This is a genomic window from Streptomyces sp. NPDC006643 (genome assembly GCF_042870175.1).
Lineage (GTDB): Bacteria > Actinomycetota > Actinomycetes > Streptomycetales > Streptomycetaceae > Streptomyces.
Genome location: NZ_JBIAHA010000007.1, coordinates 53,264 through 162,943, shown reverse-complemented (window position 1 = coordinate 162,943; position 109,680 = coordinate 53,264). Strand labels below are relative to the sequence as shown.

The following is a 109,680-nucleotide window of genomic DNA, read 5'->3' as shown; positions in this document are numbered from 1 at the left end:
CGCGGCCGGCATGGTGAAGATCAACGTCGGTACGGCCCTGAACACGGCCTTCACGGGCGCGGTCCGCGCCTCCCTGGCGGCCGATCAGAAGCTGGTCGACCCCCGGAAATACCTCGTCCCGGCTCGCGAGGCGATGACCGGGACGGTGGCGGCGTTCCTGAAGGTGATCGGCGGGTCCGACGGCTGACAGCTGAACGACTGACGGGGACCGACGCGCCCGGCGTCGGCCGGGCCGATCACCGAGAGCCGATCACCGAGAGCTGATCAGCGAGGACTGATCACCTGGGCGGCGAGACTTCGAGCCAGTCGAGGATGGCATCGCACTGATTGCCCTCCTCGCAGGAGATCTTGATCTCGTTCTTCCCCTGCTGGAGGTTGACCGGCGCCCAGGTGGTCTGCCAGTTCTTCTCCCAGTTGGGGTCGTCCGACTTGATGAAGTTCTTCAGGCCGAGCGGCGAGCTGTTGGCCTTGCCGTTGACCGTCAGCGTCGCGTTGGCGTCCTTGGCCGGGATGGCGTAGCGCACATTGAGCGCGTACTCCCCGGCCTCCGAGATGTCGGCCGTCCAGGTCACGGAGGCGCCGACCGCGTTGAAGCCCGTCACATACGCGCCGTCCGCGCCCTTCGCGCCCTTGATGTCCTTCGCCAGCACCGCCGGCGCCCCGAGCTTCAGCGTCGCCGCGTCCTGCTTGGGAAGCTCGACCGGCTCCTCGTCCGCCGGGGCGTTGCCGGTGTCCTCGCTCGGGGCCACCGACTCGCCCGTGGTCGGGCCGTCCGTCGGGCCGCCGTCGGCGTTCTTGGAGTCGTCACCGTTGGTGAGGAGGGCGGCGGTGATGCCGATCACGACGACCGCCACGACGGCGACCGCGCCGATCAGCAGGCCCTTCGTGTTGGGTCCGCCGCCGTTGCCACGACCGCCGCCGCCACCTCGCTGGGCGGGGACCGTACGGGTGGTGGCACCGCCGGTCTCGGGAGCCGCGTAGCGCGCGTCGGGGGACTGACCGTAGGGGGCCTGGCCGTACTGCTGCTGACCCTGCTGCTGGCCTCCGTACTGAGGCTGCTGCCCGTAGGGCTGCTGCTGCGGGACCTGGCCGTACTGGCGCTCGCCGACGGTCCTGACCTGGTTGTACGACGTTCTGGGCACACCGGGCTGGGAAGCGGGACCGGGGTAGCCGTAGCCGCCGCGCCGGGCCTGCGCACCGTTCGCGGCCGTCTGTCCGTCCTCGTACAGATAGCCGAACGGATCGTCGTCCTCGGGCTTACTCGCGCCGTTGTTCCCGGCCGTCATCCCTGGGTCACTCCTTACCATCTCGCCAGCGTCGCCGACCGGCCGAGCCTACCTCGATTGGGCAAGCATACGGACGGGCCTTGACGGGAGTGGGCGGTTGCCCCATTCCCCGGTGAACATCGGTGGACATCGGTGGACAGCGAGGAGCCGTCGTACAGAGAGATAGGACACGGCGGCCCCGAACGCGCCCCGTCGACGTTATCCCGCCCGGCGGTGGACGGTTTTCCTCGAACGCTTCTCGATGTACATGCGCTGGTCCGCGGATTTGAGCACTTCCTCGACCGTCATGCCGCAACTCGCCCAGCCGATACCGAAGCTGGCGCCCACCCGGACCGCCCGCCCGTCCACCCTGATGGGCGGGATGATCGCGTTCCGCAGCCGAACCGCCAGGTCAGCGGCGTCCGTCGCGCCGAGGCCGTCGGCCAGGACGACGAACTCGTCACCTCCGAGACGGGCGACGGTGTCGCCGTCCCGTACGCCGGTGTTGAGCCTGCGGGCGACTTCGATGAGCACGGCGTCGCCGGTGTTATGGCCGAAACGGTCATTGATCGACTTGAAACCGTCGAGGTCGCAGAAGAGGACGGCGAGACCCTTGCTCCCGTCGTCGGGGTCGGCGCCCGGCGCGACGGTGTGCACATGGTGGTCGAGGGGCGGGACACCGGAGGACGGGTCGAAGCCGTCTCCTTGGAAGGCGCGCTCGCCGGTGGGGTCCGCGTACGGGTCGTAGGACTCGTACGACCCGTGGGGGTCGTACGGCGGCTTGTAGGGCTCGTACGGCTCGTAGCCGGAGCCGGGGGAACTGGGGACGGGCGCGTACCCGGCGCCGCTGGTCCCGTGGTAGCCGGGCCCCTGGCCGTACGGGACGACGCCCCCGTAACCGCCTTCGTCGTAGGTGCCGTTGCCCGCGCCGCCGTACCCGCCCTCGTACCCGCCGAACGCCTTGTCCACGGCCTGCACAGCCGACTCCCGCACCGATATCGCGCCCGGTCGCTCGCAGAGGCGGGCGCTGAGACGGGCGCGCAGTTCGGCGCTGTTGGGCAGGCCGGTCAGGGAGTCGTGCGAGGCGCGGTGGGCGAGCTGGAGTTCGTTGCGCTTGCGCTCCTCGATGTCCTCGACATGGGTGAGGAGGAAGCGGGGGCCGTCGGTGGTGTCGGCGACGACGGAGTTGCGCAGCGACACCCAGACATAGGTGTTGTCCCGTCGCGCCAGGCGCAGTTCGGCGCGTCCGCCCTCGGCGGAGGTACGCAGCAGGGTGCCGATGTCCTCGGGGTGCACGAGGTCGGAGAAGGAGTAGCGGCGGATCGCGGAGGCGGACCGGCCGAGCAGCCGGCACAGCGCGTCGTTCGTCCGCAGCAGCCTGCCGTGCTGGTCCCCGCCCATCTCGGCGATGGCCATCCCGCTGGGCGCGTACTCGAACGCCTGCCGGAAGGACTCCTCGCTCGCCCGCAGCGCCTGCTGCTCACGCTCCAGCCGGACCAGCGCGCGCTGCATGTTTGCTCTGAGGCGGGCGTTGCTTATCGCAATGGCGGCCTGGGACGCGTACATCTGGAGCGCCTCACGCCCCCAGGGGCCCGGACGGCGCCCGCCACGCGGTCGGTCGACGGATATGACCCCGAGGAGCTCCCGGCCGCCCCCAGGGGCGTACATGGGTGCGTAGAGGCGGTCCTGCGGGTGCCACTCGTCCTCGAACCGCGGATCGGGTCCCTCGGTGTACCACTGCGGGACGTCGTCCTCCAGCAGGATCCAGCCCTCGGTGTGGGGGATGTACCGCAGCTCACCCCAGCTCTCGCCCATGCTGAGCCGGCGTTCCCAGGAGGCGCGCGCGCCGACGCGGCCGGTGATCAGTGCCTCGGCGGCGGCGTTGCCCGAGAAGGCGGCGACGACCAGGTCACCGTCGGGCTGTACGAGATTGACGCAGGCCAGCTCGTAGCCCAGACCCTTGACTATGCCGTCGGCAACTGTCTGAAGGGTGTCGGCCAGGCTGCGCGCGGTGTTGAGCTCCCCGACCACGTCGTGCAGCTGCCGCAGGGTCGCAAGGCGGACGTACGGCTCCGACTCGGTCTCCATCGTTCGCTCTCCCCGAGACCTCGACAGCAACTCCAGAATTCTTATCGGCTCGCTTGATGCGGTATCCCGGCCACTGAATCACAGCGAGCTGTGCACTCGGTACACAGGGTCAACAATTCCTGGGCCCTGTGAGCCAAGTCACATATGGGGAGGGAGGGTTGGGTGGGGGCGTGGGAGCGCTCTCGACCTTTCATGAACGCAAATATCGAGGTCGGAGTCGTGCGGCAGGGGGCGCGCGGAGGGGCGCATTGTCAGCGCGCACTACGGCGCGCGGGGCCGTGGGAGCCCCATACGTTCCGTTTCCGTCCCGCTGGACCTAGGTCCTGGCTGGTCCTGTGGCCCGATGCGGACGCGCCACCCCCGGAGCTAGCGTGGACGACGTGCTGCAGAAGACAACCGCCCCGAGTACCGAGGCCGCCGCTCCCGAGGCCGTCCCCCATCCTGAGGGAGTGAGTAACGACGAGTTCCGTGCCGCGCTCTCCCGGCTGGCCGCCGGGGTGGTGCTGGTCACCGCGCACGACCCGGACGACGGCCCGCACGGCGCGGACGCGGGAATGACGGCCACGTCCTTCATGTCCGTGTCCCTGGACCCGCCTCTGGTGGTGGTGAGCCTGCGGACCGGCTCCCGGATGGACGACCTGCTGGACGAGCAGCCGAGATGGGCCGCGTCGATGCTCTCCGAGAACCAGGTGCAGATCGCCGGGCGCTTCGCCATGAAGGGCCGCATCAGCGACCGGCTGCTCTTCGAGGACGTGCCGCACCGGCGCGGCGAGGCGAGCGGGGCGCCGCTGATCGACGGCGCGCTGACGGTGCTGGAGTGCCGTACGGAGCAGCGGATCGTGACCGGTGACCACACGCTGGTGGTGGGACGGGTGCTGACGGCGTCCGTGCCGGGCGGATCGGGGGACGCGGGGCCGCTGGCGTACTTCCGTGGGAAATACCGGCAGTTGGGGCAGAGCTGAGCCGACGGGGCGTTGTGGGGAGCGCGCCTTCTTAAGGAGGCGGGTTACGACCAGTCGCGGCCGTTGCGCCCGCGCTTCGTCTGCGCGCGCTGCTTCTTCTGCCGCAGCCTGCGCTCGTTGATACCGCGCGGGATCTTCGTGGCCCGGCGCGGACGCGGCGGCGGAGCCGTCGCCTCGGCGAGCAGTGACGCCATCCGGACCAGGGCCGTCTCGCGGTTGCGCCACTGGGAACGGTGTTCGGACGACCGTACGGTCACGACCCCGCCCACCAGCCGGCTCCCGAGCCGCTCCAGCGCCCGCTCCTTCCACACCTCGGGCAGTGCTTCCGTCTTACCGAGGTCGAAGCGCAGCTCCACCTGCGAGTCGCTGGTGTTGACGTGCTGTCCGCCAGGTCCCGACGAGCGCGAGAAACGCCACATGAGCTCGGCCTCCGGAAGGGAGACGGAGCCGCGGATGACGTGCGGGGACCCGGACATGTGTCCATCGTCCCGTGTCCGCACAGACAAATCAAAGGCGTTAAGGAACCTCTGAGTCCTCTGTCTGCGTTATGCGGGGTGACGGTAGCTTCGGAAGCCGATCGAAGCCCGCACACGAGCTCGTAGCAACGAAAGGGACCATCCCCATGGCTGTAAGCCTGTCCAAGGGCGGCAACGTCTCGCTCACCAAGGAGGCACCGGGCCTGACAGCCGTCACGGTCGGCCTCGGCTGGGACGTCCGCTCCACCACCGGCACGGACTTCGACCTCGACGCCTCGGCGATCGCGGTCAACGCGGGTGGAAAGGTTGTCTCCGACAGCCACTTCATCTTCTTCAACAACAAGTCGACGCCGGACCAGACCATCGTCCACACCGGCGACAACCGCACCGGTGAGGGCGCGGGCGACGACGAGGCGATCAACGTCAACCTGGCGGGCCTGCCGGCGGACGTCGACAAGATCGTCTTCCCCGTCTCCATCTACGACGCGGAGACCCGCAGCCAGAACTTCGGCCAGGTCCGCAACGCGTACATCCGCATCGTGAACCAGGCCGGCGGCGGCGAGATCGCGCGCTACGACCTGAGTGAGGACGCCGCCACCGAGACCGCGATGGTCTTCGGCGAGCTGTACCGCAACGGCGCCGAGTGGAAGTTCCGCGCGGTGGGCCAGGGTTACGCCTCGGGCCTCGTGGGCATCGCCACGGACTTCGGCGTCAACCTCTGAGTCCGAGCTTCAGCCCGAACCACTGAGCTGAGCGCGAGAGGCCCCCGGCTGCCGCCGGGGGCCTCTGGCATGCGGCGCTCAGGAGTGGGGCGGGTCGGGCGGCGGTTTCCCGGAGCCGTACAGCCAGGCGGCCCAGAGCGCCGTCAGATCGCGGTCCGTCCGCCGCTGCGCGAAGGCGGTGAAGTCGGCGGTGGACGCGTTGCCGTGCCGATGCTCCCGCGCCCAGCCGCGTACGAGCGCGAAGAACGCCTTGTCGCCGACCGCCAGCCGGAGCTGATGGAGCACCATGGCGCCGCGCCCGTACACCGGTCGCGCCGAGATGTGGGCGGCGGTGGGCGGTTCGGCCGGCGGGAAGGCCCAGTTCTCCGCGTCGGCGTACGCCCGCTCGAAGGCGCGCTGCGCCGGGACGCCGTCCTCGGCCTCGGCCCAGAGCCATTCCGCGTACTCGGCGAAGCCCTCGTTGAGCCATATGTCCCGCCAGGACTTGGGGGTCACGGAGTCGCCGAACCACTGGTGGGCCAGCTCGTGGACGAGGATCCCGATACCGCTCGGGCCGGGCAGGAAGGGCCTGTTCTGCGTCTCCAGGTTGAAGTCGGCGTCGCCGGGCCGCCCGATGATCACGCCCGTGGAGGAGAACGGGTACGGGCCGAAGGTCTTCTCGCCCCACTTCATGATCTCGGGGATCCGCGCCAGCAGATCGGCGCTCTCGGCGGCCACGGCCGGATCGACGGCGGTGTGGACGGGGATGCCGTCGGCGGCGTCCCGCGAGGACTTGGGCCGGTCGGTGCGGTTGGGTTGGTCGGTGCGGTTGGTGCGGTTGGTGCGGTCGGTGCGGTACGGGCCGACGGCGACCGTCGCGAGATAGCTGGCCATCGGTTCGGCGCAGTGCCAGTCGAAGACGGTACGGCCGCCGGTGGTCCGCTCACTCGTCAACTCCCCGTTGGAGATGGCCTGTTGCCCCTTCGGGACGGTGATCCGCAGGTCGTACGCCGCCTTGTCGCTCGGATGGTGATTGCCGGGGAACCAGGCCATCGAGCCGGTCGGCTGCCCCAGCGCGACCGCGCGCTTCCCCGATCTGAGCCAGCCCTCCCTCATCCCGTCGGCGCCGGTCAGGGTCCGGGGGACGCCGGAGTAGCGGACGACCGTACGGAAGGTGGCCCCGCGGCCGATGTCCGCGCGTGGCCGCAGCGTCAGCTCCGTATCCGCGCGCCGTACGCCGGCCCGCGCGCCGTCGACGGTCACGCGGCCGACCGTCAGACCGGCGAGGTCGAGGTTGAACGCGCTGAGCCGGTGCGTCGCGCGGGCGGTGATCGCGGCGGTGGCGTCGAGGCGGCCGGTGGCGGGGTCGTAGTCGAGGGTCAGTCCGTAGTGGGTGACGTCGTAGCCGCCGTTGCCGAGGTGCGGGAAGTACGGGTCGTCGAGACCTGCGGCGCCCGGGGTGGCGGGGGCGACCGGGGTGCCGCCCGGCTCGTCCGGCTCGTCCCGTCCCGAGCAACCTCCGAAGATCAGGAGAGCGGGGAGGAGCGCCGCCGCGATGCGGTACGGGGTCCGGTGCTGGCGGAGGCCGCGCTGCCGGTAGGGGCCGCGCTGCTGGTGGGGGTGGTGGTGCTGGTGCACGCGGTGATCGTAGGCCGCGCCCGGCCCGCTCCCCGGCGGGCGGAGACTCGTCCGCGCGGCGCCATGACACCATCGGGCGCGTGCTTGACATCGGCTACTCCCTCTCCCGCCGCTTTCCCGATCCGCCGCAGACCGACTACCGCCTCGCCGACGTCCGGGCCCTGCGGCACGATCTCTTCTGCGGCGATGTGTACCTGGCCGACACCAAGGCCGACCGCGAGGTGTCCACAGGCTGGGGATGGGTGCCGGTGCTCGACTTCGCCTGGGCGCTGTGCGACATCGTGGAGCAGGTCGACCGCGACCCGCGCGGCAACCGGTCGGCCCACCGGCAGTACGCAGAGCTGGACTTCACCGAGTCGACGGACCGCATGTTCTTCGAGCGCCGCTTCGGCTGGGTGGACGTGACCGCCGACTGGATGCCGGCCGACGAGGCCCCGCTCACCTTCGGCCACCGGCTGCTGCGCCGCGAGTCGCGCGACTTCCTGCACGACCTGCTGGCCGATCTCGGGGACATGCACGAGGGCCTGATGGACAACCCGATGATCTGGGATCTCCAGGCCCGCTTCCCCCGGGTCTGAGCCCGCGGCCGAGCCCGGATCCAAGCGCGTGTGCGACCCCCGCGACGCGTCCTCAGAGGTTTTCGGATTGGCAGGAATACCTCCGTCGCAGTCGGGCAGACGCACTTTTGCCGGGACGCCACCAGGAACCAGACGCCAGGTTCTCCCCCCACATGGCTGAGCCCCCGGAGCACATTGAAGACCCCGACCCACCCCCCACGGTCGGGGTCTTCCGCTTCCCCGGCCGGCCCCTGACAGGGCCAAGGGGGTGTCTTGCCGATCTTGCCGGGCTCCCCTAACCCCGTGGCCCGTCCTCCACCCGCACACCGATCTGCGCCGCGAACGCCGGTGCCAGATCGAGCAGTTGGGCCGTACTGATCACCGCCCCCGCCAGCCGGTCGACCCCGCGCGCGATGCCCAGCTCAAGGACGGTCCGCAGGTCGACGTCCTTCATCCGCACGCCACTGAGGTCCGCCTCCTTCAGGACGCAGTCGCGGAACTCGACGCGCTCCAGCTCCGCTCCCCCGAAGTCCGGTTCGGCGAGGACGCAGCCCTCGAACACCACGTCCTTCAGCTTCGCCTTCCGCAGATTCAGATAGTCGATCTTGCCACCCCGGATCAGCACCCGCTCGAACACCGCTCCGTGCAGCTGCACCCCGCCCAGTCGTGCGTCCACCACCTCGACATCGCGCAGCGACGCGCCCCCGAGATCCGTCCCCACCCCCCGGATGCCCTCAAGAACGCAGTCGATGAAACGGGACCGGCCCAGATCCGTCCGGTCCAGCCCGCACTCGCGCAGCGCGCAGTCGATGAAGCGGGACCCGGGACCCACCTGGTCCGCCAGATCCAGCCCGCCGAACTCCTGCCCGTCGTAATCCCCGTCGGGCTCCAGCTCTCCCCCGTACGGCACGAGCGGCGGCAGCCGCACCTCCGGCCGCCGCGCCGCCGCACTCCCGCGGGCCGTCCCTGACTTACCTGTCGTCGTCCTCCGAGCCATACCCCCCATCGTGACGTACGCCACTGACAACGCCCCCGAATCCGGGCGCTCCGCTGTCACAAACCGTCGTCCTGTTCAGTCAATTAGTTGGGGACCACCGCACATGGAGAGCGTGAACGAGAACGAGAACGAGCGACACGAGCCACACGAGCGAAGGGGCAACAGCCATGGACCACATCACCGTCGTCGGCGGCGGCTTCGCCGGACTCACCGCGGCCATCTCGGCGGCCGAGTCGGGCGCCAGAGTGACCGTCTTCGAGGCCCACCACACCTTCGGCGGGCGGGCCCGCACCTCCGAGGGGCCGTACCGCGCCAACGAAGGTCCGCACGTCTTCTACCATCGCGGCCCGCACTGGGCCTGGCTCCGGCAGCGCGATCTCCTCGGCCCCATGGCGCGCGTACCGGCCATCGAGGGCGCCCGTCTGCGCTTCCACCGCGACGGCGCACTCCGTAAAGCCCCGCCCTTCGGCCTGCTCAAGGCGAGTCGCAGCCGGGCCGAACGGGCGCCCGTGGACGTCGACTTCCACACCTGGGCCACCGAGCGGCACGGCCACGACGCGGCTGTCGCCGCCGCCCGCTACGCCGCCGTCGCCCTCTTCCACCACGACCCCGGCTCGCTCTCCGCCGCCTTCGTCCAGGAACGGCTCCGGCGCGCGGCCACCATCCCGCCGGAGGCGCACATCGCAATCGGCGGCTGGAGCCAGGTCGTCGAGCGGCTGCTCGCGCGGGCCTGGAATCTGGGCGTACGCGTCGAGACCGTCGCCCGCGTCGACACCCTCCCCGAGGACGGACCGGTGATCGTCGCGACCTCGCTCGACTCGGCCCGGCTGCTGCTCGCCGACGACTCACTGCGGTGGGAGAGCGGGCGCACCGCGCTGCTGGACCTGGGGCTGACCACGCGCAGGGGCGACCCCTTCGTCATCTGCGACCTCGACGCGCCGGGCTGGCTGGAGCGGTTCACCGCCGCGGACCCCTCGCTCGCACCGGCCGGGGAACAACTGCTCCAGGGCCAGTTCCCGGTGGGCCCCGGCGAGTCCGGGACCGTGGGCATCGCGCGCGCGGAGGCTCTGCTCGACCTGGGCTTCCCCGACTGGCGTGAACGGGCGGTGTGGCGGCGCCAGTCGCTCGCCGCCGGCCGTACGGGAGCGGTCGACCGGCCGGGCACCACCTGGCGCGACCGGCCGCGCATCGACCGGGGCGACGGCGTCTATCTCGTCGGCGACCAGGTCGCCGCGCCGGGCGTGCTGTCCGAGGTGTCGTTCAACAGCGCCATCGAGGCGGCGTCGCTCGCGGTGCGCCGACTCGACGCCGTACGGCTCCGCCACTCCGCCTGACCGCACCCGACCTGAACCTCGGTCCGCCTGACCGAAGTCCGCCTGACCGAAGTCCGCTTGACCTCAAGCCCGCTTGAGGTCGGAGGCTGGCTCCCGTACCCGACACCTGGGCACACCGCACCGGGCCGCACGCGCACACGCGACCGCGCCGCGCCCGGACACCACGAGGGAGCCAGCCATGCACGCCATCCGCCTCCACGCCTTCGGGCCCGCCGAGAACCTGGTCCACGAGCGGACCGACGACCCCGTCCCCGGCCCCGGCCAGGTCCGGATCGCCGTCGCCGCGGCCGGGGTCCACCTGCTCGACTGCGCGCTGCGCGAGGGCATGACCGGCCCGTATCCCGCGCCCGCCGAACTGCCCACCATCCCCGGCCGCGAAGTCGCGGGCACGGTCGACGCGCTCGGCGAGGGCACCGAACCCAGCTGGCTCGGCAAGCAGGTCGTCACCCATCTGGGCATGGTCCCCGGCGGTTACGCGGAACTCGCCGTCGCCGACGCCGCCAAGCTCCACGAGACCCCCGCCAACCTGGACGCCGCCGAGGCCGTCGCCATGATCGGCACCGGCCGCACCACCATGGGCATCCTCCAGTTCACCACCCTCGGCCCCGAGGACGTCGCGATCGTCCCCGCCGCCGCCGGTGGCATAGGCACCCTCCTCGTCCAGTACGCGAAGAACGTCGGCGCCACCGTCATCGGACTGGCCGGCGGCCCCGTCAAGGTGGCGCGTGTCCGCGAGAACGGCGCCGACCTCGCCGTCGACTACACACGGCCCGACTGGTCGGAGACCGTCCGCGCCCATCTCGCGGGCCGCCCCGCGACCGTCGTCTTCGACTCCGTCGGCGGCGACACCGCCCGCGCCGCCGTCGACCTCCTCGGCAAGGGCGGCAGACACATCGTCTTCGGCTGGTCCGGCGAAGGCATCCACGACGGCGAGCCGCTGAACTACACGGAGGAGGAGCAGGCGGCGCGCGGCATCACCTCCGAGGGCGTCCTGGGCCCCGTGATGATCCAGAAGGCGGGCGGCAGCGTACGCACGCTGGAGGACCGCGCCCTGGCCGAGGCCGCGGCGGGCCGGCTCCGCCCCGCCGTACAGCGCTTCCCGCTCGCCGAAGCCGCCGCCGCGCACCGCGCGTTGGAGACGCGCGGCACGATGGGCAAGGTGGTGCTGGAGCCGCCGCTCAGCCGTCCGGGCGTCTGAGGACCGACCGACGACCCGAATCAGGCGGACGGCGGACGGGAAGCCTCCACCGGCCCGGCCGGCGGCTCGCCGGACCGCTCCGCCAACCGCTCCGCCAGCCGGTCGAGTCCACCCTTGATCAGCTGCCCGTACCCGTCGTCGCCCAGCGCCCCCACCGCGTCGAGCCCGCGCGCCAGATGCTGACGCGCCAGGTCCCACTCGCCGAGGCGCCGGTACACATCCCCCAGATTGAGATGCAGCGACGGGTAGAACGCGGCCACCGGGCTCGCCACCCCCGCACGCCGCGCCCGCTCGTCCGAGACCAGGTCCGCCGCCTCCAACGCCCTCAGGTCCCAGACCAGTTCCTCCCGTGGATCGTCCTGGACATCCGCCATGGAGTGGGCCAGCGCGCATATGTGGAACGGGTCGCCGTCCGCGCCCAGCCGGCCCCAGACACCGGCGAACACCCGCCGGGCGGCGTCCCGTTCACCGCGCTGCCCCAGCTCCATGCCACGCCCGATCTCGGCCATCACCGGATCGGGCTGCGGGCTGACAGCGCCCCCGGCCCCGGACTCGGAAACAGACTCGGCCTCGGGCACGATCTCGGACACAGGTCCCCCTCAGGAAAGTCGAAAGTCGACGTCATCCACACTCGTCACCGAGCGTAGCCACAGCCACTGACAATCCCGCCGACGATCCCCACCCCCGGCCTCAGAAACCGGCCTCAGAAACCGGCCTCAGAAACCGGTCTCAGGCACCACCCTCGGGGGCCGGCCTCAGGCACCGCCCTCCGACGCCCCCAGCCCCGCCAACTCCCCGTCCGTCAGCCGGAACACCGTCCACCCGTCCTGCGGCCGTGCCCCGAGCGCCCGGTAGAACTGGATCGACGGCTCGTTCCAGTCCAGCACCGACCACTCCAGCCGTTCGTACCCGCGCTCCACGCAGATCCGCGCCAGCTCCGTCAGCAGCGCCTTCCCGTGCCCGCCGCCGCGCAGCTCCGGACGGACGTACAGGTCCTCCAGATAGATGCCGTGCACCCCGCGCCATGTCGAGAAGTTCAGGAACCACAGCGCGAACCCCGCCACCGCGCCCTCGTCAGTCTCCGCGATGTGCGCGTACGCGGCGGGCCGCTCGCCGAACAGCGCCTCGCGCAGCTGCTCCTCGGTCGCCCGCGCCTCGTCCGGGGCCTTCTCGTATGCCGCCAGTTCACGGATCATCGCGTGGATCACCGGAACGTCAGCGGCCGTCGCCGTACGAATCATGACCGCAGCCTGCCTGTTCGGCGGCTATCGCGCCAACAGCGCCCGGCCCACGGCGGCCGACACCGGCTCAAGCACCCGCTCCCCGCCGTGGATGTCCCACAGGCAGTTCTGTAGGACCCGCCCCAGCGTCCACGCCCGCGCGCGCCCCCGCTCCAGCCCCATGACCCCCGTCATCAGGTCGAACCTCCCAAGGATGTCGCCCTCGTCGAACCGGTTGATCAGGGCGGGCAGCAGCTCGAAACCCGGATCCCCCGCCAGCGGCTTCGGGTCGATCGCCAGCCATGGCTCACGGGTCCCGCCCCCGGTGTCCGGCAGGGGCGCGAGCACGTTCTCGAAATGCAGATCCCAGTGCAGCAGCCGGTCACCCGGTTCGCCCGCCACCTCACGTACGGCCGCCGCGCAGTCCAGGAGCAGTCGCCGCTCCGCGCCGTCGGCGAGCGACCGCGCCGCCGCCGGTGTCCGGTCGAGCATCGCCTCCGCGATCTCCCCCAGCCGGCGCAGGTCCGCCGGCGCGGGCGCCGCCGTCAGCCGGGCCAGCAACCCGGCGATGACGGTCACCCCGTCCCGTACGGCGACACCGCTCAAGTCCCGTGCCGGGTCCAGCCGTTCCAACAGGAGCGTGCCCGACTCCGCGTCGTACTCCAGCAGCCGCACCGCGCCGTCGCCGTCCCACACGCGCAGCGCCACCGGTTCACCGGCCGTCTCCGCGTCGACGTCCTGGAGCTTCAGTACCGCCGGCGTACCGTCCGCCCGCTCCACCGGCAGGACGAGCGCGCACACGCCGTGCATCGACGGGCCCGCCGTACGCCGCAGCTCCCACCTCTTGAGGAAGTCGGCCGCACGCGCCGGGAGGGCGGCGACGAACGCGCTTCCCCGTGTTCTCGCCAACTCCGCCGGAATCTCCACGACACCCAGCCTACGAGCGCTCCCCGGACGCCTCCCCCATGGGTGAATCACCCCATGCGCCGCCCTCTCCGCAAGGCCGCCCACCTCACCCGGGCTTGGGTCAGGACCGCTCCCGGCACCTACCTCTGGCTCGCGGCCCTCTTCGTCACCACCGTCGCCCTGCACCGCGTGTCCCCGCCTCTTCAGGAGGACTTCCTGCGCCGGCGCTCCACCAACCTCCACCAGCTCTCCCAGAACCCCGTCCGCGTACTGGTCACCGGCGCCTTCTGGATCGACGGCGGCCGATGGCTCCCGTACGCGGCCCTCCACACGGTCGTCCACGCCCCCGCCGAACACTGGCTCGGCACCCGCCGCTGGCTCGCCACGGCGGCCACCGCACACGTCGGCGCCACCCTCGTCGGCGAGGGCGTCCTCAGCTGGGCGATCCACCAGGGCCGCGCGCACGAGGCCGCAGGCGACACGCTCGACGTGGGCGTCGGTTACGCGCTCGCGGGCGTCGCCGCCGTCCTCACCTACCGGATCGCCCCGCCGTGGCGATATCCGTATGGAGGCGCCGTCGTGATCCTCCACGGCGTCCCGCTCCTCGCCCGCCCCGACTTCACCGACATCGGGCACTTCAGCGCCGTCCTCATCGGCCTGGCCTGCTACCCCCTCGCCCAGGGCCACCCCGCCACCCCGTACCTGGACACAAGTGCGAAACGCGGTGTACGAACACCCTCATGAGCAGCAGCACCATCAACGGCGGTATCTCCTTCTGGTACGCCCAGGACGGCATACCGGCGCCCCGCGAACCCCTCCCCGGCGACACCACGGCCGACATCTGCGTCGTCGGCGGCGGCTTCACCGGGCTGTGGACGGCCTACTACCTGAAGAAGGCCGCGCCCTTCCTCAACATCACCGTCCTGGAAGGCAAGTTCTGCGGATACGGCGCCTCCGGGCGCAACGGCGGCTGGCTCTACAACGGCATCGCGGGCCGCGACACCTACGCCCTCAAACACGGCCACGACTCCGCCGTCCGACTCCAGAGGGCCATGAACGACACCGTGGCCGAGGTCGTACGCGTCGCCGCCGACGAGTCGATCGACGCCGACATCCACCAGGGCGGCGTCCTGGAAGTCGCGTACACCCCGGCGCAACTGGCCAGGCTCAAGGACTTCCACACCACCGAGATCGCCTTCGGCGAGACGGACCGCGTCCTGCGCGGCGCGCGCGAGACGGCGGAGCGCGTACGGGTCACCGGAGCCGTCGGCTCCACCTGGACCCCGCACGGCGCCCGGCTGCACCCCGTCAAACTTCTCAAGGGCCTCGCCGCGGCCGTCGAGGCGCTGGGCGTCACGATCCACGAGTCGACGCCGGTCACCGAGATCAAGCCCAAACACGCGATCACCCCGTACGGCACGGTCCGCGCGCCGTACATCCTGCGCTGCACCGAGGGCTTCACCGCCGGCCTCAAGGGCCAGCGCCGCACCTGGCTCCCCATGAACTCCTCGATGATCGCCACCGAACCGCTGCCCGCCAGGATCTGGGACACCATCGGCTGGGACGGCCGCGAAACCCTCGGCGACATGGCGCACGCCTACATGTACGCGCAGCGCACCGCCGACGACCGCATCGCCATCGGCGGCCGGGGGGTCCCGTACCGCTACGGCTCCCGCACAGACAACGACGGCCGCACCCAGCCCGCCACCATCGCCGCCCTGCGCGACATCCTGGTCCGCTTCTTCCCCACCACGGCGGGCGTCCGCATCGACCACGCCTGGTCCGGCGTCCTCGGCGTCCCGCGCGACTGGTGCGCCACGGTGACCCTCGACCGCGCCACCGGCCTCGGCTGGGCGGGCGGCTACGTCGGCTCGGGCGTCGCCACGACCAACCTCGCGGCCCGCACCCTGCGCGACCTGATCCAACAGGACTCCGGCCAGGCGGGCCCCACGGACCTCACCGCCCTGCCCTGGGTCAACCACAAGGTCCGCAAATGGGAACCGGAACCCCTGCGCTGGCTGGGAGTCCACACCCTCTACGCGGCCTACCGCACGGCGGACCGCCAGGAGACGAAGTCCCCCACCCTCCACACCCCCCGCCTGGCCCGCACGGCCAACCGCATCGCGGGCCGCCACTGACACCGCAGCGTCCGCTGAACACAGAACCCCAGCCCGGACGTGGTCCGGGCTGGGGTTCGTCGGAGCCCCCTGTCGGATTCGAACCGACGACCTACGCATTACAAGTGCGTTGCTCTGGCCAGCTGAGCTAAGGAGGCGTGCGGGAAAACTATAACCGGCACGGATCACAGGTCGGCCGGGAATTTCATCCTGGTTCACCTACTGACAGATCTTGAAACGCCAGGTAGCGTCACCTCAAGTTCATCCAGGTGGACTAGACCCATCCTCCGCCTTCCGGCGCGGGAGCCATTCCTTTACTCGGATCGTCCGGCACGTTCCTGCCGGTGAAGGGACCACATCACCATGGCCACTGTTCAGTTCGACAAGGCGACCCGTGTGTACCCGGGTTCCACCAAGCCCGCCGTCGACCAGCTTGAGCTCGACGTCGCGGACGGCGAGTTCCTCGTACTCGTCGGGCCCTCCGGCTGCGGCAAGTCGACCTCCCTGCGCATGCTCGCGGGTCTGGAGGACGTCAACGGCGGCGCCATCCGCATCGGTGACCGCGATGTCACGCACCTGCCGCCGAAGGACCGGGACATCGCGATGGTGTTCCAGAACTACGCGCTGTACCCGCACATGTCGGTCGCCGACAACATGGGCTTCGCGCTGAAGATCGCCGGCGTCAACAAGGCCGACATCCGTAAGAAGGTCGAAGAGGCCGCGAAGATCCTCGACCTCACCGAGTACCTGGACCGCAAGCCGAAGGCGCTCTCCGGTGGTCAGCGCCAGCGTGTGGCCATGGGCCGCGCCATCGTGCGTGAGCCGCAGGTGTTCCTCATGGACGAGCCGCTGTCGAACCTCGACGCCAAGCTCCGTGTGTCGACCCGTACGCAGATCGCCTCGCTCCAGCGCCGCCTGGGCATCACGACGGTGTACGTCACGCACGACCAGGTCGAGGCCATGACCATGGGTGACCGGGTCGCCGTCCTCAAGGACGGTCTGCTCCAGCAGGTCGACTCGCCGCGCAACATGTACGACCGTCCCGCCAACCTCTTCGTCGCCGGCTTCATCGGCTCCCCGGCCATGAACCTGGTCGAGGTCCCGATCACCGACGGCGGCGTGAAGTTCGGCAACAGCGTCGTCCCGATCTCCCGCGAGGCGCTGTCCGCCGCGGCCGACCGCGGTGACAGCACCGTCACCGTCGGTGTCCGCCCGGAGCACTTCGACATCGTCGAGCAGGGCGGCGAGGCCGCGAAGTCGCTGTCGAAGGACACCGCCGACGCGCCGGCCGGTCTGGCCGTCACCGTCAACGTCGTGGAGGAGCTGGGCGCCGACGGTTACGTCTACGGCGACGCGCAGGTCGGCGGCGAGCACAAGGACCTGGTGGTCCGGGTCAACGGCCGCGCCGTTCCCGACAAGGGCGCCAAGCTGCACGTCGTGCCGCGTCCGGGCGAGACGCACGTCTTCGCCTCGTCCACCGGTGAGCGCCTCAGCGACTGACCGAGGACCGACCTGAAGAACGTACTAACGGCCCCGCACTTCGGTGCGGGGCCGTTTGCTTGTGCCGCCCAAGCGGACAAATACCCCGGCACATCGGCCATTTCGAATCGTGTGCGTCAACACCCGATTCGAAAAGACCAGTCGAACCATCCCTCACCCGAGTGACTAAATGTCGCCAAATCATCACTGACCGCTACGCTCGCCTGCGTGACCCACACTGCCCGCCGAATCGGCCGAAGTCTCGCCCTCGTACTGCCCGTCGTCCTCGTACTCTCCGGAACCCTGGCGGTCGCGACCGTCCCGTGGGCGGCGAAGAGCTCCGACGCGCAAATCCTCACCGCCTCCTCGGACAAGGCGTCCGTACGCGCCAAGTCCCGTGCCCCGCAGGACGTTCTCCGCGACAAGCTGCTCGTGGAGCTCCAGGAGAAGGACCCGGGGATCGCCCTGACCCACCTCCAGCGCCAGATCGAGGAGCGCCCCTCGCTCGCCAAGCACTGCATGTCCCTGGCCCGCGCCCTCGGCCGCGCCGCCGTCGCGCACTACGGACCCACCCGCGCCCAGTCGTTCTCCCGCCCCGTCTGCGACACCTCGTTCGCCTACGGGGTCTCCCAGCAGACCGCGGGGCACTGACCGCCGGCTCCCCGGCCGGCCCGCCTATCGTTCACGGCATGATGACGTTTCCGACGCAGGCCGTGGTCCTCGCGGGCGGCCAGGGGTCGCGGCTGCGCCCGTACACCGACGACCGTCCCAAGCCGATGGTCGAGATCCCCGGCACGGGGACCCCGATCATCGGCCATCAACTCGCCTGGCTGGCCGCCGAGGGCGTCACCGACGCCGTGGTCTCGTGCGGCCATCTCGCCGAGGTGCTCCAGGAGTGGCTGGACGCGTCCGAACTCCCGCTGCGTGTCACGACCGTGGTGGAGAAGGAGCCCCTGGGGCGCGGCGGTGGCCTCAAGTTCGCCGCCGCCCGGCTGCCCGAGCCCGAGCAGCCCTGGTACGCCACGAACGGCGACATCTGGACCCGCTTCTCCCTGCGTGAGATGGCCGCGTTCCACGCCGAGCGCGATGCCACCGCGACGCTCGCCCTCGCCCGGCCGCGGATTCCCTGGGGTGCCGTGGAGACCGACGAGTTCGGCCATGTGCTGGACTTCATCGAGTCGCCGCCGTCGCCGTATCTGATCAACGCCGGTGTGTACGTGTTCTCCTCGGCGTTCGCGAGTCTGCTGCCCGACCGCGGCGACCACGAGCGGACGACCTTTCCCCGGCTGGCGCGCGAGCGCAGGCTGGCGGGCTTCCCGCTGCCGCAGGGCGCGTACTGGCGGGCCATCGACACCGCGAAGGACCTCACGGAGGCCGCCAAGGAGCTGGCCGCCGCCGCGCGTTGAGCCAATCCGCGCCCATGCGTCGCGTCGACCGCTTCTGACGGGCCCTGCGCGACCTCGGAGCCGTACGGCCACCCCCGGAGCCGTACGAAGACGTCCCAGGCCCGCAAACGGGCGCACAGCACGCACGAGGGCGGCCACCCGATCCCACCGGGTGGCCGCCCTCGTACGTGCGCAACGTCCCCCGGCGTCAGCCGAGCAGACCGCCGATCGGATTCCTGGCTCCGCCACCGCCGCCGGTGGACGAGCCGCCGCCACCGCCCGTGGTGCCGCCGCCGTCGCCGCCGCCACCGGTCGTGCCGCCGCCCTGGCCGCCGCCCGTCGAACCGCCGCTCGTCGCGGGGCCCTGGCTGCTCGACGGCGGTGGTGCCTGCTCCTGCGTCTGCGGGGGCGCCTGGCCGGTGCCCTGGGACTGGCTGGGCTGGCCGCCCGTGCCGGCCCCGCCGGGCCGGCGCGCCGGTGCCTCGCCCGGCTTCGACTCCTCGGCCGCGGGCCCGCTGGTCTGGCCGGCCGTCGGCGCCGCGCTGCCGCCGCTCTGCCGGGCCTCACCGGTGGGTGAGCCGGACGCGCTGCTCTTGCCGGACTTCTGAGGCAGCGGCGATCCGGGCAGCTGGTTGACCGGGTTGTTCGGTCCGGGCACCGTCACCATCTCCGTGGACCGTACGGCTCCGCCGAGCATGGAACCGATGAGCAGCGTCAGACCGATGACGACGGTCGCCACGACCGCGCCGCGCCGCAGGACACGGCGCCGCAGGTCCCTGAGGGGAGAGCGCGGTCCGAGCTTGCGCCATGCCTCGCCCGCGAGGCGGCCGTCCACCGAGTAGACGGGGGCGCCCGCGATGATCAGCGGTGACCAGGCGGCCAGATAGATGATGTCGGGCGCGTCGTAGACGGGGACGGTGCGCCAGCTGACGGTGAGGATCAGCGCGGCCGAGAGCAGCGCCCCGAAGGAGGCCGCGAGCCGCTGCCAGAGGCCGAGGACGGTGAGCACACCGGCGACGACCTGGAGGAACGCGACGCTGAGCCCGGCGCCGACGGGGTGCGAGAGGGCGAAGTCGCGCAGCGGTTCGGCCAGCGCCCACGGCTGTAGCGAGGTGAGCCAGGCGACCATGGAGCCGCGCTTGCCGCCGTCGAAGTAGACGGGGTCGCAGAGCTTGCCCATGCCCGCGTAGATGGAGATGAGACCGAGGAAGACGCGGAGCGGCAGAAGCACCACGCCGAGGTTCATCCGGCGGCCGGGGTAGTAGGCGTGCCGTACGGCGGCCTCGGAGGCCGCGATGTCGTGCCGGCCGCCGTGATCACGGCCGCCGTCGCGGTCGAAGTCACGCTCGAAGTCGCGCTCGTACTCGCGGTCGTCCCGGTCGTCGTGCCCGCCGCGGTGGCGCGCGCCGCCCGTGCCGTACGGGTCGTACTCCGGGGCGTCGTACGCGCCCACCGCCTGCCGCATGGGCGGCAGCAGCGGGGTGTCGGACCCCGCGCCGCCACCGGGGCGCGGCACGCGGGGTGTCGGCATGGTGTCGTCGCCCAGGTCGATCCGCGGGATGACCTGGGTGGAGCCGGTGGCCCCCCTGTCGTACGGGCCGCCCGGCGCTTCGGCGAGGGCCGCGCCCGCCGCTGTCGCGGAGGAGTTCCGTACGGCCTGGAGGAGCCCGGTGGCTCCGAGGTCGCCCGGTTCCGACCGGCCGCTCCAGACGACGGGGGCCCGGCGGCGCGCCGCGCCTCCGCCGCCGCTCATCGCGGGGATCCGCGCGGTGTCCGCCGTGGCGCGTGCGGGGCTGGGGCGCTGGCTCGACGCGAGCTTCACCCGAAAGCTGGCGTGGTTCACGATGACCTGCGCGGGATCGCAGTCCACCTTGACCATGCTCAGCGGGGGCTGTTCTTCGAACCCGGGCCGGGGCGTTCTGGTGTCCACACTCATCTAACCGAGTGACTTGTGTTTAGGACACTGCCTTGACGGCCGGGAAATGTCCGAGACCCGTCAAGAGAGCCGGGATGGGCACATCTGTACGGAGGTAACGCCATCCGGCCCAGTCGGCGTACGGGCGACCGCCCGCCCGCTCAGGAGCGCCGGCGGGCCGCCTCGTACAGCACCACTCCCGCGGCGACACCCGCGTTCAGCGACTCGGCGCCGCCCGGCATCGGGATCCGCACCCGGTAGTCGCACGTCTCGCCGACCAGCCGCGACAGGCCCTTGCCCTCGCTGCCGACCACGATCACGACCGGTCCGCCGAGCGCCGGGAGGTCGCCGACCTCGGTCTCGCCGTCGGCCGCGAGACCGACGACGGTCAGACCGGCCTTCTGGTAACTCTCCAGCGCGCGCGTCAGGTTGGTGGCGCGGGCGACGGGCGTACGGGCGGCGGTGCCGGCCGAGGTCTTCCACGCGCCCGCGGTCATCCCGGCGGCACGCCGCTCGGGCACGACGACGCCGTGACCGCCGAAGGCGGTGACGGAGCGGACGACGGCGCCGAGGTTGCGCGGGTCGGTGATGCCGTCGAGCGCGACGATCAGCGGGTCCTCGCCGTCGTCGAAGGCGGCGGCGGCCAGGTCCTCGGGGTGCGCGTACTCGTACGGCGGGACCTGGAGCACCATGCCCTGGTGGTTGAGGCCGTTGGTCATACGGTCCAGCTCGGGCCTGGGCGCTTCCATCAGATGGATGCCGCCGCGGTCGGCGGCGAGTTGCAGGGCCTCACGTACGCGCTCGTCGTTCTCGATGTACTGCTGTACGTAGAGCATCGTGGCCGGTACGCCGTCGCGCAGCGCCTCGTAGACCGGGTTGCGGCCGACGACCATCTCGCTGGCGCCCTTGCCGCCGCGGCGCGCGACCTGGCGGCGGGCGGTCAGCTTGGCCTTGGAGTTGGCGACCCGGTTCTGCACATGGCCCTTGCGGGCGGACGCGGGCGGTGTCGGGCCCTTGCCCTCCAGCCCGCGGCGTCGCTTGCCACCGCTGCCGACCTGCGCGCCCTTCTTGTTGGACGTGCGGCGGTTCCTGCGTTGGCTGTTCCCGGCCATGACCTACCTGTTTCGTTGCTTCCGTCGGTTCGTGAGGACGTCACTTCGTTCACGACTTCGTTTCACGTCTTCGTTTCACGTCTTCGTTCGCGGTCGTTCGACACCGCGTTCACGTGAGTGTGCCGCCCGGCGGCCGGACAGCACAATCCGGCCCCGGGGCACGGTGCGACCCGGCCTCTTCAGGAGGTCGCGGCGCTCGCCCCGCTCAGCGCGGTCCCAGCGTCCACCGCGGGCCAGCCGGACCGTCCTCGATGACGAGTCCGGACTGCTGGAGTTGGTCGCGGATGGCGTCCGCCGTGGCCCAGTCCTTGCGGCCACGCGCGGCCTCGCGCTGGTCGAGCACCAGTCGTACGAGGGTGTCGACCACCCCGTTCAGCCTGTTGCCCTCGCCGTCGGAGCCGCCCTCGCCCGCGCCCGTTCCCGTCCAGTGTGCGTCCAGCGGGTCCAGACCGAGAACTCCGAGCATCGCGCGGACCTCGGCGAGACGGGCGACGGCCGCCTCCTTGTCGTCGGCGGCGAGCGCCGAGTTCCCCTGCCGGACCGTGGTGTGGATGATCGCGAGGGCCCCGGGAACCCCGAGGTCGTCGTCCATCGCCTCGGCGAAGGCGGGCGGGACCTCGTCGGCCGGCTCGACGGTGTGACCGGCCAGCTCGATGACGCGCTGGACGAAGCCCTCGATCCGCCCGAACGCGGACTCGGCCTCGCGCAGGGCCTCCTCGCTGTACTCGATCATCGAACGGTAGTGCGGGGTGCCGAGGTAGTAGCGCAGGACGATGGGCCGCCACTGCTTGACCATCTCGCTGACCAGGACCGAGTTGCCGAGCGACTTCGACATCTTCTCGCCGCTCATGGTGACCCAGGCGTTGTGCATCCAGTACTCGGCGAAGTCGTCGCCGTACGCCTTGGCCTGCGCGATCTCGTTCTCGTGGTGCGGGAAGATCAGGTCGAGGCCGCCGCCGTGGATGTCGAAGGCGCTGCCGAGGTACTTGTGCGCCATGGCGGAGCACTCCAGGTGCCAGCCGGGCCGGCCGCGGCCCCACGGCGTCTCCCAGTCGGGCTCGCCGGGCTTGGTGGACTTCCACATCGCGAAGTCGCGCTGGTCGCGCTTGCCCGTCTCGCCCTCGCCGGAGGGCTGGCGCAGATCGTCGATGTCCTGGTTGGAGAGCTGGAGGTACTCCGGGAAGGACCGCACGTCGAAGTAGACGTTGCCGTCGCTCGCGTAGGCGTGGCCGCGCTCGATGAGGCCGCGCATCATCTCGATCATCTCGGGGATGTGCCCGGTGGCGCGCGGCTCGTAGGTGGGCGGCAGGCAGCCCAGCACGTCGTAGCCGGAGTTGAAGGCGCGCTCGTTCTCGTACCCGATCGCCCACCAGGGGCGGTTCTGGACGGCCGACTTCGCGATGATCTTGTCGTCGATGTCGGTGACGTTCCGTACGAAGGTCACGTCGTAGCCGCGGTAGCTGAACCAGCGCCGCAGGATGTCGAAGTTGAGCCCCGACCTGATGTGCCCGATGTGCGGTGCGGCCTGCACGGTGGCGCCACAGAGGTAGATCGAGACACAGCCCGGAACGAGCGGGGTGAAGTCACGGGTCTGCCGGGCGCCGGTGTCGTACAGCCGAATGGTCACGCGACAAGGGTAGTGCTCCGGAGACAGTGCCCCGGGCCCCTTGGGGCCACGGGACACCGAAGCGTGACGTTGGCCGTGCCGGACGGCCCTCGTCAGAGGCTTCCGGAGCGCCGGCCGCCGCCGCCCGGGGCGCTGTCCGGCATCGGACAGTCGCGTGTACGGGGCGGACGCGGCGTGCGCCCGGGGCGCCCGGGGCGCCCGGTGGCCGTCAGATGCGGCCGACGACCTTGCGCGGCGTGATGCGGATGACGACGCGCTCGCCCTCCCCCGCCCCCTTGGGGTTGAAGTCGGCGTACAGCTTGCCCGTGTACTTGACGGACAGCTCGTCGATCAGCTCCTGACCGCCCTCCGTACTGAGGGTGGCCGAGCCGCGGATCTCCGCGTACCGGTACGGGTCGTCGAAGGGCTGGAACATGACCGTCACCCTCGGGTCCCGGCGCAGGTTCTCCTCCTTACGGCGGCCGACGGCCGTCGAGACGAGGATGTCCTCGCCGTCACGCTTCACCCAGACCGGTGAGACCTGTGGGCTGCCGTCGGGCTGGATGGTGGCGATGGCGACGAAGACGGTGCCGTCGAGGAGCTGCTTGAGCTCGTCGGAGAGAACAGCGACTGCCATGAATGGTGCCTTCCTGTGGAGGGGTTCACCGCGGGTGCCGGAATCCGGCGCTGTCCCCTCAACCGCCGTCGGCCCCACGGTATTTCGGGCCACGCCGATCACGGGGCGAGCAGGCGGACGCGGCGCGCGAATCGACGGGACGGCCGGGTCAGCGCGGCGGGCGGGTCAGCGCTCGCGTACGAGCAACGCCGTGGCGATGGCCGCCAGGCCTTCGCCACGTCCGGTCAGCCCGAGCCCGTCGGTGGTCGTGCCGGACACGGAGACGGGTGCGCCGGCCGCTTCCGAGAGCGCCTTCATGGCCTCGGCGCGCCGCTTGCCGATCTTCGGCCGGACACCGATGACCTGGACGGCGATGTTGCCGATGACGAAGCCCTCGGCGCGGACGATCCTGGCGGCTTCCTTGAGGAGGGTGACACCGGAGGCGCCGGACCACTCGGGCCGCCCGGTCCCGAAATGCGCGCCGAGGTCGCCGACACCGGCGGCGGAGAACAGCGCGTCGCAGGCGGCGTGGGCGGCCACGTCGCCGTCGGAGTGCCCGGCGAGGCCCTGGCCGTCGTTCTCGGGCCCGTCCCACAGCAGGCCGGCGCACCACAGCTCACGCCCGGCCTCGAAGGCGTGCACATCCGTACCGATGCCGACCAGCGGCAGACCGGCGGGCGCGGGTCCCACGGACTCAGAATCCATCGTTGGCCCTCCTGCGGGCGAGTACGGCCTCGGCGAGCAGCAGGTCCAGCGGCCGGGTCACCTTGAACGCCTCCTCGTGGCCGGGCACGACCACGACGGGCTCACCGAGCTGTTCGACGAGCCCGGCGTCGTCGGTCGCGCCCTCGCCGGCGAGCGGCTGGCTCAGGTGCGCGCGTACGAGCGTGTCCCGGTCGAAGCCCTGCGGGGTCTGTACGGCGCGGAGCCTGGCGCGCTCGGGGGTCGCGACGACGGGCTCGGGCTGGTCCTTCGCGCCGGGCTCGACCTCCTTGACGGTGTCGGCGAGCGGCAGGGCGGGGACGACGGCGGGCGCGCCGCCCCGTACGGCGTCGACCACCGCGTCGACGGTGTCCACCGGCACGAGGGGGCGGGCCGCGTCATGGACGAGAACGGAGGTGATGTCCTCCGGCAGGGCCTCCACGCCACGCCGTACGGACTCCTGGCGGGTCTCGCCGCCGGGCACCACGAGGTAGTCGGTACGCACGGGCAGCGAGTGCTCACCGAGGAGCAGTTTCACCGCCGCGGTGTCCTCGGGCGGGGCCACCACGACCACGAGGGAGACCGCGCGGGAGGCCGCCATGGCCCGTACCGCGTGGACCAGCATCGGGGTGCCGCCCAGGGTGCGGAGCGCCTTGGGGGCGCCGGGGCCGAGCCGTATGCCACGGCCCGCGGCGGGGATCACGGCGGCGGTGCGGTGTCGGCTCGATTCGTCTGACATCGGTTGCACTCCGGCAGGTTTGTTTCCTCGGCCGACATGGGTATGGCCCCAAGCGTGCCGGGCGCGGCACCTTGACCGGAACCCTTCCGTGACACCGGTCGAGACCAGCTGCGCCAGCTGCCCCGGGCCCGGCACACCAGGATCGGGCCGGAATCAGGCCAGAATCGGGCGGGGAATTCGGTGGATGTGACGGGGTGTCACAGCCGAGTAGATCTTAGGGCCAGTCAGGGCTCATGAAGAGATTCCGCTTGTGAGATTCCCCAGGCCGAGGTCCTTCGGGCATGCCGCAGTGCCCGGCAACACAGCGTGGGAATCACTGCTGGTCAGCGGGCACCGCGGCATTGATGCAATTAATCCGGCTCGTCCGGGTCACGACTCGATGCACGACCCGGTCAGAACTCGGTCAGGACGCGAGAACCTCGTCGAGCAGAGCCTCGGCCTTGTCTTCGTTCGTGTTCTCCGCGAGAGCCAGCTCGCTCACCAGAATCTGGCGCGCCTTGGCGAGCATGCGCTTCTCACCTGCGGAGAGTCCACGCTCTCGTTCCCGACGCCAGAGGTCGCGGACCACTTCGGCGACCTTGATGACATCGCCGGAGGCGAGCTTCTCAAGATTTGCCTTGTAGCGCCGGGACCAGTTCGTCGGCTCTTCTGCGTACGGCGCCCTCAGCACCTCGAAGACCCGGTCCAGCCCATCCTGACCGACCACGTCGCGCACTCCGACGAACTCCGCATTGTCCGCCGGGACACGAACCGTCAGGTCGCCCTGGGCGACCTTGAGCACCAAGTAGGTCTTGTCCACGCCTTTGATCTGACGAGTTTCGATAGCCTCGATCAGCGCGGCCCCGTGATGGGGATAGACCACGGTGTCGCCAACCTTGAACGTCATGTGACAGGTACCCCTTCCGTGGCTATCCAGGGTAACACGGGAACGGCCTCTTCTGAATGGCGTTTTCGCAGGTCAGGACGGTTCTCGGGGCTTGACAACAGCAATAGGAACGTGCTGCGAGCGGCTTCCGGAAGCGGGTATTCGCAGGTGGGAGCCACTGTGAAGCCGGACGGAAACACGCGCGTTCCACCGCTCCGAACCCCATCCTGATGGGGTGAACCTCCCCATTTGTCGGATTCCACGGGGCGAACTTCCCATGCTCCGTTCGGATGTCGGTCACATGTGCGGACGGAAGTGTGAACCCAATCCGAATTTGATCACCGGAGTCCGCGCCGCGCTATGCGGCGCTATTCGTAAGGAATGTGTGTCGGGTCGGGGAATTGATCACCGGACTTATGTGAACGGCGTACCAAACACACCGTCGGCGCTCACTTTCCCCTTCCACCCAAGCCGCCGCCGAAGCCGCCACCGGCACTCCGCCCGCACTCCCCCGGCACCCCGCGGGAGCCTGCGCAGCGCCTGCCGGGCGCAGTTGAGGGCGGGTCGGGTGCGGAGGCGCGACGGGGGCTCGGTAACCTGAGCCCGCTGAACCATCGTTAGCCGTCCGCAGCCCGCCCGTACGTCCAAGGAGTTGCCGCCACCGTGAGCCGCAGCCTTCGACGCGGCACCCTCGCCGCGTCTGCCATCGCGTTCTCGATCGCCTCGCTCGCCGCGTGCGGTGCCGGCAACGACGCGCAGACGCTCGGCGTCCGACCTGACAACGCCGCGACCTCCATCGGCAAGATCACCATCCAGAACGCCACGGTCGTCACCCAGCCGAAGGCCGAAGCGGGCGCCCCCGCCGCCATCACGGCGAAGGTCTTCAACAACGGCGGCAGCCGCCAGACGCTCGACGCGATCACGCTGCCGGACAGCGGCACGACGGTGAAGATCACCCCGGCCAAGGGCAAGGGCCCGGTCACGGTCCCCGCCAACGGCTCGATCCTGATCGGCGGCGAGGGCAACGTGTCCGCCGTGATCGACGGTGGCGACGAGGCGGCGCGCAACGGCGACGCCCAGCGGGTCGTGTTCCAGTTCAGCGACACCGGCGACGTCGAGCTGGACGCCTTCGTGGTGCCCGCGACCGGCCCCTTCACCGGCTTCGGGCCGAGCGCGACGCCCTCGCCGTCGGCGAGCGCGTCCGAGAGCCCGGCCGGATCGCCCTCCGGATCGCCGTCCGGGGAGACCGGGACGCCCGGCGGCGAAACCGGCGAAACCGGCGCGACCGAGGGCGCCACCGAAGAGGGCACCGTCGAGGGCGCGGACCAGGGCACCGACCAGGGCGACGCGGCCACGGCGTCGGACGCCGCGTCGGCGTCCTCGGACACCGAGCACTGACCCGCGGGCTTCAGGGCCCCGGGCCGGGGTCCTGGGCCGGAGTACCGGGCACCTACGTATGAGGACGCCGTACCGGCATGCCGGTACGGCGTCCTCATACGTAGGTCAGGGCGATGGTGACGGTTTATGGCTCGAACTTGTAGCCGAGACCGCGCACCGTCACCAGATACCGCGGCGCACCCGGATCGGGCTCGATCTTGGCGCGCAGCCGCTTGACGTGGACGTCGAGGGTCTTGGTGTCCCCCACGTAGTCCGCGCCCCAGACCCGGTCGATCAGCTGCATACGGGTCAGCACACGGCCCGCGTTGCGCAGCAGCATCTCCAGGAGGTCGAACTCCTTCAGCGGCAGGTCGACCTTGCCGCCGGAGACCGTCACGACGTGGCGGTCCACGTCCATCCGGACCGGCCCCGCCTCCAGCGCGGCCGGCGCGACCTCCTCCGGCTCGCCCCTGCGGCGCAGCACCGCGCGGATGCGCGCCACCAGCTCCCGCGAGGAGAAGGGCTTGGTCACATAGTCGTCGGCTCCTATTTCCAGGCCGACGACCTTGTCGATCTCGCTGTCCTTGGCGGTCACCATGATCACCGGGACATTGGACTTCCCGCGCAGTTGCCGGCACACCTCGGTGCCGGGCAGACCGGGCAGCATCAGGTCGAGGAGGACGAGGTCGGCGCCGTTGCGTTCGAACTCGTCGAGCCCCGCGGGCCCGGTGGTCGCGATGGCGACCTCGAAGCCTTCCTTGCGGAGCATGTAGGAAAGAGCGTCGCTGAAGGATTCCTCATCCTCGACGACGAGCACTCGGGTCACGGAAGGACCTCCGGGGCAGGGATCTCAGTCGATTGGTCAAGATCGTTGACGTCGTGATGAAAGCGGCGCTGGGCGACTTCGTCCGGGCCGGTGGGTGTGCGGTCCCGTCCGGCGCCCGCCACGGGGAGCCTCAGGGTGAAGGTGGAGCCCTGGCCTTCGGAGCTCCACATCGTGACCTCCCCGCCGTGCGAGGCGGCCACGTGCTTGACGATGGCCAGGCCGAGGCCCGTACCACCGGTGGCCCGCGAGCGGGCCGGGTCAACGCGGTAGAACCGCTCGAAGACGCGCTCGCGGTCCTTCTCGGAGATGCCGATCCCCTGGTCGGTGACGGCTATCTCGATCAGATCCCCGCCGGGTGCGGCCACGTGCCGGGCCGCGATACCCACACGAGTGCGGGCCGGGGAGTAGTTGACGGCGTTCTCGACGAGGTTGCCGAGGGCGGCGGCCAGCTGGCCGCGGTTACCCCAGACTCGCAGATCGGCGGCGCCTCCGGCTGCCATCGTGATCTGCTTCGTGGAGGCGGCGTGCCGGGACCTGTCGATGGCCTCGGCGACCAGTTCCTCCACACGTACCGGTTCGGCGTCCTCCAGCGGGTCGTCGTTCTGCACCCGGGAGAGGTCGATGAGTTCCTGTACGAGGTTGGTGAGCCGGGTCGCCTCGATCTGCATACGGCCGGCGAAGCGGGTGACCGCCTCGGGGTCGTCGGAGGCGTCCATGACGGCCTCCGAGAGCAGGGAGAGCGCCCCGGTGGGGGTCTTCAGCTCATGGCTGACATTCGCCACGAAGTCACGCCGGACCGCTTCGATCCTGCGCGCCTCCGTGAGGTCCTCGACCAGGAGCAGGACGAGCCGGGAGCCGAGCGGTGCCACCCGGGCGGAGACCGCCAGGGCCTCGCCGCGGCCGGTGCCCCGCCGGGGCAGATCCAGCTCGACCTGGCGTATCTCTCCGTCGCGGCGGGTGTCGCGCGCCATGTGCAGCATCGGGTCGACGGCCAGCTTGCCGCCCCTGACCAGGCCCAGCGCGTACGCGGCGGAGCTGGCCTTGACCACCGAGTCGGACTCGTCGAGCACGACCGCGGAGGAGCGGAGAACGGAGAGCACCGTGTCGACGCCGGGCGGAAGGCCCGCTTCCGTGTGCAGTGAGCTACGGGTGGGCCTGGCCTGGTCGCGCTCGCTCCAGCGGAACGCCAGCATGGCGATCACGCCGGTACACGCCCCGGCGATCGCTGCCAATGCGGCGACTGCCGCGTTCACGTCCATGCACTCAGGTTAAGCGGGTCAAGTGACACTCTCCCAGCCGTACAGGTGTCTCCTCGAACACTCGTCGCCCAGAGTTCACCGTGGAGAAAGTGCCGGTTCACTTGGGAGGGAGCATCCGGACTCCTGACGGCTCGAACGTGGGAGCGTGGGGGTCGGACAGCCCCCCGCCCCTGGCGGTCCGTCGGCGTCCGTGCGACGAGGACAGCGCTGTTGGGGGGGCCTTCCGGCGTACTCAGACGACTCCTCAGGCGACTTCCGACAACCCCGGAACACCAGCAGGAAAATCCAGAGAGGGACACCCATGCGGGACGCGTACCACGAGGAACTTGACTCGATCGGCGAGGACCTGGTCGAGATGGCCCGACTGGTCGGGTCGGCGATCGGGCGCGCCACCACGTCCATGCTCGACGCGGACCTGAAGCTCGCCGAGAGCGTGATCGCCGCCGATCAGCGGGTCGACGACCTCCAGCACGACCTGGAGGCCAGGGCCATCGCCCTGCTGGCGCGGCAGCAGCCGGTCGCCACGGATCTGCGGATCGTCGTCACGTCGCTGCGGATGAGCGCGGACCTGGAGCGCTCGGGCGACCTGGCGCAGCACGTCGCCAAGCTGGCGCGCCTCCGCTTCCCGGCCCACGCCGTGCCGCACGACCTGCACGCGACCATCCTGGAGATGGGGCAGCTCGCGCAGCGGCTGATGGCGAAGGCGGCCGAGGTCATCATCACCAAGGACGTCGATCTGGCGCTCCAGCTGGAGCAGGACGACGACGAGATGGACCTGCTGCACCGCACGCTCTTCCAGCACCTGATGGACGACCGCTGGAAGCACGGCATCGAGACGGCGGTGGACGTGACGCTGCTCGGCCGCTACTACGAGCGGTTCGCCGACCACGCGGTATCGGTGGCCAAGCGGGTCGTGTACCTGGTGACGGGTGAGCACGCGGACGAGATCCAGCAGGCGGAGGCGCCGGTCGAAGGCGCCTGACGGCTCGGTCCTTCTCAGGGGGTCTCAGGGGGAGCACGGGGGTGTGACGGGGGCGCGTTGGGGGGCGCCTGCGCGCATGCGCCGTTGATGCGCCCACCACCGTGGGGCTGCAATGGGCGTGGACGCCACCCCGTACGCCCGTGCACACCTTCGAGGAGGAACCCATGGCCGACTCCCCCATGACCGGGACCCAGCAGGACGCATCTGTCGAACGGGTACGGCCGCCGGTCCTCGGCGCCTGCGGCTGCGGCTCGGGCTGCGGCTGCGGCTGCCAGTCGGGCGCGCCGTGCGCCTGCGGGGGCAGCTGCGGCTGACAAGGACAAGGGCCCGGTCCGGTGGTGGACCTCCACCCGGACCGGGCCCTGCTACAACAACGGCCCAGAGACGGCCGGGACAGCCTTCCTCGGACTAGGAGCTGACGGGCAACTCGCGAGCTCGCCGCCGTGCTTGGGCCCGTAGTTCCTTCAGGCGGCTGTGATACGCGTTGTGACGGTTCTGGTCGAGGTTCAGCGGGAGGTCGAGCTGGGAGATGAGCTGTGACTCCAGCTCCCACGGCTCGTCCCGCTCCATCCAGCACACTCGCGCGTTGTCCGCCATCCACTGACTCAGGGTGGCCTCGCCCACCTTGCCGAAGGTCATCCGCTTACCGCTGCCCACGCGTCGCAGCTCAAGTCCGAGCAGGCACCCCAGAGTGAGTCGCAACGTCGAGCCGGCCGCGTTGCCCCGGTAGTGATAGCGCACCCGCTTGCGCAAGTTCTGGGTACTGGTCCGGTTCGCCATGTACCGCGGGGCTATCCCGACGTAGAGCAGGCGCCCGGCGTCCAGATCTGGGCTGGGTGGCTGCTTGAAGTGCCACCCGTAGACCCCTGCCAGTGCCGGGAGAGGGCTGGGGCGCACCAAGACCTCTTGCGCCGACCACAACCGGTCGGGACTGACGAGAGGGGTAGCTTCCACGAAGCCTCCAGTCGCGGCATGGCTGATGGTCGCAGGTTACTGGTAACCGCTGACAGGATGCCCTGCCGCGAACGTGCGCGGGGCCTGGGTCGACTCCCGTCGGGGCGGTTCGGGGCTCCGTTACGGGGCCCGGTACGTCGGCCCGGACGGCACGGAGAAGTTCCCGCCGGTCGAGGTCACGTCGCCGTGCAAGGCCGCGGGCGGGCCACCTGTGACCAACCGGCTCATCCTCACGGACCCGCGCGGCGGTCACGTCTGGCGAACCTCGCTGAACGAGGAGGCGTGGAGACCGGCTCGGGCCTCGGCGGGGGTCATCCCGGTGTCTGCGGCCGGCGCGGCGCACGCCGAGTCACGCGAGAACGGCATGCATGTGATGCGGCACTTCTACGCGTCGGCGCTGCTGGACGCGGGGGAGAGCATCAAGGCGCTCGCCGAGTACCTAGGGCACTCGGACCCCGGCCTGACACTGCGGGCGTACGCCACCGGATGCCGTCGAGCCAGGAGTCCTTCGTACTCGCGAAGGACTAGTAGAAGACGTAGAACAGCGAGTCAGGGAAGTTCAAGTCAGCGAAGAAGAGTCCGAAGAAGAACCCGGATCACAAGGACGGATACTTGAGAGTATTAGTTACGCGTGGGAGACTCGCATCTAGTTAGCTCTAGATGGCTTCATCCGGCTCTGGATAGCTTACTGAGCTGCGAGTACTAGAACGACCGAGGACCTGGATCCGGCAGCAACCAGATCCAGGCCCTCACGCAGTCAGCGAGCTCGGTCGCCTAGAAGCAGACCGAGCTCGCTGCATGTGCAGCACCCGATCCCGACCGTTCTCGCGCGTGACTCGCTCATCGAGCGAGCTGCATCACGCCGGTAGCGAGAGCCACCAGTAGGCCCCCTCCCGCAAGCCAGACCTGCCATCTCTCGGCACTGGTCCACCTACGGAGCTCGTCCTTTTCGAGACTCACCTCTACCACCTGCCCTTCTCCTCCAGCCGACCCGATTTTCGGGCCGGAGCCTTGGAACTCACGCGCTCTCACACGGAGTTCAGGGGAGGATCAGACGAGGCGGCACCAGCATACCGGTCACATCGCCGTCCACCGAGGCGCTCAGGAACCCTTGACAACAGCTCTGAATCTCTCCCACGGCCCACAGACGGCCCAGGCCCACGAAAAGCCCCCCACCACGCGGAGAACCCGCAGGTGGGGGGCTTCTTCAGCTCTGCCTACTTCTTCTTGCCCTGGTTCTTCACGGCCTCGATCGCCGCCGCCGCCGCGTCCGGGTCCAGGTAGGTGCCGCCCGGCTTCACCGGGCGGAAGTCCGCGTCCAGTTCGTAGGCGAGCGGGATGCCCGTGGGGATGTTGAGGCCCGCGATGTCCGCGTCCGAGATGCCGTCCAGGTGCTTCACCAGCGCGCGCAGGCTGTTGCCGTGCGCGGCGACCAGGACCGTACGGCCCGTCAGCAGGTCCGGGACGATGCTGTCGTACCAGTACGGCAGCATGCGGACCACGACGTCCTTGAGGCACTCGGTGCGCGGGCGCAGCTCCGGCGGGATCGTCGCGTAGCGCGGGTCGTCGCTCTGGGAGAACTCGGTGCCGTCCTCCAGCTCCGGCGGCGGGGTGTCGTACGAGCGGCGCCAGAGCATGAACTGCTCCTCGCCGAACTCGGCGAGGGTCTGCGCCTTGTCCTTGCCCTGGAGCGCGCCGTAGTGGCGCTCGTTCAGGCGCCAGGAGCGGCGGACCGGGATCCAGGAGCGGTCGGCGGACTCCAGTGCCAGCGTCGCGGTGCGGATCGCGCGCTTCTGGAGCGAGGTGTGCAGGACGTCCGGCAGCAGACCGGCGTCCCTCAGCAGCTCACCGCCGCGCACGGCCTCCTTCTCACCCTTGTCCGTGAGGTTGACGTCCACCCAGCCGGTGAACAGATTCTTCGCGTTCCATTCGCTCTCGCCGTGGCGGAGGAGGATCAGTTTGTACGGTGCGTCGGCCATGGGCCCGAGCCTAATCGAACGCCTCCGATTGACGCTTGCCGTCAATTGACTGGTGGCCGGCGGACGGACGTGCGTAAGTTGCGGTTGGCCGATCGGCCACTTACAGCGCCGGAGTCCTCGGGGGGAACGCCGCATGTCCATCGCCGGACTGAGACATGCCATGGGCGAGAGCGTCAGGAAGAGCGTCTCGGGACTGCCCCGTGAGTTCTGGTGGCTGTGGACGAGCACGCTGGTCAACCGGCTCGGTGCCTTCGTCGCCACCTTCATGGTGCTGTATCTGACCATCGAGCGCGGCTACTCGGCGTCGTACGCCGGTCTCGTCGCCTCGCTCCACGGCCTCGGCGGGGTCATCTCGGCGGTAGGCGCCGGTGTGATGACCGACCGGCTCGGGCGGCGGCCCACCCTGCTGATCGCGCAGCTGTCGACGGCCGCCTCGGTGGCGCTGCTCGGTTTTATGCAGCATCCGGCGGCCATCGCCGCCGTCGCGTTCCTCGTCGGGATGACCTCCAACGCCTCGCGCCCCGCCGTGCAGGCGATGATGGCGGACATCGTGAGGCCCGAGGACCGGGTGCGGGCGTTCTCGCTCAACTACTGGGCGATCAACCTGGGGTTCGCGATCTCGTCGGTCGCGGCGGGCTTCATCGCCGAGTTCAGCTATCTCGCAGGCTTCCTGGGCGAGGCGGCGATGACCCTGGCCTGCGCCGTGGTGATCTTCCTCAAAGTGCCCGAGTCCCGGCCCGAACGCGCCCCCGTGGACGGCGTGGACGGGCGGAGCGAGCCGGCGGCTGCGGTCGGGATGCGGACCGTGCTGCGGGACGGGCGCTTCATGAGTGTGGTCGGGCTGTCGTTCCTCGTCGCGCTGATCTTCCAGCAGGGGTTCGTGGGGCTGCCGGTCGCGATGGGTACGGACGGCTTCAGCAGCTCCGACTTCGGGATGATCATCGCGTTCAACGGGGTGCTGATCGTGGCGCTCCAGATCCCGGTCACCCGGTTCATCGAGCACCGTGACACCCGCCGACTGCTGATCCTGTCCTCGGCGCTCGCGGGGTACGGCTTCGGGCTGACGGCCTTCGCCGGGTCGCTGGCCGTCTACGCGCTGGCGGTGTGCGTGTGGACGATCGCCGAGATCATCAACGCGCCGACGCAGACCAGCCTCGTGGTCCGGCTCTCGCCGGTCCACGGGCGGGGCCGCTACCAGGGCATGTACACGATGTCGTGGGCGGTGGCCGGTCTGGTCGCGCCGCTGATGTCCGGCTTCCTGATCGACCACTACGGCGCCGACTGGCTGTGGGGCATCTGCGCGGTGCTGGGGACGGTGGCCGCGGGCGGGTACTGGCTGCTGATGCGGGGGCTTCCCAAGGAGGGCGTGGACGTCGGGTTCGACCGCGCCGTCCCCGACCCCGCCCCCGACCCCGCCCCCGGCCCCGACCCGCGTACGGAGCCGGCGCCGGGGCCCGCGGGCGTGGCGAAGTCACCCGCCCCGTAGAGGCGTTCAGCGCGCCTTGAGCGCGCGCTGCGCCTCGTACAGATTGCTCGGGCGCAGGTCCCGCGGTCGGCCGTACGCCTCCAGCCGCGTGTTCAACTCGCCCTTGAAGTCCGGGACATCGATCTGCCCGAACTCGCGTACCTCACTGATGCCGGCCGTCACGCTGTACGGCGCGATCCCGTCGATCCTGACCAGACCGGCCCGCTCGTTGAGCACGGTGACGTTCCAGTGCGTGAACCGCGCCCCGTAGAGCGGGCCGGCGGACGCGTCACCGCCGTGCGTCCCGTTGTTATCGAGCGTGATCTCCGTACGGAGGTTGGCGAACGGCAGCCCCCGGTGCGTGTCGAAGGTGCCCATCTCCATCACGCCGCGCGACCAGACGTTGTAGCTGGAGAGCCCTTCGACGTTGATGCCGTGCAGTTGGGTGCCGGCGGGGGCCGGGACGGTCCGCGCGCCGATGAAGAAGTCCTCGACGAGGTTGTCGTGCGACGCCTCGCGGCAGAAGTACGGATGGTGCGAGCCGCGCCCCTCGACACGGGTACGGCGCAGCGTGCAGGCGGAGGCGGCGACGAGGCCGAAGCTGTTGTCGCAGTGCCTGACGGTGATGTCGTCCGCCCAGCAGTCGTACGCGCACTGGAAGGTGACGCCGTTGTGGCCCTTGTCCAGCAGGTGCGCCGACTGCGGCGTCTCGACCGCTTCGAGCGTCAGCCCTTCCACACCGGAGCCGGTGAGCGGGGTGACGAGCGTGGTGATCATGGTGTTCCACTCGGGGCGGATGTCCACCGGGAGCGGTCGTTCCAGGGTGAGTTCGCGTCCTCTTACGGAGGTGACGCGTACGGGCCACTCGTACGGCACGTAGCTCAGCAGCTTCGACTTGTCGGACCAGTCGTACGCCTCGGTCGCCGGGCCGCCGCCCGACATGTGTTCCAGGAGGGTGTGGTCGGCGTCGTCGGCGACGCGGAAGAGGACGATCTCGCCGCGCTCGATCCGCGACGCGTCCCCGACCGTCACGGTGCGGTCGCCCCGGCGCGCGGGGGCGACGGCGGTGAGGGGTTCGAACTCGGTGCGCTCGTTGCCCGTCCAGCCCTCCAGGGGCCACTTCTTCGCCTTGATGGACTCGATGAGGGAGTTCAGCCGCGCCTCGGGGGCGAGCCAGATGAGGCCGCCGGCCCAGGACCAGCTCGACTTGTCGCCGCCGAAGCGGCTGCCGTACGGGCCGATCAGCTCGGTGAGGTTCTTCGTCGCGTACAGCTTGGTGCGTCCGCTGCCCGCGCCGCGCAGCACCACATTGCTGTGCGAGATACGGATGATGTCGTCGACGCGGTAGGTGCCCGCCGGGACGAGGACGGTGCCGCCGCCGCGCCTGCCCGCCTCGGCGAGCGCGCGGTTGATGGCGGGGGCCGCGTCGGCGGAGCCGTCGCCCTTGGCGCCGTACGCGCGGACGTCGGCGACCACGCGGGGGCTCGGGAAGCGGTCGGCTCCGGCGCGCTGCCCTGCCCGGCCGACGTAGGGGATCTGGGGGTGGGTGAAGGGGGACGTGGCGAACTCACGCCAGAGCGGGGAGGTGCGTGGGCCTCGGGGCGCGGCGGCAGCGGCGGAGCCGCTCGCGAGTCCGGTCGCCGCACCGGCCGCCGCCACGGCGACGGCGCTGGCGAGCAAGGCTCGTCTGCTCATGGCTCGTTGGGTCCCCACGGTCATCAACCTCCACATATATGAACCAAGTTCAGGTCTGCGGTCAGCGTGAGCATGCCATGGCGCGCGGGAGGGAGGGAAGAGCCGTGCAGAGGCTGCCGCGCGTGCGGCGCTGCGACGGCGCGCGCAGTAGGACGGCGCGAGTGCGAGGCGGCGCGAGTGCACGATGGCGCGAGTGCACGACGGCGCGCCTGTACGCCGGCTCACACGTGTGCGTCGCCGCGCCGGTCGGTTCAGTTCGACGCGCGGTCCGGGCCCTGGGTCAGATGCGTGAAGGCGTCGAGATTCCTCGTGGACTCGCCACGGGACACCCGCCACGCGTACTCCTTGCGGATCGCGCTCGCGAACCCCAGCTCCAGCAGTGTGTTGAAGGAACCGTCGGCCTCTTCCAGTACGGTCCCCAGCAGCCGGTCCAGCTCGTCCTCGCCGACGGCGGACAGCGGCAGCTTGCCGGAGAGGTAGATGTCGCCGAGCCGGTCGACCGCGTACGCCACCCCGTACAGCTTGAGGTTGCGCTCCAGCAGCCAGCGGTGGACGGCGGCCTCGTTCTCGTCCGGGTGCCGGACGACGAAGGCGTTGACGGAGAGGGAGTGCCGGCCGACGCGTAGGGAGCAGGTCGTGGAGAGCTTGCGGGTGCCGGGGAGCGTGACGACGAAGGAGCCCGGCTCGGGGCTCTCCCACTCCAGACCGGAGTCGAGCGCGGCCGACTTCAGGCTCTGTTCGACGAGGTGGGTGGCGTGGGCGGTGCCGCCGGCCCCGTCCCGGGCGCGCGTGTCGTCAGCCATGGTGCGAGCGTACGCGACCTCGGTGATCATGGACGGCGGCCGTGTAGACGTCTGCCGTCGCCGACGCCGCCGTGTCCCAGCCGAAGGACTGCGCGTGCCGCGAGGCCGCCTGCCCCATCCGGTCCACCAGTCCGGGCCGGTCGATGAAGCGGGCGAGCGCCTGGGCGTACGCCTCCGGCACATGGCCGGGGATGAGAAAGCCGGTCCGCCCGTCGCGTACCGCCACCGGGAGACCGCCCACCTCGGCGGCGACCACCGGGGTCCCGGTGGCCTGCGCCTCTATGGCGACGAGACCGAAGGACTCGCTGTACGACGGCATGACCAGCACGGACGCCGCACGGAACCAGTCGGCGAGCGCCTGTTGGCCGACCGGCGGACAGAACCGTACGACATCGGCGATCCCGAGCCTGGCCGCCAGCTTGTGCAGCCCCTCGGGCTTGGCCAGACCGCTGCCGCTCGGGCCGCCGACGACCGGAACGACCAGCCTCTTACGGAGGGTGGGATCGCGGTCCAGCAGGACGGCCACGGCGCGCAGCAGCACGTCGGGGGCCTTGAGCGGCTGGATACGGCCGGCGAAGAGCGGCACGAAGGCGTCCTGCGGCAGCCCCAGTCGGGCGCGCGCCGCCGCGCGGCCGTCGGCGGGGCGGAAGACGTCCAGATTCACGCCGGGGTGGACGACGGCGACCTTCCCGGGATCCGCTTCGTAGAAGCGGACGAGTTCGTCGGCCTCCTCCGAGGTGTTCGCGATCAGCCGGTCGGCGGCGCGCACGATCTGCGTCTCGCCGATGACACGGGCCGCGGGCTCGGGGGTGTCGCCCTCGGCGAGCGCCGCGTTCTTGACCTTGGCCATGGTGTGCATGGCGTGCACGAGGGGCGCGCCCCAGCGCTCGGCGGCGAGCCAGCCGACATGGCCGGAGAGCCAGTAGTGCGAGTGGACGAGGTCGTAGTAGCCGGGGCGCTGGCCGGCCCAGGCCTGCATCACGCCGTGGGTGAAGGCGCAGAGCTGCGCGGGCAGCTCCTCCTTGGCCAGGCCCTCGTAAGGACCGGCGTCCACATGCCGTACGAGCACGCCCGGCGCCAGCTCCACGGTGGAGGGCAGCCCGCCGGTGGTCGAGCGCGTGAAGATCTCGACCTCGATGTCGATGGCGGCCAGGCGCTTGGCCAGCTCCACGATGTAGACGTTCATGCCGCCCGCGTCGCCCGTCCCCGGCTGGTGCAGCGGGGAGGTGTGGACGCTGAGCATGGCGACGCGCCGCGGTTTGCGTGCGTGGCCGGGGATCCGGAGCCGGGGCGGTGACACCAGGGTGCCGGCAAGCCTGGACACGTACTGGCTCACGTCGACGAACCTCTCGCTCGGAGCACGACTTGGAGAGGGCTGTGGGGACCCTCTGGGCTCGGCAACGCCGGAACGCGCTCTTTCATTTCCAACTTTGCCGAATCATTACCGTTGACCGCTCAACCCCTGACGTGGGTGCCGGGTGACCGTGCTCGTTAGGCTCAGCCGCATGCCCGCGCGCCCGTCCTCCACACCCCGTCGCCCCGTGGGCACGGTCACGCGCGGCACGACCAACCCGAACCGGCTGCGCCGCATGGACCGCTGGATCGCCGCCGTACAGGGACCGGTGCTGCGCCGCTCGGCCGATCCCGTCGCCGTCGACCTCGGATACGGCGCCGCGCCCTGGACCGCCGTCGAGCTGCTGCGGCGGCTGCGGGCGGCCGAGCCGCGGACCGAGGTGGTGGGCGTCGAGATCGAGCCGGCTCGGGTCGCGGCGGCGCTGCCGTACGTGGAGGACGGGCTCAGCTTCGTCCACGGCGGCTTCGAGATCCCGCTGCCGGGCCCCGTGGACGGCCGCGGGCCGCTGCTGATCCGGGCGGCGAACGTCCTGCGGCAGTACGACGAGAGCGAGGTCGCGGCGGTCTGGGCCCGGCTCCGCGCCCGGCTCGCGCCCGACGGTCTGCTGGTCGAGGGCACATGCGACGAGATCGGGCGGCGCCATGTCTGGGTCGCCCTCGGTAGGGAGGGTCCGCGCACCGTCACGTTCGCGACCCGGCTCGGCTCGCTCGACCGCCCTTCGGATCTGGCGGAGCGGCTGCCGAAGGCGCTGATCCACCGCAATGTGCCGGGCGAGCCGGTGCACGCCTTCCTGCGCGACTTCGACCGGGCGTGGGCGGCGGCGGCCCCGTACGCCTCGCTCGGCGCCCGGCAGCGGTGGATCCGGGCCGTGGCGGATCTGTCGGCGGACTGGCCGCTGGCCGGCCCGGCGGCGGGCGGCGGCCCGAGCAGATGGCGACAGGGTGAAGTCACGGTGGAGTGGCGGGCGCTGGCGCCGAACTCCGACGAAACGGATGTGTTCGGGGGAACATGAGCGGCGGGCCGTTCGTCCCTGACGAGTAGTGGACACGACCGGCCACCGGCGCCGCCCCCTGTCGTTCCGGGGACGGGCATGGCACGATCGCGTCGGCGGAGAACAGTTACTGACAGTAAGTCAGATGAAGCAGATCAAGAACAGATGAAGCAAACCAAGCACAACAGACCAAGCAGACCAAGCAGATGAAGTCGGATGCGCGTTCGTCCGGAGTCCGAGGGGGAAGCTCGTGAACAGACGCCGCTGGGTGACGGCCGCGATCACGGTCGTCTGCGCGTTGTCGGTGCTCACATCACCGGCGCTGCTGAACCAGGCGTACGCGGCTCCCGCGTCCCCCACCTCCCCGTCGTCCCCGGCCTTGCCCGCCTCCCCGGCCTCGCCGAGCGACCCGCCCGTGGCGCCGCGGCCGTTCGACCGCAGCCTGCCGCCGGGGGCGGACGGCAGGACGCCCGCCGCGGACGACTCGAAGCTCGAAGCGGTACGCAGAAAGATCGACGGGTTGTACGGCAGAGCGGCCTCCGCCACCGACGCGTACAACCTCGCCGAGGAGCGCGCCGACAACCAGTCGGCCGAACTGGTCAGGCTGTCCAGCGAGATCGTCAACGGCCAGGTCCGGATCGACCGGCTCAAGCGCCAGGCCGGCGCCGCGGCCCGCGCGCAGTATCGCGCGGGCGGGCTGCCGCCCGAGGCCCAGTTGCTGCTCACCGACGACCCGCAGCTGTTCCTCGACGGCGCGGGCCGCGTCCAGCGGGGCCAGAAGGCGACCAAGGACCTCCTCGGTCAAATGACCAAGGCCCAGGACGACTTGACGGCGTACACGAAAAAGGCCGGCGCCGAGTGGACCAAGCTCGAAGCGAACCGGGTCAAGCAGGCGAAGGCGAAGAAGGAGATCACCCAGCAGATAAAGGCCGCCAAGAAGATCGAGGCGGGGCTGGAGAAGGAGGAGCGCGACCGGCTGCTGATGCTGGAGCAGCAGGACGCGGCCAAGGCGCAGGAGGCCTGGCTGGGTTCGGGCGAGCTGAAGGACATCAACGGCGAGGCGAGCGCCCAGGGCAAGGCGGCGATCGCGTACGCGACGGCGCAGATCGGCAAGCCGTACGTATGGGGGGCCGAGGGCCCGGCGTCGTTCGACTGCTCGGGGCTGACGTCCGAGGCGTGGCGGGCGGCCGGCAAGGTCATCCCGCGCACCTCGCAGGAACAGTGGCGGCTGCTCCCCCGTGTCCCCGTCGCGCAGATGCGGCCCGGCGATCTGATCATCTACCACCAGGACGCGAGCCATGTCGGTATGTACGTGGGCAACGGCTCCATCGTCCACGCGCCTCGGCCGGGCCGGCAGGTGACGCTGACCGGCGCGGGCTCGATGGTGATTCTCGGCGTCGTCAGGCCGGACAAATAGGCGGACTCAGCCCCGCCCTGCTTCGCCCTGCCCGGCAGCCGGTTCATGGCTCCGCTTCATGACTGCGGTTCATGACTGCGGTTCATGGCTCCGTTTCATGGCTCCGTTTCCCGGTTCCCGGCTCCGGTCCGGCGCCACGTGATGTTTGTCATGGCCGTTTCGGCTCCTCAGGAGGGGCCGATCGTGCCGGATGCGTGGTGGGAAGCGGCATATGGCGCGGGATCTTCTCCGTACGGCGTTCCGTACGCCATTCCTTTCGGGCACCGGCTACCGCTAGGGTCCCGGTCGGTGGGGCGTCGATCGGCGTCTCACCGTGCCCTCGGGGGGAGGGAAGGACTCACAGACCGATGGCCGTACCTGTACCGGTGCCGCGACAGCGCACCGGCTCGACAGTCGAGAGTGCGCCCGCCCCGGAGACCTCCGGCGGAGGCGGCGACCTCACGCTCCTCGTCATCGAGGACGATCCCGCGGGCACCTTCAGCGCACCGGAACTTCCCGACGCGGCGGGCACCCGGGTGCGTATCCGCACCGCGCGCAACCTCACCGAGGCCGAGCGGCTGCTCACCGACGACATCCAGTGCATCCTCGTGGACCTGGCGCTGCCGGGCCGTTACGACAGCGACCACGACGGCCTCGCGCCGCTCAAGCATGTGCTGCGGCTCGCGCCCCGCCACGCCGTTCTCGCGCTGGCCGCCGAGGGCGACAGCGAGCGCGCCGCGGCGGCGGTACGGGTGGGCGCGCAGGACTATCTCTTCCGCGACGAGCTGGACAGCAGACTGCTGAGCCGTGCCATCCGCTACGCCGTCGAACGCAAGCGCGCGGACGTCGCGCACGGCCAGCTCACCGAGTCCCGGCTGCGGGCCCAGGAGAACGCCCGGCTGGAGCGCGGTCTGCTGCCCACCCCGCTCCTCCAGGGCTCCAACCTGCGCTTCGCCTCCCGCTACCGGCCCGGCCGCTCCCGCGCCCTGCTCGGCGGCGACTTCTACGACACGGTCCGGACGCCCGACGGCACGGTCCACGTGATGATCGGCGACGTCTGCGGCCATGGCCCGGACGAGGCCGCGCTGGGGGTGGAGCTGCGGATCGCCTGGCGGGCGCTGACCTTCGCCGGGCTCTGCGGGGACACTCTGCTCTCGACGCTCCAGAAGGTCCTGGAACACGAGCGGGAGAGCGAGGAGATCTTCGCGACCCTGTGCACGATCGACATCGCGCCCGACGGCCGGCGGGCCGGTCTCTGTCTGGCCGGGCACCCGTCGCCGCTGATCGTCCGCGCCGGCCGGGCGCCCGAGCTGCTGCCGTACCACGAGGGCGGCCCCGCGCTCGGGCTGCTGCCGCGCGCCCGCTGGCCGCGCCGGGAGGTCCAGCTGGGCGAGGCGTGGAGTCTGATGATGTACACGGACGGGCTGATCGAGGGCCGCGTCGGAGAGGGCACGAAGCAGCGGCTCGGTCAGGAGGGCATGGTCGAGATGATCACCGGCCTGCTCGCGCGGGGGCTGAGCGGCGAGGAGCTGCTGGAGGCCGCGGTGGCTCAGGTACGGGAGCTGAACGGCGGCGAGCTGACGGACGACGTGGCCGTGCTGCTGCTGGACCGGGGCCCGGCGCTGGTCAGCGCCTGAGCGCGGACGGTCCCGGGCTCAGCGATTGCCGTTGTACGGCCCGTAGGGCCCGTCGCTGCTGGAGCCGCCGCTGCGGCGCCCGCCGCCACCGCCGCCGACCTGCTTGATCGCGGGGCGTACGTCGACGAAGTACACGATGATCGCGATCAGCCCGATGATCGGCAGGAACGACAGGATCGGGAAGATCAGGCTCACCACGACGGCGATGCCGAGAATGATCAGCCAGAACGGCTTGGTCTGCTTGTCCGCGGCGCGGAAGGCGTCCTCCCGCCGGATGAACGCGTCGACCAGCGCGAAGGCGCCGAACACCGTCAGCGGGATGCTCAACAGAGCCACAAGCCCGTCGAAGCCAGCCATCAACACGTTGCCCACCGCCCGTTTCTGTCCGAATCATGTGCCTGGTCGAATACCGCCCGGCCGAACACTGTCCGACCGAGCACCGCCCGGTCGAGCACCGGATCGTGCGGTCGGCGCCGACCGCCGGGCCGTGTGCCGACAAGCCGTGTGCCGACAAGGTACCCGTACAACGGTCCGGACCCCGCTGTGGTGCCCGGACCGTTGTATTCGGGTATTCGGCTGTCCGCCACCCGCTTCTCGCTACTTGCTCGCGGGCGGAGTGGTCTTCTTCGCGGCGGCCGGCTTGCGGGTGGCCGTCGTCTTGCGCGCGGCGGGCTTCGGGCCGGCGGTCTTCGTACCGGTGGCCTTGGCCTCCGGCTTGGCCTTGGCGGACGCGGGCTTCGCCGGGGCCGACTTCGCCGGAGCGGGCTTCGCCGCCGGCTTGGTGGTCTGCTTCGTCCCGGGCTCGACGGCGACGGCGATCTCCGTCATCTCCTCCGCGGCCTCGCCCCGCCAGGTCCGTACGGACTGCTCGCCGCGCTCGGCGACCTTCTCGTACGTCTCACGGGCCCTGACCGCGTACTCGGCGGCCACGCCCACGCCCCGCAGCGCGAGGTCCTGGGCGGTCTCGCCCAGCTTCTTCAGATCGGTGTCGAGCGACCCGAGCACCTCGGTGACCTTGGACTGAACGGTCGTCTGCGCTTCCTTCGCCTGCGAGGTGACCTTGTCCTGGACGAGCTTGGGGTCGGTGTTGCGCACCGCGTCGATACGGCCCGGGGCCTCCGCGCGGAGCTGCTCGATCAGCCCGGGAACCTTCTTGGCCTGCTCGACGGCGAGATCCGCCGTACCGGCCGCGAAGTAGAGGGGGGTCGGGTCGCTGAACGTCTTGCGCAGGTCATCGGCAATGGCCATGACTGTGGTCCTCCGGTAGTCAGTGTGAGGGTGGGGTGGCGGCACCGCCGCCGGCCGTACCGGGCGTGTCCTCATCGGCTTCCCCGCCACCGGTACCGGCGCCCTTACCGGCCGGTTCCGTGGTCGCCGACACTTCCGTGTCCTCGGCGCCGAGCCCGTTCTCCTTACGGAAGGACTCGTAGATCTGCAGAAGCACCTGCTTCTGCCGCTCGTTGATCGACGGGTCGGCGAGGATGACGGCACGCGTCTCCAACTCCTCGCGCTCCCGCTCGTCGAGCATCCCGGCCTGCACGTACAGCGTCTCGGCGGAGATCCGCAGCGCCTTGGCGAGCTGCTGCAAGATGTCCGCGCTCGGCTTGCGCAGACCGCGTTCGATCTGGCTGAGATACGGATTGGACACCCCGGCGGCCTCGGAGAGCTGCCGCAACGACAGCTGCGCGTTGCGCCGCTGCTCGCGCAGGTACTCACCGAGATTGCCGACGTTGAGTGATGCCATGACCCCAGGGTGCCCACTCTTGCTAACTTTTGCAAGCACCCGCTTGCAAAAGTGTTCCACACAACAGACCGGCCCGCTTCGAGGCCGGTCCACGCCGTCAGCGTCTGTGCGCGGCGCGCGGTGGCTGGAGGGCAGGCGGCGTGTTTCGCGTCGGGGGTGTCGGGGTCGCCGGGAGGGACGTCGGGGACGGTGCCCGGCTGGGGGCGGGGGTGAGGGCGGAGACGATTCGCGCGTCCACCGCCGGGACCGGCGCGGTGTGGACCGGGAGCAGTGGTGGGGCTCCGCGTGTCGCCGTCGCGCGGGCCGCCGCCACCCGTGCCGCCGCCGCCCGTGCCGACACCTCGGAGCCGATGATCACGCCGTACGAGACCGCCTCGACCGCCGCGGACAGGCCGCGTACGAGCTGGACGTATTTGTGCGGGACCACTTCGTGGAGCAGGTTGGAGCTGCCTACGGCGTAGCCCACCGCCCCGGCCATATTGAGCAGCCCGCCGAACATCTTCCCGTAATTCGGCTTCGGTGAATTGTCGTCCGGACCCTTGAATGTGCGCACCAGATTCCCGAACTCGTCCGAGAAAGCCTGCGCCCCGACGAGCCCGTTCAGCCCGAGCCCGGCCGCGTAGACGTCCTTGTTGAGGATTCCCGTGCCGTAGCCCTGCACCAGATAGGAGTAACCCTCGCGGCCGGCGTCCATCGCTCTTCTGGCGAGGGAGACCGTGGCCCTCGCCGGATCCTTGGACGAGCCCTCTATCACCAGATACGCCATCCCCGCGAGCTGCGCGCCGGCTCCGCCCACCGCCGGGCTCACCGCGCCGACACCGGAGGCGGCGTACGCTCCCAGACCTGCGATGTTGGCCAGTCCGGCGCCCAGCTTGTAGAGATTCAGCTCCGGCTCCCCCCGGCCCTGGCGCCACCGGACGATCTCCTCCAGGGCGGCTTTCGCCCCCACATCCCCGTTCACCCCGACGCCGACGGCATAGACCAGATCACTCTCCGCGAGAATTCCGCCCGCCTGAATCGCGTGCGGAGCCCCCTCAAGGCCGGATTTCCCAAGAATCTCGGCGATGGTTCTCCAAGGCAGTTCACCGATGGTCTGCCAGGTGGCCTCAAGGCTGGATTTCCACGGCAGTTTGAGATGGCGGGCCATGTTCCCGCCGCTTTGCGTGTTCCTGTCCGGCACGGTCGCTCCTTCGCGTCGCCTTCCACTGATCGTGGCTACGGAGATGACGAATTCGCAGTTCGGCCCATGGCGGGACCCATACGCGGCGAGGGCCGTATTTGACGGCTCCTTAGCGGTGCCTACGCACCACGGCTCTCGGGTCCGAGGACGTTCAGGAGTGCCAGGGCCTCGCCGTCGCGGGAACCCTGGGGCGCGGTGTAGAGCACGAGGTACTGGTCGCGGTCCGTGAGCGCCAGTGAGTCGCAGTCGACGGTGATCTCTCCGACGGCCGGGTGCCGGAACGTCTTCGTGAGCATCGGCGCGGCCTGTACGTCGTGCCGCTCCCAGAGCCGGGCGAACTCCGGGCTGCCGGCGCGGAGTTCGTCGACGAGTCCGGTCACCGCGGGGTCGGACGGATAGCGGGCGAGAGCGGGCCGCAGGCTCATGACGACGTGGTGGCGGAACTCGGCGGCGTCGGAGACCCCGTACAGCGTCGCGCCGGCGTGCGCCGGGCCGAGGAACGCGCGGCGCGCGAGGTTGCGGTCCGCCGGAGCGAGTGCGGCGAAGTCCTCCATCAGCGAGGCCGCGAGGTCGTTCCACGCGAGCACCTCGAATACGGCGGACGTCACGAAAGCGGCCGTCTGCGGCAGCCGCTCGATGAGCGCGAGGATGCTCGGGCGGACATCGCGCCGGTGCAGTCCGGTACGGGTCGGCGCGGTGCCCGCGAGGACATGGAGATGGTCGGACTCGGCGTCCGTGAGCAACAGCGCGCCCGCGATCCCGGCGAGAACCTCGCCGGAGGGGCGCGGCGCCCTGCCCTGTTCGAGCCGGACGTAGTACTCGGTGGAGATGTGCGCGAGAACCGCCACCTCCTCGCGGCGCAGCCCCGGTGTCCGGCGCCGCGCGCCGGAGGGAAGGCCGACGTCCTCGGGCCGCAGCCGCTCGCGCCGGCTGCGGAGGAACGCGCCCAGCTCCTGCTTGTCCATACCTCCAGTCTGCGCGCCGCGCGGCGACGGATCCTGGTACCGGCTGTGCCTGTATCGGCTCGCGGGCCGGTCCGACACTGACCGCATGACGAACCAGACGAGCGAGACCAGCCAGACCAGCCAGACGAACCTGACCAGGGAGATGAACCAGACGGGCCAGACGGAGCAGACGGAGCAGACGGGCCAGGCGACCCGCACGTACCTCGGGCCCATGGGGCTGCTGACCGGCAAGGTGGTGCTGATCACCGGCGCCAGCCGTGGCATCGGGGCAGCCGCCGCCCGGCTCTTCGCCGCCGAGGGGGCCGCCGTGGTGCTCGCCGCCCGCTCCACCGACGCCCTGCGGCGGATCGTCACCGAGATCCGCGCCGACGGCGGCGTCGCCGACGCCGTACCGCTGGACCTCGCCGACCGCGGGAGCGTCCGCGCGGCGGTCGACCGCGTCGAGGAGCTGCACGGCAGGCTCGACGGCGCGTTCAACAACGGCGCGGCGATCCAGCGGCGGCCCGGCCCGCTCGACACGACGGCCGACGACGACATCGACGAGCAGTTCGAGGTGAACTTCCGCTCCCACTGGACCGCGATGACGGCCGAGGCCACGCTCATGCGCCGGGGCGGCGGCGGGGCGATCGTGAACACCTCCAGCATCGGCAGCCGCCGCGCGAACCCGGAACTCCCCGCGTACGGCGCGATGAAGCGCGCGCTCAACAGCATCACCGAGAGCGCCGCAGTGAGTTGGGCGCGTCATGGCATCCGCGTGAACGGCATCACCCCCGGCGGCACCGCCACGGAGATGATCGACGCGTGGGAGGCGGCGTCCCCCGGCATCGTCGAGCGTCTGACGGCCGCCATCCCCCTCGGCAGGATGGCCGAGCCCCGCGAGGTCGCCGAGGCCGCCGCGTGGCTGCTCAGCGACCGGGCGTCGATGGTGACGGGCGCGATCGTGCCGGTGGACGGCGGCGCGGGCGCCTGACGAGTACGCGTCACCCGTCTCCGGCGCCCACCCCCGTACGACACCCCTCAGTCCGGCCGGCGCGCCTCGTGTCGGTTCAGCGCCGCGAGGATCGCGGTCACGGTGATCGATCCGGCGGCCATCAGCGTGATCGCCGTTGCCGGGGAGGTCAGTTGGGCCAGCAGGCCGGCGAGGGCGGCGCCGGCGCCCTGGAGGGCGGTCATGCCGGTGGCGTGCAGACCGAGGGCCTGGCCGGTGAGGTCGTCGGGGGTGAGGGAGAGCAGCCGCTCCTGGAGGACCAGGGTCGCGGCGAAACCGACGGAGGCGACGGCGGCGGCCACGGCCGCGGGCCCGACTCCCGGCCGCAGGATGAAGAACAGATACGGCACCGCCAGCAGCAGGCGCAGCGGCGTCGCGAGACGGGGGCGCCACGCGGGCGGTACGAGGCGGCCCACCGCCAGGTCGCCCGCGAACATGCCCAGCGCCCCGCACGCGTACAGCGTGCCGGCGGATTCGGGGGCGTAGGAGACGTACAGCGAATTACCGCCGACCACCAGGCCGTTGGGGATCCACAGGCCCAGATATGTCAGCCGGCGGGGCCGTGAGGACCACAGGAGCGCGTTGGTGCGCCAGGTCGCCGCCAGGGAGGGGCGGCCGGCGACGCGCGGTGGGCGGGCGGTGAGGCCCAGGCGGGTGACGAGCGCCGACAGCGCGTACAGCGCCGCCGCGAGGAGCAGACAGGTCCGTGGTGACAGGAGCGTCAGCAGTACGCCGCCGGTCGCGAACCCGGCCATCTGTGTCAGGCCCCAGACCATGTTGTACACCGAACGCCCCAGGACATAGCCGTCCTTGGACAGGATCTCGGTGAGCAGTCCCCCGCGTACGCCCCCGCCCAACGACGCGACCAGGCCCTGCGCGAGCAGGACGGCGAAGACCGCCCACAGCGGCAGACCGGGCAGCGCCAGCACCGCCGTACCGGCCGCGAAGGCGAGCCCGAGACCGCTGAGGATCGCGCGCGGCGGCAGCCGGTCGGCGCCCGAGAGCAGGAACGTGGCTCCCAGTAACTGCGCCAGCTGCGGGCCGAACATGCTCAACGCCGACAGGAGCGGGGAGCCGGTGGCCCGGAAGACCAGCGTGGCGAGGGCCAGACCGCCGATCGTCTGGGCCGAGGCGAAGGCGGTGAAGGAGAGCAGGAAGGGGGTGAACTCCGGTGTCCTGAAAAGGGTTTGGTAGCTGCGCATGCGTCGAATTCTCGGAGCGGCCGGGGGGCCGTGGTCGCCGATCCTTGACACGAACAGTGTTCGTGCGTAGAACAGTGTTCGTGACGATGAATGCGAAGCAGCGGAACGAGACGGATGTGACCGTGGTCGGAGCCGGGCCCGTGGGCCTCGTGCTCGCCGCGGAGCTGGCGCTCGCCGGGGCGACGGTGCAGGTACTGGAGCGGCTGACCGAGCCGGACCAGGCGATGAAGGCGCAGTCGATCAACGTGCCGACGGCCGAGGCGCTCGACCGCCGGGGCCTGCTGCCCGCCACCGGACACTTCGCGGGCATGGTCCTCGACCCCGCCCTCGTGGACTGGTCCGATCCCGACCTCGCCGCGCACACCGCCGCCGACCGGGCGCGGATGCTGCCGCAGCAGCGGTTGGAGGCACTGCTGGCGGAGCACGTCGCGCGGCTCGGTGTGCGGGTACGTCGCGGGGTGGAGGTCGGCGCGCTCGAAGACACCGGCGACGGTGTGCTCGTCGGCACCACCGACGGTACGGTGCGCACCGGCTGGCTGGTCGGGTGCGACGGCGGGCACAGCGCCGTACGCCGCCTCGCGGGCATCGACTTCCCCGGCACCGACCCCGAACTCACCGGCTACCAGGCGGTCGCCGACATCGCCGGCCCCTCGCCGCTGAAGGAGGGATGGGTGTGGTCGCCGCGGGGCGTGTACCGCTGCGGGCCGCAGCCCGGCCGGGTGGCCACCATGGAGTTCGACAGCCCTCCCGCCGACCGCTCGGCGCCGGTCACCCTCGAAGACGTACAGAGCGCGCTGCGCCGGATCTCCGGCACCGGCGTCACACTGACCGCCCTGCACGCCACCCCGACCCGCTGGACCGACAACACCCGCCAGGCCGCCGCCTACCGGTCGGGCCGGGTGCTGCTGGCGGGCGACGCCGCGCACGTACACCCGCCGTTCGGCGGTCAGGGGCTCAATCTCGGGGTCGGCGACGCGATGAACCTGGGCTGGAAGCTCGGTGCCGTGATCGCCGGGCGGGCGCCGGAAGGGCTGCTCGACACGTACGACGCCGAGCGCCGCCCCGTCGGCGCCTGGGTGCTGGACTGGACCCGGTCGCAGATCGGGGTGCTGCGCGGGGACGCCAAATCGGCCGCGCTGCGGAAGGTCGTCGCCGATCTGCTGAGCACGCGGGACGGCGTGACATACGCGGTCAAGATGATCTCCGGCGTCACGCAGCGCGTCGACCTGACCGGCGACGATCTGTCCGGCGACCATCCGCTGCTCGGCCGCCACGTTCCCGACCTGTGGCTGGGGGACGGCTCCCGGCTGGTCGACCACGGCCACGGCGGCGAGTTCCTGCTGCTCGACCGCACTCCGGACGGCGCGTTCGCCGGTCCGGCCGCGGGCGCCAGGTCCGGTCGGGTGCGTGTCGTACGCGACGAACTCGCGGCGCCCGTAGGGGTGTTGGTACGCCCTGACGGGGTGGTCGCCTGGGCCGCCGACAGCGGGGGCGCCACCGCTGTCACCGGCCTCGAAGCCGCCCTACGCCGATGGGCGGACGCGCCGGCCCCGTCCCTCTGACGCTGTCATCCCCCGGCCCGCTCCGTCTCAGGTTCGGGTTCGGGCGTGGGTGTGAGCGCGGGTGTGGGCGTGGACGCGGGCGTGGATGTGGCTGCCGGGCGCCGGGGACCTCGTACGAGGACGTGGATGAAGAGCAGAGCCATGACGGCGACGCCCGCCCACATCGCCTGTTGCCAACCGGCGACGAACGACTCCTGGGCGGCCCCGACCAGTGCCTCCGTGTGCGGGCCGCCCGCCTTGTCGGCGGCTTCGACGGCGTTGGCGATGCCCTCGCGGGCGGTGTCGGCGACGCCCTCCGGGACGGGTACGGCGCCGAGCCGGCCGTCGAACGCGTCGCGGTAACCGGCCGACAGGAGCGCCCCGAGGAGTTCGACACCCGTACGCCCCACTGGTTCGGGGCCACCGGCGCCGGCCCCGTCGAGTTTCTGAGCCTCGTCGGCAAGCAGGGCGAGCGGGCGCATGTGCGCGCGGCGCCGAGATCCGGCGCCTAGGCGGTCGCGGGGACGGTGGCCGCGAGGGCCGCGTCTGTGTCGGCGGTGGCCAGGTCGGCGTTGATGTGCGCGCCGGCCAGGGCGCCCGCGGCGGCGGAGGCGCCGACCTGCGCGGACAGGTCGGTGGCATTGCCCGCCACCCACACGCCCCGGACCGGGGTGACTCCCGCCATGCCGGTGGCGAAGTGCCGGCCCATACCGCCGGGCAGATCCTCCATCGGCAGATCCAGACCGGTCAGACCTTCCGTACGGGCCCACATACCGGTCGCCACCGCGATGACGCGGCGGGCCACGAGTTGCCCGTCGGTCAGTCGCACGCCCTCGACATGGCCGTCCGGGGTGGACTCGACCGCCCCCACCGGGGTGTCGACGACACGGATGGCGCGGGCGGCGAAGCGTGCGCGGGTCTCCTCGTCCAGGCCGGTGCCCCGGGTGAAGTAGACCAAGTCGTCGGTCAACTGCCGGAACAGCAGCGCGTGATGGACGGAGACCGGGCCGACGGCCAGGATCCCGATGGGTTCGTCGCGTACCTCCCAGCCGTGGCAGTACGGGCAGTGCACCACCCCGTGTCCCCAGTGCTCGGCCAGCCCGGGGACGTCGGGCAGTACGTCGCGCAGACCGGTGGCGACGAGCAGCCGGCGTGCCCGCAGGGCGGTGCCGTCGGCGAGGGTGACCGTGAAGCGTGGGTCGCCCTCGGCGGAGGGGTCGGCCGGGACGGCGGAGATCACCTCACCGGCCACCAACTCGCCGCCGTAACCGCGCACTTCCTCGCGCCCCCGGCGCAGCAGTTCCGCCGGTGGCACGCCCTCCTGGCCGAGCAGGCCGTGCACGCCGTCGGCGGGCGCGTTACGGGGTGTGCCGGCGTCGATGACGACGACGGAGCGGCGGGAGCGGGCGAGCATCAGCGCGCCGTTCAGCCCTGCTGCTCCGCCGCCGATCACGACGGCGTCGACGGTGGTGGTTGTTGCTTGAATGGCGTACCTCTTCTCGCGCGGGCCGGCTCCGGGGGCCGACCCTGGTACGACCACCGTAAGCAGAGCTTGCGCATGAGGCATAGCATGTTGCCCATGACGCAAGATGATGGAGATCTGGACAGCCTCGTACGCAAGCGAGTGCGCGCCCTGCGCGCGGCACAGGGCTGGTCCCTGGACGAACTTGCCACCCGCGCCCGGCTCAGCCCCTCCACCCTCAGCCGGATCGAGAACGGTCAGCGCCGTCTCGCACTCGACCAGCTCGTCACCCTCGCCCGCGCCCTGGACACGACCCTGGACCAACTGGTCGAGACCGCGACGGACGACGTCATCTCCAGCCCGACGATCGACGCCGCCCGCCAGCAGATGCGCTGGCCGGTCCGGGCCGACCCCGGACTGAGTGTCGTACGCCAACGGCTGACGGACCCCCCGCCCGACAACCCCTCACGCATGCGCGCCCACCCCGGCCGCGAATGGCTCGTCGTCCTCTCCGGCACAGCAGTCCTGCTCCTGGGCAACCGGCGCTTCCGTGTGGAGACCAACCAGGCCGCCGAGTTCCCCACGATGCTGCCGCACGCGATCGGCGCCGAGGGCGGGCCCTGCGAGTTGCTGGGCATCTTCGACCGCGACGCCCGCCGGGGGCATCAGCGCGGCGACGACGGGCCGTCGGGCTGACGGCCACTTGCGCGACGAGCAGCCTGGCGCCCACCTTCTTGCCGTTCCGGACAGCGACCGGGCGCCACGCCCATGATCCTCATAGCGTTGCCGCCATGACACACGCCGCCCATGATCCGCACGCCCCGCACTCCTCCCACACCCCGCACTCGCACACCCCGCATGCCTCGCACGATGCCGACGCCCAGCACGATCAGGCGGACATGCTGGACCTCGACGCCGAGGTGCTCGCCGAACACATCGCCTCCATCACCACATGGCTGCCCGTCAAAGCCGACCCCCGCCGCATCGTGGACCTCGGCTGCGGCACCGGAGCCGGCACCCTCGCCCTGCTCACGCGCTTCCCCCAGGCCCGGGTGACCGCCGTCGACACCTCGACCAGCCATCTGGACCGGCTGCGGGAGAAGGCCGAGGCGGCCGGTCTCGCCGATCAGGTACGCACCGTCCAGGCCGACCTCGACGGTGACTGGCCGGACCTCGGCGCACCCGAACTCATCTGGGCGTCGGCCTCCATGCACCACATGGCCGACCCCGACCGCACCCTGCGCCAGGTCCACGACACACTCACCCCCGGCGGGCTGTTCGCCGTCGTCGAACTGGCGGGCTTCCCGCGCTTCCTGCCCGAGGACGCCCCGGCGGACCGCCCCGGACTCGAAGAACGCTGCCACGCCGTGATCGACCGCCACCACGCCGCGCAGGTGCCCCACCGGGGCGCCGACTGGGGCGGCAAGCTGACCGCCGCCGGCTTCACCGTCGAAGGTGAACGCACCGTCACCGTGAAGCTGGGCCCGCCCCACCCCGAAGCCGTCGGCCGCTACGCGCTCAGCAGCCTGACCCGGATGCGCGGCGCCATCGCCGAGGCGCTGTCCCCCGAAGACCTCACCGCGCTCGACCAGTTGCTGGACACCGGGAGCCCCCACAGCGTCCTGCGCCGCGCCGACCTGACGGTACGTACGGAACGCGCGGTCTGGGCGGCACGGCGTAACTGACCACTACGGGCATTCAGACGGACTGCTTCTCCCGCCCCTGCTGCTGCTCCTCTTCCCGCTGTCCCTGCTGCTCGTGCTGCTTCTCCTCCGCGACGCCCGACACCGCCTTCACGGCCTGCTCCGCCTCCGCGGGCGTGGCGCGCTCCAAGAACCGGAGCAGTTCGACGGGGAAGGGCAGCACGAGCGTGGAGTTCTTCTCGGCGGCGACTGCCACCACCGTCTGCAACAGCCGCAGTTGGAGCGCGGCGGGCTGGCCGGCCATCTGCCTGGCCGCCTCGGAGAGCTTCTTCGACGCCTGTAGCTCAGCGTCCGCGTTGATCACCCGCGCGCGGCGCTCACGGTCCGCCTCGGCCTGGCGTGCCATCGACCGCTTCATGGTCTCCGGCAGCGACACGTCCTTGATCTCGACCCGGTCGATCTGCACGCCCCAGCCGATGGCGGGGCTGTCGATCATCAGCTCCAGGCCCTCGTTCAGCTTCTCGCGGTTCGACAGCAGATCGTCCAGATCGCTCTTACCGATGATCGACCGCAGCGACGTCTGCGCCATCTGGGACACCGCGAAGCGGTAGTCCTCGACCCGGATCATCGCGTCCGCCGCGTCGACCACCTTGAAGTAGATGACCGCGTCCACGCGCACGGTGACGTTGTCGCGCGTGATGCCGTCCTGTGCCGGGACGGGCATCGTCACGATCTGCATGTTGACCTTGCTGAGCCTGTCCACGAACGGAAGGATCAGCTGGAATCCGGGCCCTCGAATGCCCTCGCGCAGCCGGCCGAGCCGGAAGACCACGCCTCGCTCGTACTGCTTGACGACGCGTGCCGCCGCCAGCGCGTAGATGCCGCATACGCATACGAGCGCTATGACCACTACAACCAGTGCCTCGCCCATGATCAACCCCTGACGCCGGACCGAGGTCTCACCTCCAACGATACGACTGCGGGGACCGTCCCTACCGGTCCGTGGCGGCGGCCGGTTTCCGCGCGACGAATCCCCACTGGTCGACGGGTTCGGGAGCCGCCTCGGGAGCCGATTCGGGGGTCTGTACGGAGGTCTGCTCGGGGGGCGGTCCGGCCGGGTGCCAGAGGTTGATGGGGCCGACCGGGGCGAGGAATTCGAGGCCGGCGCCGGCGGGCTCCAGCTGGGCGGCCGTACGGAGGTAGATCGGCGGACCGCCGCCCGCCGCGTACGCCGCTGCCGCCGCCCGCATGTCCGGGGAGTCCACCGAGTCGCATGTGGCGAGGTAGCTGCCGGGCGCCACGGCGCTCATATAGCGCTGAGCGACGGCGGCTGCCTCGGCCGGGTCCTCGATGTGTCCGAGCATGGACAGCATCAGGACCGCGACCGGCCGGTCCAGGTCGAGGATCTCGCCGGCCGCGTCCAGTACGTGCCGTACGTCGCGGACATCGGCGTCCAGGTACTCGACGGCGCCCTCGGGGGATCCGAGGGGCGTCAGCGCACGGCCGTGTTCGAGGACGGTCGGGTCGTTGTCGACGTACACGATCCGCGCGCTCCGGTCGATGGCCTGCGCCACCTGGTGGGTGTTCGGATCGACCGGCAGGCCGGTGCCCAGATCGAGGAACTGTGTGATGCCGGCCCGCGCGGTGTGGTCCACGACGCGCTCCAGGAAGGCCCGTGAGGCGCGGGCCGCCGCCGGGACGACGGGGAAGCTGAGCGCGATGGCCTCGGCCAGTTCCTTGTCCGCCTCCGTGTAGATCCGGCCCCCGCCCAGGCAGCACCAGGTGCCCGCCGACGACGGGCCTTTCGGCTGAAGGTCGCGCTCACTCATATAAGACACTCTCTCCGCTCTTCGGTCGGGGCATGCGTCGGGCCGTCGCGCCATCGGCAGCTCGGCCGGGGCTCTCGGACAGGATGGGCCGCCGCGCTCGCGCACGCCGTCACGGCGCGTCGAGCACCGCCACCTCCACCCGGTCCAGCCGCTCCGGTTCCGCGATGATGTCGATCTCGGTGACCTTGCCGTCCACGATCGTGAACGCGAGAACCAGGAACAGCCTGCCGCCCGGGGCCATCACCAGTCCGGGCGACCCGTTCAGCAGCGCGGACCGGGTGAACCTGACCCGTTCCGCCGCCATGGACGCGCCCTTCGCGACGTTCCGCGCGCCGCGGAGTGTGATCGGCTCGCGGGTGGGGCCCGCCGCGCGGTCGGCGCGCAGGATCACGTCCGAGTCGAGCAGCGCGACCAGCGCCTCGAAGTCCCCGCCCCGGGATGCCGCGAGGAATGCCTCGACGACCTGGCGCCGGCGCGTCAGGTCCGCCTCGGGAACGGGCGAGGCCCCCTTGACCCGGCGGCGGGCACGGCTCGCGAGTTGTCTCGCCGCCGCCGGGGAGCGCTCCAGCATCGGGGCGATCTCGTCGAAGGGCACGGCGAACATGTCGTGCAGGACGAAGGCCAGCCGCTCGGCGGGGGCCAGTGTGTCGAGTACGACCAGCAGGGCCAGCCCGACGGAGTCGGCGAGTACCGCCTCCTCCTCGGGGTCGACCCGCGCGCCCGCCTCGCCGTGCGCGCCGGTGTCGAGCGGGTCCTCGCGCCGCGAGGCGCGCGTACGCAGCATGTTCAGGCACACCCGCGCCACCACCGTGGTCAGCCAGCCGCGCAGATTCTCGACCCCGCCGGTGTCGGCACGGTCGAGGCGCAGCCAGGTCTCCTGAACGGCGTCGTCGGCCTCGCTCGCCGAGCCGAGCATCCGGTAGGCGACCGCGCGCAGACGAGGCCGGTCTTCCTCAAAACGCTCCAGCAGCCAACTGGTCTCGTCCATCGGTCACATTCCTCGCTCGCCGGGTGTCAGTGAAGTAGACCCTCTCAACCCCGTCGATGTGACCGGGAAACACCCGGTCCACGAGAGCCGAGAGAGCTTGGAGAAGCCATGACGTCATCAATTCTGGTCACGGGCGGCACGGGCACGCTCGGACGTTTCGTCACTCCCCTGCTGCGCGACGCCGGCCATGACGTACGCGTGCTCAGCAGACACGGCCGCGCGCCTCAGGAGGGCGTCGAGTACGTCGCCGCCGACCTGCTCAAGGGGGACGGCGCCGAGGCGGAGAAGGCGATCGAGTCCGCGGTGGACGGCGCCGGGACCGTCCTGCATCTCGCGGGCGGTCCCAAGGGTGACGACGAGGCGACGCGGAATCTGGTGCGGGCCGCGTCACGTGTCGGCGTACGGCACTTCGTCTACATCTCGGTCATCGGCGCCGACCGGATGCCGATCGGCTACTTCAGGGCCAAGGCAGGCGCGGAGCGGGCGGTCGAGGAGTCGGAGCTGCCGTGGACGACGCTGCGGGCGGCGCAGTTCCACGACCTGGTCCTGACCATGACGCGGCCGATGGCGAAGCTGCCGGTGCTTCTGGCACCGGGTGGCATCCGGATGCAGCCGGTCGACGCCCGCGACGTGGCGGCCCGGCTGGTGGAGCTGGCCCTCGGCGAACCGGCCGGCCGGGTGGCCGACCTCGCCGGGCCGAAGCTGTACCGGCTGGACGAACTGACCCGCGGCTATCTCCAGGCGCGCGCCACCGGCCGCCAGACGCACCGCCCGACGCGCCGCCAGACGCACCGCCCGCCCCGCCGCCCAACGGTGCCGCTGCGCGTCCCGGGCAAGGTCGGCCGCGCGTACCGGGCCGGGGACAATCTGGCCCTCGACGGGGCCGACGTCGGGCGGCGGACCTGGGAGGACTTCCTGGCGGAGCGGGCAGCCGGAGCGCGCGGGTAATGCGTGGCGGCCGTCCCGCCCCGTCCTCCAGAGTTGGCCCGTGAACACCGACGCCAGCCCAGGCCCCGACACCGACCCCGCGTTCCTCCCCGGTCTCGAACTCTCCCGGATCCTGTACGAGGAAGCGGTACGGCCCGTCCTCGACAGCGCCTACCCCGGCCTGCGGTACACCGCCGCCCGCGTCGGCTCCGGCTCCGAGGTGCTCGGCTTCGACTCGGCCCGCTCCGCCGACCACGAGTGGGGACCGCGCCTGAATCTCTTCCTCGCACCGGACGACACCGCCCGGCACGGGGCCGATCTGCACCGGCTGTTCGCGGAACGGCTGCCGAAGCAGGTACGCGGCTGGCCCACCCACTTCCACCACCACGACCCCGAAGTCCCCATTGGATCGATGGAGTTGACGGACGGGACGGTCAACCACCGGGTGTCGGTCGACGAGGTCGGCGGCTGGCTGCGGACCAGACTCGGCACGCCCGTGACGGCGGAGCCGTCCGTACGCGACTGGCTGGCCATGCCCCAGCAGCGGCTCACGGAGGTCACCGGCGGCGCGGTGTTCCATGACGGACTCGGCACGCTCGGCGCGGCGCGCGCCCGGCTGGCGTGGTACCCGGATCAGGTGTGGCGCTATCTGCTGGCCTGTCAGTGGCAGCGGATCTCGCAGGAGGAGGCGTTCGTCGGCCGGTGTGCCGAGGCCGGGGACCCGCTCGGGTCGGCGGTCGTCGCGGGGCGGCTGGTGCGCGATCTGATGCGGCTGTGCCTGCTGCTGGGGCGGGCGTACGCCCCGTACAGCAAGTGGCTCGGCAGCGCCTTCGGGCGGCTCGCGGTCGCCGGCGAGCTGTTGCCGTCGCTGACGGGCGCGCTGGCGGCGACGGAGTATCCGGCGCGGGAGCGGCATCTGTGCGACGCGTACGAGTTCGTGGCCGCGCTCCAGAACGCGACGGGGCTCGCGGAGCCGCAGGACCCGGCGCGCCGGCCGTACCACGACCGGCCGTTCCAGGTGCTGCACGCCGAACGCTTCGCCCAGGCCCTGGCGGCGACTGTCACCGATCCCGAACTGCGCGGGCTGCCGCTGACCGGCGGGGTGGACCAGTGGGCGGACAGCACGGACTTCCTCGGCCTGAACGCCCCTCGGCGGTCGGCGGTGGACGCCCTCACCGGGCCCACCCTCGCCGGGCCCCTCGCCGGGTCCCCCGTCACGGGGTCTGACTGACGACCGCCCTCATCCGCGCCGCGTCACTCGCCGACGGTGCGGAAGAACTCCCGTACGTCCGCCACCAGCAGCTCCGGCACCTCCAGCGCCGCGAAATGGCCGCCCCGGTCGTACGAGGTCCAGCGCGTGATGTTGTTCGTCAGGTCCGCGATGTGGCGCAGCGGGATGAAGTTGTCGTGCGCGAAGTCGGCCAGCGCGGTCGGCACCGTGGACGGGTCGGGCGGTGCGCCCCAGTACGGGGCGTGCGCCCGCTCGTAGTAGATACGGGCCGATGAGCCGATGGTGCCGGTCAGCCAGTACAGCATCACGTTCGTGAGCAGCCGGTCCCGGTCGATCGCGCCGTACGGGCGGCCGTCCGTCGTGTCGGCCCACTCGTGGAACTTCTCGGCGATCCAGGCCAGTTGGCCGACGGGTGAGTCCGTCAGGCCGTACGCCAGTGTCTGCGGGCGCGTCGACTGGATGTCGGCGTACCCCTGGCGTTCACGGGCGAACTCCCGCCCCCGCTCCCAGGACGCCCGCGTGCGCCGGCGCTCCTGTGGGCTCAGCGGAGCCAGTTCCGCCCCGGTCGGCTCCTGCGTCTGGCCGCCGCCCGGCAGCAGATTGAGGTGTACGCCGACGACCTGGCCGGGCCGGAGGCGGCCCAGCTCGCGGGAGATCGCCGCTCCCCAGTCGCCGCCCTGGGTGCCGTACCGCTCGTAGCCCAGCCGCTCCATCAGCACGCCGAACGCCCCGGCGACCCGCCGGAACTCCCAGCCCTTCTCCCGGGTGGGCCCGGAGAATCCGAAGCCGGGGATGCTCGGCAGCACCAGATGGAACGCGTCGGCCGGGTCGCCGCCGTGCGCGCGGGGGTCGGTGAGCGGGCCCGCCACGTCCAGGAATTCGACGATCGAGCCCGGCCAGCCGTGCGTCATGATCAGCGGCGTCGCGTCCGGTTCCGGCGAACGGACATGGGCGAAGTGGATGTGCGCCCCGTCGATGGTGGTGGTGAACTGCGGCCACCGGTTCAACTCGGCCTCGGCGGCCCGCCAGTCGTACCCGTGCCGCCAGTGGTGCGCCAGCTCGCGGAGCTGACCGAGCGGGATGCCGTACGCCCAGCCCGCGCCCGGCAGCTCGTCGGGCCAGCGGGTGCGGTCGAGACGGTCGTGGAGATCGTCCAGATCACCTTGCGGGATGTCGATACGGAACGGGGTGATGCTCATAGCGGCGCATGGTATTTGAGTCCGCGCCTTGACCTTCACACCGGTGTCAACGTCCGACGCTCTGTCCGACAGCCCGTACAGCTCGGACAGCCCGTACCGCCCGGACAGCCCTGACGGATCCGTCAGATCCGTGAGATCCGTGGGATCCGTCAGCGAGCACGACACACACGAGGTGAGCCCTCATGGACAACCAGCTCTTCGACTACAGCCCCATCGTCGAACGCCCGCCCCTCCGATGGCCGAACGGCGCCCGCATCGCCTTCTACGTGGGGCTCAACGTCGAGCACTACCAGGTCGACCGCCCCTCCACGAGCATCTTCCCGGGCACCGCCGGCCTCGCGCCCGACCCGCTGAACTACGGCTGGCGCGACTACGGCCCCCGGGTCGGCATCTGGCGGCTGATCGACAGCCTCGACCGGCACGGCGTACGGGCGAGCGTGATGCTCAACTCCGATGTCGGCACCCGCTATCCACAGATCGTGCGGGCCGGCCGCGACCGCGACTGGGCGTGGATCGCGCACGGCAGGAACAACTCCCTCTTCCAGGCCGACATGACACGTGACGAGGAGCGCGCCTTTCTCACCGACGTGGTCGACACCATCGAACGCGACACCGGCCGACGCCCGCGTGGCTGGCTGGGACCGGCGCTCACCGAGACGTACAACACGCCTTCCCTGCTTGCCGAGTTGGGCCTGAGCTATCTGCTGGACTGGTCGAACGACGACCAGCCGTACGCGCTGAACGTGCCCGGCATGCTCAGCGTCCCGTACTCCATCGAGGTCAACGACATCAGCCTGTTCGTCGGCAAGAGCCTCAGCGGCCCGGACTTCGTGCGGATCGTGCGGGACCAGCTGGAGCAGTTGTACGAGGACGCGGCGGACAGCGGCCGGGTGATGTCGCTGGTGCTGCACCCCTTCGTCATCAACCAGCCGTTCCGGCACAAGTATCTGGACCAGGCGCTCGAGCACATCGCGAACCATCCGGGGGTCTGGCTCACGACGAGCGACGAGATCGCCGAGCACTACGCGCACCACCACCTGGAGTGAAGTCGGTCGCGCGGCGCCGGTGTTCCGTCCTACCGTCGCCGTATGGACCTGGAGACCCGCGCCGGCCCGACGGTGACCCACGCGCGCGCCCTGTGGACCGAACTCGCCGGTGTCCCGGCCGAGTTCGCCTCCCCCGCCGATGTCGTGATGGCGCCCGGCTCACTGCTCTGCCCGCCGGGCTGGGCCGGGATCGTACGGATCGGTGACGCCACCCTCGTCACCGCGCCGGACGCGCGGAGCGCCGAGGCGCTGGGCGCGGCGGCACGGACGCTGTCGTACGAGGAACTGACCGACCCCGTCCAGCTCGGCACGGCCCTGAGCGGTACGGCTCCGGTGCTCGACGTGCTGGGGCCCGCCACGCTCTGCTATCTGGACGGCGGCCGGGACGCGTTCGTGCCCGCGCCGGCCGGGGGCGCGGGCGGCACGGTCGAGCGGGTGGCGGGCGACGCGGATGCGGTGGCGGCGCTGCTGGCCGCCGTCGGGCACGACGACGCGGGCGAGAGCGGTCTGGACGAGATCACGTCGCCGGCGTTCCTGCTGGTGGACGGCGGTGAGGTGGTCGCGGCGGCCGGTTATCTGTCCTGGCCCCGGTCGGTCGCCCACCTCTGCGTTCTCGTCGCCCCGCGCCATCGGGGCCGGGGTCTGGCCAGGACCGTGGCGTCGGCGGCGGTGGCGCACGCGCTGGACGCGGGGCTGCTGCCGCAGTGGCGGGCCCGGCCGTACGCCTCGCGGCGGGTGGCGGCGACGCTCGGGTTCCGGGATCTGGGCGCTCAGCTCAGCGTGCGGATGTAGGTCGTTCCCGGGACGCCGTTGAGGTCGATCGCGCCGGTGGGCACGAATCCCGTACGGGTCAGCACGGCGTGCGATGCGGCGTTGTCGTCGGTGGTCTTCGCGCGCAGCGCGGTCAGCCCGTACGTCCCCGCGGCCAGCACACAGATCCGCCGGACGGCGTCCGTCGCCAGCCCCTGGCCGGCCGCCTTCTCGGCGATCCGGTACCCCAGCTCGGCCACCCCGTCCGCCACGTCGACGAGGTTGACACGCCCGACCACCTCGCCGCCCGTCGGGCCTTCGCCGTCCGTCGGGTCTTCGTCGCCCGTCACCAGCACATGGAAGTAGCAGAGCCCGGTGGCCTGCTCGGCGAGCAGGTCCGCGTGGCGCTGGGCGAAATCGGTGAAGTACGCGTCGCCCCGGTCGGGGATCGAGGCGGCGAAGTAGGCCCGGTTCGCGCGCTCGAAGGCGAGGATCGCCGGAGCGTGGTCAGGACGGAGCAGCTGAAGTGCGGGCATCCCGGCACGGTACCGGGGCGCTGATCGGTCCGGGAATCGGTTTTCTTTCCTTGGAGCGCACGTCATGTGGGGTGCGGCGGACGGGCGGCGCACGGCGGTGTACCGGCTGCGGACGGCGGTGGCCGGGCGCGAGTAGCGTTCCGTCGCATGACAGCGGACCTCGATCATGAGCTTGTCGACGCGGCGACGCGCCTCGCCGCGACCCACGCCAAGGGCGACGACCACACCATGGCGTGCGCCGCCCGGGACCGGGACGGCCGGATCTTCACGGGCCTGAACGTCTACCACTTCACCGGCGGCCCCTGCGCCGAGCTGGTGACGATCGGCGCGGCGGCGGCCGTCGGCGCGTACGACCTCGTCACCGTCGTGGCCGTCGGGAACGAGGGACGGGGCGTGCAGTCGCCCTGCGGGCGCTGCCGGCAGGTGCTGCTGGACTACTTCCCGGGGATCGAGGTCGTGGTGCGGACGGAGAACGGCCTACGGGCCGTGCTGGTACGGGAGTTGCTGCCGTACGCCTACGAACCACCCACCGAGAACGGCGGCTAGAACCGGCGACCGAAGGCAGCAAGAACCGCAGCCAGAACGGCGGCTAGAACGGCAACTCCGCGCTGTGCAGCACGTGCAGACGCGAGACCGCCCGCGTCAGCACCACGTACAGCCGGTACGCGCCACGGCTCTCCGCCGTCGCGATCGTGGCCGGTTCGACCGCGACGACATGGTCGTATTCGAGGCCCTTGGCGAGCGAGGCGGGCAACAGTGTGACGCGGGCGCCCAGTTCGCCGGGGGCGGGGGTTGCGGGCGCCAGGCCCGCCCCGGTCAGCGCCTCGCGCAGGGGCGCGATGTCGGTGTCGGCGGCGATGACGGCGATCGACCCGTCGTACGCGAGAGCCGTACGGACCGCGTCGACCACGGCCGCACCCATCCCCGCCGCCTCCGGCACCTTCTCGACGCGCAGTTCGCCGTCCGCGCGCAGCGACGTGGCGGGAGGCAGGTCCACGTCCAACGTGCCGAGCAGCCGGTTCGTCAGCGTGACGATCGCGCCCGGTACCCGGAATCCGACGGTCAGTTGAGCGATCGAGGCATCCGGCGCGCCCAGCTGCGCGAGGTGTTCCGGCCAACTGCGGGCCGCCCACGGGGTGGTGCCCTGCGCCAGGTCGCCGAGCACGGTCAGCGAGCCGAACCCAGCGCGGCGCGCGATGGCGCGGCACTGCATCGGGGAGAGGTCCTGGGCCTCGTCCACCACGATGTGGCCGTAGCTGTCCTGGCGTTCGAGCAGCCCGGCCACCTCGTCCAGAAGCAGCAGATCGGCCGCCGACCAGGCTGCCGTACGCGCGGAACGCGGCCGGGCCCACATCAGCGCGCGCCGCTCCGCCGCGTCGAGAATGCCGTCGGTGGCGTCCGCCGCGCCGGCCGGATCCGACAGCAGCTGCGCCACGACCTCCTCCGGGGTCATCTTCGGCCAGACCTCCTCCACGAACGCGGACACCGGCCGCGCGCGGGAGATCTTCTGGAGCCAGGCGTTGTTCCTGACGCCCGAACGGCGTTCGGCCTGCCGCTGGATCAGCAGTACGGCGCGGGTGCGGACCCGCTCGCGACCGATCGCGTACGGCGGAGCTTCCCGCGTCACGTCGGCCACGATCCGCTCCAGCTCCGCGACCGGCACCCGCCAGCGGTACGAACCGTCCGGCACCTCAAGGGAGTTGACGGGCACCCGCACCCGCCCGTACAGCGCGCGGCGCAGTACGGCCGCCATCCGCACATCGTGCTTGACGAGCGCGGTGGCCGGGTCGTCCTCGGCCCGGACGGGGTGGCGCGCGACCTCGTCCTCGACCGTCGACTGACGGACGCCCGTCTCGCCGAGGGCGGGCAGCACCTCGGCGATGTAGGAGAGGAAGGTGCGGTTCGGCCCGAGGATGAGCAGTCCGCCGCGCTTGATCCGGTCGGGGTGGGTGTAGAGAAGATACGCGGCGCGGTGCAGGCCGACGGCGGTCTTGCCGGTGCCGGGGGCGCCCTGGACGCAGACGGACACGGTGAGTTCGTCCCGTACGAGATCGTCCTGCTCGGGCTGGATGGTGGCGACGATGTCGCGCATCGGGCCGACGCGGGGGCGCTCGATCTCACCGGCGAGGATCGTGCCGGGGGCGGAACTCACCGTGCTCGCGGCGGCAGGTTCGGAACTCACGCCGGCGGGGGCGGGCTCTGTCCGTTGGAGGACTTCGTCCTCCAGGCCTGTCAGCTCCTCCGACAGCCCTTCGCTCCAGGGCGCCCAGCCGAACCGGCGGCGCACGGCGACACCACGCGGGTCGGTGGCGCGCGCCTGGTAGAACGCCCGCGAGACCGGGGCGCGCCAGTCGATCACGAGGGGCGGGGACGCGGGGTGTTCACTGATGCGGATGCGGCCGATGTGGTAGCTCTGCCCGGCGTGCTCGCCGCCGCTCCCACCAAGATCCGGCCCGAAGTCCAGCCGCCCGAAGAACAGCGGGCCGGCCGGCAGCTCGGCCAACTCCTTTGCCTGGCTGCGGAATTGGTAGCCGAGGACTTCCGCGTCCGCCCCGGAGGCGGAGACGTCGGCGCCGGTGGCGACCCGTTCCTCGGCGCCGTCGATCATGCCCTTCAGGGCCGTACGGCACAGGTCGTGGTAGGTCCGCTCTTCACCGAGCGCTTGGGAAGGGTCGGGAAACGTCATTCCACCGAGAATAACGCAACCGAGTTAAATTCGTTACCGTGAATCAGTTTCCGAAGGGGAGTCCGCTCCGCAGCTGCCCGAACCCCAGCTCCGCCGCCGCCACCGCGTCCGGATACACCCCGTCGGCACTCTCACCGGCCGCGATCCGCCGCCAGTTCTCCTCGGCGAGCACGCGCTGCACCGCGACGATCTGGCCGGCCGCGAGCCGTGCCACCACCGGCTCCGCCGAGGGAGCCGCCCGCACCAGCGCTTCCGCCAGCACGGCCTCGGACCGGCCCTGATACGCGTACGCCCGCGCGACCAGCGACGGAGTCCCGTACAGCAGACCGTGGAAGGCCAGCACCCGCGGATCGTCGTTGAGGCCGGTCACCGGGTCCCGGCGGGCGAGCCCGTCCGCGAAGTTCCGGTGCAGCGCCTCCAGCGGCGACCCGGCGCCCGCGCCGCCGCCCGCACCCGCGACCACCCGCGCGGCCTCGTCCTCGTGATCGGCGAACCGGTGCAGCACCAGGTCCTCCTTGGCGGGGAAGTAGCGGAAGAGCGTCGGCTTCGAGACCTCGGCGGCGGCTGCGATCTCGGCCACCGACACCTTCTCGAAGCCCTTCTCCAGGAAGAGCGCGATCGCCGTCTCGGACAGCCGCTCGTACGTCTGCCGCTTCTTGCGCTCACGCAGCCCGTCCGCGCCGTGCGCACCGTCCGCGCCGACCGCGCCGTCCGCACCGTCCGGCGTACCGTCCGCACCGCTCGCGCTTTCCGCTGCCGCCGCCGTCTCGCTCATGGGCATGAAGCGTACGCAGCGCCTACTTCTCGCGCTGGCGCGCCCGCCGCGCCACCCCAGGCGTCTCGGACGGCGCCGCCAACTCCCCTTCCGCCAGGCCGTTCATCAGCCGCAGGAAGGTCTCGCGGTCCGCGTCGGAGAGCCCCGCCAGCGCCTGCCGGTGCACACCGTCGACGATCTCCTGGCTCCGTACGGCGAGCCGCGCGCCGCCGTCCGTGACCGCGATGATCCGCGCGCGCCGGTCCGTACTGGACGGCTTGCGCTCGGCGAGCCCGGCCTTCTCCAGGGCGTCCACGGTGACAACCATCGTGGTCTTGTCCATGTCGCCGATCTCGGCGAGCTGGATCTGGGTGCGCTCCGCCTCCATGGCATGCACGAGGACGCAGTGCATACGCGCGGTGAGCCCGATCTCGGCGAGCGCGGCCGACATACGGGTGCGCAGGACATGGCTGGTGTGGTCGAGGAGGTAGGAGAGGTCCGGTGCCGAGCGGGTGGGCGTCATGGCGGTCATGCCCGCCATCGTAACAATTCGGTCCGTGACGGATTATCCGGAAGACCCCAATCCGAATCCGAAAGAGATAGTCCGCAACGGGACTATCCATTACAGTCGCACCTGTCGGCCCGTTGGGGCGATCCATCGACAGGAGACAGCCATGTCCGAATCCGCCGCAGTCACAGCCGCAACCGCGGCCACGGCCGCACCACGCGCCGTCCCACCCCGCACCCGCGCGCTCGCCCTCGGCGTCCTCGCCACCGGCATGCTGATGATCATTCTCGACGGTTCCATCGTCACCGTCGCGATGCCCGCCATCCAGGACGACCTCGGCTTCTCCCCCGCCGGACTGACCTGGGTCGTGAACGCCTACCTCATCGCGTTCGGCAGCCTGCTGCTCCTGGCGGGCCGGCTCGGCGACCTGCTCGGGCGCAGACGCATGTTCCTCGCGGGTACCGGCGTCTTCACCGCCGCCTCGCTCCTCGCGGGCGTCGCGACCTCGCCCGCCGTACTGATCGCGGCCCGCTTCCTGCAAGGCGTCGGCAGCGCGATGGCGGCGGCGGTCAGCCTCGGCATCCTCGTCACGCTCTTCACCGAGCCGGGGGAACGGGCCAGGGCCATCGCCGTCTTCAGCTTCACCGGCGCGGCCGGGGCGTCCATCGGCCAGGTGGCGGGCGGGCTCCTCACCGACGCCCTGAGCTGGCACTGGATCTTCTTCATCAACCTGCCGATCGGGCTCGCCGCCCTCGCGCTCGCGGTCCGTGTCCTGCCCCGTGACAGAAGCACGGACGGTACGGGCAGGGGCACAGGCGCGGGCAAGGGCAAGGTCACGGCCCGCGAACTCGTCGCCCGCGCCGACGTCATCGGCGCGCTGCTCATCACCAGTGGGCTGATGCTCGGGATCTACACCGTCGTCAAGGTCGAGCGGTACGGCTGGGTCTCCGCCCACACCCTGGGTCTCGGCGCCGTCGCCGCCGCCCTGATCGGCGCGTTCGTCGCCCGCCAGGCCACCGCCGCCAGCCCGCTCATGCCGCTGCGGATCTTCCGTTCACGCAGCGTCGTCGGCGCGAACGTCGTGCAGATGCTGATGGTCGCCGCGCTGTTCTCGTTCCAGATCGTCCTCGCGCTGCACCTCCAGCGGGTGCTCGGATACGGCGCCGCCGAGACCGGCCTCGCGATGCTCCCGGCCGCACTCGTCATCGGCGCCGTCTCGCTCGGTGTCTCCGCCCGGCTGATCACCCGGTTCGGCGAGCGGAACGTCCTGCTGACCGGCCTCCTGCTGCTGATCACCCTTCTCGTCCTGCTCGCCCGGATACCGGTCGACGCGAACTACCCGACCGACGTGCTGCCCCTGATGTTTCTCTCCGCCGGATTCGGTCTCGCCCTCCCGGCCCTGACGTCGCTCGGGATGTCCGGCGCGGGCGAGGAGGACGCGGGGCTGGCGTCGGGGCTGTTCAACACGGCCCAGCAGATCGGGATGGCGGTGGGCATCGCCGTCCTGTCGACACTGGCGGCCTCGCGGAGCGAGAGTCTGCTGGCGGGCGGCGCGAGCACGGCCGAGGCGCTGACCGGCGGCTACCATCTGGCCTTCGGCGTCGGCGCCGGGCTCCTCGGGACCGCGTTCGTGGTGGCGTACGTGGTGCTCAGGCCTCGTACTCGGTGAGGTCGATGGAGTAGATGTTCAGCGCGAAGCCGTATTCCGGGTGCTTCGTCTCGCGGTCGAGGACCATGTCCAGCTTGCGCAGCACGTTCTCGGACTCGTCGTTGCCCATCCGGTTGACGGCCACCACCCGCTCCAGACCCCGGTCCTGAAGGGCGAACTCCAGCACCGCGTGGGCCGCCTCGGAGGCGTAACCCTGTCCCCAGAACTGGGCGCCGAGCCGCCAGCTGATCTCGATGTCGGGCAGCACCTCGGGCAGCTGGTCCGATACGGAGAGGCCGGCGAAGCCGATCATCTCCCCGGAGGCGAGCAGTTCGATCGCGAAGAGCCCGAAGCCCTCCTCGTCCCACTCCTCCTCCCAGCGCTCGATGGACTCGGCCGTCTCGTCGAGGTCGCGGACCGAGCCGTCACCGATCCAGCGCATGACCTGCGGGTCCGAGTTGATCTCGGCCATCGCGGCGAGGTCGTCGTCGGTCCAGCGGCGGAGGAGGAGGCGGGGCGTGCGGATCTCGGTCATGCGCCCATCCTGTCAGTCCGCCGTCAGGGGTGGACGTCCGCGTAGTCGACCGTCCGCCACGCGGCACGGAAGCCGTCGTACGCGCCCACCCCGCCGTCCGCCTGGCCCCCGCCGTCCCCCGTCTCCCCCTCGCCGTCCGCGCGCCAGATCCGTACGGTGTCCGTCCCCCAGCCCGGCTCCCCCGTCGCGGCGAAGTCCGCCCACGCCCGCACCATGCGGCGCGACAGTTCGTGGTCCTCGGCCGTCGGCGGGCCGCCGATGAGGAACGCCAGCTCGGGCACGTCCAGTACGCCGAAGACGAAGGGGACGTCGGCGCAGTGCCAGGGGCGTACGACTCCGCCTTCCGAGACCCGCTTCCTGGCGAAACGGGAGAGATGTGTCGTGCGGCCCGCCCGTGCGTGCCGGTCGGCGAATCGGCTGCTGTACTCGGCGAAGGACATGTCGCCGAAGATCGCGAGGTACAGGTCGAGCACCGGCGCGTCCGGCCGCAGCGCCCGGTAGGCCGGCACGAGATCGCCGGGCAGCCCGAAGTCCCGTGCGAAGGCGTCCAGTTCTCCGTCCGTCGAGATCTTCTTGCTGCTGCCGACCGCGTCCAGCAGCCAGTACTCCTCCGTCGTGTGACAGACCAGCAGCTCGACGTCGGCCCGGTCCGCCGGATCGGCGTCGAGGGGGTCGGCGGGCAGGACGTCCCCGTCGGCGACCGGGCCGTACAGCACCGGGTCGTAGTGGCGCGCCCCCGCCGACGGGTCGTCACGGAGGCGGACGACGACCTGATCGGAGGCGCTGACCAGGTCGTACGGCGACGCCGCCGTCAACCCCTCGGCGGTGGCCGGGACTCCGGCGGCCTCCGCCACCAGGCGCGCGGTGTCGGCGGCGAGTTGGGGCGAGTAGACCGGGCCGACCAGGCTGTGCGCGACGGCGCGGTGGAACAGCCCGCGCGCCCGCTCCATCACCGTCAGACAGGCGACGGACGTCGCACCCGCGGACTGCCCGGCCAGGGTGACATTGCCGGGATCGCCGCCGAAGGCCGCGATGTTGTCGCGCACCCACTCAAGCGCGGCGATCTGGTCGAGCAGGCCGCGGTTCGCCGGGAAGCCATCGCCCGGCACATGGCCGAAGCCCTCGAAACCGAGCCGGTAGTTGAGGGTGACGACGACCAGTCCGGCGCGGACGAGCGCCGTACCGTCGAAGTCGGGCTGGGCGGAGGAGCCGAAGGTGTACGAGCCGCCGTGGATCCAGACGAGCACAGGCCGCGCGCCCGTGACCTCACCCGCACCCTCCCCCGTGTCCCTACCCGCGCCCGTGTCCCTCCCCGTACCCGTCCACACGTTCAGGCTCAGCACGTCCTCGTCGCCCGGTGACCAGGACGGCGCTCCCGGCAGCTCCGCGGACTGCGGCGAGACGGGCCCGAAGGCGGCGCAGTCCCGTACGCCCCGCCAGGCCGGCGCGGGCCGGGGCGCCCTGAAGCGGTCGGGGCCGAACGGCGGCGCCGCGTACGGGATTCCGCGCACCGCGACGACGCCGGGGGCGGTCCGACGGCCCCTCACCTGCCCGTTCACCGTCAGAAAGAGATCCACTCGCCGACCCTATGCGAGGGCCCTCAGCCGCGCCCGCCTTTATTCGCCTTCGCCTTCGCCTTCGTCTTCGTCTTCGCCGCAGCCTCGCGCGCCCTTGTCCGCCGCGCCCACGCCACGGTCCCCGCCCCGCTCCCGCACCAGCACGTCGATCCCGTCCAGCATGCGCGCGAGCCCGAACGCGAACTCGTGGTCGGGGCCCTCCGGTTCGTCCGGCACGTCCATCACCCCGGCCGCCAGCATCTCCGCGACGGACGGGAAGCGCTCGGGGTCGGCCAGCTTCTGTATCGTGCGCCCGTATCCGGCGAGCACCTCCTCCGCCGGCCGGCCGCTCGCCGCCACGGCGGCGGCCAGATCGGCCATCAGCGTCGCCTCGTGCCGCACATAGCCGTTGACCATCAAGATCACCGACAGCTTCTCGCCCCAGTCGAGCCGGGTCCCCTCCAGCGCCACCAGCCCCCACTCCCACCAGGCCACCATCCGGGGCGTGGCGGGCGGGCTGGAGACGGGGATACGCAGCGCCCACAGGTTCTCGTAACAGATCCGGCGCATCGCCCACGCCCACTCCGCCATCGCCGTACGCCAGTCGGTGCCCGGCGCGGGCGGCGCCGGCGGGACGCCGACGATCGCCTCCTGCATCAGCACGTACAGCTCGTCCTTGGCCCCCACGTACCGGTAGAGCGACATCGGCGAGACACCGAGCTTCTTGGCGACGCGGCCCATCGAGACGGCGGGCAGCCCCTCCGTCGCGGCGACGGTGACGGCCGTGTCGACGATCCGCTGGAGGCTGAGGCCGGGCTTGCGGCCCTTGGTGGGGCGTGCGCGCAGGCCCCAGGCGGCTTCGATGCTGGGCGGCAGCCCCGTACCGCCGCCGCCGCTCCCGTTGTCCTCTGCCACTCTCCGCCTCCGTCTTCCCCCGCCCGCGCTTGACGCCATCCTAGTAATGCGTAACCCTTACACATCAAGCGTAAGGGTTACGCATAAGCGCCCGGCACGCCCGGCGGCGCATGTCACGCCCGGCATTCCCGGCACGCACGACGGAGGAGCGGCGGTCCATGATCAGAGCCACCGGCCTGGAGAAGTCCTACGGACGCGGGGACGAGCGGGTGAAGGTGCTCGACGGCATCGACCTGTCCGTCGAGCGCGGCACGGTCTTCTCCCTGCTCGGCCCGAACGGCGCGGGCAAGACGACCGCCGTACGGATCCTCGCCACACTCGCCGACGCCGACGGCGGCACGGCCACGGTGGCGGGTTACGACGTACGGACCCAGCGGCGCCAGGTGCGCCGGGCCGTCAGCCTCACCGGCCAGTTCGCCTCGGTGGACGAGAAGCAGACCGGCGAGGAGAACCTGCGCATGATGGCGCGCCTCGGCGGCCTGTCACGCGCGGCGGCGCACCGCCGGGCCGCGGAGCTGCTGGAGCGGTTCGGCCTCACGGCCGCCGGGCGGCGGCTCGCGGGCACCTACTCCGGCGGTATGCGGCGCCGGCTCGACCTGGCCGCCGGGCTGGTCGGCGAACCGCGGGTCATCTTCCTGGACGAGCCGACGACCGGTCTCGACCCGCACAGCCGCCAGGAGCTGTGGCAGGTGGTGCGCGGTCTGTCGGCGGGCGGCTCCACGGTCTTCCTCACCACCCAGTATCTGGAGGAGGCCGACCAGTTGTCGGACCGTATCGCCGTACTCGACGGCGGTCGGCTGGTCGCCGAGGGCACCGCGGCGGAGCTGAAGCGCCGGGTCTCCGGGCACCGTCTCGATCTGGTGGCGGCCGACGCGGCGGCGTACGAGCGCCTCGCGCCGCTCGCCGTACATCTGTCGCCCGAGACGCTGACGCTCGGCCTGCCGACGGACGGCACGGCGGCGCGGGTACGGGCGCTGCTGGACGAGATCGACCCGCGACGCCAGGACATCGCGAGCTTCACCGTGCACAGCGCCACGCTCGACGACGTGTTCCTGGCCCTGACCGGCCGGGGACGGACCACCGGGGAGCCGACCCATGTCTGACACCACGACGATGTCCCCGGCCGGCCGGGCGCTGAACAACTCCCTTGTCATGACGGGCCGTTCGATCCGGCTCAGCACCCGCAACGTCGACGCGATCCTCACCTCGCTGATGCTGCCGATCATGCTGATGCTGATCTTCGTCTATCTCTTCGGCGGCGCGATCAGCACCGGTACGGGCGATCCGTACGTCTCCTACGTCGTGCCCGGCGTCCTGCTGCTCTGCGCCGGTTTCGGCTCGTCCGGCACGGCGGTGAGCGTCAACGAGGACATGAAGGGCGGCATCATCGACCGGCTGCGCTCACTCGACGTCGGCGGCGCGTCGATCCTCGCGGGCCATGTCGCCTCCAGCACCGTCCGCAACACCGTCTCGACGGTCCTGGTCCTCGCCGTGGCCCTGCTGATCGGCTTCCGCCCCTCCCCGACCCTCCCGGGCGCCCTCACGGCGGCGGGCCTGCTGCTCGCCTTCATCGTGGCGATCTCCTGGCTGGCGGCGGCTGTCGGTCTGCTCACCAAGTCCCCGGAGGCGGCCGGGGCGTTCTCGTTCTTCATGATGTTCCTGACCTACCCCAGCAGCACGTTCGCCCCGATCGACACGATGCCGAGCTGGATCCACGCCTTCGCCCACCACCAGCCGGTCACCCCGGTCATCGAATCCCTGCGCGGCCTCCTGCTGGACCGCCCGGTGGGCGCGGACCCCTGGATCGCACTGGCCTGGTGCGCGGGAATCCTGCTGACGGCGATGACACTGTCGGGCCGCCTGTTCAGAACCCGCACGGCCTGAACCCCACGCCCCTCACCCACCGGCCCCGATCAGATCCCCGCCCGGCAGCGCCCGCGCGAGATACGGATGGGCGAGATGCCGGGCGCGCAGCCCCAGTGAGGCGGTGGCACCGGAGAGCGTCAGGGAGTACGAGTCGACCGCCCTGCGGACGTTGGGCGCGTCGAGGCTCACACCGGTGAGGAGCCGGTCCAGGTCGATGTAGGCGGAGCGGACGATCTCCATCCAGCGGTAGAACCGCCAGTCCTCCTCCCAGCCTTTGGTGTAAGGGGAGTTCAGCTTTCTGCACCACCGACGGAACATCCGCTCCCGGATCTGCGGGGTGTGCGGGGTCAGATGGAGATGCCGGACGAGGTCGTAGAGGGGGTCGCCGATCATCGCCATCTCCCAGTCGATGATCGTCAGGCTGTCGTGTGTCTCGTTCCTGATGAGATTCCAGGGGTTGAGATCACCGTGCAGCAGCGCGGGGGTGCGATGGAGGACGCACTTGCGCCCCAGAAGAAGCTCCCGCAGCCGGTCGGAGTTGGGCAGCCCGAGCACGGCCGCGAGACGGAGCGACTCCTTGGGCAGTTCGGCGACCATCTCGATGAGCCGGCCGCTGAGCCACTGGTAGAAGTCGTCGTACACGGCGGTGGGATCGACAGTCTCCGTCGGCACCCCGGTCAGTGCGCACAACTGGTCGACCAGATCGTCCGCCTCGCGCAGCGTGAGCCCGTCGACGGGATGCTCGGGCGGTTGCGTGCCGCCCGCCGGCCCGACGTAGGAGTGAATGACGAACTGGTCGTCCAGATTGCTGATGCCCCGCGCCAGGACCTCCGGGGCGCGCACCTCGTCCCGTACGGGTTCGAGCGCGTGGAGCACATGGTGCTCGTCGAGGAACCTGCGCTCCCTGCGGCTGCTGCCGTCGAGCCTGCGCCGTACGACCACCGTCTCGCCGTCCCGGCCCGCCCGGACAACGGTGTTGAGGTGTCCGGTGCCCTTGAAGACCTGGTCGGCCCCCGCCGCGCCCTCCGCCGACAGCGCCTGCGAGACGGCCTCCAGCGGATACCCGCTCCACCGGTGGACCTCCTCGTCGGCCACCCAGGGCACCGCACCGACGGGATACCGCACCTGGGCCTCGCGGCCCGGCTGCGCCGCGTGCCACCGGTACAGGGCCTTGCTGATCTCCGCCGCCCCGACGACACCACCGAGCCGCAGCGGCTCGCGCGCCAGTTCGAGCGCCGCCTGAACCGCCTCGGTGGCCTTCTCCAGCCCGAAGGGCTCGGCGGCGCGGCCCAGCGACTGGGCCGCGCGCATCACATCCGGATAGACGGACTGGGCGCGCTCGAAATCCAGATAGTGCTGAAGGTCCGTCTCCAGCCCGTTCACGGCCTCCGGCCGGACGTCCCGCATCGCCCGCGACCACGCCTCCTTGACGTAATCCCATTGGTGCACGGGATAACGCATGCGTACGAGGTGGGTGGCGAGGTCGTGCAGCGGGTCGCCGTACGAAGCCAGCTCCCAGTCGACGCAGATCAACGGCGCCTTGGGCTTGAAATAGGAGAGAATCACATTGTCCCGGTGCAGATCCGTGTGCAGCAGGCTGAATGGCCTGGTGCACATCGGCGGGACTCGCCCGGCGAACTCGCTCATGGCCCCTTCGGGCACACCGAGAGCAGCGAACAGCCCGCCGAAGACGGCCCGGTTGGGGCGCCGGACCTGCTGGTCCGTCAGCACCGCGAGCGTACGGAGAAAGGAGCGGGTCGCGCCGTCCCTCGGCCAGGAGGCGGGCAGCTCGGGCAGATGCGCCCGGCGGACGGCGGTCATCTCGGCGAACATGCCCGCCAGCGCCTGGAGCAGTTCGGGGTCGAGTGGTCTGCCGTCGGAGCAGATCGTGGAGAGCGGAACCCCCTCCACATAGCTGTGGACGGCGAACTCGTCCATCCTGACCAGGCATTCGGGGACGTTCTTCAGCCTGCCCTTGATGGCCTTGAGGATCTCGGACTCGTCCAGCCAGGTCCGGAGCACCACCGGCAGTACATCGGGATGCCTTCGCCGCAGCATGACCTGCGTACCGGGCTCCAGCCCGAGTGGAGCGGCCAGTTTCTCGGGCGGCGCGACCAGATAGTTCTCGTTGTGATGGCCTCGCTGTCGAGCGCCCTTGTCCAAGGCGTACCGCACGAAGTTGTCGTACGGACTCGACCACGCGTTTTCGGACACCTGTGCTCTGCACCTCACGGGGGACTGCCCACAGAGACGGTGCTTGGCGAATGACCGACAGCCGGTGGGGTGCACATCCTAACCACCAACCCGCTGGTCCCATGCGTCACTTGGATCAGACTCTGCCAACCGGGGGGCCGATTACTCCAGGCGTGTCGACGGTGACTGCGCAGACGAATCCGCGCCAAGTATTGCCCAGTGCTTGTCAAACCATGTTTGCGCGGAATCAACAAAGAGTGATCCCTGGGATTCCAAGTCCTGATCTTTCATGTAATGGAAGAGCGTCGCACCGAGTCCCAGTACGTCGAGTGCCTCGACCTCCACGCCGTCGTCCAGCCGCATCGCCCGCTCCGTCAGCACATACAGACCGTGCAGCGCCTGGGCCTCGTTGAGCAAATAGAGCTTGAAGGTGGGGGTGAAGGGCGCGGTCCTGACCTGGACGTCCACCGCGTTCACCAGCTTCTCCGTCTGAAGGTCCTCCAGGGCGGCCCGCAGGGACTCCGTGTGCCGCCGGGTGATCCGCCGCAGCCGGTCGAGGGGTCTGGCGTCCTCGGTGTTGTCCTTGTCCTTCAGCCGGGGGTACGCGAGGGTGCTGCCCTGCGCCGGCAGGAGCAGCCGCACCGAGATGCTCGCCGGGCGGATCTCCTCGTTCCGCACCCGCAGCGCCTGGAGCCGGATGTGGGTGTCCAGGGATTCGGAGGTGAGCGTGGCCACGTCCAGGGTGACGTCCTGCGCCTCGAATGCCTCCGCGATGAAGGGCCCGAGCGCCGGACGGCCGCTGTGCGTCGGCAGGGCCGAGCTGGTGTGGATGTGCTGCCGCTCCTCGGTCTGCGCGCTGAGCACCCGCGATCCGATGCCCTGTCTCGACTCGATCACACCGTCCTCGACCAGGACGCGCAGCGCCCGCTGGACGGTGTCACGTGAGACACCGAACTGCACCACCAGTTGACGCTGGGGCGGCAGGTACTGGCCCACGGGATGGATCCCGTCGCCGATCTCCGCCCGCAGCGCGTCGGCGATGCGCTGGAACTCCCAGCCCTCACTGCCTTCGAACCGGTCACCTGCCATGACCCGACCGTACAACTCCGGACCGGTTGACACCCCCTCTTTCAGCCAACCCACCACTGGAGAGCCCCGACCCGTTAACCGATCAGTCAACAAGGGCACCAATAAGGCAACTTGACTGACTGGATCGCTCAGTTGACTGGTCAGTGGCTCGGGGTGAGGGAGGAGCCGACCATGTCACCGACACCCATGGCACCGTCACTGCTCCGCCCGTGCCCCCGGCAGCCCCTGCTGGCGGCGGACCGCGTCCAGGACCGGTCGCATCGACGGGACGATGGTGGTCGCGCCCACGCCCAGCAGGAGCTTGCGCTTCCGCTCGTTACGCGCGTAGCCGACGAAGGCGACGCCCGCCTTGCGAGCCGCTACGCAGTCCGCGGGGGTGTCACCGATCATCAGTGCCCGCCCCGCGGCGACGCCCGTGGAGTCCAGGGCCCGCAGCAGGCAGTCCGGATCCGGCTTGAGCCGGAGCAGATCCCGCGTACGGCCATGGAGATGAGGCCCGAAGCAGTCAACCAGTCCACGGGCGGTCAGGTAACGCTCCACGATGGCGGCCGAGTTGTTGGTCGTGATGGCCAGTCCGTAGCCGCGCCGTCGGAGTGCCTCGATCAACGCGTCCGCGTCCGGTGTGGGCTCCGCCGTTTCCGTGGCACGCAGTTCGTGCCCGGTGAGCTGGGATTCCAGTTCCGCGAGGAACTCACTGCCCGGAGCGGTGAGTGCGACGGCGCGCAGCACGGCGTGCGGGTCGCCCGAGCGGGCGTCGTCCTCGGACAGCAGGTCCGCCTGCCCTCGCCGACGGAGCCAGTCCACCAGGTCGGCGGCCACGCCGGCCGCGGGATATCCGGCGAACAGGCGGCAGACGGGGCCGTCGAAGTCGAAGAGCACGCACGTGGTCGCATCGAAGAGTTCGCGGAGGTCAGCCACATCGTTCCGTCCGTCGACAACAGGTCAGCAACTACGCGGGGGTTGGATCCGTTCCGGCACCTGCCCCGTGTCGCGGGAAACGCCGGACTCCCGGCGCGGAGAGTCCTGGGTGGGCAGCGGACTCCCGACCACGCAAGAACGCTACCTCGTGACCCCCGAGTACGGCCCCCAACAGCCCCATACCCCTCACTGTGCCGACAACCACCGCCAACTCGGCGGCGGCTTGCGGCTGTTGATCACCCGGCGCTGCCGTCAGCCCAGATTGAGATCCGTCGCGATGGTCGTCCACAGCGCGTCGAACCAGGCCTGCGACTGCACCACGAAGGCGTGGTCCCGATGAGGCTGCCCGGGCCCGGCGTCCGCCCCGAACGAGAAGAGCGGCGACTCGCCCCCCAGGGCGTCGTACATCGCCACCGGCCGCCGGTTGATCTGCTCCTCGCGCTCCGTGACCCGGTAGTACGCGAACAGCGCCTCCGTGCCGTTGAGGAGATACAGCTTCACCGGCGGGGTGAAGGGCAGCGCCTTGAACTGCACGTCCACGTCGATGCCGTGCGCCGCGCCCAGACCCCGCAGATGGTCGCTGAGGACGGTGCCGTGCGCGTTGCGCATCGTGAGCCAGCGGCGGTGGACGGGATCGGCCTCCTCGGGGCTGCTGATCATCCGGGGAAAGGCCAGATCGATGTCCCGGTTGGGCATCAGCACCCGCACCGTGACGGTGGCCGGCATGGACTCACGGGTGTGGACGAGTCTGCGCTGCTCGCCGAGGGCCGCGCTCAGCGACTCCGCCGTCAGACACAGGGCGTCTATCCGGACGTCGGACGCGCCGAAGGCCGCGGTGATCCGGGGGCCCAGCGCGACCATCGTCTCCCGGGGAGTGCCGTCAGCCGCCTCCGTACGGGCGGAGCGATCGGCGACTCGGGCCGGGGAACCCCGGGTGACCTCGGTGAGCAGCCCCTCCTGCTGGAGGAACTTCAGGGCCTGGCGGACCACACTGCGCTGTACCCCGAACTCCTCGACCAGGACGGCCTGTGTCGGCATGGCGTCGCCCACGGCGAGGTCACCGGACTCGATCCGCCCACGGAGAGCCTTCGCCACGTCCTGCGACGTGGGCTTCCCCGTGCCGTTCAGTGCGCTGCTTTCAGGGTTCACACAAGAACGTTACAACTTACGGCCATCTCGCGTCAGGTGCCTGGAGTTGGTTACGTCATCCAACTACTGGGAACAACTTCAGTAGTTGGCAACCAAGTCGCAAGACTTGGCGGAACTACTCGCTCCACTCAGCAGCACCCGCCGACTCACATCCGCACCCGCAACCGCACTCGCACCCGTCCACTGCCGTACGGGCTCGCACCACGCGCTTCCAGTCGCGTCCCTCACGCTTCGTGCCACGCACCGCGCAGCTCTGAGTTCTCCACTCTGTCCGGAGGGGCCGTCATGCCTGTCTTCACTCTGATACTCGAACAAGCCGTCCAACTGAAATACGGCGTCTTAGGGGCTGGGGCGTTCCTCATGCTCACCGGCGGCATCAGGTTCAGGAATTCGACCTGCGCCGGTATCGGCGCCGTGGTGCTGGCCCTGCTGTTCATGCAGCCGGGGATGGGCTGACCGCTCGCCGGTCCGCCCGCCCCGCCCGTCGCCCCGTCCCCGTCAGAACATGTCCGGGCACCAGGGCCGGCGGGGGGTGCGGAACAGGGTGTCCGTGCGGGATGCCGCGCCCGGGGTGTTCTCCGTCAGGGTGCCCAGTGCCGACAGGCGTACCGCCGACTCGTCGCCCAGGTAGAGCGCGCCCAACTCCCGCACGTCCAGCGTCAGATCGGGCGACGCGGTGGTCGGTGCGCAGGTCGTGCCGGACGGGGTGGTGTCCAGGCGGTAGCGGCCCGAGGCCAGGGACGCCCGGTCGTGGACGTCCAAAACCAGGGTGCCGGACGCCGCGTACGTACGGGACTCCAGCGCGCGTACGGTGTCCAGGATCCGCACCCACAGGAAGTCCGCCTGCGTGACGACCCTCGCCGCGCGCGGGTCCGGCAGGAAGAACGGCAGCAGGTCGTCGGGGGCCCGGCGGCCGGTGCGGACCGTGGTGATCCAGTCGATCGAGCAGACGAAACCCCACAGCGCCCGCTCCGCCGCCGTCGTCACGGCGATCGCGTCGAGCACCGTCGCCGTGTTCAGCGGCTGCTTGGCGTCGCCCCACACCTCGTCCACCCGGTAGGTCAGCACCCCCTCGACCTCGCCCGACGCGGCGCGGTACACCGCGTGGAACGGCTCGGTCCACGGCGTGCCGTGCGAGGGGGCCGTGCCCGTGAGGACCTGCCACCAGCGCTCGTTGCGGCTGACCACGCCGTGGCCGACGGCGCTCAGCCGGTCGTGCAGTGCGGGGCCCAGCTTCCGTACCTCCGCGCCGTCGGCCAGATCGACCCGCCCGCCGTCGTCCGGCTGTCCCGACCGGCGCCGGTCCAGGCCGGCGCGCGGCACGTCGATCGACCAGTCGGTGAACCAGGTGGCGGGGCCGAAGCCGTACCGCCCGTAGATCGGATACTCCGCGGCGATCAGCGTCGACACGACGTCGCCGCGCTCCTTCGCCTCCGCCAGGTCGTCGTCGACCATGCGGCTGAGCAGCCCGCGGCGGCGGTGCGTGGCCGAGACCGTGACGTTGGAGATCGCGCCGGCCGGCAGCCGGGCGCCGCCGACGGCGGTCAGCTCCTGCGGGAAGGTGCGGTACGTCGCCACGCACCGGCCCTCGTCGAACGCGCCCCGCATCCGGCTCACGTCCATGTACGCCCGGCGGCCGGCGACATCCTCCTCGCTCACCCCGGGCGCCCGGAGAAAGCCGGTGTTCAGGGCGCGGAGCCAGTCGGGGAATTCGGAATCGCTGATCACTCGGACGTCGATGGCCATGCTCCGTACGCTAAACACAGACGGGCCGCGATGTCCCCCGGATTTTCCCCCCCACGACCGGGTCAGAACACCGCGCGTACCTCGCCGACCTCCGCCTCGCCGCCCAGCAGCGGCGCGCGGCCGATCCGGGTCACCACCGGTTCCTCGACCCCCAGCAGCCCCAGCGCCCGCGCCAGCACCGGCCCCAGCGCCCGCTGGCCGCCGTCGTCCACCTTGAACGCCAGCGCCCGGCCGTCCGCCAGCGCCACCGCCTGCACGGCCTCCGCGCCCATCTTCGACAGCGCCCCCGGCACCTCGCGCATCAGCCAGGTGTCGTGCCTGCGCGTACCGGCCACATAGCGCGGGTGGGCGCGCATCGCGTCCGCGACCCGGCGCTCGGCCGTGCCCGGCTCGGCGAGTACGAAGTGGCGGAAGGCGCGGGCGAGTCCGGTGAGGCTGATGGCCATCAGCGGGGCGCCACAGCCGTCCGTACCGACCGCAGCGACCGGCTCCCCCGACGCCTCCTCGACCACCTCGGCGACGAGCCGCTGAAGCGGATGGGACGGCTCCAGATACGTGGCGAGCGGCCAGTCGTTGCGTACGCAGGCCGCCAGCATCGCCGCGTGCTTGCCCGAGCAGTTCATGGTGACCCGGTCCCTGACCCGCCCCGCCGCCAGATACGCCTCGGCCTCCACCGGGTCCAGCGGCAGATCGGCCGGGTTCAGCAGATCGTCCGCCGTCAGCCCCGACTCGGACAGCATCCGCTGGACGAGATCGAGGTGGAAGTCCTCGCCGGAATGGCTGGCCGCCGCCAACGCCAGCCGCTCACCGGACAGTTCGGCCCCGGCGCGCAGGACGGCCGCCGCCTGGAGGGGCTTGTTGCTGGAGCGCGGGAAGACCGGGGCGGCCACATCGCCGAGCGCGAACTCCACACCGCCGTCGGCCGCGAGCAGCACCAGCGAGCCGCGGTGCCCGCCCTCCACGAAACCGGACCGCACGACCTCCGCGAGGACCGGGGACACGACAGCGGCGCTGTCACCGGACGTGGTTCTGCGAGTCGTCATCATCGGCCTTCCGGGCGGGGACCGCTCCGAAAAGGCAGTCACGGCATTACGTGAGCAGGTCGTCTACTTGGGCTTCTCCCTCACGGTACCTGCGGGCGATCTCCGCGCTGCACTCGTCCGCCGTCCGCTGAAGCAGATGCCGGCGCTGCGAAACCTGCTGCTCATGACGGACAAGACGGCCCATCGCGGCCCGCAACTCCTCATCCGTACGGGCTTCCAGGTCCGACAGCTCCACCTCGGCGAGCGCCTCGGCGGCCAGCAGCCGGAACTCCTCGCTGCGCGGTGTGGAAAGAGTCACATGCCGCGCGGAGGACCGGTGCAGGGACGGGGTGTCCGCCAGGATCTCGGACAGCCGGTCCACGACGGGCGTCTCGGGCGCCGCCCGGCGGGCCAGTTCGGCCCGCAGGATGTCGATACGGCCCTGGAGCAGCCGGCGCAGATAGCTCAGGTCGGCCTCGTCGCGCGTCGCGTCCCGCCGCAGGGCACGCAACTCCGGCAGCCGCAGGGCGTGCTCACCGCCCGGTGCCCGCTGCGCGGGGGGCCGGACCGTCGCCGCACCGGCACCGGCACCGGCGCCCCTGCCGGACGTCGTACCGCCGATGATCGGTACAGGACCGGGCGACTGCCCGGCACCAGATGTGCTCATGCGCGCCTACTTCCCCTCGCTCCGCCTGCGTGCATCGTGCCACTCCTGCACGTGCACATGCAGGCGATCTGCACCCGTTCGGCCCTGGATGGGCGTAGGTCCGTCCCTGGATAGGTTGGTCCTCATGCGAGCTGTGGTGCAGAGAGTCGACGGCGCGAGCGTCGCCGTGGCGACGGAGTCGGGGACCGAGACGGTCGGCGAGATCGTGGGCGAGGGGCTGTGTGTGCTGGTGGGAGTCACCCACGAGGACACCGCGGAGAAGGCGGCCCAACTGGCCCGCAAACTCTGGACACTACGGATCCTGACGGACGAGAAGTCCTGTTCGGACGCGAACGCCCCACTGCTGGTGATTTCGCAGTTCACTCTCTACGGGGACGCCCGGAAGGGCCGCCGCCCGACCTGGAACGCCGCAGCTCCGGGGGCGGTGGCCGAGCCGCTGGTCGACGAGGTGGTGGCGCGGCTGCGGGAACTCGGGGCGACCGTCGAGACGGGCCGGTTCGGAGCGGACATGCGCGTCTCGCTCACGAACCACGGCCCGTTCACGGTCCAGTTGGAGATGTGACGCCAAGACACGTCACGTCAGGACAGGACAAGTCACGGAGTGCGGAGGCTCAGACCTCCACGACCGCTTCCTGCGCCGCCGCCGTGTTCCCCGCCATCAACTGCGCGTCCAGCGGCACGTTGCGCTTGACCAGGGCCAGCGCGATCGGCCCCAGTTCGTGATGGCGGGCCGACGTCGTGATGAAGCCGATCTGCCGGCCGTCCTCGCCGTCGGCCGCCAGACGTACCGGCGTACCGTGCCCCGGCAGCAGCACCTCGCTGCCGTCCAGGTGCAGGAAGACCAGCCGGCGCGGCGGCTTCCCCAGGTTCTGCACGCGCGCCACCGTCTCCTGGCCCCGGTAGCAGCCCTTCTCCAGATGGACGGCGCTGCCGATCAGGCCCAGCTCGTGCGGGATGGTCCGGTGGTCGGTCTCGAAGCCCAGCCGCGGCCGGTGGCCCTCGATCCGCAGCGCCTCGTACGCGAGGATCCCGGCCGGCGGGCCGTTCTCACGGGCGTACGACTCCAGGTCGGCGCGGGGCAGGAAGATGTCCCGGCCGTACGGCGTCTCCCGTACGACGGCCCCGTCCGGCGCCTCGGCGATGGATCCGGCCGGGACATGGACAACGGCGATGTCGTCCGTACGGTCGGCGACCTCCACGCGGTAGAAGAACTTCATCGACTCCAGATAGCCGATCAGCGCCTCCTGCGTGCCGGGCTCGACATGCGCCCACACCGTCTCGCCGTCGTCCACGAGGGACAGAGCGTGCTCGATGTGGCCGTTCGCGGAGAGGATCAGCGCCTCGGTGGCCTGGCCGACGGGCAGCGCGCTGACGTGCTGGGTGAGCAGCAGATGGAGCCAGCTCAGCCGGTCGTCGCCGGTGACGGTGACGACACCGCGGTGCGAGAGGTCCACCAGGCCCTTGCCGTCGGCGAGCGCCCGTTGCTCGGGGAACAGATCGCCGTAGTGCGCGGCGACACCTTCGTCCTGGCCTTCGGCGGCCACGGCACCGGGCAGGGAGAGGAGCGGGCTGGTTGTCGACTGTCGCTGCATGACGACAAGCGTACGACCGGTCTACGATTCGCCGCTCGCCGCACGGGCGGTGCACTTCTCGCACCTGCCGAAGATCGCGAAATGCTTCATGTCCGTGGTGAAACCGAACGTGTCCCGCAGCTTGTCCGTGAAGTCCGTGGCGACCGAGACGTCCGCCTCGATGACGTTCGTGCAGTCGCGGCAGACCAGATGGATGTGGTGGTGCCGGTCCGCGAGGTGGTACGTCGGCGCACCGTGCCCCAGATGCGCGTGGGAGACGAGGCCCAGCTCCTCCAGCAGCTCCAGCGTCCGGTAGACGGTGGAGATGTTCACGCCGGACGCCGTCCTGCGTACTTCGACCAGGATGTCGTCCGGCGTCGCGTGTTCCAGGGTGTCGACGGCTTCGAGGACAAGCTGGCGCTGCGGGGTCAGGCGGTAGCCGCGCTGCCTCAGGTCACTCTTCCAGTCGGTGCTCACCACACGCCCAGTGTAGGCAGCGCGGGCCCGTCAGGTCGGCTACTCGTCGGCTACTCGTCGGCTACGGGCATTCGCCGGGTACTCGCCGGACGCTCGCCGAGTACTCGTCGGCTACTTGAAGAAGGCGATGCCGTCGTCCGGCAGATCGCCCAGGTCCTTCGCCCAGGCCGCGACCTGCTCCGGGGTGACGATCTTCTTCAGATGCGCCGACATGTACGCCCGCAGCGGGACCTCGGGGGTGGACTTCTCGCCGACCCACATCAGGTCGCTGTTGACATAGCCGTAGAGCCGCTTGCCACCGCTGTAGGGGTCGGCGGAGGCCGTCCGCGCGACCGCGTCCGTGACGAGGTCGATCTGCGGCTTCTGGTCGGCCAGCTCCCCGTACCAGATCTCCACGATGCCCTGGTCACGGACCATGACGACCTCGACCTTGCGGTTCTTGTCGATGCGCCAGTAGCCGGACTCGGACTCGATGGGGCGGAGCTTGTTGCCGTCGGCGTCGAGTGCCCAGGTGTGCGAGGCGTACTCGATGAAGTCCCGGCCGTCGTGGCTGAAGGAGACTTCCTGGCCGAAATTGGCCTTCTCCTCGCCGGGGAAGTCGAAGACACCCACGCCCTCCCAGTCACCGAGGAGGAAGGCGAGCGGGACAAGGTCCGGGTTGAGGTCGGACGGGATCTCGATCATGAGCGGCTCAGGCGATCTGTAGAGAGGCGAGATGCGGGAGGGGTGCGTTGCGGGAGGGGTGCGTTCGGGAGACGTGAGGGGCGGAACGGGGCGGGGATCAGTTCTGGCCCTGGTACAGCTTCTTCACGGTCAGCACCGCGAAGGCCGCGATCGCCACCGCGATCAGGGCGAGCAGGGCGGAGAAGAAGTTCTCAAGCACAGGGTGCTCCTCGGAGTGCGTCGGGGCGGTGCAGGGCCGGTCCCCAGCCTAATGGGTGGGAACCGGCCGCTCTCCGCGCCCCTCAGCCGAGGAGCTGGTTCTGGAGAACCACCGTCTGCTCGAACGGCACCGCCGGCGTGGAGCCCTTACGGGACTGGACGATCAGCGCGATGGTGTCCCCGGCGGTGATGTAGGCGTGCCGGACATGGACGGGGCCGCGCGGCGTGGTCTCGTCGTAGACGTACGTCTCGGTCCCGCTGACACCACCCTCCACCCCGGACCCGCTGTCGTCGGAGGAGGACAGCTTCTCGACGTCCGTCAGCCGCTGCGGGGCGTCCGTGGCGCCCTGGAGGTGGCTGCCGAAGAAGAACAGCTGGGACGCGCCGGTGTTGAACCGCAGCAGGTAGACACGGGTGGAGGTGCCGTCGTCCGCCATGGTCCAGCCGCGTGCCGCGATATGGCGCAGGCCGTTGTCGCGGAGGTCGGCGGCCATCGAGCCGCGGGTGTCCTCGGCGTACTCCTGGAGGAAGCGGCTGACCGGCACCCGGCTCTTCGTGCCCTTCTCGGCGGCGAGTGCCGGGTCCGGGCGGCTCCCTTCCGGCGCGGGCAGCAGGAGCTGCTCCAGGTCCGCGTAGTGGATCGCGCCCCGGACGGCGAGCGGACCCTGCGCGCCGGCGGGCAGGGTCGGCTTGACGAGCGTCGGGTACGTCCAGCGGCCGTCGCCCCGGGTGCCCAGGGTGGGGATGTCCGTGCGCTCACGGTCGGTGACGGTGTACGCGACGGTCGTGCCGAGCGCGCCGAAGACGGCCACGGCGGCGGTCCAGCGCAGGGCGGCGAACAGCGCGGCGGTACGGCGGCGGGGCGCGGGCTCCGGCGCGGACGCGGGGGCCGTGACCGGGGGCGCGGGGGCCGTGACCTCCTCGACGGGCGAGATGGCGGCGGTGGCCGTGCCGATGGTGCTGGTCGTGGTGGTGTCGGTCGTGGTGGTGGAGGTCGGGTCGCTCATGCGGATGCCTCCGGGGACACGACATGGTTGAGCTGGGCGGCGACCACGCGGGCGACCTCTTCCGTGTCCAGTTTCTCGGCGCCGTACGCGTACGCGGTGATCAGTACGTCGTGCACGTACGCGCCGCACAGCATGGCGTCCAGCTTCCGGCCCTCGGCGTCCGGCAGCAGATAGCAGTCGGCGTCGCCGTTCGCCTTGACCGGCGGGCCCTCGCGGAGACCGCCGAGGATGTTCCCGGTGTCCGACCGGAACCGGGAGAGCGCGCGGTCGGCCCCGGCCTCGGCGACCCGCGCGAGGTGCAGCTCCACGACGAACCGGCTGTCCGCCGCGGTGTAGCTGCGCCGGGCGCCGCCGGTGAACGTCAGCTTCTTCAGAGCCTTGGCGACGCGATCCCGCTCGCCCGCTTCGAGACCCCGTACGGCTTCCCCGGCGTGCTGGGCGGTACGCGCGGCGTCCAGCACGTCGTCGTTGCCGAGCGGGACGATGTCCGGGCCCGGCTGATAACCGTCCGGCACGGGCAGCAGCATGGCGCCGACACCCACGGGCACAAGGGGCTTCTCGTCGGTGGCGGGCTTCTTGTCCGATGCCGGCCAGGCGCGGGTGGGGGCGGTGCGATCGGCCTCGCCGGCCTTGCCGACGGCCCAGATCCCGCCGCCTACGGCGACGGCGAGCGCGAGCACGGCCGACACCCCGGCGACGACGCGCCTGGGGAGGCGCCGGGGCGGCGTGTCCGAGCCGATGACGTCGTCGCCGGGGGCGGCCGGCCGCTGGTCGTCGGTCACAGGAGCTCCAACTGCCGCTTGGCGAGGGCCTCGAACGCCTTCTTCGGCACCGGGCCCCGGTTGTTGTCGTAACGGATGTCCATGACGAGGTCACCGCGGAACGCGAGGGCGCGCGCCTGGTAGTACGGCTCGTAACCCGGCCGCCGGTCCGGCTCGTCGAACACCCACGTACGGCCGCTCCCGCTGCCCGGGATGGCCGAGCCCTTGTTGCCCGCCCAGTCGTCGTCGCCCATGTACCGCTGCTGGTTGGCCGCGAACGCCGACGCCTCCAAGCTCTGTTCGTCACGGAACTGGATGATCGTGACCGACACGTAGACCGAGCCGCCCTCCGACCAGCCGACCGTCGCGGCACGCCGGAAACGGCTCTGCACCAGGTCCTCGAAGATGGCGTCGGGCTGCTCGAACTCGGACGAGAAGTCCGGCAGATCGAGCCAGCCGGCCTTCTTCTCGGTCCGCGCGCCCGCCGGCTTCTTCACCAGCAGCTCGCGCAGATCACCGTCACTCGCGACCCACCGGTTCGCCGACAGCGACCGCGCGGTGGTCTTCCCGTCGGCCGGTACGGCCTTCGGCGCGCGCAACTCGGCCTGCGCCAGCGGCGGCAGCGGCGTGGGCTCGCGCTGGTACTGCACCGCGTACCCGGTGACGGCTCCGGCGAGTACGCCGAGCACGGCCGCCCCCGCGATGAGCGTGACGGTGCGCCGCCACCCGGGCGGGCGCGGTCTTTCGGGCGATTCCAAGAGGTCCCTCCACAGAACTGAGGCGCGGGTTCCGAATCCCGCACGTCCAGCAGACCTGTCGCGCGCCAACGGGGTTGTACAACCGCGCATTACAGTTCGGGACATGGCGAAGAAGCTCGTGATCAAGGTAACCGCCGGCGCCGACGCCCCCGAGCGCTGCTCGCAGGCCTTCACCGTGGCGGCGGTCGCCGTGGCGAGTGGGGTGGAGGTGTCCCTGTGGCTGACCGGTGAGTCGGCGTGGTTCGCCCTGCCGGGCCGGGCCGCCGCGTTCGAACTGCCGCACGCCGCACCGCTGCCCGACCTGATCGAGTCGATCCAGTCGGCGGGCCGGATCACCCTCTGCACGCAGTGCGCGGCGCGGCGGGACATCGCGGAGAAGGATGTGCTGGAGGGCGTACGGATCGCGGGCGCCCAGGTCTTCGTGAGCGAGGCGATGGCGGACGACGCGCAGGCGCTCGTCTACTGACGCCCCGGGGGTCCGGTGACCGTACGCGCGGGCCGAAATCCGTTCGCCGCCCGCGCGCCCCGCCTCCTACCGTCACCGCATGACGGCACTCGGCCCCTCCGCATCGCCCTCCCCCTTCGGACCGCCCCTCGGACCGCCCTTCGGACCGCTCCTCGACACCCGCGCCCTCTTCCCGCGCGAGCGGGACGCCCTGCTCGAACTGCTCCGGTCGCTGGACCCCGACGACTGGTCGGCGCCCACGGTCTGCCCCGGCTGGGACGTGCACGACATCGCCGGGCACCTCCTCAACGACTATCTGCGCCGTATCTCCGGCGGCCGTGACGGGCACCGGGGCGCCGTGTTCGAGAACGACGAGACGCTGCCGGCCTATCTGGCCCGGGTCAACGGCGTCTTCGCCGAGGCCACCCGCCAACTCAGCCCCCGTGTCCTGACCGACCTGCTGGCCCACCTCGGCCCCCAGCTCGACGCCCTGTGGGCGACGGTCACCCTGGACGACCCCGCCGGGGTCGACGTCTCCTGGGCGGGCACCGACGAGCCGAGCCCGGCCTGGCTGGACATCGCACGCGAGTACACCGAGTTCTGGGTCCACCAGCAACAGATCCGCGACGCGGTCGGCCGCCCCGGCGCCGACGGACCGGAGCTGCTCCACCCGGTGATCGACACGTTCATGCGCGCGCTGCCGCACACCCTGCGCGCCGAGGACCGCCCGGACGGCACGTCCGTACGCTTCGACGTCACCGGCCCGGCGGGCGGCAGATGGTCGGCGGTCCGCCGGGCCGGCCGCTGGCTCCCGTCACCGCCCACCCCGGACGCCAGGCCCGCCGCACACGTCACGACGGACCAGGACACCTTCTGGCGCCTGGCCACCCGCGGCATCACACCCGCCACCGCCCGCCACCGCACCGTCCTGACCGGCGACGAGGCACTGACCCGTACGCTGACGACACTGCTCGCGGTGGTGGCGTAAACACGAGACGCCGAACCGCCTAGGCGGACGGTGCGAGCCCCTGAGCGAACTCCCCCGCCGTCATTCCGGTGGCTTCGGTGTTCTGGGGGGCCGGGGCGGTGGGGGTGGGTTCGGGGGTTTCTTCTTGCCGTCCAGTTCGTCCCACCACTCGTCCGACTTCGGATCGCCCGACGGGTCGTCCCACCACCGGTCGTCCGGGCCGCGCGCGTTCGCCGTCATCGCCGCGATCGGCGGGATGACCATCGCGACCACGCACATGCCGATCGCCACCGGTACCGACCACAGGCGCACGAACGCCCACGCGGAGACGAACAGGGCGATGCACACGCCCATCAGCACGAAGTAGCGGCGACGACGTCGCGTATACATACATCGAGCTTACCGACGGCACGAAGGGCCGCACCCCGTCTCAGGAAGCGTCCAACCCCCTGGGGTGCGGCCCTCCGGCCGATCATGTCCTACTCAGCCATCGGATACGCGGCCATCAGTCACGCGGCCACCGACCACCCGGCTCAGACCGCGATGGCCACCTCGGCCAGACCACCGGTCTGTGCGACGACCGTGCGGTCCGCCGTGCCGCCCGGCACCAGCGCGCGTACGGTCCACGTGCCCTCGGCCGCGTAGAAACGGAACTGTCCGGTCGCCGAGGTCGGGACCTCCGCGGTGAATTCTCCGGTCGAGTCCAGCAGGCGTACGTAACCGGTGACGGGCTCGCCGTCACGGGTCACGGAACCCTGGATGGTGGTCTCACCGGGCTTGATCGTCGAGGCGTCCGGGCCGCCGGCCTTCGCTCCACACATATGGGATCTGTCCTCCGGGTCAGGTCATGCGGATGGTCGTGCGGATCGGACTACTTCGCCGCGCCCAGCTCGATCGGCACGCCGACGAGGGAGCCGTACTCGGTCCACGAACCGTCGTAGTTCTTGACGTTCTCCTGGCCGAGCAGCTCGTGCAGCACGAACCAGGTGAGCGCCGAGCGCTCACCGATGCGGCAGTAGGCGATGGTGTCCTTCGCCAGATCGACCTGCTCCTCCTCGTAGAGGGCCTTCAGCTCGTCGTCCGACTTGAACGTGCCGTCGTCGTTGGCGTTCTTCGACCACGGGATGTTGCGGGCGCTCGGCACGTGGCCGGGGCGCTGCGACTGCTCCTGCGGGAGGTGCGCCGGGGCGAGCAGCTTGCCGCTGAACTCGTCGGGCGACCGCACGTCGACCAGGTTGAGGCTGCCGATCGCGGCGACGACGTCGTCACGGAAGGCGCGGATGGAGGTGTCCTGGGCCTTGGCCTTGTACTGCGTGGCCGCGCGCTCGGGCACCGCTTCGACCAAGTCGCGCGAGTCCAGCTCCCACTTCTTGCGCCCGCCGTCGAGGAGCTTGACGCCCTCGTGGCCGTAGAGCTTGAAGTACCAGTACGCGTACGACGCGAACCAGTTGTTGTTGCCGCCGTAGAGGATCACGAGGTCGTCGTTGCCGATGCCCTTCGCGGACAGGAGCTTCTCGAAGCCCTCCTGGTCGACGAAGTCGCGGCGCACCGGGTCCTGGAGGTCCTGCTTCCAGTCGATGCGCACGGCGTTACGGATGTGGTTCTTCTCGTACGCCGAGGTGTCCTCGTCGACCTCGACGATGACGACCTTCGGGTCGTCGATGTGGGCCTCGACCCAGTCGGCGTCTACGAGGACGTCGCTGCGGCTCATGGTGTTCTCCTCCGGGGCAGTGTGCGGCGGGTGGTGCGGGCGGCGGCGCCTTCCGGGCACGGGGGCGCGGCGGGCTGCGTACGGCACGGGGTGGCCCTGATGCGTTCGAAGGGCCGGGGAGAGGTGGCGGGACGGACGTATCCCGCTCAGGCGGTGCGACAGAGCATGGCGGCGACGCGGCACAGGTCGACTGCCCGCCGCTTCGTGAGGTTCGCCTGTCCCCGCTGTTGGAGACCGCTGATGAAGCACTGCATGCGTCCGATCGTAGGGACGGATACGGTGCGATGTCACCGGTGTGTCGAATGGCGAGACGGGATCGTCCGAAATGTGGGACGCTCCGGCTCTCCCGATGGCCGGGACCCGCCTCCGGCGCCGATCCCGCGCCCGTTCCATCTACGGGATGGACATCCGCGTCTCACGATACGGCGCACCGGCGGGATTCCCCGCTGACGCGCGGACCTGCGGGCTCGCCGGCTCGCGGACCTGTGGACCCGCCGACCCGCGCCCGTGGGCCCGTCGGCCCGCGGGCCCTTCCGCCCGTCAGCTCGTCAGGTCGACGTCCGTGCCGGTGCCCGAGAACCTCAGACCGTCCTCCGTCGCCGTCACCTTGTCGAGCTTGATGGTCGACGGCATCCCGTCGATCGTCAGGTCGTAGTCCACGACCTCTTTCAGCTTGTCCTCGACACCCGGCACCGGCAGTTCGGGCAGGTCCTCGGCGCGCAGCCGGACCTTGTCGCCCTCCTCCAGCGAGACGGTGCTGTACGTCGTGAAGTCGTCCGTCAGCATCCCCTTGAGGGCCTCCGGCACCTCGATGCCCGCGCCCTCCACCAGATCGCCCAGCGGCCCCGACACCTTGACCTGGCCCTTGGCCGCCCGCTCCGCCCCCGCGTAGCCGACCGTCGCGCCCTTCGGCGCGGACTTGGTGAGATCCGCGTACGAGATCAGCGCCGAGCCGTCCGCGCTGCCCGCGATGGCCGACGAGAAGCTGCTGTTCACCTCCACGTCCCGGAGCGTGGCCTTGACCTCGGTGACCTCGACCTCGCGGCCCTCGGTGGTGGCGGTTATCCCGCCGACGCTGATCTCTATCTCGTCCAGCGAGGAGCCGGCGACCTGGGTGAGGAAGGGGAAGCCCTTGATGGAGACGCTGGGCTCGCTGCTGAGCCCCTGGCTGCTCCTGATCTTGCTCGCCGCCTCGCTCTCGGCGAAGTTCACCGCGGCCCGGTCGGCGGCGACGAACAGCCCGCCGAGGATCACGACGACGATCAGCAGAATTCGCAGTGCTCGCATTGCTCGGTGTCCCCCACCCTGGTCGTACCAGCCCCCATGACGACCGTGAGCCTAATGGCAGCGTTGTCGCTCTGGTCCTGCGGATCGAACTCGTGCGGGCCGTCCGGTGCCCCGCACTGGGTCTCGACGTCCGGGGCGCCGGATCGGTTCCCGGGCTTACGCCAGGGCCCGGCCCAGCAGGTAGATCGCGGGCACGGCGACCGTGAGCGGCAACGCGACCCCGGCGGTCATGTGGACGAAGCGCGAGGGGTAGTCGTAACTGGCCACCCGCAGCCCGATCAGCGCGCACACACCGGCCCCGAGGCCCAGCAGCGCGCCCTGGCCGCCGATGTCGGTGAGCCCGCCCGCCACGATCCCGGCGCCCGCGCCGGCCGCGAGAGCGACCACGACGGAGACGGGGCCCGGCAGGGGGAGCGCGCGGGCGACGGTCGCCGCGGCGACGGCGAGCGCGCCGACGATCACGGCGTCCGGCGCGGCGGCGAGGTTGCCGGTGGCGATGATGGCCAGCGCGGCGGAGGCGACGGTGGCCATCAGGCCCTGCATGCGTTCGTCGGCGCCCGCGTAGCTGCGCAGTTGCAGCACGACCGTGAGCAGGACCCACGCGCCGAGCGTGCCGAGGATCGCCGGGAGCGCGTACTCGTCGTCGACGGCGAGCACCGCGACATCGGCGACGAGCGCCCCGGCGAAGGCGAGCGCGATGCCCTGACGGGCGGGCCACATGCCGTTCAGCCGGAACCAGCCGGCGGCGGTGACGGCCTGGAGGATCACGAGCGGGACGAGGAGCGCGTACGGCCCCACGGCCGCGCCGCCCGCGAGCAACAGGCCCAGCACGGCGGTCAGCCCGGCGGGCTGGGCGCCGGGCGGAATGATCGGCGACCGCCCCTCGGCGCGGGCGCGCTGGGCGTCGGTGATGCGGGCGTTGCCCATGGTGGTGGGCGGGCTGTAGCTGTCGGGGGCCGCGGCGGGGGTGGCGGCCGGGGCCTGGGCCGGCGCGGGGGCCGGGGTCTCGGGCGGCAGCGGGTGCGCGCCGGACTGCTGCGGCAGGTAGGCGGTCTCGGCGGCGACCTGGTGCGGGTGCGGCTGAGGTCGGTGCTGGGGCTGGTGCTGCTGAGGTTGGTGCTGGACCTGCGGCTGGTACTGGGTGTCCCAGGTCTGGCCCTGCCAGGTCTGCGCGTCCTGGGTGTTGGCGGGTTCCTGGTACGGCTGCTGCGCGTGCTGCTGCCCGTACTGCTGCGGGTCCCCCTGCTGCCCGTACTGCTGCTGGCCGTACTGCTGTTGCCCGTACTGCTGCTGGGGGTACTGCTGCTGCGGGTGGGGCTCGGAGCCGTAACTCTGTCCGTAGCCCTGCTGGCCCTGCCCGTAGCCCTGCTGACCTTGCCCGTAGCCCTGCTGCGGATCACGCGGACGCTGGTAGTACTGGTCGTCGCTCATGCTCTGCTGTTCACCCTCCTGCGAACGGCGGGAGCACTTCGACCGTGCCGCCCTCGGCAAGCCGTACGGTCTCATGCCCGCGGGTCCCCACGGGGTCACCGTCGACCAGGAACGAACACCTCTGGAGTACGCGGACCAGCTCACCCGGGTGCTTCTGGCGCACGGCGTCGAGCGCCTGAGCCAGATTGTCCGCCGCGTAGGGCTCCTCGGCGAGCCCCGCCGCCGCCTTGGCCGCAGCCCAGTAGCGGATGGTTCCCGCTGCCATGGCGACTCCTTCCGCTAATTTCTCGGCAATATTCCCGTTGAAATCCGGCGCGTTCCGTCGGCCCTCCATGATGGCCGATCCCCAGACCCGCCACGGCATCGGAGCCCTCGGCCGCGGGGTGCGCCGGCGGATGACCCAGTGTCCGCACCCTCTGACACTGAGCACATGTGGGTTATTCTGCTGCGGAAGAGGATCCGGGCAATGTAGCCCCCGGGTCCTTTTGCGCTTTCCGCCCCCAGGGCGCGGGACGGTCAGCGGTGCCGCATACGCCCCCACTCCCTTCCGGGTGTGGGAGGTGCCCCCTTGCAGGGACCGAGGAGGAACCGACGTAATGGGCGACGTAATGGGCGAGCCAACGACGCAGACGCATGAAGATTGTCCGACCCGGGCAGGTGGGCGGCGATGAGTTCTCTGCTGCTGCTCACCAACGCCCTCCAGCCGTCGACGGAGGTGCTGCCCGCTCTCGGACTCCTTCTGCACCACGTGCGGGTGGCTCCGGCCGAGGGTCCGGCTCTCGTGGACACACCGGGTGCCGACGTCATACTGATCGACGGCCGACGCGACCTGCCCCAGGCGCGGTCGCTGTGCCAGCTGCTGCGGTCCACCGGACCCGGCTGCCCGCTGGTCCTGGTGGTGACCGAGGGCGGCCTCGCCGCCGTCACCGCCGACTGGGGCATCGACGACGTCCTGCTCGACAGCGCGGGCCCGGCCGAGGTCGAGGCGCGGCTGCGGCTGGCCACCGGACGCCAGCAGATCTCGACCGACGACTCCCCGATGGAGATCCGCAACGGTGATCTCTCGGTGGACGAGGCGACCTACAGCGCGAAGCTGAAGGGACGGGTCCTGGACCTGACCTTCAAGGAGTTCGAGCTGATCAAGTATCTGGCCCAGCACCCCGGCCGGGTCTTCACGCGGGCGCAGCTGCTCCAGGAGGTGTGGGGTTACGACTACTTCGGCGGTACGCGGACGGTCGACGTGCACGTACGACGGCTGCGCGCGAAGCTCGGTCCGGAGCACGAGTCGCTGATCGGGACGGTCCGCAACGTCGGTTACCGCTTCGTCACTCCGGAGAAGGTCGAGCGCGCGGCGGAGGAGGCGAAGGCGAAAGCCATCGCCGAAGCGGCCGCGAAGGCGCAGGCGTCGAGGCCCGCGGAACGGCCGGATGACGACACCACGCATTCGGCCGACACGTCCGAGGTACGCGAAGGGGCCGTACGGCCTGCCGGGAGGTAGGTCACCCCGCGTAGACTGCCGCGCGTGGCCAAGGTGACGCGGGACGACGTGGCACGACTGGCGGGGACTTCGACCGCGGTCGTCAGTTACGTCATCAACAACGGACCGAGGCCGGTCGCCCCGGCCACGCGCGAGCGTGTACTCGCCGCGATCAAGGAGCTGGGCTACCGGCCCGACCGGGTCGCGCAGGCGATGGCGTCGCGGCGCACCGACCTCATAGGGGTCGTCGTGCCCGACGCGCGCCAGCCGTTCTTCGCGGAGATGGCGCACGCGGTCGAACAGGCCGCCGCCGAGCGCGGAAAGATGGTGCTCGTCGGCAACTCCGACTACCGCAACGAGCGCGAGGTCCACTATCTGCGGGCCTTCCTCGGCATGCGGGTGTCCGGCCTGATCCTGGTCAGCCAGGGTCCGAGCGAACGCGCCGCCGCCGAGATAGAGGCGTGGGACGCCCGTGTCGTACTGCTCCACGAACGCCCCGAGGGCATCGACGACGTCGCGGTCGTCACCGACGACATCGGCGGCGCCCAGCTCGCCACCCGGCATCTGCTGGAGCACGGCTATCCGTACGTGGCGTGCCTGGGCGGCGTCGAGTCGACCCCGGTCGTCGGCGACCCGGTGACCGACCACGTCGAGGGCTGGCGCCGCGCGATGCGGGAGGCCGGTCTGTCGACGGAGGGCCGCCTCTTCAAGGCGCTGTACAACCGCTACGACGCGTACGACGTGGCCCTGAAGCTGCTGGCGGGCCCCGACCGCCCGCCGGCGATCTTCTGCTCCACCGACGACCAGGCGATCGGCGTCCTGCGCGCGGCCCGCGAGCTGCGGATCGACGTGCCCGGCGAGCTGGCGGTGGCGGGCTTCGACAACGTCAAGGAGGCGGCCCTCACGGACCCGCCCCTGACGACGGTCTCCTCGGACCGCCCGGCGATGGCGCGGGCCGCGGTGGATCTGGTGCTGGACGACGGTCTGCGGGTGGCCGGGTCGCGCCGGGAACGGGTGAAGCAGTTCCCGTCGGCCCTGATCGTGCGGCGGTCCTGCGGCTGCGCCTGAGCGGGCGGGACGCCTCGGACCCCACGGGGCTTGGCGGGGTTCACGCCGGGCGCAGCAGTCGGGCGAGCCAGCGGGTGCGGGTGCGGCGGGCCGTCGCCGAGATCCGCGCCTGCGGGTACAGGGCGTCGAATCCGTGGAATCCCCCTGCCCAGACATGGAGTTCGGCCTGGCCGCCGGCTGCCCAGATACGGGAGGCGTAGTCGGTGTCCTCGTCCCGGAACACTTCGGCGGACCCGGTGTCGATGTAGGTGGTCGGCAGGCCCGAAAGATCCTCGGCCAGCGCGGGTGAGACGTACGCGGGCACCTCGTCGCCGGTGAGACCGCCAAGGACGGAGCGCCACCCGAACTCGTTCATCTCGCGCGTCCAGACCCCGGGGTCACCGGAGAACTGGCGGCTGGAGACCGTGCTGTTGCGGTGGTCGAGCATCGGGCAGATCAGCAACTGCCCGGCGATCGCCGGGGTACCCAGGTCGCGGGCGAGCAGAGAGACACCGGCGGCGAGGCCGCCGCCCGCGCTGGCGCCGGCGACGACGATCCGGGCGGGGTCGACGCCCAGTTCGGCGGCGTGCTCGACGACTCCGAGCAGTCCCTGGTAGCAGTCGTCTACGAGGGTGGTGCCGGTGGCCTCCGGGGCGAGCCGGTAGTCCACGGAGACCACGACCGCGCCGAACTCGTCCAGCCACTCCAGCGGGATGTCGATCTGCGAGAACCGGTCGCCCATGACCATGCCACCGCCGTGCATCCAGTAGACGCAAGGGGCCGGGGTGGTGGGGTCGTGGTGGGTGGGGGTGAAGACGGACAGACGGATCACTGTGCCGTCCTCGGCCGGCACGGTGATGTCGCGCAGGCCGGCGTTCCGGTGGGCGAGGAGGGAGTCGACGGGGGGCGAGGGGTACTGGCGCAGTTGCGCGAGTACGTGAGGGTCGAGCCGGGACATCAGCGGCATGTCGGCGAGCAGGGCGCGGAGTTCGGGGTCGAGGGCGGGGCGGGCTGTGGTGGTCATGGCTGTCGGCCTTCCAGCGGACGGGGTTCGGACGGGGCTAGTGGGGTTCGGACGGGGCGGGTCGTGGGAACGTCCGGCCGTCAGAAGGTCAGAGGTCAGAAGGTCAGAAGGCCGCCTTGCCGCGGACCGGTACGTAGTCGGTGTACTCGGACTCCGCTGCCAGCAGTCCGTCGATCTGCGCCACGATGAGCTGGGCGGCCTCACCGGCGAAGACCCGGTGGTGGTCCTCCTCGCTGCTCCAGCCCTCGGTGACGTGGACGACGTCGGGATCCGAGGCGGACCGCGAGACGAGGTAGACGAGACAGTGTTCGCTCGCGCCCGGACTGCCCTCGTCCAGACCGGTGAGCAGCAGCTCGACCAGGCGGTCGCCCATCCCGGTGCGGGCGGTCAGGGTGGCGTTGAATCCGTAGGTGGCGATCATGGGAACCTCTCCTCGGTGGTGGAGTGAACTGATTCCATTGAACCGCTCTGACCTGCGACGATGTTAGAGCTATCCTGCCTTGCGCTTGCACAATCCTCGCATCCTTGAGGATCGCTTCGGGAAATGGTGCTGCAATGGAGACATGTCCCTCGAAGAGTTCCGCAGCCTGCTGACCCGGCACGCCCGCCGCGACTGGACCACCGCCGTCGACGGCGTACTCATCTCGAAGATCGACCGGGCGGATCCGCCCGCGCCCTCCATGTCCGGCACGGTGCTCGCCGTCATCGCCCAGGGGGCGAAACGGCTCGCGCTGGGCGACCGGGTGTACGAGTACGGCCCCGGGCAGTTCCTGGTGGCCTCCGTCGACCTGCCCGTGACCGGTCAGTTCCTGCGGGTCGAGCCCGAGCAGCCGGCCCTCGGCTTCGGGCTCCTGCTGGAACCGTCCGCCGTCGCCGAACTCCTCCTCCAGGCGGGGCCCGGTGACACCCCGCGAACCGGGCCGGGCACACCGTCGGGCATCGCCGTCGGCGACGCCCCGCCCGCGCTGCTCGACGCGGTGGTCCGGCTGCTGCGCCTGCTCGACGAACCCCGCGACCGGGCGGTGCTGGCCCCGCTGGTCAAGCGCGAGATCCTGTGGCGCCTGATCACCGGCGAGCAGGGCGCGGCGGTGCGCCAGCTCGGCCTCGCCGACAGCGGCCTCAGCCATGTCTCCCGGGCCGTGCGCTGGATTCGCGAGCACTACGCCGAGCCCTTCCGGGTCGAGGACGTGGCACGCCTGGCCGGTATGAGCGCCTCCGCGTTCTACCGCAACTTCCAGGCGGTGACGGCGATGAGCCCCATCCAGTTCCAGAAACAGATCCGGCTCCAGGAGGCCCGGCTGCTGCTCGCCACCCACCCCGGGGATGTGACAGGCGTCGGCCTCCGCGTGGGCTACGACAACCCGTCGCAGTTCAGCCGCGAGTACCGCCGCCAGTTCGGCTCACCGCCGAGTCAGGACGCGGCGCGCCTGCGCGGCGCCGTACGCACTCCTGCGGGTGCCGTGACCTGAGCGCGCTCACTGCGAGAGGATCGTGCTAGGGGCGGCGAGGATAGCTCTATCATCACCGCAGCCCAGGGCGTTCCAATGGGATCACCAGCTTCTCCCGAGAAGCAGGAATGTATCTGCCGAGCACAGATCCCAGAGGGGCACACCATGAAGACAGTCCTGATCACCGGCACCTCGTCCGGATACGGCCGGGCGACCGCGCTCCACTTCCACTCGCGGGGATGGAACGTCGTCGCGACGATGCGCAAGCGGCGTCCGGACGTCCTGCCGGAGTCGGACCGGCTGCGCATCGTCGAACTCGACGTCACCGATCCCGAGAGCGTCACCGCGGCGTTCGAGACCGCCGGCCCCGTCGACGCCCTGGTCAACAACGCGGGCATCCCCTCGATCAGCGTGTTCGAAGGGACCCCGATGAGCCGGGTGCGTGAGGTCTTCGACACCAACACGTTCGGCGTCATGGCGACGACACAGGCGGTGCTCCCCCAGTTCCGGGAGCGCGGATCCGGCGTGGTGGTCAATGTGACCTCCAGCGTGGTGCTGGGCCACATGCCGCTCTCGGCGATCTACAAGGCGAGCAAGATGGCAGTCGAGGGATTCACCTCGTCCCTCGCCCTTGAACTGGCGCCCTTCGGCGTCCGGGCGAAGACGGTCGAGCCGGGCGCCTGCCTGACGACGAACTTCGCGGCCAAGGCAACGGCCGGCGGCGCCCTGACCGAACTGGTCCCGCCGCCGTACGCACCGTTCGTGGAACGGACCATGGCCGAGTTCACCGCCCAGGACGTGTTCACCGAGGAGAGCGACGTCGCCGAAACGATCTGGCACGCGGTCCACGACACCACGGGCCAACTCCGCTTCCCGTCCGGCCCGGACGCCCTCCGCCTCGCCGAGGCGAGGTGAGGTGAGGTGAGCCGATCTGAGCTGAGCTGACCGGCGCCGCCTCTCTGACGGGGTCACTGCGGTGTGAACTCGTACCGCAACTCGTAGAGATGGCCCGCCTTGGCCATCACGGTGACCTCGACGGGCCGCTCGTCGGCGCCGTACACCACGCGCAGTGTGCGCAACACGGGCAGAGCGCCGGGCAGTTGCAGTGCTTCGTACTGCTCCTGCGTCGGTATGCGCGCGGAGACATGGTCGACGCTGAGCCGGGGCGCGTGGCCGAGTGCCGTCAGCAGGGTGGGAGTTCCGCCCTTGATCCGGCGCTGTTCCGCCAGCGGGGTGCCCCGCGCGATGTCCGGCGGGTAGTAGGCGTGCACCAACTCCACCGGGTCGCCGTCGAGGGTGATCACCTGGCGTCGGAGAACCGCTGTGCCGTCGGCCGGTAGGCGCAGGGCCGCCGCGACATCCGCCGGCGGCGTCACCTCCGAGACAGCGAGGAGTGTGCTCCGGGCCTCGCCGCCGCGCTTCGCGGTCTCGGCGAGCCAGGGGTAGGGGTCGTCGCCGGTCGCGGCCGTAGCCATAGAGGAGGCGGGGCGTACGGTCAACTGCCGGTGCTCGCGCACGGTCACGGAAGCGCCCGCTCGGCCGACCACCAGACGCTCGCTCTTCAGGAGTTGGAGCGCCTTCTGCACCGTGGCGTTCGAGGCGCCGAATCTCTCCTTGAGCCGCGCGGTGGACGGCAGGCTGGCGCCGGGAGCGAGATCCCCGGTCATGATCTCGTCACGCAGATCGGCGGCGATCCGCTCGTGGAGCGAGCGCCGGTCGTACCCGTTCTCGTCGGTGCGCGGCACGGTTGTCATCCGATCCCGATCTCGTAGCGCAGCCGCTGCCGGTGCGCGGGCATGGTCATCACATCGGCCTGGATGGGCCGGTCGGCGGCGTCGAAGGTGACCCGGACCAGCCGGAGCACCGGCTCACCCGGCTCGGTACGGAGCGCTTCGCGCTCCTCTTCGCCAGGCATGCGGGCGGTTACGTCTTCCTGGACGCGTACGCCGCTGTGTCCCAGTTCGGCCAGGAGGGTCACCGCGCCCCCAGGGATCTTCGCCGGGCCGGCGAGACGTGTGCCGCGCGCGATGGACACGGGGTAGTAGGTGTCCGTCAGCTCGCAGGGCACGTCCTCCAGGACCATCACCCGCCGTCGCACGACGACGGCCTCGCCCGGGGCGATCCCCAGCAGCCCGGCCACCTCACGGGACGCGGCGACCTCACCCGCACTCACGATCCGCTGCCCGCCCCGCCGCCCCCGGGCCGCCAACTCGGCCCCCCACGCGTCAGGTTGGCCGTCGCGGCGCGGCGTCAGATACGGCATCGAGGAGCTGATCCAGGCGTCGGCGCTCATGACGTCCTCCTGTGTCGCTGACGGGGATCCGACCTTGCCGCTTTACACAGTAAGCGACTCAACCGGCCCTCCCCCTGGGCGTAATCTTGCTGCTTTTCGTGAATAGCAGTACGGTTCTGCCGATCGTACATCTCAGCCCAGGCGGAGGTACGTCGCACCTCGGCGCGCACGGACACCGCATCAGAGGGGAGTGATCAATGAGTGAGGTCGTCGCTCGACACTTCGAGCGGTTGTCGCGTCGCCTGATCGGGGAGGTCGACTGATGGGGCATGTCGACGACGGGGCCGTGGTACTCCGGTGGCGGCGGCATCCGAGTGCCGTGGGGTTGGCGCGCCTTGAGTTGCGCAAGGCGCTCACCGGTTGGGGGCTGTCGACGCTGGAGGACTCGGCGGCGCTCGTACTGTCGGAGTTGGTCACGAACGCGGTGCGGCATGCGCGCGTGCCGTCCGGCCGAGAGATCGAGACCCGGTTTCTGCCGATGGGCCGTCCCGCCCCCGACGGCCTGCGGATCGAGGTACACGACGCGTCCGCCCGGCGACCGCGCCGCCGGGCGGCGGAGCTGGACGCGTGCGACGGGCGCGGCCTCCTCATCGTGGACGCGCTGGCCGACGCGTGGGGTGTCTCCGACCGGGTCGGCGTGGGGAAGCTGGTGTGGGCGGTGTGGTGGCCCACCGACGCCGAGCCGAGCTGAGGCACGGTGACTGACGCCCCGCCCCAGTAGTGCCCCGGGGTTCTTTATATGGGGCATACGGGATTTTGCCGTGGTTCTCAGCGGGCACTCAGACAGCTCTCATCTGGCGGGCGGATTGTCGAAGACATGACCGACAACTACCGCCGCAGCGGCGACGAAGACGCGAATCAGCAGCAGGACTCCGGCATCGGTGGCGGGCAGGCGTACCCGCCGCCGCCTTCGTACGACCCGCAGGCCGCGGGGCAGCACGCGCAGCCGGGGCACCCCGCGTGGGGGTGGGGTGCCGGCGCTCCCGCGCAGAGTGGGGCGCATGCGCGGCGGGCCAGGCGGCCCGTCGCGTTGCTCGCCGCCGCCGCGTTCGTCGCGGCCGTCGTCGGGGGCGGGACCGCCGCGCTGACCGCGACGCTGACCGACAACGGCTCCAGTACTACCGCGGGCACCGTCGCCACCGGGACCACCGTCTCGCAGAGCAGCAAGGGCACCGTCGCGGGTGTAGCGGCGGCCGTCTCCCCCGCCATCGTGGAGATCCAGGCGGCGTCCAACTCCGGGCAGTCCACCGGCTCCGGTGTGGTCATCACGAGCGACGGCGAGATCATCACCAACAACCACGTCATCGCGGGCGCGCAGACGGTGAAGGTGCAGCTCAGCACCGGTAAGACGTACACCGCCGACGTCGTGGGCACCAGCCCCGACAAGGACCTCGCCCTCATCAGGCTCCAGGGCGCGAGCGGCCTCAAGACGGCCGCCCTCGGCAACTCCGACAGCGTGAAGGTCGGCGACGAGGTCGTGGCCATCGGCTCCCCCGAGGGGCTGACCGGCACCGTGACCAGCGGTATCGTCTCCGCGCTCGACCGGGATGTCACCGTGTCGAAGGAGCAGGACCAGGGTCAGCGGCAACAGCAGCAGGGCGGCGGGGGCGGCGGCCAGTGGCCGTTCGAGTTCGGGGGTCAGCAGTTCAACGGCGACACGGGCTCGTCCACGACCACGTACAAGGCGATCCAGACCGACGCCTCGCTCAACCCGGGCAATTCCGGCGGCGCGCTGATCAACATGAACGGCGAGATCATCGGCATCAACTCGGCCATGTTCTCGGCGAGCGGCTCCAGCGGCGACAGTTCGTCGGCCGGGAGCGTCGGTCTCGGCTTCTCCATTCCGGTCAACACCGTCAAGGCCGACCTGAGCGCGCTGCGGGCCGGGAACAGCGACTAGGGCCCGTCCGACGTGCGAGGCTGAAGTGCCAGAGACAGAAGCCGTGCAGAGGAAGAGCGACGACATGAGCCCCGCCGAAGGCGATCCGCAGCGCGTCCTGATCGTCGACGACGAACCGGCCGTCCGTGAGGCGCTGCAACGCAGCCTCGCCTTCGACGGATACGGGACCGAGGTCGCCGTCGACGGTGTCGACGCGCTCACCAAGGCCGCCGCCTACCAGCCGGACCTGATCGTGCTCGACATCCAGATGCCGCGCATGGACGGGCTGACGGCGGCCCGCCGGCTGCGCGCCACCGGCTCCACCGTGCCGATCCTGATGCTCACGGCCCGCGACACGGTCGGCGACCGGGTCACCGGGCTCGACGCGGGCGCCGACGACTATCTGGTGAAGCCGTTCGAGCTGGACGAGCTGTTCGCCCGGATCCGCGCGCTGCTGCGGCGCAGCTCGTACGCGGGCACGGCGGGCGGCGAGCTGCCGCAGGACGACGTCCTCGCCTTCGCCGATCTGCGGATGGACCTCGCGACGCGCGAGGTCACGCGCGGCACGCGCCGGGTCGAGCTGACCCGTACCGAATTCACCCTCCTTGAGATGTTCCTCGCCCACCCGCGCCAGGTGCTGACGCGTGAGCAGATCCTGAAGGCCGTCTGGGGCTTCGACTTCGAGCCCAGCTCCAACTCGCTGGACGTGTACGTGATGTATCTGCGGCGCAAGACGGAGAGCGGCGGCGAGCCGCGCCTCGTACACACGGTGCGCGGGGTGGGTTACGCGCTGCGCGCCGAAGGCTCCGGCTCCCCCGCCGCCGGACACCCCGGCGGACACCCCGGCGGACACGGCGGCGGACAACACGGCGGCGCCGAGTGACCTCGCTCGCCCGGCGCCTGCGTACGCTGCCGCTCCGCTCCCGCCTCGCGATGCTCGTCGCCACCGCCGTCGCCGTGGCCGTCGCGGCGGCGGCCGTCGCGTGCTGGCTGCTGACCCGCGCCCAGCTGGAGTCGGAGCTGGACAACTCGCTCCGCAACACCACGGCGCCCCCGAACGTCGTGCAGAACATGGCCAACCGGTGCGGTACGGGCGCGACTCCCCCGGACACGATCACGCCGGGGTTCGCCTACATCCAGATCGTCGGCGGCGAAGGCAACCGGTGCGTGGAAGCCTCCTCGAAGCCGGTGAAGGTCCAGCCCTCCGACATCGCCGTCGCGCGCGGGTCGGAGCCCAGCTCCCTGCACAGCTCCACCACCGACGACGGCGCCCCGGTGCGTGTCCACACCACGCCCGGTCGCATCGCGCTGACCGGCGAGCCGATCGCCGTCTCCATCTCCCGCCCCCTCGGCGAGATCGACGCCTCCCTGAACCGGCTCGCCCTGCTGCTCACCGCCGTCGCCGGCGCCGGTGTCATCGGCGCGGGCGCCGCCGGTCTCTGGGTCGCCAGGACCGGTCTGCGGCCGGTCGACGGGCTGACCCGTGCGGTCGAGCACGTCGCGCGGACCGAGGACCTGAGCCTGCGCATCCCGGCCGAGGGCGAGGACGAGATCGCCCGCCTCTCCCGCTCCTTCAACTCCATGACGGCCGCGCTCGCCTCCTCGCGCGACCGCCAGGCGCAGCTCATCGCCGACGCGGGGCACGAGTTGCGTACGCCGCTGACCTCCCTGCGTACGAATGTCGAACTGCTCGCCCGCAGCGACGAGACCGGCCGCGCGATCCCCCCGGAGGACCGTACGGCGCTGATGGCATCGGTGAAGGCGCAGATGACGGAGCTGGCCGCGCTGATCGGCGACCTCCAGGAGCTGTCCCGCCCCGACGCCCCCGACCCGCGCCCGCTCCAGGTCGTCGCCCTGCACACGATCGTGGAGAGCGCCCTGGAGCGCGCCCGTCTGCGCGGACCGGATCTGACGATAGAGGTGGCGCTGCGCCCCTGGTACGTACGGGCCGAACCCTCCGCGCTGGAAAGGGCGTTGGTCAACGTCCTCGACAACGCGGTCAAGTTCAGCCCGCCGGGCGCGGCCATCGAGGTCGCGCTCAGCGCCCAGGGCGAGTTGACGGTACGGGACCACGGCCCCGGCATCCCGCCCGACGAACTCCCGCACGTCTTCGAACGCTTCTGGCGCTCCCCGTCGGCTCGCGCGCTGCCGGGCTCGGGCCTCGGCCTGTCGATCGTCGCGCGCACGGTGCAGCAGACGGGCGGCGAGATCGCCCTGCGCCGCGCGGCGGGCGGCGGCACGGTGGCCGCGATCCGCATCCCGGGAGCCTCCACCCCGCCACCGGACCTGAACGCGCAGTAGGTCGGATCCGGAAAGTCCCACACACACGACCCCGGTCTCGGTACGGCGCGGAACGGTAACTCCCTTGCCGCTCAAGGCGACACGGTCCATCGTCGTCACGGGAGGCACGCGTGAGCCTTGGTGCGGAGTACCGGCGGATCTGGGCCGGGAGCGGTGCCTCGAACCTCGGCGACGGCATCACCTTCGTCGCGCTGCCGCTCCTCGCGGCGCGGCTGACCGACTCTCCGGCGGCGATCGCCGGTCTGCCCCTCGCGTACTCCGTCCCGAGAATCCTCGCCGTCCTCGGTCTCGGCGTCCTCATCGACCGCCGGGACCGGCGCGTGCTGCTGTACGCGTCCAACTTCTCCCGTGCCGTGCTCTTCGGCGTCCTCACGGTCCTGGTGGCCACGGACACGGTCACACTCGCCGCGCTCTACGGCGTCTTCGTGATCATGGGTGTCATCGAGACCCTGTCGGACAACACGGTCTTCGCCGTGCTCCCGCAGGCCGTTCCGGACGGTGCCGGTGGGCTGGACCGCGCCAACTCGCGGCTCACCGGTACGCAACTCGTCGTCGACGAGTTCGTCGGACCGCCGCTCGGCGGGGTGCTGTTCGGCGTGGCCGCCTTCTGGGCGCCGGGGGTCAGCGCCCTCGCCTTTCTGGCGGCGGGCGTCGGCTTCTTCCTTCTCAAGGGTGACTACCGGGCCACGAAAACCGGCGTCCCCACCGGCGCCGCCCCCACGGGCGTCCGGGCGGAGATCCGGCAGGGCATGTCGTGGACCTGGCACCACAAGGTCGTACGGACGACGGTACTCATCGGCACGCTCGCCAGTGTCGGCTACATGATCCCCTTCTCGTACCTCGTGCTGTACGCGAAGGACGTGCTGGGCCTGGACCCCGTCGCGTACGGTCTGCTGCTGTCGGCGTCCGCCCTCGGCGGTCTCGTCGGGGCCGCGTGCGCGCGACCGCTCCGGCGGCGGCTCGGGTACGGCGGGGCGATCGCGGTGGCGCTCGGCGTCGGGGCCGCCTCGTTCGCCGTGGTCCCGATGACCGGGAACGTCGTCGTGGTCGCCGTCGCCCTCGCCGCGTACATCGGGCATGCCGCCCTGTGGAACGTCCTCGCCGCCTCCGTACGGCAGAAGGCCACCCCCGATCCGCTGAGGGGACGCGTGATCTCCGTGACCCGGCTGATGTCCTTCGCCGGGCTGGCCCTCGGGGCGTTGCTGGGCGGCCTGCTCGCCGACGCGCTCGGTCTGCGGACGCCGTTCCTCGTGGCCGGCGCCCTCTTCGCCGCCGCCACGGTGGTCGCCCTGCTGGCCCTCCCCCACTTCCGAGCCTGGGAGAACAGCCGGAACTGACGGAGCCTGCGGGGCTGTTCAGCGCGCGCGGGACTGCTATTCCGCGCCCGTACCCGTACCCGTACCCGCACCCGCACTCGCACCCGCGCCGTAACGCAGCCCGTCCACCAGCAGAGCCACCATGCGCTGCGTGTGGTCGTCGTTCTCGTCACCCGCCGGCAGCGCCAGGTTGCCGACCGCGCGCAGCAGGTCCATCGGATCGGCGTCGGAGCGGATCTCGCCGGCCCGCGCCGCCGTGCCGAGCAGTCCGCCGAGCACCGGCACGAAACGGTCCTGGAAGTACGAGGGCAGGCTGCCGTACGCCGGGTCCCCCGAGTGCAGCGCGGCGCTGAGGCCGCGCTTGGTGGCGATGAAGCCCGCGAAGCGCCGGAGCCAGCGGGCCAGTGCCTCGGCCGGGCCGTACTCCGCCGCGAGGGCGGGCGCCGCGTCGGCGCAGGCGTCGACCTCGTGGCGGAAGACCGCCGCGATGAGGTCGGAGCGCTGCGGGAAGTGCCGGTAGAGGGTGCCGGCGCCGACGCCCGCCTTGGCGGTGATCTGCCGTACGGGGGCGTCCACGCCGGATGCGGAGAACACCTCGGCGGCGGCGGTGAGCAGGGCGTCGATGCTGCGCCGCGCGTCGGCGCGTACAGCCTGCCGGGGCGGCCGGGGCTGCCCCACACTCGTCGGGACGTCGTTCACGGCCACCCCTTCCTTGCTAAGCGGAACAATGTTCCGTATCGTCGATCTCAACGGAACACCGTTCCGCTTACTTCAGCGTATCGCGCCACGGAGGAGCACCATGCACTACCGCACACTCGGCCGCACCGGCATCAAGGTCAGCCCCTACTGCCTGGGCGCGATGATGTTCGGCGCCATCGGCAACCCCGACCACGACGACTCCGTCCGCATCATCCACAAGGCCCTCGACGCGGGCATCAACTTCATCGACACCGCCGACGCCTACTCACGCGGCGAGTCCGAGGAGATCGTCGGCAAGGCGCTCAAGGGCGGGCGCCGGGACGACGTCGTACTCGCCACCAAGGCCCGCCTCCCCATGGGCGACGACCCCAACCAGCAGGGCGGCTCCCGCCGTTGGCTGACCCGCGCGCTGGACGACTCGCTGCGCCGGCTCGGCACCGACCATGTCGACCTGTTCCAGATCCACCGGCCCGCGCCGGACACCGACGTGGAGGAGACCCTCTCCGCCCTCACCGATCTGATGCGCGCGGGCAAGGTCCGGGCCATCGGGGCGTCCTCCTTCCCCGCCTCCGACATCGTGGAGGCGCAGTGGGTCGCCGAGCGGCGCGGACTGGCGCGGTTCCGCACCGAGCAGCCGACGTACTCGATCCTCAACCGCGCCATCGAGCGCGAGGTGCTGCCGGTCTGCGAGCGTTACGGGATGGGCGCCCTCGTCTGGAGCCCCCTCGCGGGCGGCCTGCTCACCGGCCGCTACCGCAAGGGCCAGGAGGCCACCACCCACCGGGCGGGCTTCGGTTTCAAGCATCTGAGCGACGAGCGCCGGCTCGACGCCGTCGAACAGCTCATCCCTCTCGCCGAGGAGGCCGGTATGCCGCTGACGCATCTGGCGACGGCCTTCGTGATCGCCCACCCCGGCGTCACCTCGGCGATCATCGGGCCGCGCACCATGGCCCACCTGGACGACCTCCTCGCGGGCGCCGGGACCACGCTCGACGACGGTCTTCTCGACCGGATCGACGGCATCGTGGCCCCGGGCACGGACGTCGGGACGCTGGACACGGCGTACGTCCCGCCGGCCGTCGACCCGGCCGCCACCGGTCTGCGCCGCCGCCCGGCGTCCGAGCGCGCGGCGTCCGAGCGCGGGGCGTCCGAGCGCGCGGCCGGGAAGTCGTAAGCGGCTACCAGCGGCTTGTCAGCGCCTCTCGGCGACCCAGTCCCGGTAGCGCGTCGTCGCCAGGCGCGCGTCCGGACCGGCGAGGAGTACGTCTCCGTCGACGGCCGCGAACATCCCGGCCTGATCGTCCGTCACGACCGTCCGCGCGTCCCCCTTCGCGGCAAGGGTGATCCGGCCCAGCTCCTCAAGGGGGAAGACGTCAGGACCGGCGACGTTCCGGATTCCTCCGAGCGGCGCGCCGGTCGCGACCTCCACCACCGCGGCCACGACGTCGGCGGCGGCGATCGGCTGGATACGCGTGGCGGGCAGCCGTACGGTCCGCTCGTCGGAACTCCAGGACAGCACCGCGTCCATGAACTCGAAGAACTGCGTCACGCGCACGATCGAGTACGGCGTCGGCCCCTGCCGCAGCAGCTGCTCCTGGAGGGCCTTGGCCCGGTAGTAGTCCAACCGCGGCACCTGGTCCACGCCGACGATGGACAGGACGACCTGGTGCCGGACACCGGCCTTCGCCCCCGCGGCGAGCAGGTTGTCCATCGAGGTCCGGAAGAAGTCCAGGGACGCCTCGTCGAACGTCGGCGAGTTCGCCAGGTTGATCACGGTCTCGGCGCCCTCCAGCGCCGCGTCCAGCCCCTTCCCGCTGACCAGGTCGACGCCGGTGGACAGCGCCGCGGGCACGGCCTCGTGCCCCGCCTCGGTCAGCTTGTCGACCACCTGCGAACCGATCAGCCCGGTACCGCCGATCACCGTGAGCTTCATCTCTGCCGCCTTTCACGCGGACCCATAACTCGGATATTTCTTGTCCGAGATATTAGTCGGATAGTCTTTGTCCGAGTCAAGCGGCATGCGGCTTGACCGCTTGCGGCGCGGCGCGCGGCTTGCGGCAAGCGGCCGGACGAGGGCGGGAGGTACGATCGATGAAGTTGTCAGGTGGCGTCGAATGGGCGCTGCACTGCTGCGTCGTACTGACCACGGGGACCGACCCGGTGCCGGCCGCCCGGCTCGCCGAGGCCCATGACGTCTCCGGCAGTTATCTCGCCAAGCAGTTGCAGGCGCTGTCCCGCGCCGGTCTCGTGACCTCCGTCCAGGGCAAGGCGGGCGGATACGTCCTCACCCGCGCCCCGGAGCTGATCACGGTCCTCGATGTCGTCACCGCCGTCGACGGCGACCGCCCCGCGTTCGTATGCACCGAGATCCGTCAGCGGGGCCCGCTGGCCACACCGCCGGAGGCCTGTACGCGGCCGTGCGCGATCTCGCGCGCGATGGCCGGGGCGGACGCCGCCTGGCGCGCGGCCCTGCGGGAGATATCCATCGCCGACCTCGCCCGGAGCGTCGACGAGGACTACGGGCCCGCCGCGCTCGCGGGCTTCCGGACCTGGCTGGCCGGGCCGGAGCCCACCGGCGCCGACGCGTCGCCTCCCCCGCACTGATCGCGCCGGACGCGAGTCGGACGTGCGCCGGACGCGAGTCGGACGTGCGTCGGCCGGGGCCGCCGTACAGCCGGCCCCGGCCGAATCGTGCTGTCTCCTGTCGTGGTCCGCGCGACCTCAGCCGTTGTGCCGGATCAAGGAGTCCACCAGCCCGCCCCTGGTCTCCGGGAAGTCCAGCGGCACGATGCCCAGCCCGCGCCACCCGGCGCCCTCGGACCCGTCGAGCAGCGTGTGCACCTGCGGGTTCAGCCGGTCGGAGTTCCAGCGCGGCGGCAGCAGCGCGGCCGTGCTGACGAAGTTGATGTACTGCTTGCCCGGCTGGCTCGCGGCCTTGCGGAAGTGGTCGGCGATCTTGGGGTACTTGGCGCCCGGCTCGGCCATGTAGTCGTCCTGGATGTCGAAGAGGCCGCCGTCCCCGTACCGCACGCCCGGCATCCCGCCGCTGTCCGCGAGCAGCACGACCTTGCCGCGCGCCTCGCCGAGCGTCGGCAGATCGCTGTCGAGCCGGAAGAGGGACCGCCAGCCCTTCCCGTCCAGGTAGGTGTCGAAGATCCGCCGGAACTCGGCGTCGCTCTCCGTCGAGTACTCCTGCTTGACGCGCATCAGAACGGTCTCGGAGGGGTGCGCCTGGAGGAAGTTGCGGCAGGCGGTGAGGACGTCGTCGAAGTTGAGGTTCTGGTAGTACGCGGCGTGGTGGATCGGGAACGCGTTCTCGAACGCCCGGCAGCGTACGTCCAGGAACCGCACACCGGTGTTCAACTGCTCGGCGATGGTGGTCCCTTGGCACGCGACGTACAGACCGCCGCTGCGCGCGCCGGAGTTGTGGGTACCGGGGAGGGTCAGGCTCCGTACGGGGGTGGAGTCGCCGATCCCGGAGAGCCAGTCGGCGGGGGCGAGAGCACGCCGGGCCTTCGCGGACGCGGTGACCGACGCGGTGGCCGAGGGCGACGCCGCCCTCGCCGTCGCGGAGGCCGTACCGACGAGGGCGGTGGCGGAGACGGCGAGCGCGCCGGCGAGGATCCCTCGACGGCCAAGTCCAGCACTGGTGGGGGGAGTTGTGCCTGTGTCTGTAACCATGAGCCGAGTATGACGTGCACGCATCAGGCACCGACAGGGCCTCGTGCGGCGGCGTATTCCGGTCACATTCCCCTCGACGGACCTTTGCCTCGCCGCTGCTGACTCGACCGGTTCCGGGAAGGTCCGGGGGCGTTCGAGT

General features: G+C 71.1%; 113 protein-coding genes, 1 tRNA gene and 2 pseudogenes (2 of these 116 only partly in view). 47 read left to right on the top strand and 69 right to left on the bottom strand.

All coding sequences use genetic code 11. The features are described from left to right. Positions 1-187 carry the end of a class II fructose-bisphosphate aldolase gene (locus ACFYNU_RS12100; RefSeq protein WP_356587215.1) on the top strand. 692 nt of this gene lie to the left of the window's left edge, so only the last 187 of its 879 coding nucleotides appear in the window; its start codon lies beyond the left edge, outside the window; the stop codon is at positions 185-187. A 91-nt stretch (positions 188-278) separates the two neighbouring features. Here ACFYNU_RS12100 and ACFYNU_RS12095 read toward each other — a convergent pair whose 3' ends face one another. Together ACFYNU_RS12095 and cdgB are read right to left on the bottom strand one after the other, a co-directional pair. After that, positions 279-1,286: a CBM35 domain-containing protein gene (locus ACFYNU_RS12095; protein ID WP_356587217.1), complete on the bottom strand. Its 1,008-nt coding sequence runs from the start codon at positions 1,284-1,286 to the stop codon at positions 279-281. Between the two features lie 198 nt (positions 1,287-1,484). After that, positions 1,485-3,353 (bottom strand): diguanylate cyclase CdgB, encoded by a 1,869-nt coding sequence (gene cdgB, locus ACFYNU_RS12090; protein ID WP_356587219.1) that lies wholly within the window; start codon positions 3,351-3,353, stop codon positions 1,485-1,487. Positions 3,354-3,733: 380 nt separating this feature from the next. On the opposite strand from cdgB, the gene ACFYNU_RS12085 reads away from it, so the two are divergent. After that, positions 3,734-4,315 (top strand): flavin reductase family protein, encoded by a 582-nt coding sequence (locus tag ACFYNU_RS12085; RefSeq protein WP_356587221.1) that lies wholly within the window; start codon positions 3,734-3,736, stop codon positions 4,313-4,315. A 44-nt stretch (positions 4,316-4,359) separates the two neighbouring features. On the opposite strand, the gene arfB is transcribed toward ACFYNU_RS12085, so the two are convergent. Next, a complete protein-coding gene (arfB, locus tag ACFYNU_RS12080) occupies positions 4,360-4,791 on the bottom strand; it encodes an alternative ribosome rescue aminoacyl-tRNA hydrolase ArfB (RefSeq protein WP_356587223.1) in 432 nt (143 codons plus the stop codon). A gap of 146 nt (positions 4,792-4,937) precedes the next feature. Here arfB and ACFYNU_RS12075 point away from each other — a divergent pair, with 146 nt between their 5' ends. Next, positions 4,938-5,513 (top strand): TerD family protein, encoded by a 576-nt coding sequence (locus tag ACFYNU_RS12075; protein ID WP_329077935.1) that lies wholly within the window; start codon positions 4,938-4,940, stop codon positions 5,511-5,513. Between the two features lie 78 nt (positions 5,514-5,591). On the opposite strand, the gene ACFYNU_RS12070 is transcribed toward ACFYNU_RS12075, so the two are convergent. After that, positions 5,592-7,130, bottom strand: coding sequence for a M1 family metallopeptidase (locus ACFYNU_RS12070; RefSeq protein WP_388765977.1), 1,539 nt, complete (start codon positions 7,128-7,130; stop codon positions 5,592-5,594). Positions 7,131-7,210: 80 nt separating this feature from the next. On the opposite strand from ACFYNU_RS12070, the gene ACFYNU_RS12065 reads away from it, so the two are divergent. Beyond that, complete coding sequence (locus ACFYNU_RS12065; protein ID WP_356587226.1) at positions 7,211-7,708, top strand: hypothetical protein; 498 nt, start codon at positions 7,211-7,213, stop codon at positions 7,706-7,708. Positions 7,709-7,982: 274 nt separating this feature from the next. Here the strand turns inward: ACFYNU_RS12065 and ACFYNU_RS12060 are convergent, their stop codons facing one another. Beyond that, complete coding sequence (locus ACFYNU_RS12060; RefSeq protein ID WP_356587228.1) at positions 7,983-8,693, bottom strand: pentapeptide repeat-containing protein; 711 nt, start codon at positions 8,691-8,693, stop codon at positions 7,983-7,985. 158 nt (positions 8,694-8,851) lie between these two features. Between ACFYNU_RS12060 and ACFYNU_RS12055 the strand changes: the two genes are divergently transcribed. Beyond that, positions 8,852-10,018: an NAD(P)-binding protein gene (locus ACFYNU_RS12055; RefSeq protein WP_356587230.1), complete on the top strand. Its 1,167-nt coding sequence runs from the start codon at positions 8,852-8,854 to the stop codon at positions 10,016-10,018. Between the two features lie 178 nt (positions 10,019-10,196). After that, positions 10,197-11,216, top strand: coding sequence for a zinc-binding dehydrogenase (locus ACFYNU_RS12050; RefSeq protein WP_356587232.1), 1,020 nt, complete (start codon positions 10,197-10,199; stop codon positions 11,214-11,216). Between the two features lie 20 nt (positions 11,217-11,236). On the opposite strand, the gene ACFYNU_RS12045 is transcribed toward ACFYNU_RS12050, so the two are convergent. The 3 genes from ACFYNU_RS12045 to ACFYNU_RS12035 form a co-directional block, all read right to left on the bottom strand. Further along, positions 11,237-11,806, bottom strand: coding sequence for a hypothetical protein (locus ACFYNU_RS12045; RefSeq protein WP_356587234.1), 570 nt, complete (start codon positions 11,804-11,806; stop codon positions 11,237-11,239). 165 nt (positions 11,807-11,971) lie between these two features. Further along, complete coding sequence (locus ACFYNU_RS12040) at positions 11,972-12,457, bottom strand: GNAT family N-acetyltransferase (protein WP_356587236.1); 486 nt, start codon at positions 12,455-12,457, stop codon at positions 11,972-11,974. A 24-nt stretch (positions 12,458-12,481) separates the two neighbouring features. Further along, on the bottom strand, positions 12,482-13,372 hold the full coding sequence (locus ACFYNU_RS12035; RefSeq protein ID WP_388766041.1) for an aminoglycoside phosphotransferase family protein: 891 nt from the start codon (positions 13,370-13,372) through the stop codon (positions 12,482-12,484). Between the two features lie 45 nt (positions 13,373-13,417). Here ACFYNU_RS12035 and ACFYNU_RS12030 point away from each other — a divergent pair, with 45 nt between their 5' ends. Both ACFYNU_RS12030 and ACFYNU_RS12025 read left to right on the top strand, forming a co-directional pair. Then, on the top strand, positions 13,418-14,086 hold the full coding sequence (locus tag ACFYNU_RS12030; protein WP_356587240.1) for a rhomboid-like protein: 669 nt from the start codon (positions 13,418-13,420) through the stop codon (positions 14,084-14,086). Beyond that, entirely contained in the window at positions 14,083-15,480 is a 1,398-nt protein-coding gene (locus ACFYNU_RS12025; RefSeq protein ID WP_356587242.1) for an FAD-dependent oxidoreductase, read from the top strand. The genes ACFYNU_RS12030 and ACFYNU_RS12025 overlap by 4 nt, the downstream gene beginning before the upstream one ends. Positions 15,481-15,543: 63 nt before the next feature. On the opposite strand, the gene ACFYNU_RS12020 is transcribed toward ACFYNU_RS12025, so the two are convergent. After that, positions 15,544-15,617: transfer RNA gene (locus tag ACFYNU_RS12020), tRNA-Thr, on the bottom strand. Between the two features lie 205 nt (positions 15,618-15,822). On the opposite strand from ACFYNU_RS12020, the gene ACFYNU_RS12015 reads away from it, so the two are divergent. The 3 genes from ACFYNU_RS12015 (at position 15,823) to ACFYNU_RS12005 (ending at position 18,344) form a co-directional block, all read left to right on the top strand. Next, entirely contained in the window at positions 15,823-16,959 is a 1,137-nt protein-coding gene (locus tag ACFYNU_RS12015; protein ID WP_356587244.1) for a sn-glycerol-3-phosphate ABC transporter ATP-binding protein UgpC, read from the top strand. A gap of 207 nt (positions 16,960-17,166) precedes the next feature. Then, entirely contained in the window at positions 17,167-17,589 is a 423-nt protein-coding gene (locus tag ACFYNU_RS12010; RefSeq protein WP_023540742.1) for a hypothetical protein, read from the top strand. Positions 17,590-17,627: 38 nt separating this feature from the next. Further along, complete coding sequence (locus ACFYNU_RS12005; RefSeq protein WP_356587246.1) at positions 17,628-18,344, top strand: nucleotidyltransferase family protein; 717 nt, start codon at positions 17,628-17,630, stop codon at positions 18,342-18,344. 187 nt (positions 18,345-18,531) lie between these two features. Here ACFYNU_RS12005 and ACFYNU_RS12000 read toward each other — a convergent pair whose 3' ends face one another. The 7 genes from ACFYNU_RS12000 to ACFYNU_RS11970 all read right to left on the bottom strand — a co-directional run bounded on the left by ACFYNU_RS12000 (position 18,532) and on the right by ACFYNU_RS11970 (position 25,899). Next, on the bottom strand, positions 18,532-20,259 hold the full coding sequence (locus ACFYNU_RS12000; RefSeq protein ID WP_356587248.1) for a DoxX family membrane protein: 1,728 nt from the start codon (positions 20,257-20,259) through the stop codon (positions 18,532-18,534). 140 nt (positions 20,260-20,399) lie between these two features. After that, complete coding sequence (gene rlmB / locus ACFYNU_RS11995) at positions 20,400-21,350, bottom strand: 23S rRNA (guanosine(2251)-2'-O)-methyltransferase RlmB (RefSeq protein ID WP_356587250.1); 951 nt, start codon at positions 21,348-21,350, stop codon at positions 20,400-20,402. 205 nt (positions 21,351-21,555) lie between these two features. Then, entirely contained in the window at positions 21,556-22,977 is a 1,422-nt protein-coding gene (gene cysS / locus ACFYNU_RS11990) for a cysteine--tRNA ligase (protein WP_356587252.1), read from the bottom strand. A gap of 208 nt (positions 22,978-23,185) precedes the next feature. Continuing rightward, on the bottom strand, positions 23,186-23,593 hold the full coding sequence (locus tag ACFYNU_RS11985; RefSeq protein ID WP_356587254.1) for a PPOX class F420-dependent oxidoreductase: 408 nt from the start codon (positions 23,591-23,593) through the stop codon (positions 23,186-23,188). A gap of 165 nt (positions 23,594-23,758) precedes the next feature. Then, entirely contained in the window at positions 23,759-24,277 is a 519-nt protein-coding gene (ispF, locus tag ACFYNU_RS11980) for a 2-C-methyl-D-erythritol 2,4-cyclodiphosphate synthase (protein ID WP_356587256.1), read from the bottom strand. Further along, positions 24,267-25,013, bottom strand: a complete 747-nt coding sequence (gene ispD, locus ACFYNU_RS11975) for a 2-C-methyl-D-erythritol 4-phosphate cytidylyltransferase (RefSeq protein WP_356587258.1) — start codon at positions 25,011-25,013, stop codon at positions 24,267-24,269. Before ispD ends, ispF begins: the two co-directional genes overlap by 11 nt. A 403-nt stretch (positions 25,014-25,416) precedes the next feature. Next, a complete protein-coding gene (locus tag ACFYNU_RS11970) occupies positions 25,417-25,899 on the bottom strand; it encodes a CarD family transcriptional regulator (RefSeq protein ID WP_003953493.1) in 483 nt (160 codons plus the stop codon). 642 nt (positions 25,900-26,541) lie between these two features. Here ACFYNU_RS11970 and ACFYNU_RS11965 point away from each other — a divergent pair. Then, positions 26,542-27,276: a DUF461 domain-containing protein gene (locus tag ACFYNU_RS11965; RefSeq protein WP_356587260.1), complete on the top strand. Its 735-nt coding sequence runs from the start codon at positions 26,542-26,544 to the stop codon at positions 27,274-27,276. A gap of 124 nt (positions 27,277-27,400) precedes the next feature. On the opposite strand, the gene ACFYNU_RS11960 is transcribed toward ACFYNU_RS11965, so the two are convergent. Then, on the bottom strand, positions 27,401-28,081 hold the full coding sequence (locus tag ACFYNU_RS11960) for a response regulator transcription factor (protein WP_189110519.1): 681 nt from the start codon (positions 28,079-28,081) through the stop codon (positions 27,401-27,403). After that, positions 28,078-29,340, bottom strand: coding sequence for a cell wall metabolism sensor histidine kinase WalK (locus ACFYNU_RS11955; protein WP_023540732.1), 1,263 nt, complete (start codon positions 29,338-29,340; stop codon positions 28,078-28,080). The genes ACFYNU_RS11960 and ACFYNU_RS11955 overlap by 4 nt, the downstream gene beginning before the upstream one ends. Before the next feature lie 301 nt (positions 29,341-29,641). Between ACFYNU_RS11955 and phoU the strand changes: the two genes are divergently transcribed. Both phoU and ACFYNU_RS11945 read left to right on the top strand, forming a co-directional pair. Continuing rightward, positions 29,642-30,322 carry a phosphate signaling complex protein PhoU gene (gene phoU / locus ACFYNU_RS11950; protein WP_069625814.1) on the top strand — a complete coding sequence of 227 codons (681 nt, stop codon included), beginning with the start codon at positions 29,642-29,644 and terminating at the stop codon, positions 30,320-30,322. A 164-nt stretch (positions 30,323-30,486) separates the two neighbouring features. Continuing rightward, entirely contained in the window at positions 30,487-30,636 is a 150-nt protein-coding gene (locus ACFYNU_RS11945; RefSeq protein ID WP_356587263.1) for a hypothetical protein, read from the top strand. A 94-nt stretch (positions 30,637-30,730) separates the two neighbouring features. Here the strand turns inward: ACFYNU_RS11945 and ACFYNU_RS11940 are convergent, their stop codons facing one another. Continuing rightward, entirely contained in the window at positions 30,731-31,219 is a 489-nt protein-coding gene (locus ACFYNU_RS11940) for a GIY-YIG nuclease family protein (protein WP_356587265.1), read from the bottom strand. 211 nt (positions 31,220-31,430) lie between these two features. Here ACFYNU_RS11940 and ACFYNU_RS11935 point away from each other — a divergent pair. Continuing rightward, positions 31,431-31,804, top strand: a pseudogene (locus ACFYNU_RS11935) (tyrosine-type recombinase/integrase); the annotation flags it as partial. Between the two features lie 689 nt (positions 31,805-32,493). Here the strand turns inward: ACFYNU_RS11935 and ACFYNU_RS11930 are convergent. After that, on the bottom strand, positions 32,494-33,255 hold the full coding sequence (locus ACFYNU_RS11930) for a phosphoglyceromutase (protein ID WP_356587267.1): 762 nt from the start codon (positions 33,253-33,255) through the stop codon (positions 32,494-32,496). A gap of 133 nt (positions 33,256-33,388) precedes the next feature. Here ACFYNU_RS11930 and ACFYNU_RS11925 point away from each other — a divergent pair, with 133 nt between their 5' ends. Further along, positions 33,389-34,741: an MFS transporter gene (locus ACFYNU_RS11925; RefSeq protein WP_356587269.1), complete on the top strand. Its 1,353-nt coding sequence runs from the start codon at positions 33,389-33,391 to the stop codon at positions 34,739-34,741. A 6-nt stretch (positions 34,742-34,747) separates the two neighbouring features. Here ACFYNU_RS11925 and ACFYNU_RS11920 read toward each other — a convergent pair whose 3' ends face one another. The 3 genes from ACFYNU_RS11920 to mshA form a co-directional block, all read right to left on the bottom strand. Continuing rightward, a complete protein-coding gene (locus ACFYNU_RS11920) occupies positions 34,748-36,415 on the bottom strand; it encodes a glycosyl hydrolase family 28-related protein (protein ID WP_356587271.1) in 1,668 nt (555 codons plus the stop codon). Between the two features lie 251 nt (positions 36,416-36,666). Next, positions 36,667-37,218 carry a YbjN domain-containing protein gene (locus ACFYNU_RS11915; RefSeq protein ID WP_356587273.1) on the bottom strand — a complete coding sequence of 184 codons (552 nt, stop codon included), beginning with the start codon at positions 37,216-37,218 and terminating at the stop codon, positions 36,667-36,669. After that, entirely contained in the window at positions 37,211-38,554 is a 1,344-nt protein-coding gene (mshA, locus tag ACFYNU_RS11910; protein ID WP_356587275.1) for a D-inositol-3-phosphate glycosyltransferase, read from the bottom strand. Before mshA ends, ACFYNU_RS11915 begins: the two co-directional genes overlap by 8 nt. A 169-nt stretch (positions 38,555-38,723) precedes the next feature. Here mshA and ACFYNU_RS11905 point away from each other — a divergent pair, with 169 nt between their 5' ends. The 3 genes from ACFYNU_RS11905 to ACFYNU_RS11895 all read left to right on the top strand — a co-directional run bounded on the left by ACFYNU_RS11905 (position 38,724) and on the right by ACFYNU_RS11895 (position 42,596). Next, entirely contained in the window at positions 38,724-39,584 is an 861-nt protein-coding gene (locus tag ACFYNU_RS11905; protein ID WP_356587277.1) for a class I SAM-dependent methyltransferase, read from the top strand. A gap of 229 nt (positions 39,585-39,813) precedes the next feature. Beyond that, on the top strand, positions 39,814-40,980 hold the full coding sequence (locus ACFYNU_RS11900) for an NlpC/P60 family protein (protein WP_356587279.1): 1,167 nt from the start codon (positions 39,814-39,816) through the stop codon (positions 40,978-40,980). Between the two features lie 347 nt (positions 40,981-41,327). After that, positions 41,328-42,596, top strand: a complete 1,269-nt coding sequence (locus ACFYNU_RS11895) for a fused response regulator/phosphatase (protein WP_356587281.1) — start codon at positions 41,328-41,330, stop codon at positions 42,594-42,596. An 18-nt stretch (positions 42,597-42,614) separates the two neighbouring features. Here ACFYNU_RS11895 and ACFYNU_RS11890 read toward each other — a convergent pair whose 3' ends face one another. The 5 genes from ACFYNU_RS11890 to ACFYNU_RS11870 form a co-directional block, all read right to left on the bottom strand. Continuing rightward, on the bottom strand, positions 42,615-42,959 hold the full coding sequence (locus tag ACFYNU_RS11890; protein WP_356587448.1) for a DUF2516 family protein: 345 nt from the start codon (positions 42,957-42,959) through the stop codon (positions 42,615-42,617). Between the two features lie 234 nt (positions 42,960-43,193). Further along, positions 43,194-43,844: a hypothetical protein gene (locus ACFYNU_RS11885; protein ID WP_356587283.1), complete on the bottom strand. Its 651-nt coding sequence runs from the start codon at positions 43,842-43,844 to the stop codon at positions 43,194-43,196. Between the two features lie 19 nt (positions 43,845-43,863). Then, positions 43,864-44,340 (bottom strand): helix-turn-helix transcriptional regulator, encoded by a 477-nt coding sequence (locus tag ACFYNU_RS11880; RefSeq protein ID WP_356587285.1) that lies wholly within the window; start codon positions 44,338-44,340, stop codon positions 43,864-43,866. 97 nt (positions 44,341-44,437) lie between these two features. Then, a complete protein-coding gene (locus ACFYNU_RS11875) occupies positions 44,438-45,520 on the bottom strand; it encodes a hypothetical protein (RefSeq protein ID WP_356587287.1) in 1,083 nt (360 codons plus the stop codon). Between the two features lie 119 nt (positions 45,521-45,639). Continuing rightward, positions 45,640-46,485, bottom strand: coding sequence for a helix-turn-helix transcriptional regulator (locus ACFYNU_RS11870; RefSeq protein ID WP_356587289.1), 846 nt, complete (start codon positions 46,483-46,485; stop codon positions 45,640-45,642). Between the two features lie 211 nt (positions 46,486-46,696). Between ACFYNU_RS11870 and ACFYNU_RS11865 the strand changes: the two genes are divergently transcribed. Then, complete coding sequence (locus ACFYNU_RS11865) at positions 46,697-47,455, top strand: SDR family oxidoreductase (protein WP_356587450.1); 759 nt, start codon at positions 46,697-46,699, stop codon at positions 47,453-47,455. A gap of 47 nt (positions 47,456-47,502) precedes the next feature. Here ACFYNU_RS11865 and ACFYNU_RS11860 read toward each other — a convergent pair whose 3' ends face one another. Next, positions 47,503-48,675, bottom strand: a complete 1,173-nt coding sequence (locus tag ACFYNU_RS11860) for an MFS transporter (protein ID WP_356587291.1) — start codon at positions 48,673-48,675, stop codon at positions 47,503-47,505. Between the two features lie 86 nt (positions 48,676-48,761). Here ACFYNU_RS11860 and ACFYNU_RS11855 point away from each other — a divergent pair, with 86 nt between their 5' ends. After that, positions 48,762-50,237 carry an FAD-dependent monooxygenase gene (locus ACFYNU_RS11855; RefSeq protein ID WP_356587452.1) on the top strand — a complete coding sequence of 492 codons (1,476 nt, stop codon included), beginning with the start codon at positions 48,762-48,764 and terminating at the stop codon, positions 50,235-50,237. 365 nt (positions 50,238-50,602) lie between these two features. Then, positions 50,603-50,728 (top strand): annotated as a pseudogene (locus ACFYNU_RS11850) (XRE family transcriptional regulator); the annotation flags it as partial. On the opposite strand, the gene ACFYNU_RS11845 reads toward ACFYNU_RS11850, so the two are convergent. After that, entirely contained in the window at positions 50,725-51,669 is a 945-nt protein-coding gene (locus tag ACFYNU_RS11845) for an NAD(P)/FAD-dependent oxidoreductase (protein WP_356587293.1), read from the bottom strand. The pseudogene ACFYNU_RS11850 and the gene ACFYNU_RS11845 sit on opposite strands and share 4 nt — an antisense overlap. Before the next feature lie 126 nt (positions 51,670-51,795). Between ACFYNU_RS11845 and ACFYNU_RS11840 the strand changes: the two genes are divergently transcribed. Together ACFYNU_RS11840 and ACFYNU_RS11835 are read left to right on the top strand one after the other, a co-directional pair. Continuing rightward, entirely contained in the window at positions 51,796-52,374 is a 579-nt protein-coding gene (locus ACFYNU_RS11840; RefSeq protein WP_356587295.1) for an XRE family transcriptional regulator, read from the top strand. Positions 52,375-52,469: 95 nt separating this feature from the next. Then, the gene (locus ACFYNU_RS11835; protein ID WP_388765956.1) at positions 52,470-53,363 is read left to right on the top strand and encodes a class I SAM-dependent methyltransferase; all 894 of its coding nucleotides are present in this window, start codon (positions 52,470-52,472) and stop codon (positions 53,361-53,363) included. Between the two features lie 13 nt (positions 53,364-53,376). Here ACFYNU_RS11835 and ACFYNU_RS11830 read toward each other — a convergent pair whose 3' ends face one another. From ACFYNU_RS11830 to ACFYNU_RS11820, 3 genes are all read right to left on the bottom strand, one after another. Next, positions 53,377-54,252: a slipin family protein gene (locus ACFYNU_RS11830; RefSeq protein ID WP_356587297.1), complete on the bottom strand. Its 876-nt coding sequence runs from the start codon at positions 54,250-54,252 to the stop codon at positions 53,377-53,379. A gap of 61 nt (positions 54,253-54,313) precedes the next feature. Continuing rightward, complete coding sequence (locus ACFYNU_RS11825; RefSeq protein ID WP_356587299.1) at positions 54,314-55,150, bottom strand: SAM-dependent methyltransferase; 837 nt, start codon at positions 55,148-55,150, stop codon at positions 54,314-54,316. 109 nt (positions 55,151-55,259) lie between these two features. Then, positions 55,260-56,138: a sigma-70 family RNA polymerase sigma factor gene (locus tag ACFYNU_RS11820; RefSeq protein ID WP_356587301.1), complete on the bottom strand. Its 879-nt coding sequence runs from the start codon at positions 56,136-56,138 to the stop codon at positions 55,260-55,262. A gap of 108 nt (positions 56,139-56,246) precedes the next feature. On the opposite strand from ACFYNU_RS11820, the gene ACFYNU_RS11815 reads away from it, so the two are divergent. Both ACFYNU_RS11815 and ACFYNU_RS11810 read left to right on the top strand, forming a co-directional pair. Continuing rightward, positions 56,247-57,086 carry an NAD(P)H-binding protein gene (locus ACFYNU_RS11815; protein ID WP_356587303.1) on the top strand — a complete coding sequence of 280 codons (840 nt, stop codon included), beginning with the start codon at positions 56,247-56,249 and terminating at the stop codon, positions 57,084-57,086. A 40-nt stretch (positions 57,087-57,126) separates the two neighbouring features. Next, positions 57,127-58,296, top strand: coding sequence for a DUF4037 domain-containing protein (locus tag ACFYNU_RS11810; protein ID WP_356587305.1), 1,170 nt, complete (start codon positions 57,127-57,129; stop codon positions 58,294-58,296). A gap of 23 nt (positions 58,297-58,319) precedes the next feature. On the opposite strand, the gene ACFYNU_RS11805 is transcribed toward ACFYNU_RS11810, so the two are convergent. After that, a complete protein-coding gene (locus ACFYNU_RS11805; protein ID WP_356587307.1) occupies positions 58,320-59,495 on the bottom strand; it encodes an epoxide hydrolase family protein in 1,176 nt (391 codons plus the stop codon). A gap of 182 nt (positions 59,496-59,677) precedes the next feature. Here ACFYNU_RS11805 and ACFYNU_RS11800 point away from each other — a divergent pair, with 182 nt between their 5' ends. Together ACFYNU_RS11800 and ACFYNU_RS11795 are read left to right on the top strand one after the other, a co-directional pair. Next, positions 59,678-60,541 (top strand): polysaccharide deacetylase family protein, encoded by an 864-nt coding sequence (locus ACFYNU_RS11800; RefSeq protein WP_356587309.1) that lies wholly within the window; start codon positions 59,678-59,680, stop codon positions 60,539-60,541. 42 nt (positions 60,542-60,583) lie between these two features. Then, positions 60,584-61,333, top strand: a complete 750-nt coding sequence (locus ACFYNU_RS11795) for a GNAT family N-acetyltransferase (protein ID WP_356587310.1) — start codon at positions 60,584-60,586, stop codon at positions 61,331-61,333. Here the strand turns inward: ACFYNU_RS11795 and ACFYNU_RS11790 are convergent. Further along, on the bottom strand, positions 61,312-61,827 hold the full coding sequence (locus ACFYNU_RS11790) for a GNAT family protein (protein WP_356587312.1): 516 nt from the start codon (positions 61,825-61,827) through the stop codon (positions 61,312-61,314). The two genes, ACFYNU_RS11795 and ACFYNU_RS11790, sit on opposite strands and share 22 nt — an antisense overlap. Positions 61,828-61,974: 147 nt before the next feature. Here ACFYNU_RS11790 and ACFYNU_RS11785 point away from each other — a divergent pair, with 147 nt between their 5' ends. Next, positions 61,975-62,373, top strand: coding sequence for a cytidine deaminase (locus tag ACFYNU_RS11785; RefSeq protein ID WP_356587314.1), 399 nt, complete (start codon positions 61,975-61,977; stop codon positions 62,371-62,373). A gap of 43 nt (positions 62,374-62,416) precedes the next feature. Here the strand turns inward: ACFYNU_RS11785 and ACFYNU_RS11780 are convergent, their stop codons facing one another. The 3 genes from ACFYNU_RS11780 to ACFYNU_RS11770 are packed head-to-tail and all read right to left on the bottom strand — an operon-like array spanning position 62,417 to position 65,799. Then, a complete protein-coding gene (locus ACFYNU_RS11780) occupies positions 62,417-64,513 on the bottom strand; it encodes an AAA family ATPase (protein ID WP_356587316.1) in 2,097 nt (698 codons plus the stop codon). Positions 64,514-64,556: 43 nt separating this feature from the next. Continuing rightward, positions 64,557-65,288 (bottom strand): TetR/AcrR family transcriptional regulator, encoded by a 732-nt coding sequence (locus tag ACFYNU_RS11775; RefSeq protein WP_356587318.1) that lies wholly within the window; start codon positions 65,286-65,288, stop codon positions 64,557-64,559. A 22-nt stretch (positions 65,289-65,310) separates the two neighbouring features. After that, positions 65,311-65,799 carry a MarR family winged helix-turn-helix transcriptional regulator gene (locus ACFYNU_RS11770; RefSeq protein ID WP_356587320.1) on the bottom strand — a complete coding sequence of 163 codons (489 nt, stop codon included), beginning with the start codon at positions 65,797-65,799 and terminating at the stop codon, positions 65,311-65,313. A gap of 142 nt (positions 65,800-65,941) precedes the next feature. On the opposite strand from ACFYNU_RS11770, the gene ACFYNU_RS11765 reads away from it, so the two are divergent. After that, on the top strand, positions 65,942-67,444 hold the full coding sequence (locus ACFYNU_RS11765) for an MFS transporter (protein ID WP_388765946.1): 1,503 nt from the start codon (positions 65,942-65,944) through the stop codon (positions 67,442-67,444). Here the strand turns inward: ACFYNU_RS11765 and ACFYNU_RS11760 are convergent. The 3 genes from ACFYNU_RS11760 to ACFYNU_RS11750 are packed head-to-tail and all read right to left on the bottom strand — an operon-like array spanning position 67,425 to position 70,429. Then, positions 67,425-67,958 carry a GNAT family N-acetyltransferase gene (locus ACFYNU_RS11760; RefSeq protein ID WP_356587322.1) on the bottom strand — a complete coding sequence of 178 codons (534 nt, stop codon included), beginning with the start codon at positions 67,956-67,958 and terminating at the stop codon, positions 67,425-67,427. The genes ACFYNU_RS11765 and ACFYNU_RS11760 overlap by 20 nt on opposite strands. 23 nt (positions 67,959-67,981) lie before the next feature. Further along, on the bottom strand, positions 67,982-69,535 hold the full coding sequence (locus tag ACFYNU_RS11755; RefSeq protein WP_356587324.1) for a carboxylesterase family protein: 1,554 nt from the start codon (positions 69,533-69,535) through the stop codon (positions 67,982-67,984). A 39-nt stretch (positions 69,536-69,574) separates the two neighbouring features. Then, a complete protein-coding gene (locus ACFYNU_RS11750) occupies positions 69,575-70,429 on the bottom strand; it encodes a TetR/AcrR family transcriptional regulator (RefSeq protein ID WP_356587326.1) in 855 nt (284 codons plus the stop codon). A 158-nt stretch (positions 70,430-70,587) separates the two neighbouring features. On the opposite strand from ACFYNU_RS11750, the gene ACFYNU_RS11745 reads away from it, so the two are divergent. Further along, a complete protein-coding gene (locus ACFYNU_RS11745; RefSeq protein WP_356587328.1) occupies positions 70,588-71,532 on the top strand; it encodes an ATP-binding cassette domain-containing protein in 945 nt (314 codons plus the stop codon). Then, positions 71,525-72,313 carry an ABC transporter permease gene (locus ACFYNU_RS11740; RefSeq protein ID WP_356587330.1) on the top strand — a complete coding sequence of 263 codons (789 nt, stop codon included), beginning with the start codon at positions 71,525-71,527 and terminating at the stop codon, positions 72,311-72,313. Before ACFYNU_RS11745 ends, ACFYNU_RS11740 begins: the two co-directional genes overlap by 8 nt. A gap of 12 nt (positions 72,314-72,325) precedes the next feature. Here ACFYNU_RS11740 and ACFYNU_RS11735 read toward each other — a convergent pair whose 3' ends face one another. From ACFYNU_RS11735 to ACFYNU_RS11720, 4 genes are all read right to left on the bottom strand, one after another. Beyond that, on the bottom strand, positions 72,326-74,509 hold the full coding sequence (locus ACFYNU_RS11735; RefSeq protein WP_356587332.1) for a phosphotransferase: 2,184 nt from the start codon (positions 74,507-74,509) through the stop codon (positions 72,326-72,328). Between the two features lie 141 nt (positions 74,510-74,650). Continuing rightward, entirely contained in the window at positions 74,651-75,577 is a 927-nt protein-coding gene (locus tag ACFYNU_RS11730; RefSeq protein WP_356587334.1) for a GntR family transcriptional regulator, read from the bottom strand. Between the two features lie 195 nt (positions 75,578-75,772). Next, the gene (locus ACFYNU_RS11725) at positions 75,773-76,495 is read right to left on the bottom strand and encodes an HAD-IA family hydrolase (protein ID WP_356587336.1); all 723 of its coding nucleotides are present in this window, start codon (positions 76,493-76,495) and stop codon (positions 75,773-75,775) included. 252 nt (positions 76,496-76,747) lie between these two features. Then, the gene (locus tag ACFYNU_RS11720) at positions 76,748-77,644 is read right to left on the bottom strand and encodes a GntR family transcriptional regulator (RefSeq protein ID WP_356587338.1); all 897 of its coding nucleotides are present in this window, start codon (positions 77,642-77,644) and stop codon (positions 76,748-76,750) included. Between the two features lie 285 nt (positions 77,645-77,929). On the opposite strand from ACFYNU_RS11720, the gene ACFYNU_RS11715 reads away from it, so the two are divergent. Continuing rightward, positions 77,930-78,100 carry a hypothetical protein gene (locus tag ACFYNU_RS11715; RefSeq protein ID WP_356587340.1) on the top strand — a complete coding sequence of 57 codons (171 nt, stop codon included), beginning with the start codon at positions 77,930-77,932 and terminating at the stop codon, positions 78,098-78,100. A 42-nt stretch (positions 78,101-78,142) separates the two neighbouring features. Here the strand turns inward: ACFYNU_RS11715 and ACFYNU_RS11710 are convergent, their stop codons facing one another. From ACFYNU_RS11710 to ACFYNU_RS11700, 3 genes are all read right to left on the bottom strand, one after another. Then, a complete protein-coding gene (locus tag ACFYNU_RS11710) occupies positions 78,143-79,390 on the bottom strand; it encodes a GNAT family N-acetyltransferase (RefSeq protein ID WP_356587342.1) in 1,248 nt (415 codons plus the stop codon). 62 nt (positions 79,391-79,452) lie between these two features. Then, on the bottom strand, positions 79,453-80,433 hold the full coding sequence (locus ACFYNU_RS11705; protein WP_356587344.1) for an asparaginase: 981 nt from the start codon (positions 80,431-80,433) through the stop codon (positions 79,453-79,455). Positions 80,434-80,479: 46 nt separating this feature from the next. Next, positions 80,480-81,079: an ABC transporter substrate-binding protein gene (locus tag ACFYNU_RS11700; protein ID WP_356587346.1), complete on the bottom strand. Its 600-nt coding sequence runs from the start codon at positions 81,077-81,079 to the stop codon at positions 80,480-80,482. Positions 81,080-81,203: 124 nt separating this feature from the next. Between ACFYNU_RS11700 and dtd the strand changes: the two genes are divergently transcribed. Then, complete coding sequence (gene dtd, locus ACFYNU_RS11695) at positions 81,204-81,641, top strand: D-aminoacyl-tRNA deacylase (RefSeq protein WP_356587348.1); 438 nt, start codon at positions 81,204-81,206, stop codon at positions 81,639-81,641. A 49-nt stretch (positions 81,642-81,690) separates the two neighbouring features. Here the strand turns inward: dtd and ACFYNU_RS11690 are convergent, their stop codons facing one another. The 6 genes from ACFYNU_RS11690 to ACFYNU_RS11665 form a co-directional block, all read right to left on the bottom strand. Then, positions 81,691-82,671: a folate-binding protein gene (locus ACFYNU_RS11690; protein ID WP_356587350.1), complete on the bottom strand. Its 981-nt coding sequence runs from the start codon at positions 82,669-82,671 to the stop codon at positions 81,691-81,693. A 21-nt stretch (positions 82,672-82,692) separates the two neighbouring features. After that, a complete protein-coding gene (locus tag ACFYNU_RS11685) occupies positions 82,693-83,130 on the bottom strand; it encodes a transcriptional repressor (RefSeq protein WP_356587352.1) in 438 nt (145 codons plus the stop codon). A gap of 108 nt (positions 83,131-83,238) precedes the next feature. After that, positions 83,239-83,811 (bottom strand): FABP family protein, encoded by a 573-nt coding sequence (locus ACFYNU_RS11680; RefSeq protein WP_356587354.1) that lies wholly within the window; start codon positions 83,809-83,811, stop codon positions 83,239-83,241. A 281-nt stretch (positions 83,812-84,092) separates the two neighbouring features. Continuing rightward, the gene (locus ACFYNU_RS11675) at positions 84,093-85,016 is read right to left on the bottom strand and encodes a hypothetical protein (RefSeq protein WP_356587356.1); all 924 of its coding nucleotides are present in this window, start codon (positions 85,014-85,016) and stop codon (positions 84,093-84,095) included. Continuing rightward, positions 85,013-85,798, bottom strand: coding sequence for a hypothetical protein (locus ACFYNU_RS11670; RefSeq protein WP_356587358.1), 786 nt, complete (start codon positions 85,796-85,798; stop codon positions 85,013-85,015). The genes ACFYNU_RS11675 and ACFYNU_RS11670 overlap by 4 nt, the downstream gene beginning before the upstream one ends. Continuing rightward, a complete protein-coding gene (locus tag ACFYNU_RS11665; protein WP_356587360.1) occupies positions 85,795-86,535 on the bottom strand; it encodes a hypothetical protein in 741 nt (246 codons plus the stop codon). Before ACFYNU_RS11665 ends, ACFYNU_RS11670 begins: the two co-directional genes overlap by 4 nt. A 103-nt stretch (positions 86,536-86,638) precedes the next feature. Between ACFYNU_RS11665 and ACFYNU_RS11660 the strand changes: the two genes are divergently transcribed. Then, positions 86,639-87,001: a DsrE family protein gene (locus ACFYNU_RS11660; protein ID WP_356587362.1), complete on the top strand. Its 363-nt coding sequence runs from the start codon at positions 86,639-86,641 to the stop codon at positions 86,999-87,001. A gap of 79 nt (positions 87,002-87,080) precedes the next feature. After that, the gene (locus ACFYNU_RS11655) at positions 87,081-87,968 is read left to right on the top strand and encodes a maleylpyruvate isomerase family mycothiol-dependent enzyme (protein WP_356587364.1); all 888 of its coding nucleotides are present in this window, start codon (positions 87,081-87,083) and stop codon (positions 87,966-87,968) included. 60 nt (positions 87,969-88,028) lie between these two features. On the opposite strand, the gene ACFYNU_RS11650 is transcribed toward ACFYNU_RS11655, so the two are convergent. From ACFYNU_RS11650 to ACFYNU_RS11620, 7 genes are all read right to left on the bottom strand, one after another. Further along, complete coding sequence (locus tag ACFYNU_RS11650) at positions 88,029-88,337, bottom strand: DUF3099 domain-containing protein (protein WP_356587366.1); 309 nt, start codon at positions 88,335-88,337, stop codon at positions 88,029-88,031. 143 nt (positions 88,338-88,480) lie between these two features. Then, positions 88,481-88,768, bottom strand: coding sequence for a DUF1416 domain-containing protein (locus tag ACFYNU_RS11645; RefSeq protein WP_018101653.1), 288 nt, complete (start codon positions 88,766-88,768; stop codon positions 88,481-88,483). A gap of 50 nt (positions 88,769-88,818) precedes the next feature. Continuing rightward, positions 88,819-89,658: a sulfurtransferase gene (locus tag ACFYNU_RS11640; RefSeq protein WP_356587369.1), complete on the bottom strand. Its 840-nt coding sequence runs from the start codon at positions 89,656-89,658 to the stop codon at positions 88,819-88,821. 146 nt (positions 89,659-89,804) lie between these two features. Then, on the bottom strand, positions 89,805-89,912 hold the full coding sequence (locus ACFYNU_RS11635; protein WP_023540667.1) for a putative leader peptide: 108 nt from the start codon (positions 89,910-89,912) through the stop codon (positions 89,805-89,807). A gap of 286 nt (positions 89,913-90,198) precedes the next feature. Next, on the bottom strand, positions 90,199-90,945 hold the full coding sequence (locus ACFYNU_RS11630; RefSeq protein WP_356587371.1) for a DUF2993 domain-containing protein: 747 nt from the start codon (positions 90,943-90,945) through the stop codon (positions 90,199-90,201). Between the two features lie 156 nt (positions 90,946-91,101). Next, positions 91,102-92,376, bottom strand: coding sequence for a hypothetical protein (locus ACFYNU_RS11625; protein ID WP_356587373.1), 1,275 nt, complete (start codon positions 92,374-92,376; stop codon positions 91,102-91,104). Between the two features lie 10 nt (positions 92,377-92,386). Further along, positions 92,387-92,641 carry a MoaD/ThiS family protein gene (locus ACFYNU_RS11620; RefSeq protein ID WP_356587375.1) on the bottom strand — a complete coding sequence of 85 codons (255 nt, stop codon included), beginning with the start codon at positions 92,639-92,641 and terminating at the stop codon, positions 92,387-92,389. Positions 92,642-93,043: 402 nt separating this feature from the next. Here ACFYNU_RS11620 and ACFYNU_RS11615 point away from each other — a divergent pair, with 402 nt between their 5' ends. Together ACFYNU_RS11615 and ACFYNU_RS11610 are read left to right on the top strand one after the other, a co-directional pair. Then, positions 93,044-93,874 carry a response regulator transcription factor gene (locus tag ACFYNU_RS11615; RefSeq protein WP_356587377.1) on the top strand — a complete coding sequence of 277 codons (831 nt, stop codon included), beginning with the start codon at positions 93,044-93,046 and terminating at the stop codon, positions 93,872-93,874. 24 nt (positions 93,875-93,898) lie between these two features. Continuing rightward, positions 93,899-94,921, top strand: a complete 1,023-nt coding sequence (locus ACFYNU_RS11610; protein ID WP_356587379.1) for a LacI family DNA-binding transcriptional regulator — start codon at positions 93,899-93,901, stop codon at positions 94,919-94,921. 40 nt (positions 94,922-94,961) lie between these two features. Here ACFYNU_RS11610 and ACFYNU_RS11605 read toward each other — a convergent pair whose 3' ends face one another. Together ACFYNU_RS11605 and ACFYNU_RS11600 are read right to left on the bottom strand one after the other, a co-directional pair. Beyond that, entirely contained in the window at positions 94,962-95,924 is a 963-nt protein-coding gene (locus ACFYNU_RS11605) for an alpha/beta hydrolase (RefSeq protein WP_356587381.1), read from the bottom strand. Between the two features lie 103 nt (positions 95,925-96,027). After that, the gene (locus ACFYNU_RS11600; RefSeq protein WP_356587383.1) at positions 96,028-96,345 is read right to left on the bottom strand and encodes an antibiotic biosynthesis monooxygenase; all 318 of its coding nucleotides are present in this window, start codon (positions 96,343-96,345) and stop codon (positions 96,028-96,030) included. A 142-nt stretch (positions 96,346-96,487) separates the two neighbouring features. On the opposite strand from ACFYNU_RS11600, the gene ACFYNU_RS11595 reads away from it, so the two are divergent. Together ACFYNU_RS11595 and ACFYNU_RS11590 are read left to right on the top strand one after the other, a co-directional pair. Continuing rightward, positions 96,488-97,393, top strand: a complete 906-nt coding sequence (locus ACFYNU_RS11595) for an AraC family transcriptional regulator (protein ID WP_356587385.1) — start codon at positions 96,488-96,490, stop codon at positions 97,391-97,393. A 144-nt stretch (positions 97,394-97,537) separates the two neighbouring features. Beyond that, positions 97,538-98,287, top strand: coding sequence for an SDR family oxidoreductase (locus ACFYNU_RS11590; protein WP_356587387.1), 750 nt, complete (start codon positions 97,538-97,540; stop codon positions 98,285-98,287). 53 nt (positions 98,288-98,340) lie between these two features. Here the strand turns inward: ACFYNU_RS11590 and ACFYNU_RS11585 are convergent, their stop codons facing one another. Beyond that, positions 98,341-99,126, bottom strand: a complete 786-nt coding sequence (locus tag ACFYNU_RS11585) for a GntR family transcriptional regulator (RefSeq protein ID WP_356587389.1) — start codon at positions 99,124-99,126, stop codon at positions 98,341-98,343. Beyond that, positions 99,123-99,665 carry a UTRA domain-containing protein gene (locus tag ACFYNU_RS11580; RefSeq protein WP_356587391.1) on the bottom strand — a complete coding sequence of 181 codons (543 nt, stop codon included), beginning with the start codon at positions 99,663-99,665 and terminating at the stop codon, positions 99,123-99,125. The genes ACFYNU_RS11585 and ACFYNU_RS11580 overlap by 4 nt, the downstream gene beginning before the upstream one ends. A 262-nt stretch (positions 99,666-99,927) precedes the next feature. Between ACFYNU_RS11580 and ACFYNU_RS11575 the strand changes: the two genes are divergently transcribed. The 5 genes from ACFYNU_RS11575 to ACFYNU_RS11555 all read left to right on the top strand — a co-directional run bounded on the left by ACFYNU_RS11575 (position 99,928) and on the right by ACFYNU_RS11555 (position 105,182). After that, positions 99,928-100,356 (top strand): ATP-binding protein, encoded by a 429-nt coding sequence (locus tag ACFYNU_RS11575; protein WP_356587393.1) that lies wholly within the window; start codon positions 99,928-99,930, stop codon positions 100,354-100,356. Positions 100,357-100,482: 126 nt separating this feature from the next. After that, a complete protein-coding gene (locus ACFYNU_RS11570; protein WP_356587395.1) occupies positions 100,483-101,565 on the top strand; it encodes a trypsin-like peptidase domain-containing protein in 1,083 nt (360 codons plus the stop codon). Between the two features lie 64 nt (positions 101,566-101,629). Further along, on the top strand, positions 101,630-102,427 hold the full coding sequence (locus ACFYNU_RS11565; protein WP_356587397.1) for a response regulator transcription factor: 798 nt from the start codon (positions 101,630-101,632) through the stop codon (positions 102,425-102,427). After that, entirely contained in the window at positions 102,424-103,845 is a 1,422-nt protein-coding gene (locus ACFYNU_RS11560) for a HAMP domain-containing sensor histidine kinase (RefSeq protein ID WP_356587399.1), read from the top strand. Before ACFYNU_RS11565 ends, ACFYNU_RS11560 begins: the two co-directional genes overlap by 4 nt. 110 nt (positions 103,846-103,955) lie before the next feature. Further along, positions 103,956-105,182: an MFS transporter gene (locus ACFYNU_RS11555; RefSeq protein ID WP_356587401.1), complete on the top strand. Its 1,227-nt coding sequence runs from the start codon at positions 103,956-103,958 to the stop codon at positions 105,180-105,182. 36 nt (positions 105,183-105,218) lie between these two features. On the opposite strand, the gene ACFYNU_RS11550 is transcribed toward ACFYNU_RS11555, so the two are convergent. Next, complete coding sequence (locus ACFYNU_RS11550) at positions 105,219-105,866, bottom strand: helix-turn-helix domain-containing protein (protein ID WP_356587403.1); 648 nt, start codon at positions 105,864-105,866, stop codon at positions 105,219-105,221. Between the two features lie 94 nt (positions 105,867-105,960). Here ACFYNU_RS11550 and ACFYNU_RS11545 point away from each other — a divergent pair, with 94 nt between their 5' ends. Then, positions 105,961-107,034 (top strand): aldo/keto reductase, encoded by a 1,074-nt coding sequence (locus ACFYNU_RS11545; protein ID WP_356587405.1) that lies wholly within the window; start codon positions 105,961-105,963, stop codon positions 107,032-107,034. An 18-nt stretch (positions 107,035-107,052) separates the two neighbouring features. Here the strand turns inward: ACFYNU_RS11545 and ACFYNU_RS11540 are convergent, their stop codons facing one another. Continuing rightward, positions 107,053-107,793, bottom strand: coding sequence for an SDR family oxidoreductase (locus tag ACFYNU_RS11540; protein ID WP_356587407.1), 741 nt, complete (start codon positions 107,791-107,793; stop codon positions 107,053-107,055). A 158-nt stretch (positions 107,794-107,951) separates the two neighbouring features. On the opposite strand from ACFYNU_RS11540, the gene ACFYNU_RS11535 reads away from it, so the two are divergent. Next, positions 107,952-108,464, top strand: coding sequence for an Rrf2 family transcriptional regulator (locus tag ACFYNU_RS11535; protein WP_356587409.1), 513 nt, complete (start codon positions 107,952-107,954; stop codon positions 108,462-108,464). 117 nt (positions 108,465-108,581) lie between these two features. On the opposite strand, the gene ACFYNU_RS11530 is transcribed toward ACFYNU_RS11535, so the two are convergent. Together ACFYNU_RS11530 and ACFYNU_RS11525 are read right to left on the bottom strand one after the other, a co-directional pair. Next, positions 108,582-109,541: a phosphatidylinositol-specific phospholipase C gene (locus ACFYNU_RS11530; RefSeq protein ID WP_356587411.1), complete on the bottom strand. Its 960-nt coding sequence runs from the start codon at positions 109,539-109,541 to the stop codon at positions 108,582-108,584. Positions 109,542-109,603: 62 nt separating this feature from the next. Continuing rightward, positions 109,604-109,680 carry the 3' portion of a hypothetical protein gene (locus ACFYNU_RS11525; protein WP_356587413.1) on the bottom strand. Its footprint extends 808 nt past the window's final position, so the window shows 77 of its 885 coding nt (coding positions 809-885); its start codon lies off the right edge, out of view; its stop codon occupies positions 109,604-109,606.

What these genes read in the sequence shown, in the direction of transcription:
- ACFYNU_RS12095 (WP_356587217.1), bottom strand. Translation starts at nt 1,286, where the DNA reads ATGACGGCCGGGAACAACGGCGCGAGTAAGCCCGAGGACGACGATCCG.
- cdgB (WP_356587219.1), bottom strand. Translation starts at nt 3,353, where the DNA reads ATGGAGACCGAGTCGGAGCCGTACGTCCGCCTTGCGACCCTGCGGCAG.
- arfB (WP_356587223.1), bottom strand. Translation starts at nt 4,791, where the DNA reads ATGTCCGGGTCCCCGCACGTCATCCGCGGCTCCGTCTCCCTTCCGGAG.
- ACFYNU_RS12075 (WP_329077935.1), top strand. Translation starts at nt 4,938, where the DNA reads ATGGCTGTAAGCCTGTCCAAGGGCGGCAACGTCTCGCTCACCAAGGAG.
- ACFYNU_RS12060 (WP_356587228.1), bottom strand. Translation starts at nt 8,693, where the DNA reads ATGGGGGGTATGGCTCGGAGGACGACGACAGGTAAGTCAGGGACGGCC.
- ACFYNU_RS12055 (WP_356587230.1), top strand. Translation starts at nt 8,852, where the DNA reads ATGGACCACATCACCGTCGTCGGCGGCGGCTTCGCCGGACTCACCGCG.
- ACFYNU_RS12050 (WP_356587232.1), top strand. Translation starts at nt 10,197, where the DNA reads ATGCACGCCATCCGCCTCCACGCCTTCGGGCCCGCCGAGAACCTGGTC.
- ACFYNU_RS12040 (WP_356587236.1), bottom strand. Translation starts at nt 12,457, where the DNA reads ATGATTCGTACGGCGACGGCCGCTGACGTTCCGGTGATCCACGCGATG.
- ACFYNU_RS12030 (WP_356587240.1), top strand. Translation starts at nt 13,418, where the DNA reads ATGCGCCGCCCTCTCCGCAAGGCCGCCCACCTCACCCGGGCTTGGGTC.
- ACFYNU_RS12025 (WP_356587242.1), top strand. Translation starts at nt 14,083, where the DNA reads ATGAGCAGCAGCACCATCAACGGCGGTATCTCCTTCTGGTACGCCCAG.
- ACFYNU_RS12015 (WP_356587244.1), top strand. Translation starts at nt 15,823, where the DNA reads ATGGCCACTGTTCAGTTCGACAAGGCGACCCGTGTGTACCCGGGTTCC.
- ACFYNU_RS12005 (WP_356587246.1), top strand. Translation starts at nt 17,628, where the DNA reads ATGATGACGTTTCCGACGCAGGCCGTGGTCCTCGCGGGCGGCCAGGGG.
- ACFYNU_RS12000 (WP_356587248.1), bottom strand. Translation starts at nt 20,259, where the DNA reads ATGAGTGTGGACACCAGAACGCCCCGGCCCGGGTTCGAAGAACAGCCC.
- rlmB (WP_356587250.1), bottom strand. Translation starts at nt 21,350, where the DNA reads ATGGCCGGGAACAGCCAACGCAGGAACCGCCGCACGTCCAACAAGAAG.
- ACFYNU_RS11985 (WP_356587254.1), bottom strand. Translation starts at nt 23,593, where the DNA reads ATGGCAGTCGCTGTTCTCTCCGACGAGCTCAAGCAGCTCCTCGACGGC.
- ispF (WP_356587256.1), bottom strand. Translation starts at nt 24,277, where the DNA reads ATGGATTCTGAGTCCGTGGGACCCGCGCCCGCCGGTCTGCCGCTGGTC.
- ispD (WP_356587258.1), bottom strand. Translation starts at nt 25,013, where the DNA reads ATGTCAGACGAATCGAGCCGACACCGCACCGCCGCCGTGATCCCCGCC.
- ACFYNU_RS11970 (WP_003953493.1), bottom strand. Translation starts at nt 25,899, where the DNA reads ATGACGTTCAAGGTTGGCGACACCGTGGTCTATCCCCATCACGGGGCC.
- ACFYNU_RS11955 (WP_023540732.1), bottom strand. Translation starts at nt 29,340, where the DNA reads ATGGACGTGAACGCGGCAGTCGCCGCATTGGCAGCGATCGCCGGGGCG.
- phoU (WP_069625814.1), top strand. Translation starts at nt 29,642, where the DNA reads ATGCGGGACGCGTACCACGAGGAACTTGACTCGATCGGCGAGGACCTG.
- ACFYNU_RS11945 (WP_356587263.1), top strand. Translation starts at nt 30,487, where the DNA reads ATGGCCGACTCCCCCATGACCGGGACCCAGCAGGACGCATCTGTCGAA.
- ACFYNU_RS11930 (WP_356587267.1), bottom strand. Translation starts at nt 33,255, where the DNA reads ATGGCCGACGCACCGTACAAACTGATCCTCCTCCGCCACGGCGAGAGC.
- ACFYNU_RS11925 (WP_356587269.1), top strand. Translation starts at nt 33,389, where the DNA reads ATGTCCATCGCCGGACTGAGACATGCCATGGGCGAGAGCGTCAGGAAG.
- ACFYNU_RS11920 (WP_356587271.1), bottom strand. Translation starts at nt 36,415, where the DNA reads ATGAGCAGACGAGCCTTGCTCGCCAGCGCCGTCGCCGTGGCGGCGGCC.
- ACFYNU_RS11915 (WP_356587273.1), bottom strand. Translation starts at nt 37,218, where the DNA reads ATGGCTGACGACACGCGCGCCCGGGACGGGGCCGGCGGCACCGCCCAC.
- ACFYNU_RS11905 (WP_356587277.1), top strand. Translation starts at nt 38,724, where the DNA reads ATGCCCGCGCGCCCGTCCTCCACACCCCGTCGCCCCGTGGGCACGGTC.
- ACFYNU_RS11895 (WP_356587281.1), top strand. Translation starts at nt 41,328, where the DNA reads ATGGCCGTACCTGTACCGGTGCCGCGACAGCGCACCGGCTCGACAGTC.
- ACFYNU_RS11885 (WP_356587283.1), bottom strand. Translation starts at nt 43,844, where the DNA reads ATGGCCATTGCCGATGACCTGCGCAAGACGTTCAGCGACCCGACCCCC.
- ACFYNU_RS11880 (WP_356587285.1), bottom strand. Translation starts at nt 44,340, where the DNA reads ATGGCATCACTCAACGTCGGCAATCTCGGTGAGTACCTGCGCGAGCAG.
- ACFYNU_RS11870 (WP_356587289.1), bottom strand. Translation starts at nt 46,485, where the DNA reads ATGGACAAGCAGGAGCTGGGCGCGTTCCTCCGCAGCCGGCGCGAGCGG.
- ACFYNU_RS11865 (WP_356587450.1), top strand. Translation starts at nt 46,697, where the DNA reads ATGGGGCTGCTGACCGGCAAGGTGGTGCTGATCACCGGCGCCAGCCGT.
- ACFYNU_RS11860 (WP_356587291.1), bottom strand. Translation starts at nt 48,675, where the DNA reads ATGCGCAGCTACCAAACCCTTTTCAGGACACCGGAGTTCACCCCCTTC.
- ACFYNU_RS11855 (WP_356587452.1), top strand. Translation starts at nt 48,762, where the DNA reads ATGAATGCGAAGCAGCGGAACGAGACGGATGTGACCGTGGTCGGAGCC.
- ACFYNU_RS11840 (WP_356587295.1), top strand. Translation starts at nt 51,796, where the DNA reads ATGACGCAAGATGATGGAGATCTGGACAGCCTCGTACGCAAGCGAGTG.
- ACFYNU_RS11835 (WP_388765956.1), top strand. Translation starts at nt 52,470, where the DNA reads ATGACACACGCCGCCCATGATCCGCACGCCCCGCACTCCTCCCACACC.
- ACFYNU_RS11830 (WP_356587297.1), bottom strand. Translation starts at nt 54,252, where the DNA reads ATGGGCGAGGCACTGGTTGTAGTGGTCATAGCGCTCGTATGCGTATGC.
- ACFYNU_RS11825 (WP_356587299.1), bottom strand. Translation starts at nt 55,150, where the DNA reads ATGAGTGAGCGCGACCTTCAGCCGAAAGGCCCGTCGTCGGCGGGCACC.
- ACFYNU_RS11820 (WP_356587301.1), bottom strand. Translation starts at nt 56,138, where the DNA reads ATGGACGAGACCAGTTGGCTGCTGGAGCGTTTTGAGGAAGACCGGCCT.
- ACFYNU_RS11815 (WP_356587303.1), top strand. Translation starts at nt 56,247, where the DNA reads ATGACGTCATCAATTCTGGTCACGGGCGGCACGGGCACGCTCGGACGT.
- ACFYNU_RS11805 (WP_356587307.1), bottom strand. Translation starts at nt 59,495, where the DNA reads ATGAGCATCACCCCGTTCCGTATCGACATCCCGCAAGGTGATCTGGAC.
- ACFYNU_RS11800 (WP_356587309.1), top strand. Translation starts at nt 59,678, where the DNA reads ATGGACAACCAGCTCTTCGACTACAGCCCCATCGTCGAACGCCCGCCC.
- ACFYNU_RS11795 (WP_356587310.1), top strand. Translation starts at nt 60,584, where the DNA reads ATGGACCTGGAGACCCGCGCCGGCCCGACGGTGACCCACGCGCGCGCC.
- ACFYNU_RS11790 (WP_356587312.1), bottom strand. Translation starts at nt 61,827, where the DNA reads ATGCCCGCACTTCAGCTGCTCCGTCCTGACCACGCTCCGGCGATCCTC.
- ACFYNU_RS11785 (WP_356587314.1), top strand. Translation starts at nt 61,975, where the DNA reads ATGACAGCGGACCTCGATCATGAGCTTGTCGACGCGGCGACGCGCCTC.
- ACFYNU_RS11780 (WP_356587316.1), bottom strand. Translation starts at nt 64,513, where the DNA reads ATGACGTTTCCCGACCCTTCCCAAGCGCTCGGTGAAGAGCGGACCTAC.
- ACFYNU_RS11775 (WP_356587318.1), bottom strand. Translation starts at nt 65,288, where the DNA reads ATGAGCGAGACGGCGGCGGCAGCGGAAAGCGCGAGCGGTGCGGACGGT.
- ACFYNU_RS11770 (WP_356587320.1), bottom strand. Translation starts at nt 65,799, where the DNA reads ATGACCGCCATGACGCCCACCCGCTCGGCACCGGACCTCTCCTACCTC.
- ACFYNU_RS11765 (WP_388765946.1), top strand. Translation starts at nt 65,942, where the DNA reads ATGTCCGAATCCGCCGCAGTCACAGCCGCAACCGCGGCCACGGCCGCA.
- ACFYNU_RS11760 (WP_356587322.1), bottom strand. Translation starts at nt 67,958, where the DNA reads ATGACCGAGATCCGCACGCCCCGCCTCCTCCTCCGCCGCTGGACCGAC.
- ACFYNU_RS11745 (WP_356587328.1), top strand. Translation starts at nt 70,588, where the DNA reads ATGATCAGAGCCACCGGCCTGGAGAAGTCCTACGGACGCGGGGACGAG.
- ACFYNU_RS11740 (WP_356587330.1), top strand. Translation starts at nt 71,525, where the DNA reads ATGTCTGACACCACGACGATGTCCCCGGCCGGCCGGGCGCTGAACAAC.
- ACFYNU_RS11730 (WP_356587334.1), bottom strand. Translation starts at nt 75,577, where the DNA reads ATGGCAGGTGACCGGTTCGAAGGCAGTGAGGGCTGGGAGTTCCAGCGC.
- ACFYNU_RS11715 (WP_356587340.1), top strand. Translation starts at nt 77,930, where the DNA reads ATGCCTGTCTTCACTCTGATACTCGAACAAGCCGTCCAACTGAAATAC.
- ACFYNU_RS11710 (WP_356587342.1), bottom strand. Translation starts at nt 79,390, where the DNA reads ATGGCCATCGACGTCCGAGTGATCAGCGATTCCGAATTCCCCGACTGG.
- ACFYNU_RS11705 (WP_356587344.1), bottom strand. Translation starts at nt 80,433, where the DNA reads ATGACGACTCGCAGAACCACGTCCGGTGACAGCGCCGCTGTCGTGTCC.
- ACFYNU_RS11700 (WP_356587346.1), bottom strand. Translation starts at nt 81,079, where the DNA reads ATGAGCACATCTGGTGCCGGGCAGTCGCCCGGTCCTGTACCGATCATC.
- dtd (WP_356587348.1), top strand. Translation starts at nt 81,204, where the DNA reads ATGCGAGCTGTGGTGCAGAGAGTCGACGGCGCGAGCGTCGCCGTGGCG.
- ACFYNU_RS11690 (WP_356587350.1), bottom strand. Translation starts at nt 82,671, where the DNA reads ATGCAGCGACAGTCGACAACCAGCCCGCTCCTCTCCCTGCCCGGTGCC.
- ACFYNU_RS11680 (WP_356587354.1), bottom strand. Translation starts at nt 83,811, where the DNA reads ATGATCGAGATCCCGTCCGACCTCAACCCGGACCTTGTCCCGCTCGCC.
- ACFYNU_RS11675 (WP_356587356.1), bottom strand. Translation starts at nt 85,016, where the DNA reads ATGAGCGACCCGACCTCCACCACCACGACCGACACCACCACGACCAGC.
- ACFYNU_RS11660 (WP_356587362.1), top strand. Translation starts at nt 86,639, where the DNA reads ATGGCGAAGAAGCTCGTGATCAAGGTAACCGCCGGCGCCGACGCCCCC.
- ACFYNU_RS11655 (WP_356587364.1), top strand. Translation starts at nt 87,081, where the DNA reads ATGACGGCACTCGGCCCCTCCGCATCGCCCTCCCCCTTCGGACCGCCC.
- ACFYNU_RS11650 (WP_356587366.1), bottom strand. Translation starts at nt 88,337, where the DNA reads ATGTATACGCGACGTCGTCGCCGCTACTTCGTGCTGATGGGCGTGTGC.
- ACFYNU_RS11645 (WP_018101653.1), bottom strand. Translation starts at nt 88,768, where the DNA reads ATGTGTGGAGCGAAGGCCGGCGGCCCGGACGCCTCGACGATCAAGCCC.
- ACFYNU_RS11640 (WP_356587369.1), bottom strand. Translation starts at nt 89,658, where the DNA reads ATGAGCCGCAGCGACGTCCTCGTAGACGCCGACTGGGTCGAGGCCCAC.
- ACFYNU_RS11635 (WP_023540667.1), bottom strand. Translation starts at nt 89,912, where the DNA reads ATGCAGTGCTTCATCAGCGGTCTCCAACAGCGGGGACAGGCGAACCTC.
- ACFYNU_RS11630 (WP_356587371.1), bottom strand. Translation starts at nt 90,945, where the DNA reads ATGCGAGCACTGCGAATTCTGCTGATCGTCGTCGTGATCCTCGGCGGG.
- ACFYNU_RS11625 (WP_356587373.1), bottom strand. Translation starts at nt 92,376, where the DNA reads ATGAGCGACGACCAGTACTACCAGCGTCCGCGTGATCCGCAGCAGGGC.
- ACFYNU_RS11620 (WP_356587375.1), bottom strand. Translation starts at nt 92,641, where the DNA reads ATGGCAGCGGGAACCATCCGCTACTGGGCTGCGGCCAAGGCGGCGGCG.
- ACFYNU_RS11615 (WP_356587377.1), top strand. Translation starts at nt 93,044, where the DNA reads ATGAGTTCTCTGCTGCTGCTCACCAACGCCCTCCAGCCGTCGACGGAG.
- ACFYNU_RS11605 (WP_356587381.1), bottom strand. Translation starts at nt 95,924, where the DNA reads ATGACCACCACAGCCCGCCCCGCCCTCGACCCCGAACTCCGCGCCCTG.
- ACFYNU_RS11600 (WP_356587383.1), bottom strand. Translation starts at nt 96,345, where the DNA reads ATGATCGCCACCTACGGATTCAACGCCACCCTGACCGCCCGCACCGGG.
- ACFYNU_RS11595 (WP_356587385.1), top strand. Translation starts at nt 96,488, where the DNA reads ATGTCCCTCGAAGAGTTCCGCAGCCTGCTGACCCGGCACGCCCGCCGC.
- ACFYNU_RS11590 (WP_356587387.1), top strand. Translation starts at nt 97,538, where the DNA reads ATGAAGACAGTCCTGATCACCGGCACCTCGTCCGGATACGGCCGGGCG.
- ACFYNU_RS11585 (WP_356587389.1), bottom strand. Translation starts at nt 99,126, where the DNA reads ATGACAACCGTGCCGCGCACCGACGAGAACGGGTACGACCGGCGCTCG.
- ACFYNU_RS11580 (WP_356587391.1), bottom strand. Translation starts at nt 99,665, where the DNA reads ATGAGCGCCGACGCCTGGATCAGCTCCTCGATGCCGTATCTGACGCCG.
- ACFYNU_RS11575 (WP_356587393.1), top strand. Translation starts at nt 99,928, where the DNA reads ATGGGGCATGTCGACGACGGGGCCGTGGTACTCCGGTGGCGGCGGCAT.
- ACFYNU_RS11570 (WP_356587395.1), top strand. Translation starts at nt 100,483, where the DNA reads ATGACCGACAACTACCGCCGCAGCGGCGACGAAGACGCGAATCAGCAG.
- ACFYNU_RS11565 (WP_356587397.1), top strand. Translation starts at nt 101,630, where the DNA reads ATGAGCCCCGCCGAAGGCGATCCGCAGCGCGTCCTGATCGTCGACGAC.
- ACFYNU_RS11545 (WP_356587405.1), top strand. Translation starts at nt 105,961, where the DNA reads ATGCACTACCGCACACTCGGCCGCACCGGCATCAAGGTCAGCCCCTAC.
- ACFYNU_RS11540 (WP_356587407.1), bottom strand. Translation starts at nt 107,793, where the DNA reads ATGAAGCTCACGGTGATCGGCGGTACCGGGCTGATCGGTTCGCAGGTG.
- ACFYNU_RS11535 (WP_356587409.1), top strand. Translation starts at nt 107,952, where the DNA reads ATGAAGTTGTCAGGTGGCGTCGAATGGGCGCTGCACTGCTGCGTCGTA.
- ACFYNU_RS11530 (WP_356587411.1), bottom strand. Translation starts at nt 109,541, where the DNA reads ATGGTTACAGACACAGGCACAACTCCCCCCACCAGTGCTGGACTTGGC.